The following is a 115,343-nucleotide window of genomic DNA, read 5'->3' on the forward strand; positions in this document are numbered from 1 at the left end:
ACGGCCATGTCCCTGAAGGCGATCGTCAACGGCACCGGGCGCGGCGTCATCGGCTGGATATCCGACCGCTACGGGCGCCGCAACACACTGATCATCGTGTGTGTCGTGCTCGGCACCGCGCAGTTCGGTGTGCTGTTCTCCGGACAGCTGGGCAGCATGCCGTTCTTCCTGTTCTGCTCGATGGTCTCCGGCTTCGGCGGTGGGGCGATCTTCCCGCTGTTCGCGGCCATGACGGCGGACTACTTCGGCGAGAACAACAACGCCACCAACTACGGAATGGTCTACAGCTCGAAGCTGATCTCCGGGCTGGTCGGCTCGGGTCTGGGCGCGGTCGTGGTCGGCGCGTGGGACTACGACGGCGCGTTCGTCCTGGCCGGCTCCATCGGCCTGGCCTCGGCGGTACTGGCGCTCTTCCTGAAGGCACCGGGCACGCCAGACGCCCGGCGCATCGTCCCCAACCCACAGCCTCTCGGCGAGGAGATGGCGTGACATGACGGCAGATCCGACAGCCACCGGTTCACCGGCCGCATCCGGCGCGGCGCACCGCCCGTTCCGCGAAGTGACCGACGCGCACGGCCGGGTGTACCGCGTCGGTGAGACGGACCGGGACATCCTCGGCCACTCGCGCAAGCTCATGGTGTATCTGCCGTGGATCGCCATGATGGCCATCAGTGTCTTCGAGTACGCGTACGGATCGGCGGAGGACACCCTGTCCCACGCCCACGGCTGGACGCAGTCCAACACCTTCTGGATCCTCAGTGTCTGGGTGTTCTTCCAGGCCGGGGTCGCCTTCCCGGCGGGCTGGCTGCGGGAGAAGGGCATCCTGACGGCGCGGGCCGCGATGTACGCGGGTTCCGTGATGTGTGTCGTGGGGTTCCTCGCCCTGTCACACCTGGGCAATGTGTGGCTGGCCGTCCTGGGCTTCGGTGTCGTCGGCGGAATCGGGGCCGGGCTGGTCTACGCGACCTGCATCAACATGGTCGGCAAGTGGTTCCCCGAGCGGCGGGGCGCGCGCACCGGCTTCGTCAACGGGGGCTTCGCGTACGGCTCGCTGCCGTTCATCTTCATCTTCAACTACGCCTTCGACACCGCGAACTACCACCGGGTGCTGGACCTCATCGGCTGCTACATCCTGATCGTGGTCTTCGGGTGCGCGTTCTTCTTCAAGGACCCGCCCAAGAACTGGTGGCCCGCGGACATCGACCCGCTGGCGCACACGGGCGGCCGGAACACGGCGTCGAGTCTCGTGAAGAACCCGCCGGCGGTACGGCAGTTCTCTCCGAAGGAGGCCATCAGGACGGGCATGCTGCCGCTGATGTGGATCTCCGTGGTGATGACCGCGGGTGTCTCCGTCTTCGGCATCTCCTTCCAGGTGGACTTCGCCAAGGAGGTGGGCTTCGGCCCGCTGGTCGCGGCCTCGTCGATGGGTGTCATGGCCGTCATCAACGGCGTCGGCCGGGGCGTGGTGGGCTGGCTCTCCGACCGGTGGGGCCGCAAGCCGACCCTGGTGTTCGTGATCGTCGTGCTGGGGCTTGCCCAGTTCGGCGTGATCTGGGCCGGGGACCTCAAGAGCGAATGGCTGTTCCTGTTCTTCGCCTTCCTCTCCGGTTTCGGCGGCGGCGCGTTCTATCCGCTGTTCGCGGCGCTCACCCCGGACTACTTCGGTGAGAACTACAACGCCACCAACTACGGGCTGGTGTACAGCGGCAAGCTGATCAGCGGCCTGTTCGGCGGCGGCCTCGGTTCGCTGGTGGTCGGCGCCTGGGGCTACAACGGGGCGTACGCGCTGGCCGGCGGGGTGTCGATGCTCGCGGCCTGCATCGCGCTCCTGCTGCGGCAACCGGGCCACGGCACCCGCTCGACCCCCACACCACAACCAACCGGCTGAACCCCGAGGAGCCCCTCCCCCAGGCCGCGGGGAGGCCCTCATCGGGCCGTACAGCGCTGCTCCCCTCCACGCCCCGGCCACCGAAACACACGCCGGCCGGGCGGCTGAGCCACACGTCGGCCCACGGAGTGTCCGTGGTCGTGGGCTGTGGCGCGCTGCGGCAACCGAACACGACGAGGAGGGCCTCCCCCCGGCCGCGGGGAAGCCCTCCTCGGGCCCGCTGTGGCGGGTGGTGTGGTGAGGAGGCTCTTCCCCGGTCGGGGGAAGGGCCTCCTCGGGTCGTGCGGGGTGGTTACCTGCGGCGCAGGGCCGCGAGGTTCCGGTAGCCGGTGCGGGCGTAGGTCAGGGACTGGGCCGGGTCGGTGGAGCTGGGCGCGTTGTCCTGCTCGACCATCGGGTTGTGGTAGTTCCGCTGGCCGACGCGGGAGAAGAACGTCGTGTAGTCGATGACACCCGTGCCGAACGGGACCATGTCATAGCCCTGTCCGTTGGTGGTGTTGACGACGCCGTCCTTCGCGTGGAACAGCGGGTAGCGCTTGTTGTGGCAGGCGACCAGGCCCGCCGGGTCGAAGATCTGCTCCCGGGTGGAGCCGTCGGGAGCGGTGTAGCTGCGGAACTTGTACTGGGCCACGTGCGCCCAGAAGATGTCCATCTCCAGCCAGACCAGCTTGGGGTCGGTGACGGACAGGAAGTACTCCAGCTTGCGGATGCCGGAGCTGCGGGTCGGACGGCCCTGGGCGTCGAGCGGGCCGCTGTCGAGCAGGAAGCCGTAGGCGGAGTCGTGGTTGTGCGTGTACAGCTTGATCCCGGCGCGGCGGGCGATCTCGCCGAGGGCGTTCCACTTGTCGGCGGCCACGTCCCAGTCGGCCTTGTAGGAGCTGCCGGTGGGGTCGCCGCCGGTGCCCATGTGGTCCATGCCGAGGATGTTCGCGATCTCCAGGTGCTTCTTGAAGGTGTCCAGGTCGGCGGTGGTCAGCGGCCACGAGCCGGGGATGAAGCCGTGGTTGCCCTGGGCCCGCAGCCCGAACTCGTTCAGCCAGCGGCGCAGCAGCCGGGCGCCCTGGACGCTCTCCAGGCTCGCACCGCCGGGCGCGTTGGCGTGCTGGCCGTATCCGGCGAACTCGACCTGCCGGTAGCCGAACCGGGCGAGCTGCTCGAACACGGCACGGAACCCGGACGGCAGGCTGGTGGACAGCGGGTCGCGGCCGGTCGCGTCGCGGACCGTGTACAGGATGATGCCGCGCCTGTCGGCGGGAACGAGCAGCTGCCCTCTGCCGCCCTTCCCGGACGCGGGGGCGGCCGGCGCGGCCTGGACGGGGGCGGCGCCGAACACGGGCAGGGCGACCGCACCGGCCGCGACGGCGGTGCAGGTGCTCAGGAAGCCGCGCCGGCCGACGCCGAGGGCGCGGCGCAGGGGTTCGTCGGTGCCGGTGACGGTGGTGTCGATGTCGTTCACGGGTGCCTCTCTCTGGACTGGTGGTCCGATAGGCCCGCCAGGGCGAGCAGCAGGGACTTCACGTCGGTGGCCGCGATGCGGTCGCCGACGGCGCGGGGGGTGGAGCACAGAAGGAGCGGACCTTCGTCGTCGCTCGCGGGTAGGCGGCCGTGGCTGCCGCGGATGGGTGAGGCGTCGAGGGGCACGACCGCCATGCGGTAGCGCATGCCGAGCTTCTTGCGGGCGAGCGCGGTGGCGGCCTTGACCTTGACGTAGGGGTCGAGCGGGTCCATGAACAGCTCGACCGGGTCGTATCCGGGTTTGCGGTGGATCTCGACGAGCTGCGCGAAGTCGGGGGCGCGGTCGTCGTCGAGCCAGTAGTAGTACGTGAACCAGGCGTCCGGCTCCGCGACGGCGACCAGCTCACCGGCCCGCGGATGGTTCAGGTGGTGCGCCTTCTTGCCCTGGTCGTCGAGGAGTTGATCGATACCGGGGAGTCCGTCGAGCGCGGCCCGGGTGGCGTCGAGGTCCTCGGGGCGGCGCACATACACATGGGCGATCTGGTGGTCGGCGACCGCGAAGGCGCGGGAGGCCATCGGGTCGAGGTACTCCATCCCGTCCTGGGTGTGCACCTCCAGCAGACCGGCCCGGCGCAGCGCCCGGTTGATGTGGACGGGGCGGTCGGCGCGGGTGATGCCGTACTCGGAGAGGACCACGACGGTACGGCCCTCGGCGCGGGCGTCGTCCAGGAGCGGGGCGACGGCGGCGTCCAGGTCGGCGGCGGCCCGGTGGGAGCGCGGGTCGTCGGGGCCGTAGCGCTGCAGGTCGTAGTCGAGGTGCGGGAGGTAGCAGAGCGTCAGGTCGGGGTTGCGGGTGCGCAGGATGTGCCGGGTCGCGTCGATGATCCACTGGCTGGAGACCAGGTCGGCGCCCGGGCCCCAGAAGTGGAAGAGGGGGAACGAGCCGAATTTCTCGGTGAGTTCGTCGTGCAGCGCCGCGGGCCGGGTGTAGCAGTCGGGTTCCTTGCGTCCGTCGGCGTAGTAGACGGGCCGTGGGGTGACGGTGATGTCGGTGTCCGCGCCCATGGCGTACCACCAGCAGATGTTGGCGACCGTGTAGCCGGGGTGGGCGCGGCGCGCGGCATCCCACAGTTTCTCGCCGGCGACCAGGCCGTTGTGCTGGCGCCACAGCAGGACGTCGCCGAGTTCGCGGAAGTACCAGCCGTTGCCGACGATGCCGTGTTCGGACGGCATGGTGCCGGTCAGGAACGTCGACTGGGCGGCGCAGGTCACGGCGGGCAGGACGGTGCCGAGCGTGGCCCGGGAGCCGGACCGGCCGAGCCGCTTGAGGTGCGGCATGTGGTCGAGCAGCCGGGGGGTGAGGCCGACGACGTCGAGGACGAGCAGCGGGGTGGGTCCCGCGGTGGCGGGCGCGGCGCTCATGGCAGCTCCTTCAGGCCGAGGTCCGTCAGCAGGTCGCGGGCCAGGGTGAGTTCGGCGGCGATGCCGTCCGCGAGCCGGCCCCGGTCGCGGGGCCGTAGGTCCGGCGGGAGGGCCTGCCAGGTGTAGGTCTCGACCTCCAGGTGGTGGGTGAGCGGGTGCGGGCCGCCGACGAGCCGGGTCAGGGCGGTGCGCAGCACGGGGAGCGTGGCGGTCAGGGGTGCGGCGGGTGCCGCGTGCAGCGGGACGTGGAAGTGCGAGCGCCAGGGCGCGGTGTCGGGCAGCGCGTCGCCGTGGACCGCCTCGGCGAGGTCGTCGGTGCCGCGCAGCCCGGTGTCGGTGAGGGTGCGGGTCTGGTGCAGGAAGCGGGGTTCGGCGAAGGCGGCGAGGGCCGCACGGACCTCGGGGTGCCGCGGGTCCGCGGCGTGCAGGGCGGCGGACAGCTGGGACTTGACGATGCGGACGCCGGCCCCCGTGAGCGCGTCCAGCGCGGTGTCCGGGTCCTCGAAGGAGGTGGCGAGGTGGCAGGTGTCGACGCAGATGCCGATGCGGTCGTGGGCGAGCGCGGTGAGCGGGCCGATGGCGTCGGCGGTGGTCTCGACGACGCAGCCGGGCTCCGGCTCCAGGCCGACGCGGACCGAGCGGCCGGTCAACTCCTGGAGGGCGTCGAGGCGTTCGGCAAGGGTGCGCAGGGCGGTGCGGGCCGTCTCGGCGCGCTCGCCGTCCCAGCGGGTGCGCCAGGCCAGCGGCAGCGTGGAGACGCTGCCTTCGGTGACGTCGTCGGGCAGCAGCCCGGCGAGCACCCGGGCCAGGGACGTGGTGTGCTCCAGGCGTTCGGCGTCGGCCCAGTCCGGTGTGTAGACGCGGTACTTGACCTCCTCGGCGCCGAAGCCCTGGTACGGGAAGCCGTTGAGGGTGACGACCTCCAGGCCGCGCCGGTCCAGTTCGGAGCGCAGGGTGCGCAGCGCGGACGGGTCGGTGACGAGGGCGTGGGCCGCGTCCTTGGCGAGCCACAGGCCGATGCCGAGCCGGTCCCGGCCCAGCCTGCGGCGTACGGGTTCGCAGTGGTCGCGGAGTTGGGCGAGGACGCCGTCCAGGGTCTCCGCGGGATGCACATTGGTGCAGTAGGCGAGGTGGACGGTGGTGCCGTCGGGGTGCCGGAAGCGCATCGGTCACTCCCCGCCGCGCAGGATGCTGCTGCCCTCGTGGGTGGCGCCGGTGTCCGGGACGTCCAGGACCAGCCGGCCGCTGAGCCCGTAGAAGGCGACCGGGTTGCGCCACAGGACCCGGTCGACGTCGTCCTCGGTGAAGCCCTCGGCGAGCATCAGGTCGCCCACCTTGCGGGTCTTGAGCGGGTCGCTCCTGCCCCAGTCGGCGGCGGAGTTCACCAGCACCCGGTCGGGTCCGTACGCGCGCAGGATCGCGACCATCCGCTCCTCGTCCATCTTGGTGTCCGGGTAGACCGAGAAGCCGAGCCAGCAGCCACTGTCCTTGGCCTCCTTGACGGTGGTCTCGTTGAGGTGGTCGACCAGGACGCGGTCCGGGGGCAGTGCGGACTCCCGGACCGCGTCGAGGGTGCGGCGCAGCCCGGCCAGCTTGTCGCGGTGCGGGGTGTGCACGAGCGCGGGCAGCCCGTGGTCGGCGGCGAGCTGCAGCTGCCGGGCGAGCGCGGTGTCCTCGGCCGGGGTCATCGAGTCGTAGCCGATCTCGCCGACGGCCACGACCCGGTCCTTGACGAGGTAGCGGGGCAGTTCGTCCAGGACGGGCGCGCACCGCGGGTCGTTCGCCTCCTTGGGGTTGAGGGCGAGCGTGCAGTGGTGGGCGATGCCGTACTGGGCGGCGCGGAAGGGTTCCCAGCCGAGGAGCGAGTCGAAGTAGTCGAGGAAGGAGGCGGGCGCGGTGCGGGGCTGGCCGAGCCAGAAGGACGGCTCGACGACGGCGCGGACGCCCGCGGCGTGCATGGCCTCGTAGTCGTCGGTCGTCCGTGACGTCATGTGGATGTGGGGGTCGAAGATGCGCATCAGGACTCCTTGCCGTGGGGGTCGTCCGTGGTGTGCGGTGGTGTCGCGGCCCCGGTCAGGGTCAGCACCCGGTACAGGTCGTCGGGCACCGGCCGGCCGGCTGCGGTGCGCTCGGCGGCGTAGTCACCGAGCATGCGGGCGAGTTCGGCATCGCCGCGGGCACGCCGGGGCAGGTCGGCCGCCTCGGCCACGGGCACACCGGTGAACAGGCACTTGAGGACGGCGTGCCGCCAGGCGTGGGTGTCCAGGTGGCGGGCGGCGTAGGGGCCGACGGCGGCGGCCAGGAGCCGGGTGTCGTTGGTGCGCAGCGCGTCCTCGACGAGCGGGAGCGCGCCGGCGTCCGCCACGAGGTGGGGCAGGGCGTGCAGGACCGCGCGGCGTTCGTCGGCGGTGCCCTGCCGGTAGACACGGGTGAGGGCGGCGGTGTCGGCGCGGGCCGCGTGCAGGACGAGGACGCGGGCGGCGTCGGCGTGGGCGGGGCCGCAGCGCCGGCCGGCCTCCGCGAGGCGCAGCTCCCACGCGGAGATGGGGCCGTGGGTGCCGGGGTGGGCGGCCGCCTCGGTGAGGGCGCGGTCCAGCCAGCTGCGGGCGGCCTCGTCGAGCCGGGCGTGCAGCCTCGTGCGCAGTTCGTCGGGCGGGGTGTGGGCGGGACGGGCCACCGGGGTGTCCGGTGCGGGGTGCCGGTGGGTCATGCGGTGCTCCCTTCGGGGGTGGCGGGGGGCTCGCCGAGGGGCCGGGCGGTGTGCGGTGTGCCCGGTGACACGGAGGCGGCGGTGGCCGCGGCGCGCAGGAACGGCAGGGAGCGGGCGGCCTGCTGGGGTCCGGCGTGCGAGTGGCGGGGCAGTTCGACGACGGTCAGGCCGCGGTAGCCGGTGGCGGCGAGGGCCGCGAGGACGGGTGGGAAGTCGATCTCGCCGTCCCCGAAGGGCAGGTGTTCGTGGACGCCGCGCCGCATGTCCTCGATCTGGACGTGCCGCAGCCAGGGGGCGGCGGCGCGTACGCAGTCGGCGGGCGGGAGGGGTTCGAGGCACTGGCAGTGGCCGATGTCGAGGGTGAGGCCGAGGGGCTCGGGGTCGCCGAGTGTGCGGCGCAGCCGGTGGAAGTCGGCGAGGGTGGCGAGCAGTTGGCCGGGTTCGGGTTCGACGGCGAGCGGGACGCCCGCGCCGGCGGCGGCGTCCAGGACCGGTGCGAGGCTGTCGGCGAGCCGCTGCCAGGCGGTGTCCTCGTCGGTGCCGGCCGGGGTGATCCCGCTGAAGCAGTGCACGGCGTGCGCCCCGAGGTCGGCGGCGACCCGCACGGCCCGGATCAGCAGGTCCACGCGGCGGGCGCGGGCCTCGGGGTCGGGGTCGAGCAGGGTGGGGCCGTGTTTGTGCCGGGGGTCGAGGACGTAGCGCGCGCCGGTCTCCACGGTGACGTCCAGGCCGAGCCGGGCCAGCCGGTGGGCGACCCGGCGGGTGCGGGCGCCGAGGTCCGGGGCGAGCGGGTCGAGGTGCATATGGTCGAGGGTCAGTCCGAGGCCGTCGTAGCCGAGGTCGGCGAGCAGTTCGAGGGCGTCGTCGAGCCGCAGGTCGGTGAGGCCGTTGGTGCCGTAGCCGAAGCGGAGCGGCGGGCCGCCGGGGCCCGGTGCGGGTGCCGCGGTGCGGGGGGCGGCGGGAAGGTGCCGGGCGGCGGGGGGCTGCGGGCTCATGTGACGCTCACCTTCTTCGCGAACCGGCGGGCGAGCGGGGCCAGGGCCGCGGTCAGCAGCGCGCTTCCCGGCGCCCCGGCGCGGGCGCAGAGCGCGGCCTGGAGGGGGACGGTGGCGCGGATCCCGCCGCCGACGGCCCGCTGGGTGAGCTGCGCGGACGGATGGAGCACGGCGTGCCAGTAGGGGCGTCCGGCCGTGGCCGCGTAGCCGATCCCCAGGGCGGTGCGCAGCAGGTCCTGCGGATCGCCGGGTGTCCGGCCGGGCGGTGGGGCCGAGGTCCCCGGCGGGCCGGGGGTGGCGGCCTCACCCCGGCCCGCCGGGTGGCGGCGGGAGCCGTGTCCCGGGTCGCCGCGGCGGGCGGCGGCGGGGACCGGCGGGGAAGCGGATGCGGTCGGCGCGGGCCGTGGCCGGGTCAGCGACAGCGTGAGCACGCCGGTCGTGGCGAGCGCGGCCAGGGGGGCCAGGGTCGAGCCGCCGGTCGTCTCGCGCCGGGACACCGCCGTGACCGCGAGGGTGTGGGAGCCGAGCAGCGCGGCGGCGGGCAGCGCACCGCGGACGGCGTCCGGGGTGCCCCGGGTGGCCGCCGCGCCGAGCAGCAGGTCGAGGCCGCGGGCCGCGGCCATCGCCGCGGGGCCCGCCGGGGTGTGCTTGAGGACCAGGTCGTACGCCCACACGGTGGCCGCGAGCGGGGCGGCGACGGCGAGCGCGGGCCGGCCGGCGCGGGCGGCCAGCGCGAGGCCCGCCGCGGTGCAGGCACCGGCCGCGGCGAGGGCCGCGGCCGGACTGATCCGGCCGGACGGCAGCGGCCGGTGCGGGCGTTCGACGGCGTCCTCGTCGCGGTCGGCCCAGTCGTTGAGGGCCATGCCCGCCTCGTACAGGCACAGCGAGGAGCCGATGGCGAGCAGGGTGCGGGGGCCGGGGCGGGCCGCGACCGCGGCGGCACCGGCCAGTGCGTCACCGGGGACGGTGAACAGGGCGGGCAGCCGCAGCAGTTCGGCCCAGGCGCGGGCCCGCGCGCCGCGCGGAACCCGGGGGCGTATCGGGTCCGGCCGGGCGCCGGTGACCGGTGCGGTCCGGTCCGCCGCGCCGACGGCGGGCGTCAGCCCTGGCCGACGGGCCGCCGCCGCGCTCCTCAGCATCCGGGCACCTCCGTGGGCCCGCCGGCCGGGCCCGGCTCCCGCAGCCGCTCCGCGAACCGGGTCAGTGCCGTGTACTGGTCGCCAAGGGACGACGGGGCGTCGCCCAGTGGGTCCTTGAAGTAGAAGGCGAGGTCGGTCAGCGGGCCGGTGTGGCCGGCCTCGTGGGCGCGCAGGGTCAGCCGGGCCAGGTCGAGGACGAGCGGCGCGGCCAGCGCGGAGTCGCAGCCCTGCCAGATGGTCTGCAGGACCATGCGGGTGCCGAGGAAGCCGTCGAAGGCGACGTGGTCCCAGGCGGTCTTCCAGTCGCCGAGGGCGGGCACGTCGTCGATGTGCACCTCGCCCTGCGGTGTGCCGCCCAGGGTGTCGGCGAGGACCCGTTCCTTGCCGGCGTTCTTGGCGGCGGCCGCCGCCGGGTCGGCGAGGGCGGCGCCGTCGCCGCCGCCCAGCAGGTTCGTGCCCGACCAGGCGCGGACCGCCAGTGCCCGCTGCGCGAACATCGGGCCGAGGACCGAACGGAGCAGGGTCTGCCCGGTCTTGCCGTCCCGGCCCGCGTACGGCAGGCCGCTGCTCGCCGCCGTCCCGGCCAGCGCGGGGTGGTGCAGGCCGGTCGACGGGGTGAAGTTCACGTAGGGGCAGCCGGCCCGCAGGGCCGCGGCGGCGTACAGCGAGCTGGGCGGCAGGGCGTCACCGGTGGCGGTGGGTTCGGTGGACGACACGTTCACGACGACGGCACGGGCGAGCCCGTTCCGCCGTACGAAGCCCATGATGTCCGCGGCGAAGTCGGCGATCACCTCGTCGGGGTCCCGGGGGTCCGCCGGGGCCGGCCCGCCGGGCCTGATCTCGGCGTCGGCCGCGACGAGTTCGCCCGCGACCGCGGCGGGCAGGCCGTGCGGCAGGACGCCGCCCGCCGCCAGTTGCTCGGCCCGCTTGGGCAGTTGGCAGTCGACCACGTCGTGCCCGCCGAACACGAGCGAGCCCAGCGGCGGCAGACCGCAGTCGGCGAACTGGGGTGTCTCGGTGACCATTCCGGTGGGCGGGTGCAGGCCGGCCGCCACGGCGGCACAGCCCGCGACCACGGTGGTGGCGACGGAACCCCGGGCGCCGATCAGCCACACTCCCACGCGGTTTCGGGAAAGGGACGCGGACATGGGCAGCCTCCTTGTCGTGCGCGAACCCCGGCAGAGACGGGACGAAGACGGCGGGCGGGGGTCCGGCGTCCCCCGCCCGCCGCCGCTCTACCTGCCCTTGACGGGCAGTTCCTTGATCCGGATGTCGCGGAAGGACACCTGGTCGTCGGCACCGTGGTTCTGGATGCCGACATGTCCGTCGCGCAGGCTCCGGGCCGGATCGGTGTTGGTGAAATCGTTGATCTTCACGCCGTTGAGCCAGATGCGGAGGCGCTCGCCCTCCACCCGGATCTCGTACGTGTTCCACTCCCCCGGCGGGTTCAGCGCGCGGTCGCGCTTCTTCAGGTCGGCGGAGCGGAAGCCGTAGACGGACCCCGTGGTCTTCTCGGGCACGTCCGTGGCGTCGATCTGGATCTCGTAACCGTTGTTCACGGCCGACCACGGGTCGTCCGAGGGCGGGAAGCCCACGAACACACCCGAGTTGTCGTCGCCGGCCATCTTCCAGTCGAGCTTCAGGGAGTACGCCCCGAAGCTCTGGTCGGCGTACCAGAGCATCCCCATGCCGCCCGTCGAGGTCAGCGTGCCGTCCTCGGACAGGGTGAAGGAGCCCGGGCCCGCCTGGCGCCAGCCGTCCAGGGACGTGCCGTCGAACAGCGGCCGGTAGCCGTTCTCCGGGCGGCAGTCGGCCTGGGCGTCGCCGATGACCCAGCGGATTCCGCCCAGCAGGTGCTGCCGGAAGGCGGGTTCGGCATAGGACTCCTTGGTGTGGCCGGCGCCGGTGTAGAAGGCGCGGCCGCCCTGGTAGTCCTGGCACCAGGCGATCGGATGGTCGCCGTTCATGGTGCCGCCGGTGTACGACGACTCGTCGAGCGAGGCGAGGACATGGGCCCGTTCGCGCGGGTTGGAGCGGTAGTTGTACCACTCGTCCGTACGGTCCCAGGTCTGCGCCAGGTCCGAGGTCGCCGGGTGGCCGCGGTCCTCCACGTCCACCGTGGCCGGCTGGATCGCCGGGTGCGACTGGAAGTAGGCGCCGGCGAGGCCGCCGTAGAACGCCCAGTCGTACTCGGTGTCGGCGGCGGCGTGGACGCCCACATAGCCGCCGCCCTGCCGGATGTAGCCCTCGAAGGCCCGCTGCTGGGCGGCGTCGAGGACGTCTCCCGTCGTGGACAGGAACACGACCGCGTCGTAGCGCCGCAGGTTCTTCGCGGTGAAGGCGCCGGCGTCCTCCGTGGCGTCGACGGCGAATCCGCCGTCCGTGCCGAGTTCCCTGACCGCCGTGATCCCTTCGGGGATCGAGTCGTGCCGGAATCCGGCGGTCTTGGAGAAGACCAGTACCCGCTTGCCCTCCGCCGGGTGCGAGGAGGCGGGTCCCGCCACGCAGCCGAGGAGCAGGGCCGCCCCGACGACGGCGGTCGTCAGTCTGCCGGTCGAGCGCATCGCGGCCTCCCCTCAGCCCGTGGTGAAGATGAAGTCGTCGACGTCGAACAGGGCGCCGTTGCCGGTGCTCCCCTTGAAGACCAGGTAGAGCTTGGTGGTGCCCTTCGGCGCGTTCGACACGTTGGCGCTGACGTCCTGGAAGGTGTCCCAGCCGCCGGTCACCGGCACGGTCGCCCTGCCGAGCAGCTTGCCCGTCTTGGAGCCCGCGCGGACCTCGAGGGTGCCGCCCGCGCCGCCGGAGGACACGCGTGCCGTGATCTGCTTGGCGTCGGCCAGCACGTACGGCGTGAAGGAGATCCAGTCGCCGTTGTCGATGTCACCGACCGTCTTGCCGCCGTGGGCGCTGGTCTTGCTGATCACCGAGACGCCGGAGGAGTCGTCGAAGTGCTCGGCCTGGCGGTGCCGGGGCTGGAGGACGTTGCGGTCGTGCGAGGTGAGCGCGGCCTGGCCGCCGCCTCCGTTGTCGGTGTACTGGGCGTCGAACACACCGAAGATGTTGGCGTTCTCGTCGTGGCCGCCGTCCGCGCTGGTCTGGATGGTGCCGGAGCAGCCGTTCGCGGAGGTCAGCGGGTGGCCGTGGGTGTCATGGCCGAGGATGAAGTTGACCGTGACCTTGGAGCAGTCGATGTTCCTGCCGTCCTCGGGGTCGGTCACCTTCACCTTGAAGGGTACGGCGTCACCGAAGCTGAACAGCTGGCCGTCCTTGGGGAGTTGGAGCGTGACGGTGGGCGCGGTGTTGCCGACGACGACCTGGACGCTCGCGCTGCCGGTGCGCCCGCCCGGGTCCTTGGCGGTCACCGTGGCCGTGTAGGTGCCGTTCCTCTTGTAGGAGTGGCTCGGGCTCGCCCCGGTCGCGGTGGCGCCGTCGCCGAAGTCCCAGCTGTAGGTGAGCGCGTCGCCGTCCTGGTCGGTGCTGCCGGCCGAGGAGAACGTCACCCGCAGCGGCGCCTGGCCCGAGGTGCGGTTCGCCGCCGCCTGGGCCACCGGCGAGTGGCCGTCGGTCGCGTTCTCGATGCGGAAGAGGCCGGAGTTGTCGTCCCCGCCGAACCAGGAGGTGCCGTAGTCGAGGACGTACAGCGCCCCGTCGGGCCCGAAGGCCATGTCCATCACCTGGGTGCCGGTCCAGGGCACGGGGTTGATGGACTGCACGGTGCCGTCCGCGTCGCTGACGATGCGCTTGATCCAGCGGCGGCCGAACTCACCGGCGAAGAAGTTGCCGTCGTAGGCCTCAGGGAACTTCACGGGCGAGTCGAGCGCGGGGTCGTAGTGGTAGACCGGTCCGCCCATGGGGGACTCGGAGCCGTCGCCGAACTCGGGCACGGACGGGCCGTCGTACGGGATCCAGGCGGGCTGGGCCGGCGGCAGGTCGGTCAGGCCGGTGTTGTGCGGCGAGGTGTTCTTCGGTGCGGCGCAGTCGAAGGCGGCGCCGGACGTCTTGGTGGCGAAGTCGTACTCCTTGTACGCCTCGTTGTCGCCGATGCACAGCGGCCAGCCGTAGTTGCCGGGGCCGGTGATCCGGTCGAACTCGACCTGTCCTGAGGGGCCGCGGTCGGGGTTGGCGGAGCCGGCGTCGGGGCCGTAGTCACCGACGTAGAGGATGCCGGTTTCCTTGTCGACGCTGAAGCGGAACGGGTTGCGGAAGCCCATCGCGTAGATCTCGGGCCGCGTCTTGGCGGTGCCGGGCGCGAACAGGTTGCCGTCGGGTATGGAGTACGAGCCGTCGGCGTTCACCTTGATGCGCAGGATCTTGCCGCGCAGGTCGTTGGTGTTGCCGGCGGAGCGGCGGGCGTCGAAGGCGGGGTTGCGGTCCGGCCGCTCGTCGAGGGGCGAGTAGCCGTCCGACTGGAAGGGGTTGGTGTCGTCGCCGGTCGACAGGTAGAGGTTGCCCTCCTTGTCGAAGTCGATGTCACCGCCGACGTGGCAGCACAGGCCGCGGGAGGCCTGGACGTCGAGGATCTGCTTCTCGCTGGCCTTGTCGAGCGTGCCGTCCGTGTTCAGGACGAACCGGGAGAGCCGGTTGACGCCGTCGAACGGGGCGAAGTCGGCGGCGGTGCCGGTCTCCGGTGCGTCGCCCGCGGGGGTGTTCAGCGGGGGCGCGTAGTAGAGGTAGATGAACCGGTTGTCGTTGAAGCCGGGGTCGACGCCGACGCCCTGGAGGCCTTCCTCGTCGTGCGAGTAGACATCCAGCTTGCCGGCGACCTTGGTGTTGCCGGCGGCGTCGGTGACCCGGAGTGTGCCGTCGCGCGAGGTGTGCAGCACGGAGCGGTCCGGGAGGACGGCGAGCGACATGGGCTCGCCGACCTCCGCCGCCCCCTTGGCGAGGGTGACCTGCTGGAAGTCCTCGGCCGCCGCGGTTTGGGGGTCGGCGACGGCTGCACCGGCCTGGGGGGCGGTGAGACTCAGGGTGGCGCCGGCGAGCAGCGCCCCGCTGAACAGGGCCACCCCCTTGCGGAATCGGCGTCGTCTCTGGGTCTCGCTTCTGCGGGTGCTGGTGGTGCGGTCGTTCCCGTGCACGAATGCCTCCAGAAAGGGGCTGGTTGTACGGGCGGGTGCGGTACGCCGGGATGCGCCGTCATCCCGGAGAGCGGAAAAGCGGTAAATGGTGGACCGGTGCCCGCGCCCCCGCAAGGGGCGCGAGGAACTGCGCGACCAGCCACAACGGCGCCGCGGACGCCCCACGACACAGCGCGGCACGTCCAGCGGAGCGTCAGTTACCGAAGGCCGCGTCGAAGGAGGCCGTCGGCGGCTCGAAGTCGAACGCCTTGAGCCGGGTCAGCGCTTCCGGGGCGCCCTGGAGCCGGTCCATGCCGGCGTCCTCCCATTCCACGGAGACGGGCCCCTGGTAGTCGATGGACCGCAGCATCCGGAAGACGTCCTCCCAGGGGACGTCGCCGTGCCCGGCGGACACGAAGTCCCAGCCGCGGCGCGGGTCGCCCCAGGGCAGATGGGAGCCGAGGCGGCCGTTGCGGCCGTCGAGGCGCTTGCGGGCCTCCTTGCAGTCGACGTGGTAGATCCGGTCCCGGAAGTCCCACAGGAAGCCGACCGGGTCGAGGTCCTGCCAGACGAAGTGGGAGGGGTCGAAGTTGAGGCCGAAGGCGGGCCGGTGGTCGACGGCGGCCAGGGCGCGCTGGGTGGTCCAGTAGTCGTAGGCGATCTCGCTCGGGTGGACCTCGTGCGCGAAGCGGACCCCCTCCGCGTCGAAGACGTCCAGGATGGGGTTCCAGCGGTCGGCGAAGTCCTGGTAGCCGCGGTCGATCATCGATTCGGGCGCGGGCGGGAACATGGCGACCAGGTGCCAGATGGCGGAGCCGGTGAAGCCGATGACGGTGTCGACGCCGAAGGCCGCCGCGGCGCGCGCGGTGTCGGCGATCTCGGCGGCGGCCCGCCGGCGTACGCCCTCCGCCTCGCCGTCGCCCCAGATCCGGGCGGGCAGGATCGCCTCGTGCCGCTCGTCGATGATGGCGTCGCAGACGGCCTGTCCGACCAGGTGGTTGGAGATGGCCCAGCACTTGAGGCCGTACTTGTCGAGGAGCTGGTGGCGGGACGTCACATAGGACGGGTCGGCGAGGGCCTTGTCGACCTCGAAGTGGTCGCCCCAGCAGGCGAGTTCGAGGCCGTCGTAGCCGAAGTCGCGGGCGAGGCGGCAGACCTCCTCCAGGGGAAGGTCGGCCCACTGACCGGTGAAGAGCGTGAATCTGCGCGGCATTGGCGAGTCCTCCTCAGCCCGCGATGGGGGTGTAGACGGAGTTCTTCTCGGCGCTCTCCTCCACCGCGGCGAGCACCCGCTGGACCTGCAGCCCGTCGGCGAAGGAGGGTTCGGGGGCGCGGCCCTCGGCGATGCCGTGCACCAGGTCGCGGGCCTGGTGGACGAAGGTGTGCTCGTAGCCGAGGCCGTGGCCCGGGGGCCACCAGGCCTCCAGGTAGGGGTGGTCGGGTTCGGTGACGAGGATGCGGCGGAAGCCGGCGTGCGTCCCGGGTTCGGTGCCGTCGTGGTACGCCAGCTCGTTGAGCCGCTCCAGGTCGAAGGCGAGCGAGCCGCGTTCGCCGTTGAGTTCGATGCGCAGGGAGTTCTTGCGTCCGGTCGCGTAGCGGGTGGCCTCGAAGGAGGCCAGGGCGCCGCCGGCGAAGCGGCCGGTGAACAGGGCGGCGTCGTCGACGGTGACCTCTCCGGTGCCGGCGGCCGGCTCCCCGGCGAGGCCGCTGCCGGGGCCGCCGGACAGCGGCCGCTGCCGCACGAAGGTCTCGGTGAGCGCGGAGACCCCGGCCAGTCGTTCGCCCGCCAGGTACTGGGCGAGGTCGACGATGTGCGCGCCGAGGTCACCGAGCGAACCGGATCCCGCCTGTTCCTTGCGCAGCCGCCAGGTGAGCGGGGACTGCGGGTCGACCAGCCAGTCCTGGAGGTAGCTGACCCGGACGTGCCGCAGGGTGCCGATCCTGCCCTCGGCGACCATCCGCCGGGCAAGCGCCGTGGCGGGCAGCCGCCGGTAGTTGAAGCCGACCATCGCCACCTGGCCGCGGGTCTCGGCCTCTTCGGCCGCGCGGGTCATCGCGGTGGCCTCCGCCACGGTGTTGGCGAGGGGCTTCTCGCACAGCACATGCTTGCCGGCGGCCAGGGCGGCGAGGGCGATCTCGGCGTGGCTGTCCCCGGGGGTGCAGATGTCGACGAGGTCGACGTCGTCCCGGGCGATCAGCGCACGCCAGTCGGTCTCGGCCGCTGCCCAGCCGTACCGGTCCGCCGCCGCACGGACCGCGGCGCCGTCCCGGCCGCAGATCGCGGCCAGGACCGGCCGTCGGGGCAGGTCGAAGACCCGGCCCACGGTGCGCCAGCCCTGAGAGTGGGCGGCGCCCATGAAGGCGTATCCGACCATGCCGACGCGGATCGGTGGCTTTTCTGCCTCCGGCCCGTCCGTCTGCTGCGGCTGTCCCATACGGAAGTCCTCCTCGTCCTCATCGTGTCAGCGCCACGGCGGCGCCGTGGGGGGTGCGGGGCGGATCCGGTCAGCGGAAGCCCGTGGACATGTACTGGTCGATGTTGTCCTTGTCGACGACGGCCGAGTACAGCGTGATCGACGTCGGGATCTCGTACTCGGCGAGACCGCCGACGCCCTTGCTCTGTCCGAGGGCGCGCGCCAGGTCGATCGCCGAGGCGGCCATGGTCGGCGGGTAGAGCACGGTCGCCTTCAGTACGCCGTTGTCCTGCTTGATCGCCTGGAAGGCGGAGAGCGCCCCGGCCCCGCCGACCATCAGGAACTCGTCGCGTCCGGCCTGCTCGATGGCGCGCAGCGCGCCCACGCCCTGGTCGTCGTCGTGGTTCCAGACGGCGTCGATCTTCGACTGGGCCTGCAGCAGCTGGGACATCTTGGCCTGTCCCGACTCGACGGTGAAGTCGGCTGCCTGGCGGGCGACCTTCTTGATGTTCGGGTAGTTCTTGAGCGCGTCGTCGAAGCCCTGGGTGCGCTGCTTGGTCAGCTCCAGGTTGTCGATGCCGGCCAGTTCGACGACGCGGGCGTCCGCCGTGTCCTTGAGCTTCTCGCCGATGTAGTGGCCGGCGTTGAAGCCCATGCCGTAGTTGTCGCCGCCGATCCAGCAGCGGTAGGCCTGCGGGGTGTTGAAGATCCGGTCCAGGTTGATCACCGGGATGCCGGCGCGCATCGCCTTCAGTCCGACCTGGGTGAGGGCCTTGCCGTCGGCGGGCAGGATCACCAGTACGTCGACCTTCTTGTTGATCAGGGTCTCGATCTGGCCGATCTGCGCGGCGGTGTCGTTGGAGCCCTCGGTGATCTCCAGGGTGACGTCCGAGTACTTCTTGGCGCGGCTCTTGGCGTTCTCGTTGATCGCGTTGAGCCAGCCGTGGTCGGCCTGGGGGCCGGCGAACCCGACGGTGACCTGCTTGCCGGGCTTGTCGTCGGCGGCCGGCTGGTCGTTCGCCGCGGGCTTCTCGTCCTTGCTCTCATTGCTCGTGCAAGCGGTGAGCAGGGCGCCGGCGGAGACCGCGGCGGTACCGAAGAGCAGTCCTCTGCGGCTGGTGAGCTGTGACATGTCGGTGAACCCTTTCCTCAGGTCGTGCTCGCGGTACGGCGCTGGACCAGCACGGCGGCGACGATGATCGCACCCTTGGCGATCTGCTGGACGTCGCTCTGCAGGTTGTTCAGGGCGAAGATGTTGGTGATCGTGGTGAAGATCAGGACACCGAGCACGGAGCCGGTGATGGTGCCGCGACCCCCGCTGAGCAGGGTTCCGCCGATGATCGCGGCCGCGATGGCGTCGAGTTCGTAGAGATTGCCGTTGGTGTTCTGGCCCGAGCCGGACAGGATGATCAGCAGGAAGGCGGCGATGCCGCAGCACAGTCCGGACAGCAGGTAGAGATAGAGCCGCTGGCGGCGTACGTCGATGCCGGCGAGCCGGGCGGCCTCCGCGTTGCCGCCGACGGCGACCGTGCGGCGGCCGAAGGTGGTCCGGTTGAGCACGAGCCAGCCGATGATCGTCACGACCGCGAACACCAGGACGAGCGGCGGGATGCCGAGCACATAGGAGTCGCGCTCGCCGAGCTTGAGGATGCCGTCGATGTTCACGATCTGCGTCTTGCCGTCGGTGATCTGCAGGGCGAGGCCGCGCGCCGAGGCCAGCATCGCGAGGGTGGCGATGAACGGGACCATGCCGCCGTAGGCGATGAGCACGCCGTTGACGAGTCCGCAGCCCACGCCGACGAGCACCGCGGTGAACAGGACGCCGGCGAAGCCGAAGTCCTGGGTGGCCACCGTGGTCGCCCAGACCGAGGAGAGGGCGACGATCGCGCCGACCGACAGGTCGATGCCGCCGGAGGTGATGACGAAGGTCATGCCGACCGTGACGACACCGATCACCGATGCCTGGGTGAGCACCAGTTGCAGATTGCGGGTGTCGAGGAACTCGTCCGGTTTGGTGATGCCGCCGACCACGACGAGTGCGAGCAGCACGCCGAGCAGCGAGAGGGTACGGACGTCGGCGCGGGCCACGAGGGAGCGCCAGACGGGGAGGGGGCCGACCGGCTGCACCTTGTCGGTGCTGCCCCGCGGCGGGGAGGCGTGCTGCGTCATGACGCCGGGCTTCCTTCCATGACGAGATCGAGAACGCGGTGTTCGTCCAGTTCGCGGGCGGGTGCCTCGTGTACGACGTGGCCCTCGCGCAGCACCAGCACGCGGTCGGCGAGACCCAGTACTTCGGGGACCTCGCTGGACACGAGCAGCACCGCGAGCCCTTCGTCGGCCAGTCGGCGCACGACCGCGTACAACTCGGCGCGGGCGCCGACGTCGACACCGCGGGTCGGCTCGTCGAGCAGCAGCACGCGGCAGCCGCGCAGCAGCCAGCGGGCCAGGACGGCCTTCTGCTGGTTCCCGCCGGAGAGGGTGCGGACGGGTACGGAGGGGTTGTCGGGGCGCAGCGACAGTTCGCGGGTCGCCGCGCGGGCCGCGCCCAGTTCGGCGCGCTGGTCGAGCCAGCCGCCGCGTGAGAAGCGGGAGAGGGTGGAGACGGACACGTTCCGGGTGACCGACTCCAGCATGAGCAGGGCCTGCGCCTTGCGTTCCTCCGGGGCGAGGCCGAGTCCGGCGCGGACCGCGGCACGTACGCTGCCGGGCCGCAACGGGCTGCCGTCCACGAGGACTTGGCCGGTACTGGGCTTGCGGGCGCCGTAGATGGTCTCCAGCACCTCGGAGCGGCCCGAGCCGACGAGTCCGGCGAGGCCGACGATCTCGCCGGCCCGGACGGTGAGGTCGAGCGGTGCGAACTCGCCCGCCCGGGACAGCCCACGGGCCTCCAGGACCGGGGCGCCGGCGGGCGCAGCAGTCGGCCGCTGCGGGAAGACGTACTCGACGTTGCGCCCGGTCATCAGCGCCACGACGTCGCGGGTCGGCGTCGTCTTCGCGGGCAGTCCGCCCGCGACCGCGCGCCCGTCCTTGAGCACCGTCACCCGGTCGCCGATGCGCCGGATCTCCTCCAGGCGGTGCGAGATGTAGACGACCGCCACGCCATCGGCGGTCAGGGAGGCGACGATGCGGAACAGGTTGTCGACCTCGTCCGGGTCGAGGGCGGCGGACGGCTCGTCCATGACGATGAGCCGTACGTCGTGGGAGAGCGCGCGGGCCATGGAGACGATCTGCTGCTGGGCCGCGGACAGTTCCCCGACGAGCCGGGCCGGGTCGACCTCCGGATGGCCCAGTCGCTCGAGGAGCCGGGCGGTCGAGGCGCGTGCGGTCCGCTGGCGTACGACGAACCCGGCGGCCGTGGGTTCATGGCCGAGGTGGACGTTCTCGGCCACCGACAGGTGCTCCACCAGGTCGAGTTCCTGGTAGATGGTGGCGATGCCGAGGCGCATGGCGGCGATGGGCGAGCGGAGCGTGACCGCCTCGCCGCGCCAGTTGATGGTGCCGCTGTCCGGCTGGTGGGCGCCCGCGAGCACCTTGATCAGGGTGGATTTGCCGGCCCCGTTCTGGCCGAGCAGGCAGTGCACTTCGCCGGCCTGGACGGCGAGGTCGACGCCGTCGAGGGCCCGGACGCCGGGGAACGACTTGGTGATGCCGGACATGCTGAGCAGCGGTGGTTCTGGTGCCATGTGGGTTCCCCTCGGCGGGCGTGCGGGCCGGAGTCAGGGCGATGTCACCTGCGTGCGCAGGCGCGTTGGAGCAGGGCAGGGCAGGGCGGAGCAGGGCAGGGCGCCGTGCTGGGTGGTGCGGGAAAAGGTGGAGCGAGAGTCGGCTACGCGGGTGAGAACAGGTGGTCGCTGATCAGGCGGGCCGCGCCGATGACTCCGGCGTTCTGGCCCAACTCCCCCAGGACGATGGGCAGATTGCCGGTGGCCAGCGGCAGTGACTGGCGGTAGACCTGGGTGCGGATCGCGGCGAGCAGGGTGTGGCCGAGACCGGTCACCCCACCGCCGATCACCACCAGGCCGGGGTTGAAGAAGGAGACGAGTCCGGCGATGACCTGACCGACGTGGTTGCCGCCCTCGCGGATCAGGCCCAGCGCGATGGCGTCGCCCGCGGCGGCAGCGGCGGCGACGTCGACACCCGTCAGGGTGCCGTTCGCCGTGAGCCGCGCCGCGAGTTCCGCCGACAGGCCCTGCTGGGCCGCTTCCAGTGCGTCGCGGGCGAGTGCAGCCCCGCTGAAGTGGGCCTCCAGGCAGCCCCGGTTGCCGCAGGCGCACGGCCGGCCGTCGGGCACCGCCTGGATGTGCCCGATGTCGCCTGCGCTGCCCGTCACCCCGCGGTGGACCTCACCGCCGGCGACGATGCCGCAGCCGATGCCGGTACCGATCTTGACGCAGAGGAAGTCGCCCACGGAACGCGCGACGCCCGCGTGCCGCTCCCCCATCGCCATCAGGTTCACATCGTTGTCGACCATGACCGGGCAGCCGAGTTCCTGGCTGAGCGCCTCCCGTACGGGGAAGCCGTCCCAGCCGGGCATGATCGGCGGCGCGACCGGGACGCCCTCGGGGAAACGGACGGGTCCGGGGACGCCGATGCCGGCGCCGTCGAAGCCCTCCGCGAGGCCCGAGGCCCGCAACTTCGCTGCCATGGCGAGCACTTGCTCGAAGACCACGACGGGTCCCTCGCGTACGTCCATGGGCTGGTTGAGGTGTCCCAGCACCTCCAGTTCGGCGTTGGTGACGGCGACGTCGACCGAGGTCGCGCCGATGTCGACGCCGAGGAACCGGAGGTTCGGGGCGAGCCGGATGTTGTGGGACCGGCGTCCGCCGCGGGAGGCGGCGAGTCCGTCGGCGACCGCGAGTCCGGTCTCCAGCAGCCGGTCCACCTCCACGGCCAGCTTGGACCGTGAGAGGTCGATCTGGTCACCCAGCTGCGCACGGGAGTTGGGGCCTCCGTCGCGCAAAAGCCTGAGCAGCCTGGCCTGATGGGCGTTCGCGGGTCGTGCTGTCATGCGTCTCACGTGCCCCTCCCCGCCTCAATTCGGCCATCCGGGTGTGTCTTTCGAGGGGAACGTAGCAGTCACCGCCGAAGCTGGGAAGAAGTTGTGCACGGATTCCTGGGAACTTTCTCCTCTCGCAGGACAAAGATGCGTCGCGTCGCCCACTGGAAACCGCCCCCGACCACTCAAACCCCCACATAACGCATCGGCCCCCTGCGCGCGGAGCAGGGGGCCGACGGGCGGGGCAGGCCCCGGGGACGGCGGGGTCAGGACGTCGCGCGGTCGTGGTAGGAGCGGCGGGTGTGTTCCGTGTGTTCGCGCATCAGCTGCGTCGCGAGCTGTTCGTCGCGGTCGGCCACCGCCGCGATGAGGGCACGGTGCTCCACCCAGGACTGCCGGCCGCGCTCGCGGGCCACCGGTGTGTAGTACCAGCGCACCCGGCGGTCGACCTGCCCGGCCAGCTCCGCGAGGACCGCGTTGCCCGCCAACTCCATGATCTTGGCGTGGAAGGCCGCGTTCAGCGCCACGGCACCGTCCACGTCGTCCGCGGCCACCGCCTTCTCCCCCTGCGCGCACAGCTCGTTCAGCGCCGTGATCCCCGCGCTGCCCGCGTTCGCCGCGGCGAGCCTCGCCGCCTCGGCCTCCAGCAGCGTCCGCACGGTGAGCAGTTGATCGGCCTCGTCCTCCGTCGGCTCGTGCACGAACGCCCCCTGGGCCGGCCGCAGATCCACCCAGCCCTCGGTGTTGAGCCGCTGCAACGCCTCCCGCACCGGCTGCCGGGAGACCCCCAGGTGCCCGGCGAGTTCGCTCTCCACGAGGTGCTGACCCGGCTGCAGCGCGCGGGTCGTGATGAGTTCGAGCAGCGCCTCGTAGACACGGTCGCGCAGCGGGCCGGGCCGTTCGAGCTTCGGCACGGCACCCTGCGGCAGTCCGGTCGACAACATCGCGGTCCCCCTCCCGGGCAGGGCCGTGCACGGCGGACGATGACTCCTGCGCACTCCAGGCCCAGTATCGATTGTCTTTCGTCTACAGTCTACGGCGCACCGACGCCAGGGGCAGCGGCGGTCGACCACGTCACATCCCCCGCGCCAACCGCCCCCCACCGCCCCGCGGCACAACTCAGGGACACCGCACCACCTGCCCGGCATACGACAGATTGCCGCCGAAGCCGAACAGCAGGACCAGGTCGCCGGCGGCGATCTCGCCGCGTTCGACGAACTCGGGCCTGGCACAGCACGATCACCGCGAGCTCCTCGGGGGCCACCCCGGCCACCTCACAGGCGCCACGCGCCAACGGCAGGGGCCGCCGGGCGCGTCACCTCGACCCGACGCAACCACCCCCACCAACCCGCGGCACGACTCAGGGACACCGCACCACCTGCCCGGCATACGACAGATTGCCGCCGAAGCCGAACAGCAGGACCGGGTCGCCCGTGGTGATCTCGCCGCGTTCGACGAGCTTGGACAGGGCCAGCGGGATGCTGGCGGCGGAGGTGTTGCCGGACTCGACGACGTCCCGGGCGATCACGGCACGCGGCGCGCCGAGCTTCTCCGCGAGGGGCTCGATGATGCGCAGATTGGCCTGGTGCAGCACGACCGCGGCGAGTTCCTCGGGGGCCACCCCGGCCTTCTCACAGGCGCGGCGGGCCAGCGGCGGCAGCTGGGTGGTGGCCCAGCGGTAGACGCTCTGCCCCTCCTGGGCGAACCGCGGCGGCGTGCCCTCGATCCGCACGGCATGCCCCATCTCCGGCACCGAGCCCCACAGCACCGGACCGATCCCGGGCTCCTCTCCCGGCGCGCAGGCCTCGACGACCGCGGCCCCCGCCCCGTCGCCGACGAGGACGCAGGTGGTGCGGTCGGTCCAGTCGGTCACCTCGGACATCTTGTCGGCGCCGATGACCAGCGCCCGACTCGCGGCGCCCGCGCGGAGCGTGTGGTCGGCGGTGGCGAGCGCGTGGGTGAACCCGGCGCACACGACGTTGATGTCGAGGGCGGCGGGCCGCGGGATGCCGAGCCGGGCGGCGACCCGGGCGGCGGTGTTCGGGGAGCGGTCGACGGCGGTGGAGGTGGCGACCACGACCAGATCGACGGCGTCGGCGGCGAGGCCCGCCGCGGCGAGCGCCTTGGCGGCGGCCTGCGCGGCCAGTTCGTCCACCGGCTCGTCGGGCCCGGCGATGTGCCGTGTGCGGATGCCCACCCGGGACCGGATCCACTCGTCACTGGTGTCGACCAGATCCGCCAGGTCCTCGTTGGTGAGTACCTTGGCGGGCTGGTAGTGGCCGACTGCGGCGATGCGCGAGCCGTTCATCTGGAGTCCCCCCTTGTGGGCACGGGTAGCGGGATTCACCAGTGTGTTCAGTGACTCGCGGGTACGTCGGCAGGTAAGGCCACAGGATTCGGGCGCCCGCGTTGTCGGCTTCCGTCAGAGCCCCGGACGCCCGAACGATCATCCCGTGAACAACTGCGTCGCCTTCCGGACCAGCTCGTACAGCCCGTAGCCGAGGGGCGCCCCCACCCAGACCCAGGCGAAGGCGATCAAGCCGTTGCGGGTCCCCCTAGGCGGACTGCTGTCGCTGGACATCGGCGGCCTCCTTCGGTGGCGCGGGCAGATGGTGGCGGGGGTGCACGGGGCGGACGAACTCGTTGGCGACGAAGCCGACGACGAGCAGCCCGATCATGATGGCGAAGGACAGACCGTACAGGGACGAGCCGTGCCTGCCCGCCTCCTCCTGCCGGTCGGCGATCCAGTTGACGATGAGCGGACCGAGCACCCCCGCCGTGGACCAGGCGGTGAGCAGCCGGCCGTGGATGGCGCCCACCTGGTAGGTGCCGAACAGGTCCTTCAGATAGGCGGGAATGGTCGCGAACCCGCCACCGTAGAAGGAGAGGATCACCAGCGCGCACACCACGAACAGCGGCTTCGCGGAGTCCCCGAACAGGGCGATCGTCAGGTACATCAGCGCGCCGACGCCCAGATAGACACGGTAGATGTTCTTGCGTCCGATGAGGTCGGAGGTGGAGGACCAGCCGATGCGGCCCGCCATGTTGGCGGCGGACAGCAGCGCGACGAACCCGGCCGCCGCGGACGCCGATACGGGCCCGCTGGAGTCCGCGAAGAAGTCCGTGATCATCGGCGCGGCCTTCTCCAGGATGCCGATGCCGGCGGTCACGTTGGTGCAGAGCACGATCCACAGACACCAGAACTGCGGGGTGCGCACCGCGCTGCGGGCCGACACCCGCACGCCCTCGGCCGCGCTCGGCCCGCCGGCCGCCGCGGCGCGGTCCGCGGGGCGCGGCACGCGGACGAGGAACACGCCGAGCGCCATGAACACCGCGTAGGACAGCCCGTGCACGAGGAAGGCGAGCGCGATCCCCGTGGGGTCGGCGCCGAAGGACTCCAGCATCTGCGCCGACCAGGGCGAGGCGATCAGCGCGCCGCCGCCGAAGCCCATGATGGCGATGCCGGTGGCCATGCCGGGCCGGTCCGGGAACCACTTGATCAGGGTGGAGACGGGCGAGATGTAGCCGATGCCCAGGCCGATGCCGCCGACGAAGCCGTAGCCGAGGACGATCAGCCAGTACTGCTCGGTCCACGCGCCCAGGGCGGAGATCAGGAAGCCGGAGGAGAAGCAGACGAGGGCCACGGTCATCGCCCAGCGCGGTCCCTTGCGTTCGACGAGCGTGCCGCCGAACGCGGCCGACAGGCCGAGCATCACGATCGCCAGCTGGAACGGGAGCGCGCTCTGGGTGCCGTCGAGGTGGAGCGCGGCCTCGAGAGGTGGCTTGAACACGCTCCAGGCGTAGGCCTGGCCGATGGCGAGGTGGACGGAGAGCGCGGCGGGCGGGACGAGCCAGCGGCTCCATCCCGGCGGTGCGAGTGGGGGACTCATGATCGCGCACAATAAAGAGGCGCCCGGCGGTTTGAGAAGTCGTCGGGTCGACCGTATGCGATGAACGGTATCCGGCATGCGATGAACGGTCGTCGGGCCTCTTGTCGACCCTCCACCCATACTGTAGACAATATTTCGTCGACAAGATTCACCCCCCCCACCTCCGCGGTATCCCTCACACCGAACGGAGTGTTCCCGTGAAAGTCGCAGTCCTCGGCGCCGGTGCGATCGGCGCCTATGTCGGTGCCGCGCTCCACCGCGCCGGCGCCGATGTGCATCTCATCGCCCGTGGACCGCATCTGGCGGCCATGAGGCAGTACGGAGTACGGGTGCTGAGCCCGCGCGGCGACTTCACCGCGCACGCCCACGCCACCGACGACCCGGTCGAGGTCGGCCCGGTCGACTATGTCTTCCTGGGTCTGAAGGCCAACTCGTACGCGGCGTGCGGGCCGCTGATCGGACCGCTGTTGCATGAGCGGACGGCCGTGGTCGCGGCCCAGAACGGCATCCCCTGGTGGTACTTCCACCGTCACGGCGGCCCCTACGACGGCCACCGCGTGGAGAGCGTGGATCCCGGCGGCGCGGTCAGTGCGGTGCTCGCGCCCGAACGGGCCGTCGGCTGTGTCGTCTACGCCGCCACCGAGCTCGAAGGACCGGGCGTGGTACGGCACTTGGAGGGCACCCGGTTCTCGATCGGCGAGCCCGACCGCAGCGTCTCGGCGCGCTGTACGGACCTCGGCGAGGCCATGCGGGCCGGCGGTCTGAAGTGCCCGGTCGAGCCGGAACTGCGCAACGATATCTGGCTCAAGCTGCTCGGCAACATCTCGTTCAACCCGATCAGCGCCCTGGCCCGGGCCACGATGCGGCAGATGTGCCGGCACGGCGGCACCCGCCGGGTCATCGAGATCATGATGCGCGAGACCCTCTCGGTCGCCGAGGCCCTCGGCTGCGAGGTCGGGGTCTCCATCGAACGGCGGCTCGCGGGCGCGGAGCGCGTCGGCGACCACCGCACCTCCACGCTCCAGGACCTGGAGCGCGGCAAGCCGCTGGAACTCGACGTGCTGCTCGCGGCCGTCGTCGAACTGGCGGAGATCACCGGCGTGGAGGTGCCCACCCTGCGCACCGTGCACGCCATCTCGGACCTGCTCGCGCTGAGGAGCGCCGCATGAGGAAACGGCAACCGAAGACCTACACCCGGCTCACCCACCCGCTCGTCCGCGACCGGCGCGACGAGCCCTTCCGGCAGGCGAGCTGGGAGGAGGCGCTGGAGCGCACCGCCCGGGGGCTGCGGCGCAACCGCGGCGCCTTCGGCATGTTCTCCTGCGCCCGGGCGACCAACGAGATGAACTACGTGGCGCAGAAGTTCGCCCGTGTGGTGATGGGCACCAACAACGTCGACTCGTGCAACCGCACCTGTCACGCCCCGAGCGTGGCCGGTCTGTCGGCCGCGTTCGGCTCCGGTGGCGGGACGTCCTCCTACGCGGAGATCGAGCACACCGATGTCATCGTGATGTGGGGCTCCAACGCCCGCTTCGCGCACCCGATCTTCTTCCAGCACGTACTGAAGGGGATCAGGAACGGCGCCCGGATGTACGCGGTCGACCCGCGCCGCACCTCCACCGCCGAGTGGGCGGAGAGCTGGCTCGGCCTCAACGTCGGCACGGACATCCCGATGGCGCACGCGATCGGCCGCGAGATCATCCGCGCGGGGCTGGCCAACGAGGCGTTCATCGAGCGGGCGACCTCCGGCTTCGACGAGTACCAGGCCCTCGTCGAGCCCTGGACGCTGTCCCTCGCCGAGCAGGTGACCGGTGTACCGGCCGGCGCGATACGGGAGTTGGCGCATGCCTACGCCCGCGCCGAGCGCGCCCAGCTGTGCTGGACACTCGGCATCACCGAGCACCACAACGGCACCGACAACGTCCGCGCGCTGATCAACCTCTCCCTGCTCACCGGCCACGTCGGCCGCTACGGCTCGGGGCTGCAGCCGCTGCGCGGCCAGAACAACGTGCAGGGCGGCGGCGACATGGGGGCCATCCCCAACCGGCTGCCCGGCTTCCAGGACATCCTCGACCCGGACGTCCGGCTGAAGTTCGAGTCGGCCTGGGACACCGTCATCCAGCCGCACTACGGGCTCAATCTGACGGAGATGTTCGAGGCGATGGAGGAGGGCACGCTGCGGGCCGTCTACTGCATCGGCGAGAACCCGGCCCAGTCGGAGGCCGACAACGAGCAGGCCGTGCGGCGGATGACGGAGCTGGACTTCCTGGTCGTACAGGACATCTTCCTGACGAGGACGGCCGAACTGGCGGACGTGGTCCTGCCCGCGACCGCCGGCTGGGCGGAGACCGACGGCACGACCACCAACAGCGAGCGGCGGGTGCAGCGGGTACGCCGGGCCGTCACCCCGCCCGGCGAGGCGCGCGAGGACATCGACATCATCTGCGAACTGGCCGGGCGGCTCGGCCACGACTGGAAGTACGCCGACGCCGAGGCCGTGTGGAACGAGCTGCGGTCGGTCTCCCCGGACCACTACGGGATGACGTACCGGCGGCTGACCGAGCACCAGGGCATCCAGTGGCCGTGCCCGAGCACCGACCGGCTCGAACCGGCCTATCTGCACGGCCGGTTGTGGGAGCCGGATCCGGCGCGGCGGGGCCGGCTCGCGCCGTTCGGGATCGTGCGGCACGACCCGCCGGTCGACCTGACCGACGAGGAGTACCCGATCCGGCTCACCACCGGACGACGGCTCGACTCGTACAACACGGGTGTGCAGAGCGGTGGTTTCGCCTCGCCGCTGCGCCGTGGCGAGTACATCGAGCTGTGCCCGGAGGACGCCGAGCGGCACGGGGTCGTCGTCGGCGAGCGGGTCCGGGTGAGCTCGCGGCGCGGCGCGGTCGTGGCACCAGTGTGGATCGACACCGCCCTGCGCCCCGGGCTCGCCTTCATGACCATGCACTTCCCCGACGAGGTGGACACCAACCAGCTGACGATCGAGGCCAACTGCCCCATCGCGGGGACGGCGGAGTTCAAGGCGTCGGCGATCCGGATCGAGAAGCTGCCGATCACCACGACCGTCGGCTGACCGAACCGCTCACCCCCGCAACCTGTCCAAGTGAGGTGACCTGGTGGATCTGCACTTCGGCGACAGCAAGCCGACGGACGAGGAACGGGCGGCCGTCGACGCCCTGCTCGGCCCCCCGGAGTCCTCCTGGGAGGGCGCCGCCCGGGACGAGATGAGGACCGAGGATCTGAGGTGGGCACGCGGCGGCCGGAGGGCCCGCGAACGCCGCGACCTGCTGTTGCCGGGGCTGCACGCGATCAACGACCGGATCGGCTGGATCAGCGACGGCGCCCTCGGCTACCTGTGCCGGCGGCTGACGGTGCCACCGGCCGAGGCGTACGGCGTCGCCACCTTCTACGCCCTGTTCTCCGTCCGGCCACGCCCGGCGACCGTGCTCCACGTCTGCACCGACCTGGCCTGCGCCGCCGCCGGGGCGCAGGAGCTGGGTGCCGGGATCGAGTCGCGGCTCGGGCCGGGCAGCGGGGTGAGCGTCGCGCGCTCCCCCTGCCTCGGCCTGTGCGAACGGGCACCGGCCGCCCTCGCGATCCGGGCCGGTGACCCGGTGCGTACGGCGGTGTCGGCGCCGGCGACGGTGGCAGCGGCCGTCCTCGCCGCGACCGCCCCCGACTCGGCGCCCGAGGAGCCGCCCGCCGCCCTCGCGGTCCCGCAGGCCGGCGACCCGTCACTGCTGCTGCTGCGCCGCGTCGGCGTGGTCGACCCGGCGTCGCTGGACGACTACCGCGCCCACGACGGCTACGCCGCCCTGCGCCGGGCCTTCGCGCTCGGGCCCGCCGGGGTGATCCGCGAGGTCACCGACTCCGGGCTGGTCGGGCGCGGCGGCGCCGCCTTCCCCACCGGCCGCAAGTGGCAGGCCACGGCGTCCCAGCCCGACCGGCCGCACTACCTGGTGTGCAACGCGGACGAGTCCGAGCCCGGCACCTTCAAGGACCGGGTGATCATGGAGGGCGATCCGTACGCGCTGATCGAGGCGATGACGATCGCCGCGTACGCGATCGGCGCGCACCGTGGCTTCCTCTATCTGCGCGGCGAGTACCCGCGCGCGCTGCGCCGCCTGGAGCACGCCGTCGCCCAGGCCCGTGCGCGCGGCTTTCTCGGCGACGACATCCTCGGCCAGGGTTTCGCCTTCGACATCGAGATCCGGCGGGGCGCGGGCGCGTACATCTGCGGCGAGGAGACGGCCCTGTTCAACTCGGTCGAGGGCTACCGCGGCGAGCCGCGCGCCAAGCCGCCGTTCCCGGTGGAGAAGGGCCTGTTCGGCAAGCCGACCGTCGAGAACAACGTGGAGACCCTGGTCAACGTGGTACCGATCCTGACCATGGGCGCCCCGGCGTACGCGGCGCTCGGCACGGGGACGTCCACCGGGCCGAAGCTGTTCTGCGTGTCGGGAAGCGTGGCCAGGCCCGGCGTCTACGAGCTGCCGTTCGGGGCGACGCTCGGCGAGCTGCTCACGCTGGCCGGGGTGCGGGACGGGCTGCGCGCGGTGCTGCTCGGCGGGGCGGCGGGCGGCTTCGTACGGCCCGACGAACTCGGCATCCCGCTCACCTTCGAGGGCACCCGGGAGGCGGGCACGACCCTCGGCTCCGGTGTCGTGCTGGCCTTCGACGACACGGTGCCGCTGCCCCGGCTGCTGCTGCGCATCGCCGAGTTCTTCCGCGACGAGTCCTGCGGGCAGTGCGTGCCGTGCCGGGTCGGCACCGTACGGCAGGAGGAGGCGCTGCACCGGATCGTGGCGCGCACGGGCGCCGACGCCGCCGGTGACATCGCCCTGCTGCGCGAGGTCGGCCGCGCGATGCGGGACGCCTCGATCTGCGGTCTCGGACAGACCGCGTGGAACGCCGTGGAATCCGCCATCGACCGTCTGGGGGCGTACGAATGACCGTCACACCGCTGGGGATCCCCCGCCGGCTGCTGGAGTTCACCGTCGACGGCGCGCCGGTGCGGGTGCCGGAGGGCTCGACCGTCCTGGACGCCTGCCGGGCCGCCGGGAAGGACGTCCCGACCCTCTGCCAGGGCGACACGCTGCGGCCCAAGAACGCCTGCCGGGTGTGCGTGGTCGAGGTCGAGGGCGCACGCACCCTGGTGCCCGCCTGCTCGCGCCGGGCCGAGCCGGGCATGGTGGTGCACACGGACACCGAGCGGGCCCGGCACAGCCGCAGGATCGTCCTGGAGCTGCTCGCGTCCTCGGTCGACCTGTCCACCACCCCGAGGGCCGCGGAGTGGATCGAGGAGTACGGGGCGGAGCCGGACCGCTTCGGCCCGGACGCGGCCCGCCTGGACGAGGAACCGAGGATCGACAACGATCTGTACGTGCGCGACTACGACAAGTGCATCCTGTGCTACAAGTGCGTCGACGCGTGCGGTGACCAGTGGCAGAACACCTTCGCGATCTCGGTCGCCGGGCGCGGCTTCGACGCCCGGATCGCGGTCGAGCACGACGCCCCGCTCACCGACTCGGCCTGCGTGTACTGCGGAAACTGCATCGAGGTGTGCCCGACGGGAGCACTGTCGTTCAAGTCGGAGTTCGACATGCGCGCGGCGGGTATCTGGAACGAGTCGGCGCAGACCGAGACGACCACGGTGTGCGCCTACTGCGGAGTAGGCTGCAACCTCACTCTGCACGTACAGGACAATGAGATCGTGAAGGTCACCTCACCGCACGACAATCCGGTGACCCACGGCAATCTCTGCATCAAGGGCCGATTCGGCTACCAGCACGTACAGAACCGGGGCTGAGGACGACATGGGACGAGTCACGGAACGACGCAAGGTGATCCGGATCCGCGACGGGGCGGTCAGCGCCCGGCCGGACACGCTCGTCGCCGAGGAGCCGCTGGAGATCAGGCTCAACGGCAGATCCCTCGCGATCACCATGCGCACCCCCGGCGACGACTTCGCGCTGGCCGCCGGGTTCCTGGTCAGCGAGGGCGTCCTGGCCACCGCCGCCGATCTGCAGAACATCGTGTACTGCGCGGGCGCGACGGATGGGGGCACCTCCCTGTCCGAGCGCAGTCGAGGACTTGGGGGAGGCTCGAACACGTACAACGTGGTGGACGTGCGGACGGCGCCGGGCGTCGTGCTGCCCGACATCACGCTGGAGCGGAACGTGTACACGACCTCGTCCTGCGGGCTGTGCGGCAAGGCGAGCCTGGACGCGGTGCGCACGACGGCCCGCTGGCCGATAGCCGACACTCCCCCGGTCCGGGTGGACCCCGAGCTGCTCGCGAGCCTCCCCGACCGGCTGCGTGCCGCCCAGCGGGTGTTCGACCGGACCGGGGGGCTGCACGCGGCGGCCCTGTTCACCGAGGACGGGGAGCTGCTGGACGTACGGGAGGACGTGGGCCGGCACAACGCGGTCGACAAGCTGGTCGGCCGCGCCCTGCAGAGCGGGGCCCTGCCGCTGTCCCGGTCGATCCTGCTGGTGTCCGGCCGGGCCTCCTTCGAGCTGGCGCAGAAGGCCGTGATGGCGGGCATCCCGGTGCTGGCCGCGGTCTCGGCGCCGTCGTCGCTGGCGGTGGACCTGGCCGCCGAGACGGGACTGACCCTGGTGGGTTTCCTGCGGGGCAGCTCCATGAACGTGTACGCGGGGGAGGACCGCGTCGCTCTGCGGACCGCGGCCGCCCAGGGCTGACACCGGCTCACCGCGACACGGTGGCGGGGCCCCGACCGGCGGGGAGCGCCCCCTGCGCCGCAGGGGCCCCGCCGTGCCCCGCCGCCGTGCGCCTCAGGCGCGCTCCCGTGCCGTGCGGGCGAACTCGGTGATCAGGGGTGAGCGGTGGCTCGCCGCCCAGGCGAGGAACACCTGGTCCGGCTCGGCGTCGCGTACGGGCACACAGGTGATGTCGGGCCGGGAGTACTGCTCGGCGACCGAGGCCGGCACGAGGGTGATGCCGGTGCCCGCCGCCACGCACTCGGACTTCTCCTCCTCCTCGACGGTGCGGATCGGCACGTCGTCGGGGAGCGGGTCGGCGTGGCGCAGCCACCGCTCCCCCGCCAGGTCGGCGAGGGCGAGGTCCCGCCTGCCGGCCAGCCGGTGCCGCGCGGGCAGCATCGCCACCCGGTCCTCCGTGAACAGCGGCAGCAGGGTGAGCCCCCGCTCGTGGACCGGGCGGCGCACATAGGCCAGGTCGACCGTGCCGTCCAGGATCAGCCGCTCCTGGTCGTACCGCTCGACGCGGCGGGCGTGCACCGCCACGTCGGGGTGGGCGGCGCCGAAGGCCCGCAGCACGGGGGTGACGGCCACGCCAGCCCGGAAGCCGACGACCAGCCGCCGCGGTCCGCGTGCGGCCCTGCGCACCCGGCGCCGGGTGGCGTCCGCGGCGGCCAGCAACTGCCGTGCGTCGTCGAGGAGTTGACGGCCCGCCGGGGTGAGGGTCACGCCGTGGCTGTCCCGTTCGAAGAGGGGGGCGTCCAGGTCCTTCTCCAGGGCCCGGATCTGGCGGCTCAGCACGGGCTGGGTGATGTGCAGGCGCTCGGCCGCCCGCCCGAAGTGCAGTTGTTCGGCGACCGCCGTGAAGTAGCGGACCTTCCGCAGGTCGAGGTCCATGGCCGTCCTTCCGCCGTCGCGGTGACGATGCCCTCAGAGTATCGCCGCGCCCGGAAGAGGTTTTGGACGGCGAGGTCCTGTCGTCACATTCCCGTCGTCCGCCCGGAGGGCGGGCCCTGCGGCGTCGTGGGGGGTCCCCCCCTGGTCGAGCGGAGCCGAGAGCTTGGGGGAGCGTGCTCTCGGTGTGCCGGGCGCGGGCCCTCGTACTGGACGTACTCGGGCCTGTGTCCGGTGCGGCGAGTCGGGGTGCCCCCTGCTCCACCAGTGTCGCCGCGAGCCTGTGCGGCGCGATGGAGTCGCTCACCCGGGCGCCGGCCCTGGAGTTGGCCCCGCTCCGGGTGGATGTGGTCTGCCCCGGCCTGGTGCGCACCGACCTGTGGCGGGAGATGCCCCAGGATGACCGGGCCGGACTGTTCGAGTCGAGCGCCGCCGCGCTGCCCGTCGGCCGGGCGGGCACCCCGGAGGACGTCGCCGAGGCGTATCTGTATCTCCTCCGCCGTGATCCTGACCGGCTCAGACCAGCAGCCCGCCGCCGTCCACGACCACCACCGAACCGGTGCTGTACCCGCCGCGCATCAACCGCACGCCGACAGGCCCGCGCACGGGGCGCGTTCGGCGGCCGACAGCGAGTGAGGGGCGCACGCCCCTGCGCCCGGCGCCCCCCGAACGGACCACAGTTCTTGTGAGCCGCCGCGGACCCCAACTAACGTCTGAAGCATGCACGTTGGACGTCGGATGTCCGAATGTCCCGAGGCCCGTACGTCTCGACACATGAAGGGCAGGCCGCACATGCCGCCGAGAACCGACGCACTCCCCCGCTGCCCCCGGCCCCGCAGGAGCCGGGGGCAGCGCATGAGATCCGCCCCGGCCGCCGTACTCACGGCGGCCATGCTGCTCGTGCTGCCGCACCCCGCGCACGCCCAGCCGGCACACCCCCGGGCGCCGCACACCCAGGCGGACGCCGAAACCCCCGGCTTCGCCCAGCAGGTCCTCTTCAAGTCCGCCCAGGACCCGGGCTACGCCTGCTTCCGCATCCCGGCGATCGTGCGGACGACCGCCGGCACGCTCCTCGCGTTCGCCGAGGGCCGGGTCCTCAACTGCGGTGACGCCACGGACATCGACATCGTGCTGAAGCGTTCCACCGACGGCGGCCGCACCTGGGGTCCGCTCCAGGTGGTCAACGAGGGCGCGGGAGACACCCATGGCAACCCGGCGCCCGTCGTGGACCGCGAGTCGGGGCGCGTCCTGCTGGCGCAGACGTACAACACCGGCCGCACGGACTCCGCGAACTGCGCCATCCCGTGCGACCGCACCCCGCATCTGCAGTACAGCGACGACGACGGCCTGACCTGGTCGGCACCGCGCGATCTGAGCCCCGAGATCCTGCCGCCCGACTGGAACTCCTGGTACGCCACCGGCCCCGTGCACGGCCTCCAGCTCGACCGCGGCCGGTACGCGGGACGGCTCGTCCTCGGCGTCAACACCGAGACCTGGAACGGCAGCCGGGTCGCCGCCAACCACGCGGCGCTCATCGTCAGCGACGACGGCGGCGACCACTGGCGGATCGGCGCCACGGACAGCTGGCCGATCGCCCCCGACGGCACCTTCCGGCAGAAGCCGTCCGAGCTGACGCTCGCCACGCGCGCCGACGGCTCCCTCCTGGTCAGCGGCCGGGAACAGGACGGCACCGACCTCGGCCACCGCACCCAGGCGATCAGCCGCGACGGCGGCGGCAGCTTCACCGCGCCCTTCCGCGACCTCCCGGACCTGTACGCGCCCCAGGTGCAGTGCTCGACGCTGCGGCTCGACGGCCGGCTGCTGCTGGCCTGCCCCGGCGACCCCGACCGGCGCCGCACCATGATGATCCGCTCGTCCTACGACGGCGGCCGCACCTGGGACAGCGTGGACCGGGGCACGGTCGTCACCACGGACTGGTCCGGCTACTCCGACATGGTGCGCGTCGCCGGTGCCACGGTGGGCCTGCTGTACGAGGGCGGGGCGGTCGACGCCCGCGACGAGATCCGGTTCGCCCGCTTCACCGAGGACCGGCTGCGCCCGCGCCGCGGCCCCGACCCCACCACCCGCGACCTGGCCCCGCGCGCCCCGCGCGCGGCGGTGCTGGGAGGCGCCGGGGAGACGGCGGGCGTGTCGGGCGGTGCTCTGCGGTTCGACGGCGCCGACGACGCCGTACGGCTGCCCTACGACGACCGGCTGCCGCTCGGCACCCGGGACTTCACCGTGTCGCTGTGGTTCCGCACCACGGCGGCCTCCGGGGAGCAGCCGCTGCTGTGGATGGGCGGCATCGGTTCCAGGCAGCCGCAGGTGTGGCTGCGCGGCGAGCCCGACAGCGACCGGGTGCGCGGGCTGATCACGGTGCGGGAGGGCGCGACGGCGGTCAGGACGGCGGCGGTCGCCGCGTCCGGCGCCCACAACGACGGCCGCTGGCACCATCTGGTGCTGCGCCGCGGCGGCGGGCGGCTGACGCTCCTCCTCGACGGCACGGCGTCGTCCGTGGCCGACGTGCCGGGCTCGGTGAGCCGGAATGCGCCGTTCGGCGTGCACATCGGCCAGCGCATGGACAGCCGGGCGTTCTTCACCGGCGCGATCGACGACGTGCACGTCTGGGACCGGGCGCTGACCGACGCGGAGCTGTCCGACCCGCGGGCGCTGCGCTCCCTGCGGGACACCGTGCTGTGGCTGCCCCTGGACCGGGTGTCCGGCCCTCCCGGGCGGCCCTGAACCGGGCGGCGGGCGTCAGCGCGTACGGGCGGCGGGCCTCAGCGCGGCTGCGTACCGGTGCCGGCCGCGGCGGATGCCGCCACGGCCGGCCCCGCCGGGGCCGTGGTCCCCGCCTCGGGGTCGCGCGCCCGGCGCTTGGCGATGACCGCGCAGACCATCAGCTGCATCTGGTGGAAGAGCATCAGGGGCAGCACGGCCAGGGAGGCGTGCGCGCCGAACAGGACGCTCGCCATGGGCAGCCCGGAGGCGAGGGACTTCTTCGAGCCGGCGAACTGGATGGCGATCCGGTCCGCGCGTCCGAACCGCAGTGCCTTGGCGCCGTACCAGGTCAGGGCGAGCATCGCGGCGAGCAGGGCGGCCTCCACGACGAGCAGGCCGGCCAGCCGGGCGGGGCTGACCTGGTGCCAGATCCCCTGGACCATGCCCTCGCTGAACGCGGCGTAGACCACCAGCAGGATCGAGCCGCGGTCGACGAGGCCGAGCACCTTCTTGTGCCGGGCGATGAAGCCCCCGACCCAGCGGCGCAGCAGCTGTCCGGCGAGGAACGGCACCAGCAGCTGGAGCACGATCTTGATCAGTGAGTCGGCGGAGAACCCGCCGCCGCTGTTGCCGAGCAGCGCCGCCGCCAGCAGCGGGGTGAGCACGATGCCGATCAGCGAGGAGAAGGAGCCCGCGCAGATCGCGGCGGGCACGTTGCCGCGGGCGATCGAGGTGAACGCGATGGACGACTGGATCGTCGACGGCACCAGGGTGAGGAACAGCAGGCCCTGGTGGAGGGGGTGGGTCAGCAGCACCGGCACCAGGCCGCGCGCGGCCAGGCCGAGCACCGGGAAGAGCACGAAGGTGCTGGCCAGAACGGTGATGTGGAGCCGCCAGTGGCGCAGCCCGTCGAGCGCCTCACGAGTGGACAGCCGGGCGCCGTAGAGGAAGAAGAGGAAGGCGATCGCGGCCGTCGCGGCGCCGGACGCCACGTGGGCGGCCCCACCCCGGGCGGGCAGCAGCGCGGCGAGGCCCACCGTCCCGAGCAGGAGCAGGATGTACGGGTCGATCGGCATCCGACTCGGCCGGTGCAGGCGTTTCACGGTGCTCCACTTGCTGTGCGTCAGGGCTCGTCTTGCCGGGTGTCCGGGTGGTGCTGGGGCCCGCGCGGGACCCCTCCCCATCGTCCTCCTCCGGCCCGTGATCGGGAATCCGGCATACCGCACTCACTGTCATCATGTTCCGCGATGGCTCCGCGGTAGCCTGGAACCGTGTACGAGCCCTCCCAACTGCGGACGTTCCTCGCCGTGGCCCAGACGCTCAGCTTCACGCAGGCCGCCAGGCGGCTGGGGCTGCGCCAGTCCACCGTCAGCCAGCATGTGCGGCGGCTGGAGGACGCCACGGGGCGCCAGCTGTTCACCCGCGACACCCACTCCGTCGAGCTGACCGAGGACGGCGAGGCCATGCTGGGGTTCGCGCGCCGGATCCTGGCGGTGCACGAGCAGGCGTCGGCGTTCTTCACCGGCACGCGGGTGCGCGGCCGGCTGCGCTTCGGCGCGTCGGAGGACTTCGTGCTGACCCGGCTGCCGGAGATCCTGGAGGGCTTCCGGTACGACTATCCCGAGGTCGATCTGGAGCTGACGGTCGAGCTGTCCGGCACGCTGCACGAGCAGCTGGCCGCGGGGAAGCTGGACCTGGTCCTGGCCAAGCGGCGGCCCGAGGACCGGCGCGGCGAACTGGTCTGGCACGACGACCTGGTGTGGATCGGCGCGGAGCGGCTCCGTCTGGACCCGGACCGCCCGGTGCCGCTCATCGTGTTCCCGCCGCCGGGCATCACCCGCGCGCTGGCCCTGGAGGCACTGGAGCGGCAGGGCCGCCCGTGGCGCATCGTATGCACCAGCGGCAGCCTCAACGGCCTCATCGCGGCGGCCCGGGCCGGGCTCGGCGTGATGGCGCACTCACGGGGCCTGGTGCCGCCCGGACTGTTCCGGGTCCCGGACCGGGCGGGACTGCCGGAGCTCGGCCAGGTCGACTTCGTCCTGATACACGGCCGCCACCCGACCCCGGCCCGGAACGCGGCCCGCGCCCTGGCGGCGGCGATCCTCACCGGCGCGGAACGCCTCCACCGCCGCGTGAGCGCTCCGCGCGGAAGGCCGTGACGCGCGCCGTCACCGATCCCCGGATGCGTCCTCGGTCGGCTGCGGCGCCGTCGTGGCCGGTCGCGCCGTTCCCCGCGGCCCTTCGGGCGCGGGTAATCGGGTCGTACAGATTCGGTGGAGATGGGGCGCCGAAACCTACTGAACCGTAAGTAATTCTGTCCGACCGTTCCCCATGTGAGCGTATTCTCCGGTCACCGGACGGGCCTTACGCGGCGATTGGCCGGTTTCGCACCCCCTCCCGCCCTGTCGATGGGTGGGGTAGCTTTCACGGCGCTGTGCGGAGCGCCACCGAGGAGCGGGAGCGGGGTTTGCGCGAGTTCACCAACCCTCCGATGGCGTCGGCGCCACCGGTGGGGGGTCTGGCCGACGTCGTCTTCGAGCATGCCGTCCGGGACCCGCTCCATATCGCCCTCGGCCGCAAGGACGAGCAGGGCCGGTGGCGGGACGTGACCTCCGCCGAGTTCCGTGACGAGGTCCTCGCCCTCGCCAAGGGCCTGCTCGCACGCGGCGTCCGCTTCGGCGACCGGGTGGCCATCATGTCCCGTACCCGCTACGAGTGGACGCTCTTCGACTACGCGCTGTGGACCATCGGCGCCCAGGTGGTGCCGGTCTACCCCACCTCCTCGGCCGAGCAGTGCTTCTGGATGCTGTACGACGCCGAGGTGTCCGCGGCGGTCGTCGAGCACGAGGACCACGCGATGACCATCGCCACCGTCATCGACCGGCTGCCGCAACTGCGTCAGCTGTGGCAGCTGGACTCGGGCGCCGTGCACGAGCTGTACGACGCCGGGGCGCACCTCGACGACGAGATGGTGCACCGGCACCGCCGTGCGGTCACCCCGGACTCGACCGCCACGATCATCTACACCTCGGGGACGACCGGCCGGCCCAAGGGCTGTGTCATCACGCACGGCAACTTCATGTTCGAGGCGGACACGGTCATCGAGCGCTGGGAGCCGGTGTTCCACTCCAGGAAGGGCGACGAGGCGGCGACCCTGCTGTTCCTGCCCCTCGCGCATGTCTTCGGACGGATGGTGGAGATCGCCGCGATCCGCGGCGGGGTGCGCTTCGGGCACCAGCCGCAGCTCAACGCCGCCGCCCTGCTGCCCGATCTGCAGGCCTTCCGGCCGACGTTCATCCTCGCGGTGCCCTACATCTTCGAGAAGGTGTTCAACTCGGCCCGGCGCAAGGCCGAGAAGGAGGGCAAGGCCGGGCCGTTCGAGAAGGCCGTCGACGTCGCGGTGCGGTACGCGGACGCGATGGAGGCGAAGGCCTGGGGCACCGGGCCCGGCCCCTCGGCCGGTCTGCGCATGCAGCACCAGTTCTTCGACAAGGTCGTCTACGCCAAGGTCCGCGCGGCCATGGGCGGCCGGATCCGCAACGCGATGTCCGGCGGCTCGGCCATGGACCGCAGGCTGGGGCTGTTCTTCGCGGGCGCGGGCGTGCAGATCTACGAGGGCTACGGCCTCACGGAGTCGACGGCCGCCGCCACCGCCAACCCGCCCGAACGCACCCGCTACGGCACCGTCGGCCAGGCCATCCCGGGCATGACCGTGCATATCGCGGACGACGGGGAGATCTGGCTGCACGGCGCCAACGTCTTCCAGGGCTACCTCAACAACCAGAAGGCCACCGACGAGACGCTGCACGACGGCTGGCTGGCCACCGGCGACCTGGGCGCCCTGGACGAGGACGGCTATCTGACCATCACCGGCCGCAAGAAGGAGATCCTGGTGACCTCCGGCGGCAAGAGCGTGTCCCCCGGGGTGCTGGAGGAGCGGGTCCGTGACCATCCGCTGGTCAGCCAGTGCATCGTCGTCGGCAACGACCGCCCGTACATCGCCGCCCTGGTCACCCTGGACCACGAGGCGATCGAGCACTGGCTGGCGATGCGCGGCAAGCCGCGGATGACCCCGGCCCAGCTGGTCCACGACCCCGACCTGGAGACCGAGGTGCGGCGCGCGGTGGTGGCCGCCAACACCCTGGTCTCGCAGGCGGAGTCGATCCGTACGTTTCGCATCCTGGCCCAGCCGTTCACCGAGGAACACGGCCTGCTGACACCGTCGTTGAAGCTGAAGCGCAAGGCGATCGAGAACGCGTACGCGAACGAGGTGGACGCCCTGTACCGCGCGTGACATGACGCCGGTCGCCGCACAGCCGCTCGTTCACAAGCTGCGTTTCCGGCCATTCTGCGCCACCGGGGCGGATCCTCCGGCCAGTTCCGGCGCATTTCCCGGTCAGGAATGCGCGGCGGGCCGTGATCGTTGACGATGGGGATACGACCTGTCGACAACCGAAGGATCAAGAGCTCGTGAGCAGCAAGGTCCCCCCGATCATCCTCAACAACGGCGTCGAGATGCCCCAGCTGGGCTTCGGCGTGTGGCAGGTGCCGGACGACGAGGCCGAGCGGGCCGTCGCCACCGCGCTGGAGGCCGGGTACCGCAGCATCGACACAGCGGCGTTCTACGGCAACGAAGCGGGCACCGGCAGGGCCGTCGCGGCCTCCGGCCTGCCCCGCGAGGACATCTTCGTCACGACCAAGCTCGACAACGGCGACCAGGGGTACGACGCGACGCTGCGCGCTTTCGACGCCTCGCTGGCGAAGCTGGGTCTGGACTACGTCGACCTGTACCTGATCCACTGGCCGCTGCCGGCCCGCGGCACGTACATCGACTCCTACAAGGCGTTCGAGAAGCTGTACGGCGACGGCCGCGTCCGGGCCATCGGCGTCTCCAACTTCCTGCCCGAGCACCTGGAGCGGCTGATCGCCGAGACATCGGTCATCCCCGCGGTCAACCAGATCGAACTCCACCCGCATCTGCAGCAGCACGCGGCCCGCGAGTACCACGCCGAGCAGGGCATCGCCACCGAGGCCTGGTCGCCGCTCGGCCAGGGCAAGGGCCTGCTGGAGGTGCCGGCGATCGTCGCCATCGCGCAGAAGCACAACCGCACTCCGGCCCAGGTGGTGCTGCGCTGGCACGTCCAGCTGGGCACCGTCGTGATCCCCAAGTCCGTGACGCCGTCCCGGATCAGGGAGAACATCGAGGTCTTCGACTTCAGCCTGGACACCGAGGACCTCGCGGCGATCAGCGCGCTCAACGAGGACCGCCGACTGGGCCCGGACCCGGCGACGCACGACCCCCGCTGACCGCTCCGCGGCACGGCAGCACGTACACCCACCCCGCGCCGGGCCGCACGGCGGGACGTGGGCGACACCGCGCGCCGGTCAGTCGGGGTGCACGTCCGCGTGTACGACCTCGAACTCCTCCAACACGGTCACGGTCGCATGCGCCTTCGCCACACCCTCGTGCCGGGCGAGCGCGTGGTCCGCCCGGGACGCGGCCAGCGAGTCGCGGTCGACGAAGAGCATGCCGACCATGCCGCGTCCGCGCTCCCGGTCCACGAACAGGGACGCCCCGGCGACGCCGCGAGCCGCTTCGAGCCGCGGCAGCACCGCCGCCCGGAAGACGTCGGCGAGCAGTTCCGTGTCCGCGGGGTCGAACTCCAGCCTGGTGACGCGCAGTCCCCCGCCCACCCGCGGATGCTGGAGCACATGGAGGGCCGCCACCTCGTAGTTGTCGACCGTCACCGTGCCCGCGAACGGCTCCAGGAGCGCGGCCCGCTTCACCCGCATCACCTCGTCGCTGTTGTGCCGGTCGGCCGCGGAGGCCCACCAGCTCGCGGAGAGCAGTTTGCCGAGTTCCCGGTCCACGAAGACGCCCGCACCACGGTAGCCGGGACGGTCCGCGAGCAGCTCCCGCCCCGCCGTGTTGAGCGCGCGGACGGCCGCGTCGATCTTCGTGGGGTCTCCGGTCGCGTACACCGTGCGGACGAACATGACGCCTCACCTCCCCGGAAGCCGGGTAATGGCACGGGAATGCGCAACCCAAGAATCCGGAAATGTTCGCTAGCCCCAGTGTTGTCCGCGCGGCCAACCCCCGCAAACGGCGCGGGCGACACACGGTGGCGCCGCTGGGCTTGACGAGGCCATGCAAAGAGGGTCACCTTGGAAGCCACCCGGTAAGGAAACTTTCCTAATAGAAGGGTCCCCCACAGTGCGTATGCGACCACTGACCCTCGCCGCGGCCTCCGGGGCCGCACTGCTCGCGACCGGCGTGCTCCCCGCGAGCGCGACGGGCGCCCCCACCACCCCGGCCTCGGCCCAGGAGGGCACGGTCAGCGCGGCCGACCTGCTCGCCAAGGTGACGTCCTGTCAGCAGATCTCTAACGGCACGTACCGCACCGACGCAGAGACCCCGGCCACGATCCCCGTGTGCGGCAAGAACGGCGCGGTGTTCTGGAAGGCCGACATGGACATCGACTGCGACGGCCGGCGCACCGCGAACTGCAACGAGGACACCGACCCCTGGTACCAGGACGACACGGCCTTCCACCAGTCCGACGGCAGGCCGTTGGCGGCGGACGAGCTGCCCTACGTCGTGGTGCCCAGCTCCAGCGGCATCTGGGACTACGCGAGTGCCGGCATCAGGGGCGGCGGCGTGGTCGCCGTCGTCCACGCCGACCAGGTCGAGTACGCGGTCGTCGGCGACACCGGCCCCACGGAGATCATCGGCGAGGCGTCGTACGCCACCGCCCGGGCACTGGGCATCGACCCCGATCCGGCGACCGGCGGCACCGACTCCGGGGTGACCTACATCCTGTTCACGAACTCCCAGGTCTCCCCCATCGAGAACCACGCCGCCGCGATCACCCTCGGCGACCGACTGGCCCAACAGTTCCTGCGGAGCAACTGAGGCCGACGCGGGGGCACGTCTCCCGGAGCGGCCGACCCGCGGTGTGGGGTCGCCACCGCAGGACCTCATCGTCCGGGAAGCGGATGATTATCTCTGCGCATCCCCGGGCTCGTCGACGGCCGGCGCCGCTGTCAGGCGGAACGCGTGGCCGTGTGGACCGTATGGGCGGAGAGCACGAACACGTCCGGGCGGTGGTGGACGCTCGCGGGGTCGGCCGGGTCGAGGAGGCGGTCGAGGGTGGCACGGTCGTTGGCGTCGAGGCCGTCGGCGACGACGTCGCGCATCCGGCCGAGGGACGCGGCGGCGTGGGCGCGGGCCTGGTCGGACGCCGGTGCGGGCAGATCGAGCAGGAAGCTGCGGGTGCGGGTGTGCCGCAGGCCGACGGACGTCAGCAGGGCCGGCCAGTCCTCGGTCTCGGCGACGCTGCCCGGCAGTTCGGCCCGCATCCGGGTGAACCACTCCTCCCGCACGGCATCGAGCCTGGCCTCAAGTCCGGGCCGTCCGATGCCGATGTCCCTGGGCAGGAACCGGCTGGGCAGGCCGCCCTCCAGCAGGGCCAGCGTGCCGCCCGGTGCCAGCCGGTCGGCGAAGGCGGCGAGCGCGGCGCGCTGGTCGGCGAGGTGGTGCAGGCTGTGGCTCGCCCACAGCAGATCGGCCGGGTAGGGCAACTCGTCGAGCACGCCGGGCAGTTCACCGGAGAGGGTGTCGAAACGGTCGGCGACGCCCTGCCGGACGGCCCGGGCGCGGGCCCGTTCCAGGAGCGGCTCGGCTCCGTCCACCGCCAGCACCCGGGCGCAGGGGAACGCCTCGGCGAACCGGCACGACACCACACCGGGCCCGCTGCCGACGTCGACGATCAGGCCGGGCTCGGGCGCCTGCTGGGCGAGCCAGGCCATGGTCTCCTCGTACACGGGCGCGGACAGCTCCGCCTGTGTCTCCAGCGTCGAGGCCATCTCGGACCAGTCGATGTCGGTCCCCCGCTGCCCGTGGCCCCGCCGGTGCGAGTGGTCGTGGTGGTCGTGGTGTCGGTGCGCCATGCTGGTCAACCTCTCGTCCGGATGCCGACCAGCCTGCGTCGGCGCACCGCGCGGGGGCCAGTCCTCTTGCCGGTGCGGCAAAACCGGTACGGCGCCGTGCGGGCAGGCGCGTGTGCCGCCGGGCCGGCCCCCGGAGGGAACCGGCCCGGCGGGCCGTCATCGCGTCACGACAGCGGCGGGTAGGCGTTCTGCATCAGCTGCTGGAACTGGGCGGAGAACCAGTGCCCGGACAGCGGCGCGTTCGGCAGGGCGCCCGACATGCTGTTGCCGTTGCGGGCGTTGCCCGTGTACGTCGGGTCGCACATGCGGTCAAAGCCCTTGCCCTCGTCGTTCGGGATGGCACTGCTGGAGCCGTCGGACTCCCCCGGGGGCTTCATCCACACATAGGCGTCGATCCCGCTCGCCGGGCCGGCCTGCGGCCGCTCGCCGAGGCCGGCTCCGGACTGGTTGCACCAGTTGCCGACGTGGATGCGGCGGTCGTAGCGGCCGCCGTCGATGTACGTGTCGACGCTGGTCTGCGCGCCGGGTCCGGTCGGGCGGGCGGTGCCGCCCCAGCCGTTGCGGGAGGTGTCGATGAGCATGCCGATGTTCGCGTTGAAGCCGGCCGAGACCAGTTGGCTGCGGAAGGCCTGCGCGAAGGACTGCTCGTCGACGTAGCGGTTCCAGTCGACCCACTTCGACTGGCGCACGGAGGTGCCGTTCACCGAGTCGTTGATGGTGAAGTTGTTCTCCTTCAGGGCGCTGTAGTTCGCCGTGTTGGTGATGAACCCGGCGACATCGTCCACCGTCGCGCCCTCGCTCGTCGCCGCCTGCTTGAACAGGGTGGCGGACGGGGCGAAGTTGTCGTCCCAGCCGATCCAGCCGTGGTGGCCGGCGTCGAGGTAGTTGTAGACGTTCGGGATCGCGCCGAGCTCGGCGAGGGCGTAGCCGACGCCCTTCACATAGTTGCCGTTGGCGAGCATCGTGTCGCACTGCGGGGTCGCGGTGGCGCGGCTGCCGGTGTTGGTGACGAGGTTGGGCAGCGAGTCGATCTCGATGGTGGTGACGATCCGCAGCGCGGCGTACTTCGGGTCGGCGAGGATCGCCGCGATCGGGTCGATGAACTCGGTCTTGTACCTGCCGATCTCGGTCGGGCCGAGTTCGCCGTTGGACGCCAGGGCGGCACAGTCCCGCCCGGGCAGGTCGTAGACGACGAGCTGGACGACCTCTTCGCCGCTGCCCTTCTGGGCGAGGGCCGCGTCCAGGTGGTCGCGCAGGCCCATGCCGCCGCCCACGCCCTCGATGGCGGCGATCCGGTCGAGCCAGACGCCGGTGGGCTGGTCGGAGACGCGGCTGCCGCCCGGCTCGGCGGCGGCCTTCGCGGACCACTCGGGGTTCACGTACACTTTGGCGCCGGCGTACGGGTTGTCGACACGGGAGCCGGTGCCGCCACCGCCCCCGCCGCCACCGCCGCCGCCGTCATCGACGTTGCAGGTGACGCCGTCCAGAGTGAAGGCGGTCGGGAGCGCGTTGGTGCCGCTGTAGGAGGCGTTGAAGCCGAAGCTGACCGAACCGCCGGTGCCGAGCGTGCCGTTGTAGCTCTCGTTGGCCACGGTGACGGCCGTGCCGCTCTGGCTGAACTTCGCGTTCCAGCCGCTGGTGACGGTCTGGTTGCCGGCGTACGCCCACTTCACCGACCAACTGGACTTGGCGGCACCGTTGTTGGTGACGGTGACGGCCGTGGTGAAGCCGGTGTCCCACTGGTTCTGCACCTTGTAGTCGACGGTGCAGGGTACGGCGGAGAGGCCGGCTTCCGCGGCCGGCACGGACGCGAACGCCGTCCCGGAGGCGCCGGCGACCAGCGCCAGGGCGGCGAGCATCGCTGTTCTGGTACGACTCATGAGTGCGGGTTCCTTCTTCTCTCGGTGTGTTCCTCGGTGTCTTCCGCGGTGTGTTCCTCGGGGGTCACGGGTTGAGGGCGCGCAGGTGGTCGCGCAGCCCGATGCCGTACGCCGTGGGCGTACCGTCGAAGGAGGAGATCAGCGACGGGCCGGCGGAGCAGTCCCAGGTGTTCCAGGTCCAGCCCAGGTAGGACAGGTTCCGGTCGTCGAACCACCGCATGACCTGGTCGACGAACCCGTGCGCACAGGTGTTCTCGCCGATCTCCCCGGCCACCAGCGGCACCTGCTCCGCCACCGGGGCCAGCGTGGAGTTCCAGCAGCTCTCGCTCGCGCAGGTGTTGAAGTTGTACACGTGGTACGCGGCGACGAGATTGCCGGTCGGGTCGGTGGGCCGGTAGGTCAGCCACTGGCCGAGGTCGTTGGAGTACGCGAGTCCGCCCGCCATGATGACGTTCTGCGCACCCGTGCCGCGCACGGCGTCGACCAGGTCCTGCATACCGGCCACCTCGTAGCCGATGCCGGGACAGCTGCCGCCGTCCCGCCAGCACTCCCAGGCCTGGGTGAGGGTGGGGGTGGCGCGGTCCGGGTAGGGCTCGTTGAAGAGGTCGAACACGGTCGCCGGATCGCTCTTGAAGGTGCCGGCCACCGAGGCCCAGAAGGACGGGGTGTACTGCCGGCCGGGCATCGGCTTCTGGCAGGTGGCGTGCACGTCGGAGCAGCCGGCCGAGTTGCCGGTGTACTGGCCGTGGCTCCAGTGCAGTTCGAGGATCGGTGTCATGCCGTGCGCCTCGACGCGGGCCACCAGTTCCTTGACCGCGTCGATGTAGTTGTCGCCCGCGTACTCGGGCTTGACGTTGGAAAGGCCCAGCCAGCACTCCTCGTTGAGCGGGATACGGACCGCGTTGGCCTGCCAGTCGGCGATCGCCTTGATCGCCGCGTCGTCCACGGGTCCGTCCCAGATGCCGTAGCCCTGCACGCACATGAACTCGCCGCCGGAGCGGTTCACGCCGAGCATGCGGTGCGCGCTGCCGTCGGCGTCGACCAGCTTGTTCCCGGACACCCGCAGTGCGGGTGCCGTGCCGTTCCCGGGCGGATCGGTCGGCGGGTCGGTCGGTGGGTCGGTCGGCCCGGAGTCGACGTTGCAGGTGGTCCCGTTGAGCTTGAACGTCGTCGGTACGGCGTTGCTCCCCGACCAGGAGGCGAGGAAGCCGGCGCCGACGCTCGCGCCGGTGGGCAGCGAGCCGTTCCAGCTCTCGTTGGCGGCGGTCACGGTGGTGCCGGACTGGGACCACTCGGCGTTCCAGCCCTGGGTGATCTGCTGACCGCCCGCGAAGTCGAAGCTCAGGCTCCAACTGCCCAGCGCGGCCATGTTGTTGGTGATGGTCACGGCGCCCTGGAAGCCGCTGTCCCACTGGCTGGTGACGGAGTACTCCACCGTGCACGCGGGTGTGGCTCCGGACGCCGAGACCGCCGGCACCAGTGCGGTCCCGAGCAGGGCGACCGCACCGGTGATGGCTAAAAGTACTGAACGCGGGGGGTGTCGCATGAGCGACTCCTTGCAGCTCGGGCGCGTCGTGACGGACGCGTCGACTGAATGGAATCGCTCCCACTGGTGCGAAGGAAGGTAGCGCCAAGCGACGGCAAAGAACAGAGGAATCGCTTGACTTTTCCGCAACCGCGTTCATCGAATCTTTTCGACTCTTCAAGCACCTTGACCGCCCTCGGCCCCTTCCCCACTATGGGAGCGCTCCCACTGGTTCAAGCCTTGACTTCTCCGAGCCGCACAAGGAGGAACCAGCACGATGCATCCCGGACGCAGACGAAGAGCCGCACGGCGGTTATGGACCGCCGTGGTGGCGGCGCTCGCCCTGCCCCTGTCGATGCTCGCCACCGGTACGGCCCCCGCGCACGCGGCGGCGCTCCGGTGCAGCGTCGACTACAGGACGAACGACTGGGGCTCCGGCTTCACCGCCGACCTGACCCTGACCAACCGCGGCACGGACGCCGTCGACGGCTGGACGCTGACGTACACCTACCCGGGCAACCAGCAGCTCACGAACGGCTGGAACGGCACCTGGACCCAGTCCGGCCCGTCGGTCACCGTGCAGAACGCCTCGTACAACGGGACGATCGCCGCCGGGGCCGCGGTGACCACGGGCGCGCAGTTCACCTACAGCGGCGCCAACGCGGCCCCGGCCTCCTTCGCCATCAACGGCACGACCTGCGCCGGCGCCCATCAGCCGCCGGTCACCGTGCTGACCAGTCCGAGCGCGGGCGCGGTCTACTCCCAGGGCGACGCGGTGCCGCTCGCGGCGACCGCGGCGGCGGCCGACGGGGCGACGATCAGCAAGGTCGAGTTCTACGACGACACCACGCTGCTGGGCACCGACACCAGCGCGCCGTACTCGCTCTCCGCCGCTGGTTTGACCGTGAGCAGTCATTCTTTGCTGGCGAAGGCGTACGACAGCCTGGGCGCCGCCGCCGAGTCCGCGCCGGTCGGCATCACCGTCGCCTCGGGACCTGCGGTGGTCGCCTCCCCGACCCAACTCGGCATCCAGCAGGGGAAGTCGGGCACGTTCGACGTCAGGCTGTCCACCCGGCCGAGCGCCGAGGTGACGGTGAGCGTGGCCCGCACGGAGGGCAACACGGGCCTCAGCGTCACCGGCGGATCCTCGCTGACCTTCACCCCGGCCGACTGGAACACCGCGCGGCCGGTGACGATCACGGCCGACTCCTCGGGCACCGGCACCGCGACGTTCACCGCCTCGGCGACCGGCCACACCGGGGCGACGGTCACCGTGACGGAGCTGGCCGCCGCGAAGACGTACGACGCCCGCTTCCTGGACCTCTACGGGAAGATCACCAACCCGGCGAACGGCTACTTCTCCCCCGAGGGCATCCCCTACCACTCGGTCGAGACGCTGATCGTCGAGGCACCCGACCAGGGCCATGAGACCACCTCCGAGGCCTACAGCTACCTCCTGTGGCTGCAGGCCATGTACGGCAAGGTCACCGGTGACTGGTCCAGGTTCAACGGCGCCTGGGGTCTGATGGAGACATACATGATCCCGACCCACGCCGACCAGCCGACCAACTCCTTCTACAACGCGTCGAAACCGGCGACCTACGCGCCCGAGCTGGACACCCCGAACGAGTACCCGGCCCGGCTGGACACCTCGATCCCGGTGGGTTCCGACCCGATCGCGGGCGAGCTGAAGAGCGCGTACGGCACCGACGACATCTACGGCATGCACTGGATCCAGGACGTCGACAACGTCTACGGGTACGGCAACGAGCCCGGCAGCTGCGAGGCCGGCCCCACGGCCACCGGACCGTCGTACCTCAACACCTTCCAGCGCGGGCCGCAGGAGTCGGTCTGGGAGACCGTGCCGCAGCCGACCTGCGACGCCTTCAAGTACGGCGGCACGAACGGGTATCTGGACCTGTTCACCGGCGACTCGTCCTACGCCAGGCAGTGGAAGTACACCAACGCCCCGGACGCCGACGCGCGCGCGGTGCAGGCCGCCTACTGGGCGGACGTGTGGGCGAAGGAGCAGGGCAAGGGCGCCGAGGTGTCGGCCACCGTCGGCAAGGCCGCGAAGATGGGCGACTATCTGCGCTACGCGATGTACGACAAGTACTTCAAGAAGATCGGCAACTGCGTCGGTCCGGCCGGCTGCCCGGCGGGCACCGGCAAGGACGCCTCGGACTACCTGCTGTCCTGGTACTACGCCTGGGGCGGCGCGAGCGACCCCGGCGCGGGCTGGGCCTGGCGCATCGGATCCAGCCATGTCCACGGCGGCTACCAGAACCCGCTCGCCGCCTACGCGCTCAGCTCGTACGCCGATCTGAGGCCCAAGTCGGCGACGGGCGCGGCGGACTGGGCGAAGTCGCTCGACCGGCAGCTGGAGTTCTACCGCTGGCTGCAGTCGTCCGAGGGGGCCATCGCGGGCGGCGCCACCAACAGCTGGCAGGGCCGCTACGCCACCCCGCCGGCCGGTACCCCGACCTTCTACGGCATGTACTACGACTGGCAGCCCGTCTACCACGACCCGCCGTCCAACCAGTGGTTCGGCTTCCAGGCCTGGTCGATGGAACGGGTCGCCGAGTACTACCAGCAGACCGGGAGCGCCGCGGCGAAGACGGTCCTCGACAAGTGGGTCGCCTGGGCGCTGTCCCGGACCACGATCAACCCCGACGGCAGCTACCGGATCCCGTCCACCCTCCAGTGGTCGGGTCAGCCCGACACCTGGAACCCGTCCGCGCCGGGAGCCAACAACTCCCTGCACGTCACCGTCGCCGACTACACCGACGACGTCGGCGTGGCCGCCGCGTACGCCAAGACCCTGACGTACTACGCCGCCAGGTCCGGTGACCCGACGGCGAGGACGACGGCGAAGGCGCTCCTCGACGGCATGTGGACGCACCACCAGGACAGCCTGGGCATCGCCGTCCCGGAGACCCGCGCCGACTACAGCCGCTTCGACGACGGCGTGTACGTCCCGAGCGGCTGGAGCGGGACGATGCCCAACGGCGACGCGATCGACTCGTCCTCGACGTTCATGTCGCTGCGGTCCTTCTACCAGGACGACCCGGCCTGGTCGAAGATCGAGAGCTATCTCGCGGGCGGCGCCGCGCCCGTCTTCACGTACCACCGCTTCTGGGCCCAGGCGGACATCGCCCTGGCCATGGGCTCGTACGCGGAGCTCCTCGAATAGTCCCCGCCAGGCGCTCCGCGGGACGGCCGGGGCTCCACCGTGCCTCCCGCGAGTGCTCGGAGCCCCGCGTACGCGACCCCGTCATCGGGCGACGGGGTCACCGGGCCGGGCGGTCCGCACCCGCACCGAGGGCCGCCCGGCCGTCACGCCGTGCCATCCCGTCCCGGAGCGGACGGTCCCGGTGAGGACCGTCCCGGAGAGGACCCCCACCGTGCGCAGAACCCGCATCCTGACGGCCGTGCTGGCGCTCGCCGCCGGCCTGCTCGCGGGCACCGAGCCCGCCCTGGCCGCGCCCGCCCCACGGGCGGCGCCCGCGGCCGACACCTACACCTGGCACAACGCCCGCATCGACGGGGGCGGCTTCGTCCCCGGCATCGTCTTCAACCGCTCGGAGCAGAACCTGGTCTACGCCCGCACCGACATCGGCGGTGCCTACCGCTGGCAGCAGTCGACGCGGACCTGGACGCCGCTGCTGGACTCGGTCGGCTGGGCCGACTGGGGGCACACCGGCGTGGTCAGCCTGGCCTCCGACGCCGTGGACCCGGACAAGGTGTACGCGGCCGTGGGCACGTACACCAACAGCTGGGACCCGGGCAACGGGGCCGTGCTCCGCTCCGCCGACCGGGGCGCCACCTGGCACAAGACCGGCCTGCCCTTCAAGCTGGGCGGCAACATGCCCGGCCGGGGCATGGGCGAGCGGCTCGCGGTCGACCCGAACAGGAACAGCGTCCTGTACCTGGGCGCGCCCAGCGGCAAGGGCCTGTGGCGGTCGACGGACTCCGGGGTGACCTGGTCGCAGGTGACGAACTTCCCCAACCCCGGCACCTATCGGCAGGACCCGAACGACACCACCGGCTACGCGAGCGACAACCAGGGCATCGTCTGGGTCACCTTCGACGAGTCGACCGGCGGCTCCGGCACCGCGACGAGGACGATCTACGTCGGGGTCGCGGACCAGGACAACGCGGTGTACCGGTCGACGGACGCGGGCGCGACCTGGTCGCGGCTGCCGGGGCAGCCGACCGGGCACCTCGCCCACAAGGGCGTCCTCGACGCGCAGAACGGCTGTCTGTACCTCGCCTACAGCGACAAGGGCGGCCCGTACGACGGCGGCAAGGGCCGGCTGTGGCGGTACGCGACCGCGACCGGCACCTGGACGGACATCAGCCCGGTCGCCGAGGCCGACACCTACTACGGGTTCAGCGGGCTGACCATCGACCGGCAGCACCCGGGCACCGTCATGGCCACCGCGTACAGCTCCTGGTGGCCGGACACCCAGATCTTCCGCTCCACGGACAGCGGCGGCAGCTGGACCAGCGCCTGGGACTACACGTCGTACCCGAACCGCTCGAACCGCTACACGATGGATGTGTCGTCGTCCCCGTGGCTGACCTTCGGCGCAAACCCGGCCCCGCCCGAACAGACCCCGAAACTGGGCTGGATGACGGAGTCGCTGGAGATCGACCCGTTCGACTCGGCCCGGATGCTGTACGGCACGGGCGCCACGATCTACGGCACCGAGAACCTGACGGCCTGGGACAGCGGCGGCCGGTTCACGGTGAAGCCGATGGTGCAGGGCCTGGAGGAGACGGCGGTCAACGACCTGGCCGCTCCACCCTCCGGCGGGGCACAGCTGTTCAGCGCCCTCGGGGACATCGGCGGCTTCCGGCACACGGACCTGACGAAGGTCCCGTCGATGATGTACACCTCGCCCACCTTCACCACGACCACCGGCCTGGACTTCGCCGAGAGCAACCCGAACACGGTGGTGCGCGTCGGCAATCTGGACTCGGGCCCGCACGTCGCGTTCTCCACCGACAACGGCGCCAACTGGTTCGCGGGCAGCGATCCTTCGGGCGTCAGCGGCGGCGGCACCGTCGCTGCGGCGGCCGACGGCAGCCGGTTCGTGTGGAGCCCGGAGGGCACGGGAGTGCACTACGCGACCGGGTTCGGCGCGTCCTGGTCGGCGTCGAGCGGCATCCCGGCCGGTGCGATCGTCGCGGCGGACCGGGTCGACGCGAAGACCTTCTACGGCTTCAAGTCCGGCACGTTCTACGTCAGTTCGGACGGCGGAGCGAGCTTCACCGCGTCCGCCGCGAGCGGGCTGCCGAGCGGCGACAGCGTGCGTTTCAAGGCGCTGCCGGGCACCAGGGGCGAGGTGTGGCTGGCGGGCGGGGCGAGCGACGGCGCGTACGGGCTGTGGCACTCGACGGACGCGGGCGCGAGCTTCACCGAACTGGCGGGCGTCGAGCAGGCCGACACCATCGGCTTCGGCAAGGCGGCCACGGGCGCCTCGTACCGGACGCTGTACACCAGCGCGAAGATCGGCGGGGTGCGCGGCATCTTCCGGTCGACGGACAAGGGCGCGAGCTGGACCCGGATCAACGACGACGCCCACCAGTGGGGCTGGACCGGCGCGGCGATCACCGGCGACCCGCGGGTGTACGGGCGGGTGTACGTGGCGACGAACGGCCGGGGTGTGATCTACGGCGACACCTCGGACCCGAGCGGCGGAGGCGGGGCACCGGCACCTGGTCGGGCTGGTCGCTGAACTGGTCGTCGGCACCGGGCTCCTCGATGGACCTCGGCTTGCGCGGTCGGCTGACCGACGAGGGCGCGTGCCGAGACGACACGCGCCCTCTCGTTCGCGGCTACGGTGTGTACACCGCCGGCCGCGGGGCCGTGGGCATGCCGTCACCGATGAAGAAGCTCGGGTGCGGCGGCTGATTGTAGGCCGTGTTCTGCCAAGACAGCGCGGTGCGGTACTGGGTGTCGTGCAGCAGCGTGGTGATCCTGGTGCCCGTCTCGTACGGCGTCGAGTAGATCCGCAGCGCCGTGTTGTCGCCGGTCGGCCAGATGACCTCCGGCGCCGGTCAGCAGACGGGTGTCGGCCGTGGTGCTGGACGGCTTGCGGCTCGCCACCACGTTCCCCTGGGGGCTGCGGATGCCGCTCACCGCCGACGACCAGGCCTCGGCGCCCGCGCTGCCCGCCCAGATGTCCCCGGCGACGCCCCGGCCGTTGTCCCCATCGGCCGGGGTGGACCAGATGATCTGGCCGGTCCGCGCGTCGGCCAGGTACGCGGACGAACGGATTCCCCCCTCAGTCGCCGCCACCCGCGGGGCGGTTGCCGCATCTCCCGGCCGCCACCGCTGCCCGGGACCAGGGAACGCGACCTGCCCGGCAGGCCGCAGGCCGGGCCCGTGCCTCAGTGGGCCCCGTGGCCCGCGGCGAGTTTCTCCACCCGGTGGGCGAGTTCGAAGTCCCTCGCGGTGACGGCGCCGCCGGCGCAGTGTGTGTGCACGCTCAGCGACACCGAGTGGTAACCGAGGGTGAGGTCGGAGTGATGGTCCAGCTCCTCCTGGACCTGGGCGATGTGCACGACCATCGCGGCGCCGGCGAAATGCGAGCCGAGCCGGTAGGAACGGGTGATCCGGTCCCCGTCCAGCGACCAGCCCGGCAGCTCGGCCAGCCGGTCCTCGATCTCCTGCTGCGACAGCGGTTCGACGGCCATGGCCGGCTCCCTTCGTGACGGTCCCGTTCGCCCCGTGGCGGTCCCTCACGTTCAGCCTGCCACGCCCCGCGCCGAACGCGCGCCGCCCCCGGTCCGGCCTCCTCGACTACGGTCGTCCTCATGGTCAGCACTCCCTCCGGCTCCGCAGCGTCCGCCGCCCCCGCCCACCGGGGAGGCATCGGTCCCCTGCTGCGCGCCTGGCGGGAGCGGCGGCGGCTCAGCCAGCTGGAGCTGGCCCTGCGCGCCGGCTCCTCCGCCCGGCATCTCAGTTTCATCGAGACGGGCCGGTCCCGGCCGAGCGAGGAGATGGTGCTGCGGCTGGCCGAACACCTGGACGTACCGGTGCGGGAGCGCAACGCACTGCTGCTGGCGGCCGGTTACGCGCCACGTTATCCGGAGACCCCGCTGGACGATCCCGCGCTCGACGCGCTGCGCGACGGCATGGAGCGGCTGATCGGCGGCTACGAGCCGTATCCCGCGCTGGTCGTCGACGCCGGCTACACCGTGGTCGCCGCCAACCGGGGCGTCGCGCTGCTGCTGGAGGGCGTACCCGAAGCCCTGCTGGCGCCCGCGCCGAACGCGATGCGGCTGACCCTGCACCCGCAGGGCCTGGCGCCCCGGATCCGCAATCTGCGCGAGTGGCGGGGGCATCTGCTCGCGCAGATGGAGCGGCAGATCGCCCTGCACCGCTCGGACGCGCTGCGCGAGCTGTACGAGGAGGTCGCGGCCTATCCGGTCCCGGCGCGCGCCGAGGAGGAGGAACCGGCCGGGCCCGTCGCCCACTTCGCGCTGCCGATGCGGATCGAGCACGAGGGCCGGGTGCTGTCCTTCGTGTCGTCGATCGCCACGTTCAACACACCGATGGACGTGACCGTCGCCGAGCTGGCCGTGGAGACGTTCCTGCCCGCCGATCCGGCGACCGCCAAGTACCTGCGCTCCCAGGTGGGTTGACCGGAGTGTGACGCTTTCGTCACGGCGGACCCGTGTGCGGGGCGGCAGCGCGTGACACACTGCTCGCAGACAGCGGCGGGCAGGGGAGGACGTGGCGTGAGCGAGCGGCGGCCCGCGCCCACCGTGGGCCAGGTGGTGCTCGGCAAGCGGCTCCAGGAACTGCGGGAGGCGGCCGGACTGGGGCGGGAGCAGGCCGCCCGGGTGCTGCGGGTGGCGCCGGCGACCGTACGGCGGATGGAGACGGCCGAGGTCGCCCTGAAGATCCCCTATGTGCAGGTGCTCCTCACCACGTACGGCGTGCCCGAGCAGGAGGCCACCGCGTTCGTCCGGCTCGCCGAGGAGGCCAACCGGCCGGGCTGGTGGCAGCGGTTCCACGACGTGCTGCCCGACTGGTTCAGCATGTACGTCTCGCTGGAGGGCGCCGCCCGGCTCATCCGCACCTACGAACCGCACTTCGTGCCCGGTCTGTTGCAGACCGAGGGGTACGCGCGCGCCGTGATGGAGGCCGGGACGGTCGGCAGGACCGGGCCGGACACCATCGATCGCCATGTCTCCCTGCGCATGGCCCGGCAGCGGCTGCTGGACCGGGACGACCCGCCCCATCTGTGGGTGATCATGGACGAGACGGTGCTGCTGCGGCCGGTGGGGCGCCCCGAGGTGATGCGCGAACAGCTGGACAAGCTGCTGGAGTACTCCGCCCGGGACCGGGTCACGCTCCAGCTCGCCGAGTTCACGGACGGTCCGCACCCGGGGACGTACGCACCCTTCACCCTGTTCCGGTTCGCCGAGCCCGAGCTGCCCGACATGGTGTTCACCGAGTATCTGACCGGAGCCCTCTATCTGGACTCCCGCAAGGAGGTCTCCCTGCACCTGGAGGTCCTCGACCACATGACGGCGCACGCCTCGTCCGCCCAGCGCACCGAGAAGGTCCTGCGGGAGTACCGCGAGACCTTCTGAGCCGGTCCCGGCGACCGCTGCCGGAGGCCGGTACACAATGCCGCGATGTGTCGGCGGTCGTCCGCGGCACCGTCGTGGCTGGTCGCGCAGTTCCCCGCGCCCCTTCAGGGGCGCGGTCGAACCGCAGCGGACTTCACCGGTCCGGCTCAGGCCGCGCCGCCCCTGGCGTCGCGTTCGTCGTCGACGATCTCCGCGTCGACCACGTCCTCCTCGTCCGCCGGGGCGGTGTGCCCCGCGCTCTCCGTCCGGGTCTGCTGTCCGGCCTGCGTGTACATCGCCTGGCCCATCCGCTGGCTGACCGAGGCCAGTTTCTCCACTCCGGCGCGCAGGGCTGCGGTGTCGGCGTCCTGTTCCAGCAGGGTCTTCAGCTCCGCCGTCACCGTCTCGACGTCGGCCCTGGTGTCGGCGGGCACCCGGTCCTCGTTGTCCCGGACGAACTTCTCGGTCTGGTAGACGAGTTGTTCGGCCTGGTTGCGGGTCTCGGCGGCCTCGCGGCGCCTGCGGTCCTCCTCCGCGTACTGCTCGGCCTCCCGCATCATGCGGTCGATGTCGTCCTTGGGGAGGGCGGAGCCGCCGGTCACGGTCATCTTCTGCTCGCGCCCGGTGGCCAGGTCCTTCGCCGACACATGCATGATGCCGTTGGCGTCGATGTCGAAGGCCACCTCGATCTGCGGCACTCCGCGCGGGGCGGGCGGCAGTCCGGTCAGGTCGAAGACGCCCAGCTTCTTGTTGTAGGCGGCGATCTCCCGCTCGCCCTGGTAGACCTGGATGCCCACCGAGGGCTGGTTGTCGGCGGCCGTGGTGAAGATCTCCGAACGGCGCGTCGGAATGGTCGTGTTGCGTTCGATGAGCTTCGTCATGATGCCGCCCTTGGTCTCGATGCCGAGGGACAGCGGGGTCACGTCGAGGAGCAGCACGTCCTTGACGTCGCCGCGGATCACCCCGGCCTGCAGGGCGGCGCCGACCGCCACCACCTCGTCGGGGTTGACGCCCTTGTGCGGGTCCTTGCCGGTGAGTTCCTTGACCAGGTCGGTGACGGCGGGCATCCGGGTGGAGCCGCCGACCAGGATGACGTGGTCGATGGCGGAGAGCTTCACCCCGGCGTCCTTGACCGCCTGGTGGAACGGGGTCTTGCAGCGGTCGAGCAGATCGGCGGTGAGTTCCTGGAACTGGGCGCGGGTCAGCTTCTCCTCCAGATGCAGCGGGCCCGCGGCGGACGCCGTGATGTAGGGCAGGTTGATGCTGGTCTCGGAGGAGGACGACAGCTCGATCTTGGCCTTCTCGGCGCCCTCACGGAGCCGTTGCAGCGCCATCTTGTCGACCGCGAGGTCGATGCCGTTCTGCCCCTTGAACCTCTTGACCAGGTACTCGACGATCCGCTGGTCCCAGTCGTCACCGCCGAGGTGGGTGTCCCCGTTGGTGGCCTTCACCTCGATGACGCCGTCGCCGATCTCCAGGAGGGAGACGTCGAAGGTGCCGCCGCCGAGGTCGAAGACGAGGACGGTCTGCTCCTCGCCGCGGTCGAGCCCGTAGGCGAGGGCGGCGGCCGTCGGCTCGTTGATGATCCGCAGCACCTTCAGGCCGGCGATCTCCCCGGCCTCCTTGGTCGCCTGCCGCTGTGCGTCGTCGAAGTACGCCGGCACGGTGATCACCGCGTCCGTGACGTCCTCGCCGAGATAGGACTCGGCGTCCCGCTTCAGCTTCTGCAGCACCCGCGCCGACAGTTCCTGGGCCCGGTAGCGGGTGCCGTCGACGGAGCCGCTGTCCGGGAAGCGCCAGGCCCCGTCGCCCATGTGCCGCTTCACGGAGCGCGCGGTGCGCTCCACGTTCGTCACGGCCTGCCGTTTGGCGACCTCCCCGACCAGCACCTCGCCGTTCTTGGCGAAGGCCACGACCGACGGTGTGGTCCGCGCCCCCTCGGCGTTGGCCACGACGGTGGGCTCACCGCCTTCCAGGACGGCCACCACCGAGTTCGTCGTGCCGAGATCGATTCCGACCGCGCGTGCCATCTCCGTCCCCTTCCACCCGGGCGTGCCCCGAATCCAGCACAAAACTTGAGTGCGCTGTTGTCAATGCCGGGTACCCCGGAAACGGGCGATGCCGCGCCCCCGAGGGGGACGCGGCACCGTGCAGCGCGGCGGGGTCAGGCGAGCTTCGCCGACAGCGTGATGGTCGTGCCGGTCAGCGCCTGGCTGACGGGGCAGTTCTTCTTGGCGTCCTCGGCGGCGGCGACGAAGGCGTCGTTGTCGAGACCGGGGACCGTGCCCTCGACGGTCAGGTGGATCCCGGTGATGCCCTCACCCGGCTGGAAGGTCACGTCGGCCGAGGTGACGAGCTTGGTGGGCGGGGTGCCGGCGCCGGCCAGGCCGTGCGACAGCGCCATCGAGAAGCAGCTGGAGTGGGCGGCGGCGATCAGCTCCTCCGGGCTGGTCCTGCCGTTCGCCTGCTCGGCGCGCGACGGCCACGACACCGGCTGCTCGCCGATGCCGGAGGAGTCGAAGGTGACGACGCCGTTGCCCTCAAGCAGGTTGCCTTCCCAGACGGTGTGTGCGGTGCGCGTGGTAGCCACGTTTGTTCCTTTCGCGTGTGGTCCTGGTGAGGGGCGCCCCCTTCCCGGCGCGGGCCGGGGGAGAGTTCCGGACCCCATCCGATCACATTCGGGCCCGGCGCACCTTGAGGACCGGGCCACGCAGGGTGAACGGCGGGCGACGACGCGGGCGAACGGCCCGGCACACCACCGGTGTTCAGGCCACCCGCCGGTCGGACTCCGCCGCGGGGGACTCCGCCGCGGGGAGCGGGACCTGGGGGCCGCCGGACTCGTGCAGCCAGCCGCGCAGCACCCGGTGGAGGTGTTCGGCGCCGGCCAGGGGGCGGCCGTCGTCGGCCGGCGCGGACAGCACGAGGGGCGACAGCAGGAACGGCCGGGCCTGGGCGCCGCCGAGCCCGCCGTGCGAGCCGATCTGCTCCTCGAAGGCGAGGACTTCGCCGTCGGCCGGATCGTACGCGGAGTTGACCATGATGTCGGCGGTGTGCGGAAAGGAGTGGGTGCGGCGCACGGCGTCGGCGGCGCCGGGCCCGAACCGGGCGAGCGGGCCGGGCTCGTCGTCGAGCCGGTCGAGCGGGATCTCCGCGCCGTACGCGCCGAGCACCACCCCGCCGTGCTCCGCGCTGCGCACCAGCAGGAAGCCGATGCCCGGGTGGTTGGCGAGCGTGCCGAGCAGGGCGGGATGGCGGGCGTCGATCTCCTCCTTGGTCATGCGGTGCGGCACGTCGGGGAAGGAGACCAGGCCGAGGTTGCCGGAGGCGAGCACGATCGGCTCGGAGCGGCGGCGCGCGGGCAGGTGCCGCTCGCCGCCCTCCTCGACCGGCCGGCGCAGGGCCGCGCGCACGGCCGCCCGCGCCTCCGCGCCGCTGTGGGTGCGTTCCGCACGGCGCGGTACGTGCAGCCCGGACCCGGCCCTGACCAGATCGCCGAGGGTGAGGCCGTAGCGGGCGCGGAAGGTCTCGCCGGGGCTCTGGCCGTGGTCGGACAGGACGACGATCCGGTAGGGGCGCGGGGCGTGCTCGGCGACCTTCTCGATCAGCGCGAGCGAGCGGTCCAGGCGGTGCAGCACCTTCGCGGCGTCCTGGCTGTGCGGCCCGGAGTGGTGGGCCACCTCGTCGTAGGCGACCAGGTCGGCGTAGACGGCGGCGCGGCCGACGAGCATGTCGCCCACCACAGCGGCGACCACGACGTCCCGCTCGACCACGGTGGCGAAGGCGCGCACGAACGGGTAGAGGCCGCCGCGCCCCACGCGGGGCCGCTGCTTGCGGATCCTGGCCCGGGTGGACTGGCCGATCTCACGTCCGACCTCGGCGCAGAAGGACAGGGCGGTGCGCACGGCGTTGGCCGGGTCGGAGAAGTAGGCGAAGTAGCCGGCCCGGGAGCGGTTCTCCCGGCCGCGGCGGCGGGCCGCGATGGACAGCACCAGGGCCTGTTCGTCGGCGCCGCCGCTGAACAGGTTGCCGCGGCTCGCGCCGTCCGCGCCGAGCAGTCCGCGGTCGCCGGTGCGCACGACGGCGCGGCGCTGGAGCTCGGCGGCGCTGGTCGGCCGGTTGCAGACCATCACCTCGCGGGTGTCCTTCTCGTACCAGCGGAAGGCGGGCACGTCGTAGGTGCTGCCGTGCAGGATGCCCAGCTGGCTGGCGCCGGTCTGGCTGGACCAGTCGGTGTGCCAGGAGGTGAGCCGGTGGGTGGGGGCCCGCCCGTCGCCCGCGCCAAGCCAGCGGCCCACGGTCGGCAGCAGAGCGTTGCCCACGGCCTCGGTCAGCACGTCGTGGCCGACGCCGTCCAACTGGATGAAGACGGTGCCGGGAGTGGCCGGGCACGGCGGCCGGGAGCGGCGGCGGCGGTCGGCGAGCCGGTAGAGGCGGCGGCGGTAGGCGTCGTCGTCCCGGACGGCCAGCGCGGCTCCGGTGGCGGAGGCGACGGCGGACATCACGGCGGCCACGATGACGGCGGTCTCGGGGGCCACCGCGCCCCGGCCGGTGGGGTTGAGGCGCAGCGCGACCAGCAGGAGCGAGCCGTTGAGGAAGAAGACCAGCAGCCCGAGCACGAGCGCGGGCACGAGGAGCAGCAGCCGGACGAGGACGGGCCAGACGACCGCCGACAGCACGCCGAAGGCGCCCGCGCCGAGCGCGGCGGTGACGGCGATGCGGGTGGCGCTGTCACCGTCGGCCGACTGGAGCTGGAAATCGGGCAGGATCCCGGCGAGCACCAGCATGGTGAGCGTGGAGACCGCCCACACCGTGACGCTCCGCCCGACCTGACTGGCTATTCGCCGCCACTGCCCGCCACGCACTCCCCGCCCACCTCACGTCCGGGCCCGCCGCCGGCGCGGGCCTGTCCGCCCCACCTTGTCACACGGCCCGGCCGGGCGCCGTGGAGCCGGATCCGGCGCGGCGGCTACCGTCCGTCGTACCCGGCGGTGGGCATGGACAGCCGGCGGTGCACCTGGGCCTTCATCTGGGCGTCGTACCGCGGCTCGGCCCGGCCCACGGTCTCGACGCGCACCCCGCGCCGCGCGCACTCCGCGGTGAACTGCTCGACCGAGGACAGCGCGCTCTCCAGCACCCGGCGGCTCGGCGCCACGAACAGGTCCACGCCGGGCCGCACCCCGTCCCACAGCACGTCGTGGTCGGGCCTGAGCCCGCGCACCAGCAGTTCCCGTGCGACGACGTACCCGTGCTCGGCGGCCCAGCACGCGCACATCGCGTGCTGACTGCGGGAATCCACGAGGAAGGGATCCTCCTCCAGCTCCTCCAGCGGCGTCAGACTCGCGATCGCCGTGACCCGAACAGGTCCCATGGAACCCCCTCACCTCCGGGTTTCCCCGCCGACCCTACTCCTGCCCGTAGGCTTCGGGGAGTCGCACGAAGGAGGCGAAGAGGGTGCCGGTGGAGGTCACCTGGTGGGGTCACGCCACCTGCACGATCGAGGATTCGAACACGCGTGTGCTCACCGATCCCCTGTTCGCCCGGCGGCTCGCGCACCTGCGGCGGCGCCGGGGCGCACTGCCGTCGCCGGACGCCCACCGCGCGGACGTAGTGCTCGTCTCGCATCTGCACGCCGACCATCTGCACCTCGCCTCGCTGGCCCGGCTCGCCCCCGGCACCCGCCTGCTCGTGCCCCGGGGCGCGCCGCGCGCGGTTCCCGGACTGCGCCGGCTCGGCGGACTGCGGGTCACCGAGGTGGTCCCCGGTGACAAGATCGCGGTCGGCGGCCTCGTCGTGCGCGCGGTGCCCGCGCGGCACGACGGCCGCCGGCTGCCGGTCGGCCCGCACCGCTCCCCCGCGCTCGGGTACGTCGTCGAGGGCGAGGCCCGCACCTACTTCGCCGGGGACACCGGACTGTTCGACTCGATGGCCGCGGAGGTCGGGCCGGTGGACCTGGCCCTGCTGCCGGTGGGCGGCTGGGGGCCGCACCTCGGCGAGGAGCATCTGGACGCCGGCCGGGCGGCACGGGCGCTGGCCGGTCTCGCCCCGCGCAGCGCGGTGCCGGTGCACTACGGGACGTACTGGCCGATCGGCATGGACGCCGTGCGCCCCCATGAGTTCCATGCGCCGGGCGACGAGTTCGTGCGCCTCGCGGCCGAGGCCGCGCCCGGGGTGGCGGTGCACAAGCTGGGGCACGGCGAAGGCGTACGGCTGGAGGTCGCGAGGTGAACTGGCTTGCCGCCGCGACGACGAACGCGCCGCCGGAGTCCACCCAGCAGGCGATCGGCTATCCGACGCTGTTCCTGCTGGTGCTGATCGGCGCGCTGGTGCCGGTGGTGCCGACCGGGGCGCTGGTGAGTTCGGCGGCTGTGGTGGCCTTCCACCAGACGGCGCCGTTCTCGTTGGCGCTGGTGTTCGCGACGGCGTCGACGGCCGCGTTCCTGGGGGACGTGGCGCTGTACTGGCTGGGGCGGCGCGGGATGGGTTCGAAGAACGGCTCGCGCTGGCTGGAGGCGATCCGGGCGCGGGCGCCCGCCGACCGGCTGGCCCGGGCGCAGGAGAAGCTGGCCGACCACGGGGTGACGGTGCTCGTGCTGTCCCGGTTGGTCCCGGCGGGCCGCATACCCGTGATGCTGGCCTGTCTGATGGCCCAGTGGCCGCTGCGCCGCTTCGCCCGCGGCAATGCGCCGGCCTGTCTGGCCTGGGCGGTGACGTACCAGCTGATCGGCATCCTGGGCGGCTCGCTGTTCAGCGAGCCCTGGGAGGGTGTGGTCGCGGCGGTCGCGCTGACCGTGGCGATCAGCGCGGCGCCGGGCGTGTGGCGCCGGGTCCGCGGGACGGCCAGGCCCCAGGCCGACACCCGCGGCCCCGTGTGAGCCGGCGGGGCGGAACGGGGGCCGCGGTGGTTCGGCCGCGGACCGTCAGGGGCGGCCCGTGTCAACGGACGGCTCCGCCGCGGTAGGTCCCCCGGTTCGAACGCGGCCGCAAGCTGGGGGGAGCGACGGGTCACGACGCTGCCGCGGACGATGACGGCGCGGCACTCCCGTCCGGCGGAGCGCTCAGACCAGCACCCGGGAGCCGCCCACCGGCAGATCCCACAGGTCCTCGCGGTCCAGGCCCGCTCGCTGCCACTCCGCGCGGACCCGGGTGAGCGGTTCGAGGACGGGCTCGGCGGAGAGCACGAACGTGCCCCAGTGCATGGGGGCCATCCGGCGGGCGCCCAGGTCCTGGGCGGCGCGCACCGCCTCCTCCGGATCGCAGTGCACATCGCTGAGCCACCAGCGCGGGTCGTAGGCGCCGATGGGGAGCAGGGCGAGGTCGATGCCCGGGTAGCGGCGGCCGATCCGGGAGAACCAGTGGCCGTAGCCGGTGTCGCCCGCGAAGTAGACCCGCTGCCCGTCCGGGTCGGTGAGCACCCAACCGCCCCACAGGGTGCGGCAGGTGTCGGTGAGGCTGCGCTTGGACCAGTGGTGGGCGGGCACGAAGTCGAAGCGGACTCCGGACAGTTCGGCCGCCTCCCACCAGTCCAGCTCGGTCACGGTGGTGAACCGGCGGCGCCGGAACCAGCGGCCGAGCCCCGCCGGCACGAACACCGGGGTGTCCCGCGGGAGTCGGCGCAGCGTCGCGGCGTCCAGGTGGTCGTAGTGGTTGTGACTGATCACCACGGCGTCGACCCGCGGCAGCGCGTGCCAGGCGACGCCCACCGGGGTGATGCGGACCGGGGTGCCGAGGATGCGGCGGGACCACACGGGGTCGGTGAGGACGGTCAGGCCGCCGATCCGGACCACCCAACTGGCGTGCCCGGCCCAGCTGACGGCGACCGTGCGAGGGTCGACGCGGGGCAGCGGAGCCGGTGCGTAGGGCAGCCGCGGGATGTCCGCCAGGCCGTCGGGCGCGGGCCGTACGGAGCCCTCGCGGGCGAAGCGGGCGAGGGCTCTGAGGCCGGGCAGGGGGGCGGTGAGCCGGTCGTGGAAGGCGCGTGGCCAGAACCGGCGTTCGCCCAGTGGGCGGGGTTCGGCGAGCGGCGGGAACGGGGGTGCGAAGGCGGCCCGGGCGGGGACGCCGGCTTTCCTGGTCGTGGTGGTCGTGGCGGCTGACCCGGACTCCGGCGTCTGCTGCGTCATCGAGGAGGCTCCCATCGCTGAGCGTCGTCGCGGAGATCGTCGAAGGCCGATCTCAAGGAGGTCAACGCGCGTTGCACGTGTGGCAGTTCCCACGGCGCGGGTGACGTGAGGCATTCCGTCCGTTGCTCGTCCGTGCCGTCCAGCAGCGGTCCGGTGGACAGCCGTACCCGCAGCGCCCCGAGGTCGTCGCCGAACCGGTGGCCGCCGGGCGCGGGCATGCCGAGCCGGGCGGTGAGGAAGTCCTCCAGCTCCTGTGCGTCGCCGACGCCGTGCGCGCCCAGCGCGGAGCGCAGCGGGCCGAGGTCGACGTACAGGTGGCGGCCGGCCTGCGGCGGGCGGGCCACGGCGCCCGCCGCGACCACGGCGGCGTGCGCGGCCGCGGCCACCCGCGCGTGCAGGCGCACGGTGGTGGCACGGCGTACGGCGACCGGCTCCGGCTCGTCGAGCGCGTACGCGGCGGCGGCCGCGACCGGCCCGGCGACGGTGGCGCCCAGCGCGGTGAGCACGTCGAGCACGCGCGCGTGCAGCCCCCGCCCCGCCGGGCCCTCAGGGAAGCGGGCGACGGCGGCGGGCCAGCCCGGCGGCAGCAGGGCGCCCGCCAGGTCGGTGACGACGGTGACCCGGTCCTGCAGCATCTCGGCCGGGCTGAGCAGCACGGTGTCGCGCGGGGCGTGCAGCGTGTCCCGCCAGGTCTCGTCGCTGATCAGGTGCAGCCCCTCGCCCGCCGCAGCCTCGACCGCTTCGTGCACCAGTTCGGGCGGGGCCACGGTGGCGGTCGGGTCGTCGGCGACGGAGAGCACGAGCAGCCGCGGGTCCCCGCCCTCGGCGCGGACCCGGCGGACCGTCTCCAGCAGGGCGGCCGAGTCCGGGACGCCGCCGCACTCGGCCGGCGTCGCCACATGGAACGCGGGCCGGCCCAGCAGACGCGCGTACGGCGCCCACCAGGCGGCGCAGGGCCGCGGCACCAGCACGTCGCCGCCGAGCGCGGCGGTCAGCGCGAGCAGCAGGGCCGGCGCCCCGGGCGCGGCGGCGACGCGGTCACGGCCGGCCGGCAGGCCGCGCCGCGCCCAGTAGCCGCCGGCCGCGTCGAGGAGCCCGGGGGCGCCGCCGACCGGCTCTCCCCCGGCGTGTCCGGCATGGGCGGCGAGCACGTCGGCGAGCGCGGGCAGGACGGGCAGCCCGTCGTCGGGCAGGGCCGGCCCGTACCGGACGGGGCCGTGGCCCTCGGGGTCCGTCCGCCGCATCTCCGCCTCCCCGCAGTCCGTGGTGCCGTGCCGTGTCCGCATCCGGTCCGGTCCGCGCTCCTCGCCCACGTGCCCCCTCGTCCGTCCGTCCCGTCGTCCCCGTCACCGAGTCCGCGTACGGCGTCAGCCCTCCGGGTCAGCCCTGCGGCACCACAGCCGGTGCACGGCGGCGCCGCACGCGGCCGCGATCAGCGCTCCGCCGGCGGCCAGGGCCGGAACGGAGTCGTTGAAGGCGCCCCCTGCCCCCGCGTTCACGCCGTAGTGGGTGTCGGCCGGTTCGCAGACGGAGCCTCCCCCCGGTTCGGTGCAGGTACGCCCGCCGCCATCGCCGCCCTGTGTGTCCGTGCCGTCACCGTCCGCGTCGGGAGAGTCGGATGTGTCAGATGTGTCGGATGTGTCGGAGTACGGCGTGTCCGAGTAGGGCGTGTCGGTGCCCGGCGGGTCCGTGTCCGGCGTGTCCGTGCCGGGCACGTCCGTGCCGGGCACGTCGGGCCGGTCCGTGCCGGGGATCCCGGCGTCGGGGACGCCTGCCTCGTCCCTGCCGGTGACGCCCCCGGTGGTCCCGTCCGTACCGGTTCCGTCCGTACCGGTCCCGTCCCTGCCGGTGGCCGCGCCGGTCTCGTCCGGGCGGACCTCGCCCTCGCGGGGCGCGCCGGACTCCGTGTCCGGCGCCTGTTCCCGGGTGCCGGTTCCGTCCGGACAGTCCGCGCCGGGCACCCCCGGGGTGGCCGGCCCGGGGGTGCCGGGACCGGTCTCGGCGCGCGGGCCGGTCGTGACGGGCGCGCTGACGCGGGTGCCGGGGGTACCGGCGGGGTCCGGGGCGGTCCCGCCGGTGGGGACCGGGCACGGCACCGACGCGGTGACCGTGCCGCCGGTCCGTACGGGCCCGGTGGTGGCCTCGGCGGAGGGAGCCGCGGACACGGCCGAGGCGGTGCCCGCCGCGAAGCCGGTCAGGGCGGCCACGGCGAAGGCACGGGCGGTGCGGCGCATGGGCGGGCTCCTTGTGGGGGCGACGGCTGTGGGAGCACGGTGGTCGTGCCCCCACAGCCATCACAGCCCGCCGGGCCGCGCCCCGCGCGCGGCCGGACCCCATTAGCGGGAAGCGGACGTCCGGGCGGGTGACGCGGCCACTGGTGTGCCGTCGTACGTCCGCGACGCCGTCGTGGCCGAACGCACCGTCCCCCGCGCCCCTGACGGGGCACCGCCCAGCCCACGACAACAACGACCACCCGAAAAGCCACGGTCTGCCGTCGTACGCCTGCGGCACCGTCGTAGCCGGGCGCGCAGTTCCCCGCGCCCCTGGCGGGGCACCGCCCAGCTGGCGTCGGTTCGGCGGGGAAACCGTGTGTCGGCCGCCCGTCACCGGGTACGCGGTGCGCACCCTTGAAAGATCTGGAGGGAGACATGCAGCGAGGCAGTGACCGGCTCAGCGTCCACCGGGACGACGAGATGAAGCACGAGCTGAAGGACCTGCTCAGGTCCGGGCACCCCACCCGCACCGAGGAGTGGTACGACCCGGAGCCCGCCGCCGACGACGACCCGGAGATCTGGCGCGGCCGGGTGGCGCCGGGAAGCGGCGGCGGGACGTCGCTGGAAGCGGTACGGCTGGAGCTGGCCCGGCTCCTGGGGCGCGGCCTGTTCCCGGCCGGCCCGGGCGAGCTGTCGAACGCCCTGCGCCACGGGCGCGCGTCCGACGCCCTGATCGAGGCGGTACGGAGGCTGCCCCGGTCGGCGCGTTACGCCAACGTCCAGGAGCTGGCCGAGGCGATGACCGTCGGACAGCGCTGACGCGTCGTCACCGGCCGCGAGGTCTCCGCGCCGGGTTCGGCGCGCCGCTCAGGTGGCGGGGGTAGCCGTGCCCCCGCAGCCCCGCTCGCGCGCGCCCTCGCGGGTGCGGCCCGAGGCGATCAGCCGGCGCGGGTTGCGGCGCAGATACTCGCCCTCCAGCTGCGCCATCCGCTCGTTGTGGGCGCGCAGCGCGTCGTTCGATCCGTACAGCAGCGTGTCGTGGCGCGTGCGGTGGATCGTCTCCAGCTCCTTCATGAGCTGCTGGTCGTCCAGCCGGTCCGGGTCGACTCCGGTCATGGTGGGCCCCGCTCGTCGGTGTCTCACGTTCCTGAATCCACTGTACGAACATCCGGCGGGACCGCTCGGCGCTCCGCTGGAACCACCGCGATGTGCCGTCGGCCGCCCGCGCGGCGGAGCCGCATATCGATACAGCCCCGCGCCCCTTCAGGGCGCTGTCGAACCGCAGCGGATCTCACCGGACCTGCTCAGCGCGCCCGCTCCACCCGCCGCTCGTCCCAGACCGGCTCCGGGGTCTCGCGCACCCGGCCGTCGGTGCCGAAGACCAGATAACGGTCGAAGGAGCGCGCGAACCAGCGGTCGTGGGTGACCGCCAGGACGGTGCCCTCGAAGGCCTCCAGGCCCTCCTGGAGCGCCTCGGCGGACTCCAGGTCGAGGTTGTCGGTGGGCTCGTCGAGCAGCAGCGCGGTGGCGCCTGCCAGCTCCAGCAGCAGGATCTGGAACCGGGCCTGCTGGCCGCCGGAGAGCCGGTCGAAGGACTGCTCGGCCTGGTTCGTCAGCTCGTAGCGGCGCAGCCGGGACATGGCGGCGCCCCGGTCCTGGGCGTGTTCCTTCCACAGGATGTCCAGCAGGGTGCGGCCGGTCAGCTCCGGGTGTGCGTGGGTCTGCGCGAAGTGGCCGGGCACGACCCGCGCGCCCAGCTTCCACTGCCCGGTGTGCGCCACCTCGTCGCCGGCGAGCAGGCGCAGGAAGTGCGACTTGCCGGATCCGTTGGAGCCGAGGACGGCGACCCGTTCGCCGTAGAAGACCTCCAGGTCGAAGGGTTTCATCAGGCCGGTCAGCTCAAGTCCCGCGCAGGTCACGGCCCGTACGCCGGTGCGGCCGCCCTTCAGCCGCATCCGGATGTCCTGCTCGCGCGGCGGCTCGGGCGGCGGTCCGGCCTCCTCGAACTTGCGCAGCCGGGTCTGGGCCGCCTGGTAGCGGGAGGACAACTCGTGGCTGATGCTGGCCGCCTGACGGAGGTTCAGCACCAGTTTCTTCAGCTGTGCATGCTTCTCGTCCCAGCGCCTGCGCAACTCCTCGAAGCGGGCGAAGCGTTCGCGCCGGGCCTCGTGGTAGGTGGCGAAGCCGCCGCCGTGCACCCAGGCGTCGGCGCCCGCGGGACCGGGTTCGACGGAGACGATCTTCTCGGCGGCGCGGGCGAGGAGTTCGCGGTCGTGGGAGACGAACAGGACCGTCTTGCGGGTCTCCCGCAGCCGTTCCTCCAGCCAGCGCTTGCCGGGCACGTCGAGGTAGTTGTCGGGCTCGTCGAGCAGCAGTACCTCGTCGGTGCCGCGCAGCAGCGCCTCCAGCACGAGCCGCTTCTGCTCGCCGCCGGAGAGGGTGCCCACCTGCCGCCACTGGGCGCGTTCGTAGGGCATGCCGAGGGCGGCCGTGGTGCACATGTCCCACAGCGTCTCGGCCTCGTAGCCGCGCGCCTCGGCCCAGTCGGCGAGTGCCTGCGCGTACCGGAGCTGGGCGGCCTCGTCTTCGACGGTCATGAGGGCGTGCTCGGCCTCGTCGACGGCCCGCGCCGCCTCGCGGATGCGCGGCGGGGCGACGGACACCAGCAGGTCGCGCACGGTCGTCTCGTCCCGTACGGACCCCACGAACTGGCGCATCACGCCGAGGCCGCCGGTCACCGTGACGGTGCCCGCGTGCGGTTTCAGCTCGCCGGAGATCAGCCGGAGCAGGGTGGTCTTGCCCGCGCCGTTGGGGCCGACCAGGGCGACGGCGGCGCCCTCGCCGACCCGGAAGGACACATCGCCGAGCAGGGTCCTCCCGTCGGGGAGGTGGTATTCGAGGTGCGCGGCTTCCAGGTGTCCCATGGGGAGGAATTCTGCGGGGCGCCCCCGACCTGCGGCAAACCGTTATCGGGCGGAGTGCCCGTCGGCCGGGTCGGCGGCCCGGGGGCGCACCGGCCGCGGCTCGCCGGTGGGGCCGCTCGCCCCGGCGGGCAGCACCAGCGCGCCCTCCCAGGACAGCGCCTTCCAGCCGTCGGCCGGGGAGCCCTCCAGGACCACCACGCCGGTGTTCTCCAGCGGGCGGGCGGCGACGAAGGGCACATCGACGTTGTGCGCGCGGGCCGCGGTCCACATGCGGATCGCGGCGCCGTGGCTGACCATGGCGATCGTTCCGGCGCCGTCGGCCGTGGCCTCCGCGACCACCGCGTCGAACCGGGCCAGCGCCTCGGCGCCGGTCTCCGCGCCGGGCATGCGCAGCCCGGTGTCACCGCCGGCCCAGGCGAACACCGTGGTCATGTACGCGAGACCGCGTTCGCTGTCGCCGGGGAGCATCTCCAGGTCACCGGCGGACAGCTCGCGGATGCCGTCCCGGACCAGGACGTCGAGGCCGCGGGCGGCGGCCAGCGGGGCGGCCGTCAGCTGGGTGCGGACCAGGGTGGAGGCGTAGACGGCCTCGATGTCCTCGTCGGCGAGCGCCCCGGGCAGGGCGGCGGCCTGCCGCTGCCCGAGGGGGGTGAGCCCCGGTCCCGGCACGGCGGTGTCGAGCAGTCCCCCGACGTTGGAGGGGGTCTGGCCGTGACGGACCAGGAGCAGACGCATGCGGGGTTCCTCTCGCTCGATCACCCCACCGACGGGCAGGAGACGACCGCTTCAGATTACCCGCCCCCGCAGGAGGCCCCGATGCCGACCGCGGCTCCCGTCGATCACCAGGTGTGTCCGCATTTTGAAACGCGGGTCTCATCATGCGGTTGGCGGGCGTACGGTGATGCGTACCGCAGACCGGTGCCGCGGGCCCCGGTGTGCCGGTACGGAGCGATGACGCGAAGGGGTAGAGCCATGCCGAAACCGGGAGAGACCGCCGTCTACACCCACGGGCACCACGAGTCGGTGCTGCGTTCGCACACCTGGCGGACCGCGGCCAACTCCGCGGCCTATCTGCTCGGTTCGATCAAGCCCCATATGAAGATCCTGGACATCGGCTGCGGCCCGGGGACGATCACCGCCGATCTGGCGGCCCTGGTCCCCGACGGGCAGGTCACCGGTGTCGACCGCACGCCCGACGTGCTGGACCTGGCCCGGGCCACGGCCGCCGAACGGGGCCTGGCCAACGTCGACTTCGCGGTGGCCGACGTGCACGCGCTGGACTACCCGGACGACGCGTTCTGCGTGGTCCACGCCCACCAGGTGCTGCAGCACGTCGGCGACCCGGTGCGGGCGCTGCGCGAGATGCACCGGGTCACCGCGCCCGGCGGGTTCGTCGCCGTCCGCGACTCGGACTACGCGGCGATGACCTGGTACCCCGTACTGCCGGGCCTGGACGACTGGCTGGACCTGTACCGCCGGGTGGCCCGCGGCAACGGCGGCGAGCCGGACGCCGGGCGGCGGTTGAAGTCCTGGGCGCTGGCCGCGGGGCTGCGGGACATCACGGCCACGTCCGCCACCTGGACGTTCTCCACGCCGCAGGAGCGTGCCTGGTGGAGCGGGCTGTGGGCGGAGCGGACCGTCGCCTCGTCGTACGCCGGGCTGGCCGTCCAGGGCGGTCACGCGACGGACGGGGAGCTGCGCGCCGTGGCCGACGCCTGGCGGGACTGGGGACAGCGCGAGGACGGCTGGTTCGCGGTGCTGCACGGCGAGATCCTGTGCCGCAAGGAGCCCCGCCCCGCCTGACCCGGGGACAACGAGCACACAACACACCCCAGACCCAAGACACAGACACCCGAGCCGACACGGGACCGGGTCCGCTGAGCGGCCCGTTCGCTTCGCTCACCCGGCCACCGTCTCCCCCACCAGCAGCCGGCCCGCCGCCGCGATCGCCTGGGCGTCGATGCCGGCGGCGTGCAGTTGTTCGTCGGGCGCGGCCGACCCCGGCATCGTCCGCACCGCCAGCCGGACAAGGCGGGGCACCGGCCTGCCGTCGACGAACGCGTCGAGCACGGCGTCCCCGATGCCGCCCTCCTCGTGGTGGTCCTCCACGGTGAGCAGACAGCCGGTCTCCTCGGCGGCCCGGCGCAGGGTGTGCCGGTCGACGGGCTTGACCGAGTACAGGTCGATCACCCGGACCGCGACGTCCTCGCCCGCCAGCAGCTCCGCGGCGGTCAGGGCCTCGGGCACGGTGACCCCGGCGGCCACCACGGTCAGCCGGTCCTCGTCGGAGGAGCGCAGCACCTTGCTGCCGCCGACCGGGAACTCCTCGTCCGGGCCGTAGAGGACCGGGCCGCCGCCGCGCGAGGTGCGCAGATAGCGGACGCCGTGCAGCCCGGCCATGGTGGCGACGAGCTTCGCGGTCTGGTTGGCGTCGCACGGGTACAGCACGGTCGAGCCGTACACGCTCCGGAACATCGCCAGGTCCTCCAGGCCCATCTGGGAGGGCCCGTCCTGGCCGATCGCGACGCCCGCGTGCGAGCCGACCAGGTTGATGCCGGCGCCGCTGATCGACGCCATGCGCACGAAGTCGAACGCACGGGTGAAGAAGGCCGCGAACGTCGCCGCGTACGGCACCCAGCCGCGCGCCGCCATGCCCACCGCGGCGGCGATCAGCTGCTGTTCGGCGATGTAGCACTCGAAGAACCGGTCGGGGTGCGCCTTGGCGAAGAACTCGGTACGGGTGGAGTCGCCGACCTCCCCGTCGAGCGCGACGACGTCCCCGCGGGCGGTGCCGAGCGCGGCGAGCGCCCTGCCGAACGCGTCCCGGGTGGCCACCTTGTCCCCCCGTTCGTAGCGGGGCAGTTCCAGCGTCTCGGTCGGTACGGAGCGCAGGGTCCGGGCGGCACGCGGCTCCCGCACCCGTACCCGCAGGTCGCGCGGGCCGCCCAGCTCGGCGATGGCCTCCTCCGGGTCGGGCAGCGGCTTGCCGTGCAGGCCCTCCCGGTCCTGCACGGAGGCGACCCCCTTGCCCTTGAGGGTGCGGGCGAGGATCACGGTGGGCTGTCCGCTGGTGGACTCGGCCTCGGTATAGGCGCGGTCGACGGCCTCGACGTCATGGCCGTCGACCTCCACCGTGTGCCAGCCGAAGGCGTGGAACCGGCGGGCGTAAGCGTCGAGGTCGTGGCCGTGCCGGGTCGGGCCGCGCTGGCCGAGCCGGTTGACGTCCACGATCGCCGTGAGGTTGTCCAGGTGCTCGTACGCCGCGTGCTCGGCGGCCTCCCAGATGGAGCCCTCGGCCAGTTCGCTGTCCCCGCACAGCACCCAGACCCGGTAGCCGGTGCGGTCCAGCCGCTTGCCGGCCAGCGCGATGCCGACACCGACCGGCAGCCCCTGGCCGAGCGAGCCGGTGGCCGTCTCCACCCAGGGCAGCCGCCGCGGCGTCGGGTGGCCCTCCAGCCGGCTGCCGAGCGAGCGGAAGGTCAGCAGTTCGGCGTCGTCGACGGCGCCGGCCGCCTTGTAGGCGGCGTACAGCAGGGGCGAGGCGTGTCCCTTGGAAAGGACGAAGCGGTCGTTGGCCGGGTGGGCGGGGCGCTCGAAGTCGTAGTGCAGATGGCGGTCGAGCAGCACCGCCATCAGCTCCGCGGCGGACATCGAGGAGGTGGGGTGCCCGGACTCGGCCGCGGCGGAGGCGCGCACGCTGTCCACCCGCAACTGCTGGGCGAGGTCGTTGAGTTCAGCGGTCTTCATGAGTCTCCTTCCGCGGGTCCTTCGGTGCGCCGGACGGGGCCGGGGGCGGGGTGGCCCGCGGTGTGCGTGCCGGGTCCGCCCGGCACGCGGGCCAGTTCGGGGGAGGCGGTGTCCAGCGGCACCGACCAGGAGCGCACCAGCCCCAACTGGACGGCCTGGGGCGGCAGTACGGTGTCCAGCAGCCAGTCGGCGGCGACCCGGACCCGGTTGCCGGGCATCGCCGCCAGGTGGTAGCCGCGGGTGACCGCCCCGGCCAGGAGGCCGGACAGGGGTATGCCGAGCGGGTCGGCGGCGGCCCGGGTGCCGCCGAGGTCGACGACGAAGCCCAGGTCGCGATGGCGGTAGGCGCGGCGCTCCCCGGCGCCGAGCGAGGCGGCCACGTTGTCCGCCGCGACCGCGCCCTGCCGCCAGGCGTGCTGGGCCGTCATCGGCGTGAGGCTGCCGGGGTGCTCCAGGTCCGGCACCGCCGCCGCGTCGCCGCACGCGAAGACCTCGGGCTGCCCGGGCACCTGCAGAAAGGGGTCGACAATCAGCCTGCCGCGCTCCAGCGGGCGGCCGACGTCCGCGACGAGCGGATCGGGCCGGACGCCGACGCACCACACCAGCGTGCGGGTCTCGACGAACTCGCCGTCGGTGAGCCGTACCCCGTCGTGGGTGGCCTCCTGCACCGAGGTGCCCATGCGGACCTCGACGCCCCGCTGCCGCAGCACCCGGTCGGCCGTGCGCGAGAGGTGTTCGTCCAGCTCGGGCAGGACGCGCGGGGCGATGTCCAGCAGCAGCCAGCGGGGCCGCACCCCGTCCGGCAGCGCCCGCCCGCGCGCCAGGTCGGCGGTGGACCGCTGCATGTGCGCGGCCACTTCGGTGCCGGTGTAGCCGGCACCGGCCACGACGAAGGTGCAGCGCGCGGCGGCGGCGCGCGGATCGTCCTCGGCGGCGGCCAGTTCCAGCTGCCGGGTCACGTGATCGCGCAGGTAGAGCGCCTCGGGCAGACCGCGGAAGCCGTGCGCGTACTCGGCCGCGCCGGGCACCGGCAGCAGTTTGTTGACGCTGCCGACGGCGAGCACGAGCCGGTCGTAGCCGAGGCTGCCCGTCCGGCCCTCGGGATCGGTGTAGTGCACGGCCCGCCCGTCGAGGTCGACGCCGTCCGCGACGCCGAGCACCAGGCGCACGTCGCGCAGGGTGCCGGCCAGCGAGACGGTGACGCGGCGCGGCTCCAGGATGCCCGCGGAGACCTGGGGCAGCAGGGGCAGGTACAGGAAGTAGTCGGTCGCGTTCAGCAGGGTGACCTCGGCCCGCTGCCGGGCGTGCCGGGACAGGGCACGGGCCGCACGGTACCCGGCGAAGCCGGCTCCGACGATCAGAATGCGGGGTCGCCTCACGATGGGCCTCCGACGGTTCGACTGCTCCGAGCCCTCCGCGTCCCCCTGCGCGCCGCGCTCAAACCCGCGGCGAGGGCGCGACCGGCACACCGGAGCGCCCCGAAGGGGCGCGGGGAACTGCGCGACCAGCCACGATGGTGCCGCAGACGACCGACGGCACCTCGCGGCATTTCCAGCGGAGCGCTTAGGCTCCTCGGCATGGAGATTCTGGGCGCCTCACTGCGCATCTGCGTCGACGACCTCGACACCGCGGTCCCCTTCTACGAACGGCTGACGGGCGGCACGGCGGTGCGGTCCGAACGCGGTGGTGTACGGGTCGCCGCGGTCGGCTCCTTTCTGCTGATGAGCGGCCCCGAGGCCGAACTGGAGCTGCTGCGCAAGGTGGCCGCCACCATCGCGGTCAAGGATGTGGACGAGACCCACCGGCTGCTCACGGACCTCGGCGCGCAGGTCCTGGCGGGCCCGGTGGCCACACCGGCGGGCCGCAATCTCCTCGCGCTGCACCCGGACGGATCCCTGTTCGAGTACGTGGACCACCGGGGCTGACCCGAGTCCCTCCCGGGCAGCGCGCCGCGGCTCAGGGCGTGGCCGGCCGCATACGGAAGTCGTAGCGGGCGGGCAGCGGCTCGTCGGTGAGGCGGGACCACAGCCGGCCGATCGTCTCCGCGCCCTCCCGCAGGTCGGCCACCTCGAATCCCTCGTCGAAGACGGCGCGGGCCTGCGCGGGCCGCCCCTCGGCGAGCAGCAACTCGGCCTCCAGGAGCCGGAACCGGCCGCGCCGCCGGGTCTCCGGACGCAGCCGCTCCCACACCGCTCGGGCCTCGGCGGCCCGCCGCGCCGCCAGCAGTGCCGCCAGGGCCTCGCGGCCGAGCGCGGCGGTGGCGGCCGTCCACGCCGGGCCGTCGTCGCGCCGCTCGTGACACAGATCCTCGAAGGCGGCGGCGTACCGGTCCGCGGCCCGCTCGTGGTGGCCGGACTCCTGGTCGGCGACGGCGAGACAGCGCAGCAGCGGCCACCGGGAGGGGGCCGACGGCAGCGCCCGCTCCCAGCTGCGTACCGCCTGCGCCCGGTCGCCTGCGTGCCACTGGGCGACGCCGAGGTGGTACTCGGTGTGCGGGGCGGCGGGGGCGCTCTCCAGCATGTCCCGCCAGTGCGCGGCGACCAGGGTCTCGTGCGGCGGCCGTACGTGGCGCGGCTCGGGCAGGGAGCCGGTGCGCAGCAGATCGCGCCACGGCGCCTGGGCCTCGCCGAGGGTGGACTCGGCGAAGGGTGTGCCGGGCAACTGCCATTCGCCGCGCAGCACTTCGAGCGCGCCCCAGCCGGAGCCGGTGGCCAGGATCTCGCCGGGTTCGGTGTCGGCGTACGGCTTCCAGGCGGCGTGGGCGGCCGCGACGTCCGCCCGTGGCAGCACCGCCTCCAGGCGGTGCGCCGCGCTGCCCGTCACGGCGGCCCACTCCCCTTCCGGCGGCCCGTCGAACGGCCCGTAGGCCTCCAGCCAGGACACCTCGCCCGCCGCCTCCAGCCGGACGTGCTCCAACTGGGTGCGGGCGAGCCCGGCCTGGATCTCGCAGTAGCCGCCGGTGCCGGGCTCGGTCAGCCACTCCTGCCAGCGGCGGCCACCGGGCTGGGTGCCCCACACGAACAGTTTGCGTCCGCGCAGCACGTCGGTCGACGTCTGCACCAGCCCGTGCCCGTCGGCGTCGAGCGCGGCGATCCAGCGGCGGTGGCCGTCCGGGATCTCGTAGAAGTAGTCGGCGGCGTGCGGGCTGCCCAGCGGGTACGTCCGGTCGGTCCCCGCGTACGACGGGACGGGCACCCGGCGCAGTCGGCGTTCGTAGCCGAAGTGCCAGGCCTCCTCGGCGGGGGCGAGGACCCGGCACTCCTCGGGCACGGCGATGTTGGACCACCAGTAGACGGGCGCGGGCCGCTCGTGCGGATTGCGGACGCGCACGCCGACGTACAGGAAGTCGGAGCCGTCCGGCAGCCACAGGTCGACCTGGAAGGGCAGGTCGCGCAGCCGCTCCCACTCCCACAGCCGCAGCATCTCGCCGCCGTCGGGGGCGGCGACCCGGGCGGCGTGCAGGGGCGCGCAGGACAGCGCCGTATGGCCGGTGGCGCCGATGTTCCACTCGATGCCGCCGGAGTACCAGGCGTCGTTGAGGGCGAAGTTGGCGGGCTGGAACACCGGGTTGCGGTAGAGGAGTTCGCGGCCGGTCGGCAGGTGGACCAGGGAGGCGACACGGCCGCCGAGGCCGGGCAGGACGGTGGCGCGCAGCCGGTCGTTCTCGATCACGAGCGCGTCGACCGCGCGCGGTGCGCGCGCCCGGTCGTAGCCGTCCCGCACACGGACCGGCAGCAGGCTGCGCAGCGGCGCGTAGCCGATCTGCCGGGCCATGTCGCGGGGCATCTCGTCGCGGTCCCGGTCCTCGACGCGGTGCGTCTCGTCGAGGGGGCGCAGCGGGGGCAGCGGGTTGTCCCGGCCCAGTTCCGCGGCGGGCAGCGTCAGTACCTCACGTCGGATCGTCGTCACGATCACCATGGAACCCGGCGGCGGGCGAGCCGACCAGGGGCACTGCCGGTCAGGATTGCGCAAAGGCGGCGACCACGGCGTCGGCGAGCAGGGCGCCGGCCGTCCCCTCGGGGTCCAGATCGGGGTCGTAGATGGTGACGTTGAAGCCGACGCACCGCGGGGAGGCGAGCAACGGGCGGAGCAGCGTGACGAGTTCGTCGGGCAGCAGCCCGTCGGGGTCGGGACTGTCGACGGCGGGCATCACGGAGGGGTCGAGGACGTCGGCGTCCAAATGCACCCAGAACCCGTCGAGTTGCGGTGTCTCGAAGCTCTCTGCGGTGGTCCGGGCGACGGTGTCGGCGCCCCGCTCGCGCAGCTCGCCGACGGTGGTCACGGGGATCTTCAGGGCGGCCAGTTCGGCGCGGTCCTCCTCGAAGACGTCGCGGATGCCGACGAACCGTACGTCCTCGTCGCGCAGGTAGGGCCGCAGGCCCTCCAGGTCGGTGAGGTCCCGCTGGCCGCGTCCGGTGCCCAGGGCGACCTCCTCGCCGCCGGCCGCGCCGATCCGGTCGGAGTTGCCCGGGTGCCGGAAGTCCGGGGAGGCTCCCCCACTGCCTGAAGGGCGTGGGTGGTACCCCCAACCGCGACGAGTCCGTACCGGCCGCGGCGGCGCAGCGCGAGGGAGGCGCCGAGCTGGATGGAACAGTCGCCGCCGAGTACGACGGGGAAGTCACCGGCGCGGACGTGCCCTTCGATGCGGTCGGCGAGCTTGACGGTGTACCCGGCGAGCGCCGCCGCGTTGAAGACACCGTCGCCCTCCTGCCAGTCCCCGCGGTCGTAGCGCGGCGGGACCACGACCCCGCCCTCGATGGCGCCCAGCCGTGGCACGATCCGCTGATCGCGCAGGGCGCCGGCGAGCTTGTAGCAGCCGGGCACGGTTCCGCGGGCGGGTGGGCGCAGGCCCAGGTTGGAGGGGGCGTCGAGGACCACGAAATTCCGCATGCGGCCGATCCTCGCCGACGTAGAGTCGGTCGTCCATCGGATTGAGTGAGGGACGGAACGGCACATGAGCGAGCGGCACACCTATCGGGTCATCGTCCGGGGCACCTGGGCGGGGCTGACCGAGGAGGACCGGGACCGGCTGCTCGCCGAGGCCGCCGAGCACGGGATGACGAGCATGCGGTTCACCGAGGAGGGCTCGCTGTCGTACGAGGCGCGGCCGCTGAAGCACTTCTCGATGCGGTACGTGGTGGTGTCGGACGCGGCCGACGGGGAGGAGATGGCGGCGGCGCTCGCGGAGGAGCGGGCGGAGGCCCGTCTCTCCGGTCTCGGCTACGGGTTCACGGGGCTGAAGTCGACCGTGACGGACCTGGACACCATGAAGATCAACCGGAAGCCCGCAGCTCGGCGGTGATCGCCCAGCGCTCGTGGTCCCGCCAGGCCCCGTCGATGAAGATCATGTTCGGCGAGAAGCCCTCCAGGCGGAACCCGGCGCCACGGGCCAGGGCGATGGAGGCGGCGTTGCCCGGCTGGACGTTGATCTCCAGCCGGTGCAGCCGCAGCGGCCCGAACGCGTACCCGATCACGAGGTCGAGCCCCTCGCGCATCAGCCCGCGCCGGGCCGCGTGCGCGAAGGCGCCGTAGCCGAGGACACCGCACTGGAAGCCGCCCTCGACGATGTTGTTGATGTTGATGAACCCGGCGACGGCCCCGTCGTCCTTCGCGCAGACCAGGAACCCGGCCTTCGTCGGGTCCTCGATCAGCCGGCCCGCGTACGCGGCGTAGGCGGCGTCGGTGAGCGGCGGGAACAGCCACGGATGGTGCAGGTCCTTGCTCTCCCGGGCGCGGGCGGTGAACTCCGCGGCGTCCCCGTAGGTGAAGTGACGTATGCCCACCCGGGGCCCCTCGGCGAGATAACGAGACTGGCTGTGCGGCACCCCGCCACCTTACGCCGGTCCGGCCGCGCCGCCCGGGCGGTCAGCGCAGGGCCGGTTCGTCGAGGGTCAGGGTGCCTGCGGTCGCGTCCAGCTCGGCGGTCACGCCGAACGGGACCGTCAGCGCCTCGTCGCAGTGGCCGAACCCGATCTCTTCGAGGACGGGTACGCCGAGGCCGCCGAGGCGGTCGGCGAAGACCGCGCGCAGTTCCTCGTACGGACCGCAGCCGGCCCAGGACCCGAGCCCGATCCCCGCCACACCCGCCAGCCGTCCCGAGCGCAGGAGCTGGGTCAGCAGCCGGTCGACACGGTAGGGCGGTTCGCCCACGTCCTCCAGGAGCAGCAGCCCGCCCCGGGCGACCGGCGGGGACAACGGCGTGCCCAGGTCGGCGGCGAGCAGGCTCAGGCATCCGCCGAGGGTGACCCCGCGGGCCCGGCCCGGCACCAGCGCGGTGCGGCCGCGGGCGAGCGTGCGGACCGTCTCCGGGGCGAACAGGGTCGCCCGCAGATGCTCCTGTGTCCGCGCGTTCTTGACGAAGTCGACGCCCGCCGCCGCGGGCCCGTGCAGCGTGACCAGGCCGAGCCGGGCGGCGAACGCCTGGTGCAGCGCGGTGACGTCGCTGAAGCCGACGAGCACCTTGGGACCGGCCGCCCGCAGCGCCGCCCAGTCGAGGAGGTCGACCATGCGCTGTGCGCCGTAGCCGCCGCGGGCGCACAGCACCGCGGCCACGTCCGGATCGCACCAGGCCCGCTGGAGGTCGGCGGCCCGGTCGGCGTCGGTGCCCGCCAGATAGCCCAGCTCGCCGTGCCGGTCGAGCACATGGGGCTGCACGACCGGGTCGAGATCCCAGCCGCGCAGGATGTCGAGGCCCGCCGCCAGCCGGTCCTCGGCCACCGGCCCGCTCGGCGCGACCACCGCGACCCGCGCCCCGGGAGCGAGCCGCGGCGGCCGCAGAAGTTCTCTCACGTCATCAGCTCCAGCTGCTGGATCCCGGCCACGTCCAGCCCGAACACCTGGGCGTACAGGGAGAGTTCGGCCTCCAGGGCGCGTACCAGGGTCTCGGCCTTGCGGAAGCCGTGCCCCTCCCCCGCGAAGGTGAGGTAGGCGTGCGGCACCCCGCGCCCGGCGATCCGGGCGAGGAAGCGTTCGCACTGCACGGGCGGGCAGATCACGTCGTCCAGGCCCTGCAGCAGCAGGAACGGCGCGGAGATCCGGTCGGCGTGCTCGGCCGGCGACCGCGCCGCGTACCGCTCGGGGACCTCGGCGAGCGGCCCGACCAGGCCCTCCAGGTAGCGCGACTCGAAGTCGTGGGTCTCGCCCGTGCCCCAGCCGGTGAGGTCGAGGATCGGATAGCGGACGGTGCCGCAGGCGTAGACGTCGGTGCGCGTCAGGGAGGCGGCGCTGGTCCAGCCGCCCGCGCTGCCGCCGCTGATCGCGAGCCGGCCGCGGTCGGCGGTGCCCTCCTCGGCGAGGGCGAGCGCGACGGCGGCGCAGTCCTCGACGTCGACGACGCCCCACTGCTCGCGCAGCCGGTCCCGGTACTCGCGGCCGTACCCGGTCGAGCCGCCGTAGTTGACCTCGGCGACCCCGATGCCCCGGGAGGTGAAGTAGGCGATCTCCAGGTCCAGTACCAGCGGGGCGCGGCCGGTGGGGCCGCCGTGCGCCCGGACGACGTAGGGCGCGGCCGCACCGTCCGGTGCCGTGACGCCGGGGTGGTGGGGCGGGTACACATGGGCGTGCACCTCGCGTCCGCCGGGACCGGTGAAGGTGCGCACCTGCGGCTCGGGGTACAGGGCCGGGTCGACGGGGTCGGTGTGCCGAGCGCCGATCACCCGGGTCCGGCCGGTCCCGGTGTCCAGTTCGACGACCTCGTACCCGGAGCGCGGGCCTGCGCCGACGGCGACGACCCGGTCGCCGTGCGCCGCGAGCGTCGGCTCGAACTCGGACCAGGGCCCGGCCGTGTCGGTGATCTCGCCGGTCTCCGGGTCGAGGGTGCCGAGGGCCTTCGCGCCGCGGCCGTGCACGACCGCGATCAGCCCGCTGTCCAGCGGGGCGAACCAGCGGTGCCCGAGCTTCCAGAGCGGCCCGCCGAACTCCTCCTCGCGCGGGCACAGCGGAGTGCCGTCGCGGTACAGGTTCCACCAGCCGCTGCGGTCGCTCGCGTACAGCAGGCTCCCGTCGGCCGCCCAGTCGGCCTGGGCGACGGACTCCGCCGGTCCCCCGGCGACCGTCCGTGCCCCGCGCAGGGTGCCGTCGGCCGTGACATCGGCGACGATCAGCTCCGTCCCGTCCCAGGGCATGCGCGGATGGTCCCAGGCCAGCCAGGCGGCGCGCCGGCCGTCCGGCGAGAGCCGCGGCCCGGTGACGAACCGGTGCCGTTCGGCGGTGAGTTCGCGCACGGCGCCGCGGTCCTCGGCGGCCGAGCCGTCCAGCGGCACGGCCGCCGCGACGCGCCGCAGGTCGCCGGGGCCCGCGCCGGTGAACTCCTCCAGCACGCACCACACTTCGCCGCGTTCCAGGTCGAGCCGCGGCTCGGCCCAGCGCAGCCCGCCGCCGACCGGCGAGACGGGCGTGAGCGGACGCGGCTCGCCGCCCGGCTCGTAGCGGTACAGCCGCTGGTCGGCGAAGTGCACGAACACGACGAGCGGCCGGCCCGCGCGCACCGCACCGGCCCAGGGGTGACCGCCGTACTCGATGACGCGGCTGCGCACGTTCCACGGCGCGGGCAGCAGCGATTCCTCACCGCTGTCCGCGCGGCGCCGGACGAGGGTCCGGCGGCCGCCCTCCTGCGGCCGCGGCTCGGTCCACCAGGTCTCGTCGCCGACGAGGCCCAGCCACTCCGGGTGGCCGTCGTGCGCGGCGGCCAGGGCCGCGTCGATGGGCGAGGGCCAGGAGCCGTACGCCATGGTCCGCATGTGATCCCCCTTCGTCTAGGCCGTCCGCAGGAAGCGGTCGAGGACGCGTACGCCGAAGTGCAGCGCCTCGGCCGGTACCCGCTCGTCGACCCCGTGGAACATGGCCTGGTAGTCGTAGCCCTCGGGGAGTTCGAGCGGGGTGAAGCCGTAACCGGTGATGCCGAGCCGGGAGAACTGCTTGGCGTCCGTGCCGCCCGGCATGCAGAACGGCACCACGTGCCCCTCGGGGGCGAACTCCTCGACGGCGGCCCGCATCCCGGCGAACGTCGGCGAGTCCACCGGCGCCTGGAGGGCGACCTCCCGGTGGTGGAACTCCCAGTCCACGTCCGGCCCGGTCAGCCGGTCGAGGGTGGCGCGGAACTCGTCCTCGCCGCCCGGCAGATACCGCCCGTCGACGAACGCGACGGCCTGCCCCGGAATCACGTTGACCTTGTAACCCGCCTCCAGCACGGTCGGGTTGGCGCTGTTGCGGACGGTCGGCTCCACCAGCGCGGCGGCCGGGCCGAGGTTCCGCAGCAGCCCGTCCACGTCGTCCAGGTCCGCCTCGATGCCGTACAGAGCGGCGAGTTCGGTCAGGGCGGCGCGCACGGTCGGGGTGAGCCGCAGCGGCCACTCGTGCGCGCCGATCCTGGTGACGGCGGCGGCCAGCCGGGTCACCGCGTTCTCCCGGTTCACCCTGGAGCCGTGCCCCGCCCGGCCGCGCGCGGTGAGCTTGAGCCAGGCCGTGCCGCGTTCACCGGCGGCGATCGGGTAGATCCGGCGTCCGGCACCGTCGTGGAAGGTGTACGCGCCCGCCTCGCTGACGCCCTCCGTGCACCCCTCGAAGAGGTGGGCGTGCCGGTCGGCGAGGAACCCTGAGCCGTCCTCGGCGCTGGCCTCCTCGTCGGCGGTGAAGGCGACGACGACATCGCGCCGCGGGCGCACCCCCTCGCGCGCCCAGGCCCGCACCACGGCGAGGATCATCGCGTCCATGTTCTTCATGTCGACGGCGCCCCGGCCCCACACGACCCCGTCGCGGATCTCGCCGGAGAAGGGGTGCACGCTCCACTCGTCGGCCTGCGCCGGGACGACGTCCAGATGACCGTGGACGAGCAGGCCCGGCGCCGACGGGTCGGTGCCCTCGATGCGGGCGACCACGTTCGTCCGGCCCGGGGTGCGTTCGAGCAGCGTGGGTTCGAGGCCCGCGCCCGCCAGCCGCTCGGCCGCGTACTCGGCGGCGGGCCGCTCCCGGCAGTCGCCCCCGCCGCGGTTGGTGGTGTCGATCCGGATCAGCTCGGAGGTGAACCGGACGACCTCGTCCAGCGCGCGCTCGTCAGCCATACTGCTCCTCCACCGCGGCCGAGGCGATGGTGGTGACCGCCTTGAAGCTGCGGATCCCCTCGTACATGGTGTCGCTGGTGTACGCCACCTTGCGCTCCCCGGTCCGCTCGACGCCCGGCACGACGGTGACGGCCTGCGCCAGATGCTCGGCGTCGAACTCCAGGGCGATGGTGAACGGGCCGCCGTGGACCGGCTCGTGGCGCACCGCCAGCGCGGCGGCCTCCTCGGCCGCGGCGTGGATGTCGGCGGCGGTCCTGGCCGGTGTGCGGCACACGGCCGCGTACCGCGACACATGGTCCTTCACCGCGACCTTGAGCGCCTGCGGCGCGTACCCGAGCGCGTCCTCGCAGGCCACGTCGTCCCCGGTGACGAGGACGACGGGCACTCCGTACTCGGCGCCGACATGGGCGTTGAGAAGTCCCTCGCTGGCCCGTACGCCGTTCAGCCACACCCCGGTGATGGAGTTGGCGAGATAGGTGTGCGCGAGGACGCCCTCCATGCCGGCGCCCGCGTGGTAGCCGACGAACGCGATGCCGTCGACGTCCCCGTGCTGCACGCCCTCCACCATGGACAGGGACTTGTGCCGCCCGGTGAGCAGCTGCGCCCGCTCGTCGAGCCGTTCCAGGAGCAGGTTGCGCATGGTCCAGTGAGCCTCGTTGACGAGGACCTCGTCGGCGCCGCCGGCCAGGAAGCCGCGCACCGCGGCGTCCACGTCGGAGGTGAACATCGACCGGCACCGCTCCCACTGCGGCGTCCCCGGCAGTACGTCGGCCGGCCAGGTGACGCCGGTCGCGCCCTCCATGTCCGCACTGATGAGGATCTTCATGCCGCGCCACGTTACGCGGTGCGGAGCCGGCCGGCCACGATCGAGCGGCGGAGAGCTCGGCGCGTGCGGGAACATTCCAGGCCCGGCCGGCGCTCTGCTGTGTACCCCGTCGGGTACCAGGCGGTGACCCCGGGGAACGGTGACGGGCCAGGAAGGGCGTGGGAGTGATGACAGGTCAGGAGCGGCCAGGCACGGCCGAGGGCGCGTCCTTCGTGACGTCCTGCGGCCGGCGGATCGCGGTGAAGTGCCTGCGGCTTGCCTCACCGGAGAAGCCGATCAGCCGGGTCACGCTGGACGTGGGGCAGGACCGGGGCGGCGAGCCGGGCACCTGGGCGGCGCTGACCGCGGACGAGGCCCGTGACCTGGCCCGCCTCCTGCTCGCCCAGGCGTCCCGCGCGGAGCGCCCCGGCCGGTGAGGCGCCCCGACGGCCCTGCGGCCCGCCGCCGTCCGCCCGGCCGGGCCCGCCGGCCCCGGAGTCAGCGGGCGCGCAGCGCGGCACGTGCCGCGTCGAGGTCGGCCGCGCGGGGCCGGTTGTGCGGCAGCCGGCCGAGCACGACCGCCATGCCGCAGGTGTCGGTGAGGGCGGAGAACACCAGGCCGCCCGCGATGCCCGCGGACAGGATCAGGAACGCCGGGTGCACGAGCAGACCGAGGGCCAGGCCGAGCAGCACGAGCGTGCCCGCGGTGAGCCGGACCTGCCGTTCCATGCTCCAGGTGGCCCGGGTCGCGCAGGCCGCGGGCCGGTCCACGGCATGGCCCGCGGCGGTCCAGCCGCCGGTGCCGCCCGCCAGGGTGGCGGCCGGCACGCCGTGTTCCGCGAGCAGCCGGCAGGCCTGGGCCGAGCGGTTCCCGGACGCGCACACCATCAGGACGGCGCCGCGCCCGGCGGCGTGCTGTATCTCGGGCAGGGCACGCTTCACCTGGTCCAGGGGGATGTTGAGGGCGCCGGGCAGATGACCGGAGGCGTACTCGCCGGCGGTGCGGACATCGATGACGGTCAGTTCGGACAGCCGGGCGCGGGCCTGCTCGACGTCGAGCGTGACGATCGCGGGGGATGCGGGGGATGCGGGGGAACCCGTCATGGCAGGGTGATCCTTTGCTGGTCGCGAAACGGGATATACAATACCCCTAGGGGTATCATTGGAGGTCTGATCGTGGAACTGGAACTCGCGGCCACGGACCTGAAGGCCGTGCTGAACCGACTGCGCCGGGCGCAGGGCCAGATCGCGGGTGTGATCCGGATGATCGAGGAGGGCCGCGACTGCGAGGACGTCGTCACCCAGCTGGCCGCCGCCTCCCGCGCCCTGGACCGCGCGGGCTTCGCCATCATCGCCACGGGTCTCCAACAGTGCGTGACCGCCCCGGAGTCCGGCCGAAGCAACGGCGAGCCCCCCGAACAACTACGCGCCCGCCTGGAAAAACTGTTCCTGTCACTGGCGTAGGCACGCCCTGAAGGGGCGCGGGGAACTGCGCGACCAGCCACAACGCACCCGCGGACAACCGACAACCGGACACACCACGGCGCTCCCCCACGGCACCCCCGGGAACCGGCACCGCATCAGATACCCACGTCGATCAGCATCAACGCGGCCACCACCAACAGCACCAGGGCGAAGCCCCGCTGAAGCATGCCCCCCGGCACCCTCGCAGCCACCCGCCGACCATCCCACGCACCGAGCACCGCGGCCCCGGCGAACGGCCCGATCACCGTCCAGTCCAGCCCCTCACCGGTGCCCGCGCGCAGCGCGAGCGCGGCCACCGAGTTGACGGTGATGACCAGCAGGCTGGTGCCGACCGCGGCGCGCATCCGCAGGCCGAGCACGCCCACCAGCGCCGGTACGGCGAGAAAGCCGCCGCCCACCCCGAGGACGCCGGTGACCGCGCCGAGCCCGGCGCCCGCCGCGACGGCGCGGCCCGGCCGGACCGGACGCGCGGTGTCCGCGACGGCGGGACGGGGGCGCAGCATGCGGGCCGCGGCCACCGCGGCGACCAGGGCGAACGCCACGGTGAGCACGGCGGCCGGCAGCCGGGCCGCCAGCAGCCCGCCGAGCATCGCGGGACCGATGCCCGCCGCCGCGAACAGCAGCCCGGTACGCCAGCGGACGTGACCGTCCCGGGCGTGCGCGGGCACCGCGGTGGCGGTGGTGATGGCCACGATGACGAGGCTCGCGGTGGTGGCCGCGACCGGGGTGAAGCCGAGCAGGTAGATCAGCGCGGGCACGGCGAGCACACTGCCGCCGCCCCCGAGCGAGCCGAGCGCCAGCCCGATGGCACCACCGGCCACCACGGCGAGTACGAGGTCGCTCACCCGGCCCTACCGCCCTCACCGACGCACCCGGCCGCCGCGCCTGCCCGCATCAGGCGGTCCGGACGGGCAGGCCCGCCGGGCCGGCCTCGGCGAAGGCGTCGTCGACCGCCACCACGTCCCGGCCCGCCGCGTCCAGCAGGGAGGCGGCGATGGCGGCCCGCATCCCGCCGGCGCAGTGCACCCACACCTGTCCGTCCGGCACCTCGTCGAGCCGCCGGTGCAGAGTGTGGACGGGGATGTGCACCGAGCCCTCGACGAAGCCGCCCGCGCGCTCGGCGGCCCGCCGCACATCGAGGACCACGACGTCCCCGTCCGCCCGGCGTCCGGCCAGGTCCGCGAAGCGGGCCCGCGGGAAGGAGGCCGGGGCCTCCCCCGCCCGCAGCCAGGCCGACGGGTCGCCGGTGGCCGCGGCGGCCGGGCGGTCGATGCCCACCCGGACCAGTTCGCGCTGGGCGGCGGCGAGTTGCTCCGGGGACTCGGCGAGCAGCGTCACCGGTTTGCCCCACGGGATCAGCCAGGCCAGATACGTGGCGAGCTGCCCCTCGGCCTCGAAGTTGAACGAGCCGGCGACATGCCCGGCCGCGAACGCGATCCGGTTGCGCAGGTCCACGACCCACTCCCCGGCCGCCAGCCGGGCGGCGATCTCGTCGGCGTCGGCCGGGGCGGGCGGGGTGAGGTCGACGGGCGCGGGTCCGGCCGTGTTGGCCGGACCCATGTGCGCGTAGTAGGCGGGGATGTCGTCCAGACCGGCCAGCAGATCGGCGACGAACGCGTCGACGTCCCGGGTGAGCGCCGCGTTGCCGGCCTTCTCCTTGCCGATGGTCGTGGCGGCGCCCGAGGCCGCGGACGAGGCGCAGAAGCTGCCGAAGCCGTGCGTGGGCAGTACGGCCGTGTCGTCGGGCAGTTCGGCCGCGAGCCGGTGGGCGGAGGCGTGCTGGGCGCGGGCCAGCCGCTCGGTCAGCCGCGGCTCGACCAGGTCGGGCCGGCCGACCGTGCCGACGAGCAGCGAGCCGCCCGTGAACACCACGACGGCGGCCCCGGCCTCCTCCAGGACGTAGGCGGTGTGGTGCGGGGTGTGGCCGGGGGTGGCGAGCGCCCGCAGGGTCAGGCCGGCGTCGGCGTCGACCACGGTGCGGTCCCCGTCGTGCACGGGTATGTGGCGGACGGCGACGCGGGCCTCGGCCGGGACCAGATAGGCGGCCCCGGTGACGCGGGCCAGGTCCGGTCCGCCGGTGACGTAGTCGTTGTGCACATGTGTCTCGACCACATGTGAGATCCGCACACCGCGCCGGTCCGCCGCCGCGATCACCCGGTCGATGTCCCGGGGCGGGTCGACGGCCACCGCCGTCCGCCCGCCGCCCGCCAGATAGCCGCGGTTGCCGAGTCCCGTCAGCTCGATGGTGTCCACGAAGTACATGCCGTCCGCTCCCGCTCTCGTCGATTTACCCCCGGGGGTATATTTCCGAGGCTAGCACAGGTACCCCCGGGGGTATTTTCGGCGGAGTGGGGATCCCGGCGGTCGGCCGACGGACGTCAGCCGGCCACGACGGTGAAGCCGGCCGACCGGAGACACCCGGGCACCGCGGCGTCGGCCATGTCCACGCCCAGGGCCCGCGGGAAGCGACCGGCGAGGAACCGTCGGGCGGTCAGCACCGCCCTGGCGTCAGTTCGAACCAGACCGTCTTCCCGGCGGTCGTACGGCTCGTGCCCCATTCCCGGGCCAGCGTGCTCACCACGCGCAGCCCGCGCCCCGACTCGTCGCCGGGTCCGGCGCTCAGCAGGGTGGGCAGGGTGTGATCGTCGTCGTCCACCGCGCACAGCAGCGTGTCGCCGCGCACCAGCCGCAGCCGGATCGGGCGGCTGCGCGCGTGCCGTACGGCGTTGGTGACCAGCTCGCCGACCATCAGCTCCGCGCTGTCGGTGAGCCGGGCGAGGTCCCAGTCGTGCAGTTGCTCACGGACCGCGGCGCGGGCCCTGCCGACCTCGGCCGGGTCAAACCCGAGCCGCCACTCGGCGACGTCCTTCGGTGCGATGCCGTTGAGCCGTGCCATCAGCAGGGCCACATCGTCCTTGCGTCCACCGCGGGCGCCGAGGGCGCGGACGATCGTGTCGCAGGCGTCGTCCATGGACGCCGCCGGATGGGCCGCGGACTCGCAGAGCTTCGCGAGGCCCACGCCGAGGTCCGCGCCGCGCACCTCCACGAGAGCGTCGGTGCACATCACCAGCCGGTCCCCGGGCGCCACCCGCACCCGCACCTCCTCGAAGGGCACACCGCCGACGCCGATGGGCGCGCCGGTCGGCAGGTCGAGCAGGTCGCTGCGGCCGTCCGCCCGCACCAGGACGGGCGGGACGTGGCCCGCATCGGCGATCCGCAGCTCGCTCTCGATCGGGTCGTAGACGGCGTACACACAGGTCGCGAGGTAGTTGTCGCCGAGCCGCTGGGCGAGGCTGTCGAGGTTGCGCAGCAGTTGGGCCGGCGGCAGGTCGAGGGCGGCCATGGTCTGCACGGCGGTGCGCAACTGGACCGCCATCGCCACCGAGTCGAGGCCGTGGCCCATGACGTCGCCGACGACGAGCGCGGTGCGGGCGCCGGGCAGTTTGACGGAGTCGAACCAGTCACCGCCGGCCCGGGTGCCGGACAGACGGCGGGTGGCGAGGTCACAGCCCGCCCTGCGCGGCGGGATGTGCGGCAGCACGTTGTCCCGGAGGGGCTCGGCGACGCTCTTCTCCGGTACCGGCAGCCCCTGCGCCGCAGCCCGGGCCGCCCGCTCGTGGCGCGCCGGCCGTTCGGTGCGCCGGGCCACACTCCAGTCGGGGGTCACCGGCACCCGGGTGCTCCGGCTGAACTCCAGGACGGGATAGCCGAGTTCGAGGACCTGCGCGACGATGCGGACGCTCTCCGCGACGCTCATGCCGGGCAGGATCCCAGGCAGCCGGCGGGCCAGTTCGTCGGCGCCGGGGAAGTCGGTGTGCAGGGCGAAGCCGGGGGCGATCCGCTCGAACGCCGCCGCCCCGCTCCCGCCGTCCGGCCCGCCCGAGCACAGCAGCTCCGCGTCGGCGGCCAGGACCAACAGCCGCTCGTCGCCCTGCCCGACCAGCGGGTACGCCCACCACAGGACGTCGGCACGGCCGCGCTCCGGCACACTGAGGCGCGCGCGGCCCGCGGCGGGGTAGTTCAGTCGCCCGTCGAGCGAGGACTCCAGGTCGGGGCCGAGCTGGTCGTCGGCCGCGTACGCCCCGTCCAGGGTGAACGCGTCGTCTGGGAGCGCTCCCGAGACGGGCAGCAGATCGAGCACGAAGCGGCCGACGGCCTCCTCCTCGGTGGCGCCGAACAGCCGCCGCGCGCCGGTGCTCCAGTGGGACACGAGGCCGTTCCGGTCGGCGACGACCACGGCCAGCGGGATCCGGCCCGTCGCGCCGTCACCGGCCACGGGGCCGGGCGGCGCGTCCCCCTCGGTGCCACAGTCCATGGCCCAGCCCCCCTGTCCCCACGGCTCCGCAAAGATCTGTGCCCCCGGCGCCAACGGTACGGCTCGGGCCGGTCGCGATGGGTACCAACGCCGGAATTGGCGTTACTTGATCGCTCCGGTGTCCGGGGCCGCACCCCCGGGGGCGCACAAGCGGGTTCGCGGCCCCGGGCGCCGGGTCAGTCCTCGTGGCCGAGCTGGAGGTCGCGCTCGGTGCGTCCGCCGCCCGCGACCTGGAGGACGGTGGCCACCGGGGGGTAGCCGGCCGCGATGACGGTGTACTCGCCGGAGGAGAGATCGACGAACCGGAACGTTCCGTCGGGGCCTGTGGTGAGCGTGTCCACGACGTTGCCGGCCGCGTCGAGGAGGGTCACGCGCGCGTCCTCGACGGGCCGTCCGCCGCCGGCCCGCACGGTGCCGCGCAGGACGGCGCCGCCGGCCAGCTCGACGTCCTGCCGGGTCTCCCGGGCCGCCTGCACGCTGACCGGGAGCGCGGCGGGCCGGAAGGCGGGTGCGCTGGCGGCGAGGGTGTACTCGCCGGCGACGAGTTCGGTGATGACGTAGCCGCCCTCGCGCCCGCTGCGGGTGGTGGCGACGACCTCGCCGTGCGCGTTGGTGAGCGTGACGGTGGCGTCCCGTACCGGGGCGCCGTCCGCGGTGAGGACGGAACCGGCCAGCCGGCCCGCGCCGCCGAGGACGACGTCCAGTTCGACCGGCCGCTCGCCGACGGTCACCGAGACGGCCTGCGGCTGGTGGCCGCCCGCGGCGGCGATCAGGACGTACGCCCCGGAGCCCGGTGTGGACAGCGCGTACCGCCCGTCGTTGCCGCTCGCGCCCCGGCCGATCTGCTGCCCGGCCACATCGATGAGGGTGAGGGCCGCGCGGGGCACCACGGTGCCGTCGGGGTGCTGCACCGTGCCGCAGACGGGGATCCCCGCGGCGTGGGACGAACGGGCCTGCGGGATGGAGGAGTGCACCTGCGCGGTCTCCTGGTCGGTGGCGGGGGCGTTGTGGGACACCAGAGGTTTCTCCTTGAGGAAGAAGGCGATGATCAGCCCGAGCACGAGCACCGGGACTAGGTAGAGGAAGATCCGGGGCATCGCGTCGGCGTAGGCGCTGATGTAGGCGTCGCGCAGCGCCGGGGGCAGGGCGTGGACCGCCTGCGGGGTGATCGACTCGGCGTCCGGCAGCGGGGCGCCGGCCTGCGCGGGCAGGCGTTCGCTCAGGGCGTCGGTGAGCCGGCCGGCGAAGAGGGTGCCGAAGATGGCGGCGCCGACGCTGCCGCCGATCTGCCGGAAGTAGTTGTTGGCGCTGGTCGCGGTGCCGAGGTCGGCGGGGCGCACGGAGTTCTGCACGGCCAGGATGAGGACGGGCATCACCAAGCCGATGCCGGCGCCGAGGACGGCCATCCAGATGCTGTAGTGCAGCCGGGGCGTGTCGATCTCCAGCCGGGACAGCAGCCACATCCCGGCCACCGAGAGGGCGCCGCCCAGGACGGGGTAGATCCGGTAGCGGCCGGTGTGGCTGATGAGTTGTCCGGAGACGATCGAGGCGACGACGATGCCGCCCATCATGGGCAGCATCAGCAGGCCCGACTCGGTGGCCGTGGCCCCGTCGACCATCTGGAGGAAGGTCGGCAGATAACTGGCGGCGCCGAACAGGGCGATGCCCACGACGAGGCCGACAAGGCCGGTGACGTTGAACACCGAGTCCCGGAACAGCCGCAGCGGGATGAGGGGTTCGGCGGCGTAGTGCTCGGCGACCAGGAACAGGACGGTGGCCGCCACCGCGCCCGCGCCGAGGCCGAGGATCTGGCGCGAGCCCCAGTCGTACTCGGTACCGCCCCAACTGGTCAGCAGCACCAGGCAGGTGGAGGCGGCGGCGAGCAGCAGCGCGCCGAGCACGTCGAGCCGGGCGCGCACGCGCTGCTTGGGGAGTTTGAGCACGACGCTGATGACGGCCAGGGTGATCAGGCCGAAGGGCACGTTGAAGTAGAAGCACCAGCGCCACGAGAGGTGGTCGGTGAAGTAGCCGCCGAGCAGCGGCCCGGCGACGGAGGCGAGGCCGAAGGCGGCGCCGATCAGGCCCATGAACCGGCCGCGCTCCCGGGGCGGCACGATGTCCGCGATGATCGCCTGCACGCCGATCATCAGCCCGCCCGCGCCGACGCCCTGGACGGCCCGGAAGGCGATCAGCTGGTCCATGCTCTGCGCCCGTCCGGCCAGCGCGGAGCCGATGACGAAGACGAGGATCGCGAACTGGAAGACGGCCTTGCGGCCGAAGAGGTCGCCGAGCTTGCCGTAGATCGGCAGTCCCACGGTGGCCGTGAGCAGATACGCGGTGATCGCCCAGGACATCTTGTCCAGGCCGTGCAGCTCACCGACGATCTTGGGCAGCGCGGTGGCGACGATCATCTGCTCGAGGGCGGCGAGGAGCAGGGCGAGCATCAGCCCGATGAAGACCAGCCGGACCCCGCGCCGGCTCAGTTCGGGGGCGGGGGCGGGCGGCGGCAGCGGCACCTTCAACGGTGCCACGACCGGCTCGTGCTCCACCAGAGTCGTCCCGCCCACGTATCGCTCCCTCGTCGCGCTGCCACACAATTCCCGCGTAAGGCGACAACTGCGAGCAAGCGCGACGAGTTACGGATTCATGCCGGGCGCCCCGGAGATCCACTCGAACCGGTGAGGGGCCAACACCCCTTCGTCACCGGCCTCTTGGGCTACTTCTCGACTTCGGCGGCGAACTTGGCGAGCAGTGCGTCGTAGATCCGGCCGAGCCCCTTGGGCGCGAAGGTCCTCTCGAAGAAGCCGCCGATGCCGCCGGCCCCGGTCCAGGTGCTGGTGACGACGACGCGGGAGGCGCCCTCGCCGGCCGGGGTGACCCGCCAGACGGTGACCATGGAGGAGTTGCGGTCCTTCTCGACCAGTTCGCCGTCGGTGGGCTCGGTGACCTCCAGGAGGCAGTCCCGGACGCGCTTGCTGGTGGCCTGGAGCCTCCAGTGGACGAGGGTGCCCTCGCCGTCACCGCCCTCGCGCACCTCGTACTCGCTGAACTGTTCGGGCAGCACCTTCGCGCGCGTGCCGCGGTAGTCGGCGAGGGCGTCGAACACCTTCTCCGCGTCCGCCGCGACGACCCGCTCCGTAGTGGCCTCGACCTGCGCCATTGGCTTCCTCCAGGACCTGAGTTCTCGGGGTTGGGGCAAGCCAACCACCCCGCTCCCCGGCCGCCAAATCGGGGGGCCTGGGAGCGATCGGAAACGGCCCTTGCACGATCATGCGAACGCATGTTCTATTCTATGGGCAACGCTACCGAGGAGGCCAGATGCGCTGGGAGAACCTCACAGTGGAGCCGGCACAGCCGGCGCACGGCCGGGCCGACGCGGCCCTGTTCGGCGCGGACGCGGTGACCACCCGCACCTTCGACACACCCGAGTTCCGCGGGATCACGTTCCACGAGATCCGGGCCCGCTCGATCATCAACCGGGTGCCGGGCGCCTCGCGCATGCCCTTCGAGTGGACCGTCAATCCCTACCGCGGCTGCACCCACGCCTGTGTGTACTTCACTGCATGACCCTATTGAGCCCGGGAGGACCGATGCTCAGCACTCCGAAAGCGGACAAGGCCTGGAAAGGCATGACGAGGTCATTCCCGACCCCGGAGGCGCCAGGCCAGTATGCCGCCCCAGGCAAGGCGGAGAGGACGGCTTACGCCGTGCTGCTGCATGAACCGGCTGCGCGCCCAGGCGGCGCCGACGCGAGTCAGTGGCTACTGCTGCGCGACCGCACAGCGAAGCGCCTGTAACCGACACACCAGCAGCAGCAACACTTCAGGGATGCTTCTCGGAAGTTCAGCCTGAGCTGCTCTTCTGACGGAGAATCAATCGGGTAGGAGGGCCGGGTCGCCCGGCCCTCCTACCCGATTGATACGTCAGCGTCTCGTCATGGGCATCCCCGGGTCCCGGGGGTGTCGCCGAGGAGACCCTTGCTGCCACTGGCCGGACGCGACAACGACGTTGATCGCCCAAGCCCCCCAGCAAGACACCGAAGAGACCCGTCAATGCACCAGCCGGGACACGCATCGGCTTCCACCAAGACCCTTGACGGCCACACACGAGTACGCCCAGTGCCCGACGCGGAACAGCGGCACGGGAGCTGTCAGCCGGTTCACCACCACTACCTCGATCACGCGGCGGGTGGGCGGTTCGCACGACAACGGTGCCGACGTTCTCGGGCGTCTCCCGGACGGGCGGACCATGGTCATCCAATGCGAACGGTACGCAACGAGCAGCACCATCGCGAGTCGGGAGTTGCGCGATCTGCTGAGCGCCAAGGTGCACTTCCGGGGAGAAGTGGCCGTGTTCGTGACGACCACGCGCTTCAGTCGTCCCTCGGAGAAGTTCGCGGTGGAGCACGAAATCCTCGCCGTACACCGGGATCACCTCGGACTGTGGAACAACGGTGCTTCCCTCTTGTCGCTGAGCGGCGTGAACGGCCATGGCCAGGGAGATTCCCGTCACCGGGCACACTGGAAGCAGGCGTACGGCAAGTAACCGACAGTGCAGAGTCTCCAACAGCCCGGGTATCAGTTGCCGTTGACGTCGCACGGCCTCCAAGCCAGGTAGCGCACGGTCGTACCTCCCTGCTCGTCGCCGTCCAGAAGGGATCGCTCCCGCTGATGGCAGCGCTCGGACTTCAAAAGGATCGAGGCATTCACTAGAGGGGCTTGCACACCTCATCGCCTTTGGTCAGGGCATCGAGCACAGGTGTCTGGTTGCCCTCGGTGGTTTGCTCGGGAATCTGAACCACCGCTGACTGCGGCCGAGAGGTCCCGAAGAATGCCTCGAAGACGAGGTCGAACTCGCAGATGGTCGATTCCTTGAACACCGGTAGCCCACGGATAGCATCGGCCGTGGTGTAGTGCTCACAGAACATGCGGGCCCGGTCGTTCTTGTTGTTCGACTCATTGGGCTGAAGCTCCGGGTAGTAGGCCTCGATCGACCCCCGCTCCCAGATGTAGATGTCTTCGCGGCGAAGCATGCTCAGCAGCTCCAGCTTCATTTTCTCCAGCTCCGAGTTCTCCGCTTCTTCGAGAATCCGCCGAGCGGCGCCGGAGGCGGAGCGGGCGAAGAAGGCCTTCACCGCTGCGTCCAACTCCTCGAACGCGCACAGTCCTTCCGCATGCTCCGCGCTCTTGAGCTGTGCATGCTCCCACAGGGCACGTGCACTACCACTCTTGCTCAAGCTCTTGAGGGTGCCGGTGGACACCTTGGCATCCTCGTCTTCTACGAGTTCGTTGACCTTCGAGACGACCTTGTCGCGCAGTTGCCGACAGTCGGCGCTCGCGCCGAGTTTGTCGAACCCGTCGAGTACGGCGTCCAGGTCCGCGACGACCGCGACTCTCATCTCGAAGCGCTTGAAGAAGCGGCGGTATCGCTCGATGCTTCCTTTGCCTTCGACCTTGGCGATCGCCGTCCCCTGCTTGTCGAAGTCCCACTGCGGGCTGAGGGTGCGCGCGATGTGAGGGATGAGGGTGCGGTCGCTCGGTCCTTCCACGAGAAGCACCGAGGTGGCGAAGAACGCCGCCTCGTTGTTCTCATGCGTGATGATCTCGAACTGATCCCGGGCGTCCATGTCGGACAGGTCGATCACGCAGGTCCGGCTGGCCGGTGGATCCAAAGTGTGGTCCTTGACCACCTTCACGAAGGTGCCGGTCGCTCCAGGCGCACAAAAGGCCGACGAGTGTGTGCTGACCAGCACATCGTTGTAGTCGGAGAAGACGGTCAGGGCCTCGAAGAGCTTGCGTTGCGCCTGTGGGTGCAAGAACACCTCAGGCTCCTCGAACAGCAACAGGCAGGGCTGTTGAGTACTGTCCGGCCGAGTCGGCTTCGCGGTCTTCAGATCCACGTAGGCTCGCAGGAGAGCGAAAGCCACGGAGCGGCGCAGGCCGTCGCCTTTGGTCTTGAACGGGCCACTGATGCCGTCGTTAACAGCGATATGCGCTTCTTCGAGCAGGCTGCGGAGTCGCGGTGGAGGAATCTCCAGGCGAACGCTCGCCCGGGGGAAGGACTCCTGAAGGTTGCGCTGGATCAGCGACTCGATCTCGCGCACTTCCCGGAGCCGGCCGTCCGACTCGCTTCCGTCCTCTTTGGCCACAACGTTCAGCTGGCTTCGAAGCTTGTCGAATGATGCTTCGAGCTCGGGCAGTTGGTGTTCGATGTCCTCGAACAGGATGGAGAGCAGGCGTCCGAACGTCGCTGTCGAGCTTGTCTTGAGGTCGTCGTTGAGTTCCTTGACGGCCGGAATGTAGATCGGCTCAGGCAGCAGGGGGGCCACCGACTTGTCCAAGCCGGTCATCAGCGGGTCGTCGCCGGTGGTGTACTCATGGGGTTCAAGAGCCGCGACGCAGTCGGCCCATTCTCGCTTCACCGCGGTGCGGTTGATCTTGCCCGACAGCCTGGCGAAGATCTCCGGATAGGTGTGCTGGACGTTCGCCTCAAGCTCCTCGGTCGAGATCTTGGGCCTGAGAACCCCATCCAGGGCTGTCTTCCTGAAGCGCTGGTCGCTCGGCACCTTCCGAACCACCCACATCTCGCCCTTGCCGGCCCCCTTGTACGTGCGTGCCAGGGTCAGAGTTCCGTCCGCAACCGCAGGTTCGATGCGTGAACGGTGGTTCTCCTCCAGGCGCTGCAGATCTGTCGCGCCGATGCCTGCAAAGGTGAGCTGGATACGGATGGGACGCGCCGGGTTCAGGAAGTCGGTGGCGATCGCGGCGCCCGAGCGGAGGAACATGTTCAGTGCCTGGAACACGGACGACTTCCCCGCGTTGTTCTCACCGATGAGGCAGCCGAATCGGGAGAACGACATGTCCACGTGGTCCAGTCCACGGAAGTTGTCGATCCTGATGTGTTCGAGGCGCATGGTACTCCAGGGGATGCTCAGGCCGAGCGAACATCTTAGAGGGCCATGTGACTTCACCTCCCCGGCTGACCAACACTGAGGGCGTCATCAGCATCACGCCAAGGCCAAGATTTCGGGTCGCGTGGCCGACAACGCCGCTCCACTTGAGCGCCGTTGGTGCACGACGGAACCCCACGAGCGGAGCGGCCACTCTCGTGACGTACGGGCACGGATGGTCGTTGGCCACAACTACGGCCTCGTCCATGAGAATCACCCGAAAGAGTGACCGTGGATCCGCCTCATTCCGAGATGATCAAAAAGCCTTGTCTTCATGCTTCCTGAAGGATGCGTGGACGCTCTCGATCAGAGCGGGGGCAGGCACCGGATTTCACGCAGCGGGAAGGGAACATCGGGAGCTTGATGCTTCGGGGCGCCCAGCGTGTGGAACCCAGGGCATCGACCCGTTCGACCATGCCGAGTTCGGACACGAAACGGGCTAGGTCGTCCACCGACTCCAGGACGTCGGGCCAGCCAGGTACCAGGATGTACCGGATACACATCGGGACACCAACGCGAAGAAGACCAGGCCGAACGAGGGACCGGGGGCAACTTCCACGACCTGCTCAAGGCCACTGCGCTCACACTGTCGGCGCCCCTGCATCTGATGCGCAAGGAGACCTGGACCGGGATCCCCAGCAGGACCAACAAGCAGACGCTCCGCCCTCTGCAATGCGAGCAAGCCGGACGTCAACCACTGAGTACCGCTCGCCGAGGCCTATGACTCGGGCGCCTCGGCCTGGACCCCGAAGGAGCGCGGGGACTCCGACAACGACCTCGGTGACGCCCGCGGCCTGGTCGCGGGCGCGGACCACGGAACTACGGCCCCCCGGCAGGGTGTTGCATGGCGTACCACTTGCGCGGGCTGCTCCGCCCGCGGGGTCAGCCCATCCCCTGAAGCGGCTCGATCCGTACCGATCGCGGATCGAACGGCGCCCTGCCCGCACAGCCGGGCAGGAGCGTTACCGTGGCCAGCGTTACGACGACCGCGCGCTGCCGGTCCAGCGTCAGCTCCTTCCAGGCCTTGGTGGGCTCTTCGGCGGTCACGATGTCCACCAGGATGCGCGTCCGCTGCGGGTGCGCCATCTGCGCCTCGATGTCTGCCAGCCGGGCCTTGATCCTGCGGGTAGCGGCCTTGAATTCGGCGGCGTCCGCATCGTCGTCATCCGCGAACTCGTCGGTCAGGGAGCTGATGCGGGACCGCAAGGCAGCGGTCTTCGCCCGCAGCTCCTCCGTCCTCGGCGCGGTCTCGTCGGCGAGGAGATCGACGGCGTCGGGGCGCGACAGGCGCCGGATCACGTACTCCTCGACGGTGAGGTCGATCGGTTCCGTACCGCGTGCCAGGTGCTTCGTCGTCCGGCACCGGTACAGCGGCGTCGTGAGCCCCCTCGTGCCTTTCGGGCCGCCCCGCGACCCGGACGTCACGGTCGTCCCGTCGTTGCAGACACCGCACCGGGCGATCCCCGACAGCAGCCACCGCCGGGCCGGTCCCGGGCTTGTCGCCCGGCTCTCGTCCTCAAGGACGTGCTTCGCCTCCCGCCATGTGGCCTCGTCCACGATGACCGGCCACTTACCCGGGTACAGCTCACCGCGGTACTGACGCAGCCCTGCGTAGCGCTCGTTCAGGAGTACGCCGCGGATGGCGTTGTGTGACCAGGGTCTGCCGTTGCGGTTGAGGATGCCCCGCTCGTTGAGGTCGGCGGCCATGCCGGAGAAGGTCGCTCCAGCGAGCAGCGCGTGAAAGCAGTCCTTGACCTCGGCGGCCTCGTCTTCGACGAGCTCCGCGCCGTCTGCGGTGTAACCGAAGCAGCGCGGCCCGGTCGGCGGCAGGCCGCGCTCGACGCGCTGGCGCATCTCCCGCTGCTCCCGCTCCGACATCTGCTCGACCTCGAACGTGTCGACCTCGCCGAGGAGGCCGGCGAGGAGGCGGCCAGCGGCCGTCGTAAGGTCCAGCTCGGGGCCCTTGACGCACAGCACGGACACCTCGTGCTTGCGGAGAATCTCGATTCCCTCGGCCCGTTCGCGCCGGTTCCGCCAGAGCCGGCCGAGCATTTACGAGTTGGTGCGTGATAGCGGGTGAGCCGTATTTGGCCTGATGTGGCCTGTTTTCAGGCGGTGACGGTGCGGTCGGAGACGAGGCCGGCGATGGCGCGGTAGGTGTCGGGCAGGCGGTCGCGTCGGTGGGTCCAGCGCGTCAGTTGCTTCCAGCGTTTGTGGTCGGCGAGGGCGTGCTCGACCGTGATCCGGTCGGAGGAGTGCCCGTGGCGGTCGCGTTCCCACTGCTGGACTCTGCCGGGCAGTGCTCCCGGACGCGGTTTTCTCGGCGGTGTGATCGCTTGCCCGCGGTGGTCGCGGCTCAGGCCGAGGTAGCCGTCGTCCAGGAGGACCTCGACGTCGGGGAAGTGCTGGAAGCAGACAGCGATGCCCCCGTTGCGGGCGGCCGTGGCATCGTGCATACGACCGGGCCGCAGGGCATCGGTCCATAACGTACGGCCCCGCCAGTCAGCAATGACGGTGGCCTTCATGGTGTTCTGCTTCTTCTTGCCGGAAACGAATGCGCGCCGGCCGCCGCGGCCGGCCGGTGGTCGGCGGACCTGGATCTCGGTGGCATCCAGCCGCAGCTCGATGTTCTCGGCCTGGGCGTGGGCGAACACGTCCGCCAGTGTCCGAAGGCGCAGGCCGGGGCGGTCGGGGACCGCGCACCCCCGCTCGGCCGGGAGCGTACGTATCTCTGTGATCGCACGGGTGATGGTGGAGCGGTCGACGCCGAGCAGCAGCCCCAGTACCGAGTGCGGCAGGTCGTGCCGCAGATGGATCAGCGTGGCCACCAGCCGGTCGACGAAGACCAACTGGTGGCGGGCGCCGGCTCCCGCGGCCCGCTTCCTGGCTCCACCTCGCGCAGCATGGCGACGACCCTCGACCCCGGCCTGCCACGGCACCGCCAACTCCTCGACCAGGCACGCGAGATGACGCCGAGAGATCCCCGTGAACAGCCGATGCGCCAGCACCGCCCGATTGACCATGATCGCCACAGACGGATCATGCCACCGGCCAGGCACGACACCTCACCCGCTATCACGCACCAACTCGTAAAACGGTAATCGAGCCGATGGCCCCAGGCAGATGTCGGCTGGGGCCATCCTCGAGAGGCTGCGGCGTTGTGCGTCAGCTCTGGAGCCAGATCTGCGCCGCCTGGATGGCAAGACGGGCCAAGGTGTCCGCGAGTCCTGTGGCGGCGCCCGCCAAGACCGCCGCCAGTAGATCGTGTCGGGTGCCCTTTTCGGCGCGGGAGGACTTGGAGCAGGACTTCTGTGTGTTCGTCATGGGCCACAGATTGCGGTTCTGTCCGGCTCAAGTCAGCTGCCGGTGCCACGTCATGCGGTGAAACTGCAGGCAGGAACGCTAGGTTGGGAAAATCCGGAGCGGACCAGCACCGGAGGAAACCGGAGGTAGGACGGTGCCGGAGCACGGACAACCGGCGAAGGCCCAGCAGCAGTTCGCTCAGCGTCTGCAAGAACTGATCTCTGCTTCCGGATTGTCCAGAGCCGAGTTCGGACGCCAGGCAGCCGGCGTCGAACGGCGTATGGCCCACGCGCCGAAGCGGCCGCCGAGCTTCTCGGCGCAGCGGATCAGTGACTGGTTGTCGGGGAAGAACGTTCCCAGTGAGCGGGCTGTGGCCGCGATGGTGCTGACTGTCAGGCATGCTCGCAGGCGGGAGGGCCGTTCAGAGGCCACGGTGCGGCCTGGGCTGTTGTCCTCGGACCGATGGGCGGAGTGGCGGCGGCAGGCGCGGAACGCGAGTACCGCGGCGGCCGGTGGCAGTGTCGGCACGACGCAGCGGTCGAGGGTTGTCGGCGTGTCAGCCGGTGACAGTGGTGGCGGCTCGCCGTCCTCCGGGGGATCGGGATCACCGCGCACGGTGTGTCCGCCCGCCATGGCTCCTGTTCTTCCGGATCGGTTTGTCCCACGTCCCCATGAGTCGGAGCAGTTGCTGGAGGCGCTTCGGCGGGGCAAGGGCGCGGTCGTGCTGCATGGACCAGGTGGTTTCGGCAAGACGACGCTGGCGAGTTGGGCATGTGCCGTATCGGGAATCCGGGAGTCGTTCCCGGACGGGGTGCTGTGGGCGGAGGTCGAGCGGGAACCGGGGGCCGACCGTGTGGCCCGCTGCCTGTCCGATATGGCAGCTCTGCTCAGCGGTTGGCCGTTTCCTGGTCCGTATGCGGATGTGCCTGCTGCTGCGCAGGCCCTGCGGTCGGTGCTGACAGGACGGCGGGTGCTGCTGGTCGTCGACAACGTCTGGAGTGCGGTTGATCTGCGCCCCTTCGAAGGGCTGGGAGATGGGGTGCAGCTATTGGTCACCACGCGCCGCACAGGTCTGCTCGAGGGTGTCAGCATCCACGTCGGCGACATGTCCGTGGCGCAGGCCATCGCGGTCCTGGGCGTGGAGGGCACTGCCGACAGCGTGTCGCTGCGGCCGCTGCTGGACCGCGTGGGGTGTTGGCCGCTGGCCCTGGCAATGATCTCCGGTGTGTTGCGGAGTCTGGTGCAGCAGCATGGCATGGACGTACGTGAGGCCGTGCGCGCGCTTGCGCACGAGCTCAAGGAGTACGGCATCCTGACGCTGGATGATCTGTCCGACGCGGATGTGGTCACCGGTATCGCGCGCACCCTTGAGTTGAGTCTGGCGGATCTTGTCGCGATGGGGGGCCAGGACTGCGAAGAGCGGTTCGTTTCCCTGGCAGCCTTCCCTGCTGGGGAGACGATTCCTTTTCGGCTGCTGCACCGGCTGTGGGACGTCAGTGACCTGCGTGCCCGCGCGGAGGGCGACCGCTTCGCCAGCCGGTCGCTGTGCACGGTGGTCGGCGGTGAGGGCCTGCGTTTGCATGACATCACCCGGCAGGCCGTGCGCATTCTGAAATGCGATCAGGTACCCGAGTTCAGCCGTCAACTCCTCGGCACGATGCGGCCCTCACAGGGATGGCACCGACTTCCTCGCGCCGACATGCCGCTCACCGACAGCCTGGCCTTCCATCTGCTGCAGGCAGGGATGGTGCAGGAACTGGGCAACACCCTGCGCGATGTCCGGTTCCTCGCTCAGCGGCTTGCCCTGTCGGGCCCGACTGCCCTGTACGCCGACCTGGTCCGTTACACCGCTGCGGTCCCCGGGGACACCGCGGCCGGCGCTCTGGCCGACCTGGTGCGCAGGGAGGCTCCCGTATTCACGGGCCCGCTCTCGGCCCACGACCTTGCCCTCACCCTGGAGAACCGCTGTCTGGGAGTGCATCCGCTGGCGCAGTGGCTGAGCCACACCGGCCAGGCTCGCGAAGGCGGCGGTCTCCGGTCTGTTCACCCACCGGTAGACCGAGACCATCCGGCACTCGAACGTTCCGTGGCTGCCGCGGAACTTGGCGAATTCCGTGATGCCGACTGGCACCCGAACGGCCGGTTCCTCGCCATCGCAGGCCGCGTCCCCCCTCTGGAAATCATCGACGCCGGGGATACGGGGGCACGAGAGTGGGCGATGGAAGGTGATGTGATCTTCAGCCGCGTGCGGTGGAGTCCGGACGGTACCCGACTGGCACTCGTCGGTGTCAGTGACCGCTTCGCCGAGCCGCACGACAGTGAGGGGAGGCCTCGCAATGCCCCCCGTGTCCACCGTAACGACGTGATCGTCTATGACCTTCGCGCCGGCAGGGAGATCTTGGCCGTGCCCGTGCCGGCCTCCCTCGCGCTCTTTCGGCAGCTGCCGCCGGCCCTGTGCTGGTCGCCCGATTCCCGCAGGGTGGCCGTCGCAAGTGACACGGACGTGAGACTGTACGACCTCGCCTGCGACAGCGAACCGATTTCCCTGGCGGGCAGCGAGGACGCCTGCGCGGAAGGCGAGGTGTCCCTCACCTGGCATCCCGTGCACGGCCTCATCGCGCACTCCTCACGGCGCACCGCCGCTGGACAGGACGTCGGGGTGCTGCGCAGGTGGGCCGATCCGGCCCTCGCCCACCAGGAGCCGCAACAGTGGCAGTCCCCGCTGTTGTGGGGCCGGGGCAGGTCTCTCATGTGGCGTCCCCACGGCCGTACCCTGGTCGTGGATCTGGAAGAACGCGCCGTGGCCGTCGTGGATCCGTTCACCCGGCGTATGCTCTGGCGCATGGAGCACGCCCGTGAAGCGACCGTGTACTGGTCGCCTGACGGGAGGCAGCTCGCCGTGCGCGAAGCTCCTGTGTGGCCACGCCTGGGCGGAGCACAGATCACCTTCTGGAGCGTCCCGCCCGACCACCTCTTGTCGCCGGACAACCCTCCCGTGCTCACTTCTTCCCTTCCGCTGGGGTCCTACCACCACGATCAGGACTGTGTGTCATGGCAGCCCGACACCACCCGCCTTGTCACCACCAGCGACCGGCGCCTGCTGCAGTTCTGGAACACCGAACGCCCCTTCCCCACCAGGGCGGCAGCCCCCGTTGCGACCGCGTTCCTGCATGTGCGCTGGAGCCCCGATGCTCGAAGTGTGGCCGTCGCAGGAGAAAATGGGCGCTGGATCAGTGTGCAGCTGCGGGAGACCTGCGTAACCCCCCACGACGGTTATCCCTTCCCCGGACGTGATCCCGCGGCCCGGCATCGCTGGCCAGCGGAAGTCGGTGTACCGGCTCAACGGCGCCCCCGCGGCGGTCCCCCAGTCGTCGTGCACTTCGCACCGGATGAACTGCACCATCTGATCGGGCTGCCGTCCGAGCCGTTGCGAGTCTTCACAGCCGCAGGGCAGCTCGTGACGGAGCTCGGCTCCCCCGCAGATGCGCAACGCTGGGCAGATGCCTGCTTCACAACCCGCGGCGACCGCATCGTCGCAGTCGCCGGCACCGATGACGGGGACCGTGTGTTCAGCGTCTGGAACCTGACCGAAGCCGTGCAGCGGCAGGAAGCCGCTGCACGCTCGACCTATCGGACAGCCCGCCCGGCAGCGCACCATCCCAGCATCTGGCGGATCACCGCCAGCGACACGCACGCCGTCATGCTCGCCCACCCCAACTACATCGGTCTGTTCCGGCTGAGCGACATGCATACGGTTTGCTGGATCAAGACCAACTCTCATGTCTACGACGCCGCCTTCGACTCCAGCGGCCACCGCCTGGCGGTGGTCGGCGACGCGGCTCTCCACCTGTTTGAAGTCCACACGCCGGCCGATACCGCAGCTGACGAGGGCGACAGCGACGAGACGGATGAACTCTTGATCCACGAGTTTCCGGAGGAAGAGCGCGGGTTGCGCTGACCGCGACGATCACCCGCAGCGTGGGCGGGTATGCGGCCGGCGTGGAGGAGAGGGCAAAAGCCACCCGTGCAGAACTGCGGCGGGTACCGGTTCCACATCACCGAAGTTCTGCTTGTACACGCTTCCGGCCCTCTCGGCGGTATGCGTCGAGAGGGCCGGAACTCGTAGCGGCGGCCGGATTTGAACCAGCGCCTCGCTGCCGATGCCCGCTGCCGGCCCCAGACGTTCGTCCTCACCGCCGTGAAGGCCTGCGACGCACCCGCCTTCACGGACGTCATGACCCGCCTGCGCGGTCCCCGACGGCGTGGCCGTCGCGCACCAGGCCGGACGTGGTCCTGGCGGACAAGTCCTACTCGCCCCGCGCGATCCGCGACCACCTGCGCAGACGCAAAATCCGGGCGGTCATCCTGGTGCCCGCCGATCAGCGGAGCCACCGGCTGTGACGCGGCAGCCGGGGCGGTCGGCCACCGGCCTTCGACCGCGAGGCCTACAAGCAGCGCAACACCGTCGAACGGTGCATGTGCGGCACGAGGCGCCTTGTTGTATCCCCGGCACAGCCGGGAGGAATTGGAGGGATATTCCTGGGCCTGATGGCTCACCTGGATCCGAAAGGTGAAGGGGACCAGAGCATGCCAGAGAATCAGTGACCGGGCTCAGTTGCCAGGGACGGTGCGCTGAGGGGCCCGCGTGATAAGGCGAAAGCTGGATTGCCTGAACCCCAATCTCCAGTCGATGAAAGTTCGCATCCATCGGAAAGGCTACTGAAACCGATGCCATGTCCTGTGGCGGCTTTGATGCATGGCCGACATACCTTCCGCGACATGGGGCGATGCCCAGTGAGGGCATTGAAGGAGATGAGTGGGGCGCCTACGTCACGCTATGACGTACAACAAGGACGAACGTGGGATCGCCTACGGGGTGCGAACCCTAGGGCGACGGAGTGCCCGTAGTAGTCGCAGGAGTAACGACCTGCTGAGGAGAGCGGGAAAGCCGCTCGCAGGGCGAAGGGGCACAGGTGACTGGATGCGAATGAGACCGGGAGGTATGCGAAATGCAGAGTGCCGACACGGTGTTAGGCATCCTTCGTGAGCGCGGCAGACGTGGTCTGTCATGTAGTGAGCTGTATCGGCAAATGTTCAACCCGCAGTTGTACCTGGCGGCTTACGGCCGCATCTACTCCAATAAAGGGGCGATGACGCCGGGAGTCTCGCAAGAAACCGTGGACGGCATGTCACTGGGCAAGGTAGGTCGCATCGTTGATGCGATGCGTCACGAGCGCTACCAGTTCAGCCCAGTAAAACGAGTCAACATTCCCAAGAAGAATGGGAAGACCCGGCCGCTTGGACTGCCGACCTGGTCGGACAAGCTCGTCGGCGAGGTGATGCGTCTCCTTCTGGAGGCATACTTCGAGCCGCAGTTCTCCGACCGGTCCCACGGGTTCCGGCCCAAACGGGGCTGTCACACCGCCTTGACGGAGGTGGGCAATACCTGGACGGGTACGACCTGGTTCATCGAAGGTGATATCTCTGACTGCTTCGGTTCGATCGACCTTCAAGTCGTTATCGAGACGCTGGCAGAACGGATTCACGATGGCCGGTTTCCTCGGCTCGTGCGCAACATGCTTGAGGCCGGTTACATGGAGGACTGGACCTGGGGAGCCACGCTCAGCGGGGCACCTCAAGGCGGAGTACTCTCTCAGCTGCTGTCCAATATCTACCTGCACCGACTGGACAGTTTTGTCGAGAAGGTTCTGATTCCGCACAACACCCGAGGGCGAACCAGGGCCCGCAACCCTGCCTACCTGGAGGTGGTCAACGCGATCGCGCGCGCTCGCAGGCGGGGAGATCGGGCCGAAGTCCGGTCACTTCGCAAGCAGCAGCGCAGTATCCCCAGCGTGGATCCGAACGATCCGGGCTTCCGGAGACTGCGCTATGTGCGATACGCCGATGACACCCTTCTTGGGTTCATCGGGCCGAGATCCGAGGCCGAGGAGATCAAACGGCAGCTCGCGGTATTCCTTCGTGAAGACGTCAAGTTGGAATTATCGCCAGAGAAGACACTGATCACCCATGCCCGTAAGGGGGGCACGGCATCGTTCCTCGGATACGAGATCACCGTGCAACACAACGACAGGCAGGCAACCCGAGGCCGCAGGACGGCTAACGGTTCGATTGCTCTACGTGTGCCAGCAAAGGTGATCCGGGACAAGGCATCCATATACCTCAGCCGCGGAAAACCCGCGCACCGGCCCCAACTCTTGAACGACGACGACTACACCATCGTCAACGTCTACGGGGCCGAATACCGGGGCATCGTCCAGTACTACCTCCTGGCCGGCAATGTATGCCGATTACATCGGCTGCGTTGGGCCATGGAAACCTCGTTGCTCAAGACACTGGCAGCGAAGTATCGCTCGACGGTGTCCAAGATGGCGGCCCGCTACAAGGCCAAGATCGAGACACCGAATGGGCCCCGCACATGCTTCGAAGCCAAGGTCTCCCGCAGTGCAGGCAGGAAGCCACTGGTCGCACGATTCGGCGGAATCTCACTGACGCGACAGAAGGCAGTGATCCTCACGGACCGTCAAGCGGCCAACCCCCACCCCAGAAAGGAGCTGATTACCCGGCTCTTGAAGGGGAAGTGCGAGCTATGCGGGACGTCGGAAGACGTGCGGGTGCACCACATCCGAAAACTCGCTGACCTCGACAGGGTAGAGCCGCCTACCGAATGGCATCAGGTCATGGTGAAGAAACGGCGCAAGACTCTGGTTGTCTGCATCGGCTGCCATGACACGATCCACTCAGGAAAGCCAACCGGTAGCGTCACGAAATAGGTCACTGGAGAGCCCGTTACGGGGAAACTCGTACGGCGGGTTCGGAGGGGGGCCGTGCGGAAAAGGGCCTGCACATGGCAGGCACCTCGTCGCGCGGCCTACCCAACCAACCGCCTGAAGCAGTGGCGAGGCATCGCCACCCGCTACGAGAAGACCGCCACCATCTACCTGGCCGGACTCCACATCGCCGGCATCTTCCTCTGGTCCGCCCGCTGCTCCAAACGAAAGTCCCTAAAAGAGTCGAGAGTCGATGATGGAGGTTTCGACGGCGCTGGCGATCTCGGTGGGTACGGGGACGCCGAGTTGGATGGCGGTGGGTGTGTAGAGGTCGGCGGTGACTTCGGGTGTGGTCAGTGACACGAGCAGGCCGTAGGTCATGGGGCGCCCGACTCGGTTGGCGCTGTTGTTGTACTTCCACCAGCCGCCGGCGGGATAGACGGCGAGTACACCGCAGTCGGCGAGTTCCTGGGCGGTTCCTCGCCAGATGTCTGCGTGCAGGCTGCCGCGTTCTCGGTTGGTCGGACCGACGAGCCAGTTGCGGTCGCTGTCGAAGGGCCGGATCGTGGTGCGAGCGTCGTCCTCGGCCTGGGCGGCTTGTGCAATGCGGCCTTCGAATTGCTGTGTGGTCTCGTAGGGGCCCTTGAGCGCGAAGCGGAGCCGGTGGGATGCGTAGGTGTGCTGTCCGAGCATGCCCTTGCGGCCTGGATTGGGCTCGATGAAGTAGGAGAGGGTCACCCGCAGCCGGACTTCGGCGGCGCCGAGGTCGAGGAGCTGTTCGCGGGGCCAGGGCAGTTCGTGGAGTTTGAGTTCGCCGAGGCGGATGTCGCGTCGTTCACGGACGAAGGGCACCAGGGAGCCTTGGATGATCATGGTGACCGCGCTTGCGGTGCTGGCCAGCACCCGCTCCTCGGTGGGGACGCCCCAGCCGTAGCGTCGCAGCACGGTGCGCGTGAACTGCCCTGCGGAGATCTTGCGGCGTCCGTTCCGGTTGAAGACGCCTTCGGTCATGGCATCCGTCCACTGGGCCTCATGAACAAGCAGGCCCCGGACCGTCTCCGCCCGCAGGTTCGGGTAGCGGGCATGTGCCAGGGCGGCCAGGCGGGCGGCTTGGGCGGTCGCCGCGCTCGTGGCGTCAATGGTGGTGAGGAGCTGGCCGAGGTGCGAGCGGGCCGTGGTGGTCAGCGAGCTCGCGTCGTGGCCGTCGACTCGGGTGACCTCCTGGTCGACGAGGAGGTTGCCTCCTTCCATCACGATGTCAGGTTTGCATGCTGCGGCTTCCTTGAACATCACGGAGGTGCGGCTGTGCGGTGACAGGGTTCCCGGGGCCGCAACGGCGCGGTAGCCGGCGTAGTCCTGGTGGGTGGGTACGTGGTCGATCTCGGTATGGGCGCCGACGGTCAGGGCGTTCCACGCCTGGGCGGGGTCTTCGATGCGGGAGGTGTCGCACAGGGCCAGGTGGGTGGAGCTCCCGTCGGCGGCGATAAGGTCGGTGGCCCGGTGGTCTCGGATGTTGCCGGCCGAGATGACCAGGAGTCGGGATTGGGTGGGCTCGGGAGGGCCCAGTAGATCGATGCGGTCGTCGGTGACGGTGATGTCGGTGCCGGCAGCGACAGCGTCCACCGATGCGGACCACAGGGTGGCTGTTCCGTCGGTGCCGTTGCTGTCCGGACCGGACTCGGCGGTCACCGCCATACCAAAGACCCGGGTACGCGGATTCTCCGGATCGGCTGTCTCCGCCGTGGCGACGGCCGTCGCGGTCACTTCACCGTGCGGACGGGGAATGTCGAGTTGCCTGCGTGGGAGGATTTTGACTGTCTCCACGTGGTGGTCGAGCTGGACCGGGGTGAGGGACGTGAGCGCGCTCTCCAGATCTCCGAACGCGGTAAGACCGGCCATCCTGGTGCCGTGCCCCTGGGGATGGTTGTCGTCCGGCCCCTCCTGGCCCATGACGCTGTGGGCGGCGATGAGCACAGGCCGCAGCAGCGGGTGCTCCTGATCCACGCCCGTATCGAGCAGAGTGACTACGGGTGCGCCGGTGGAGGCGGGCCTGATCCGGTTCACCAGGTCGGCGACGAAGTCGCGGTGCAGCTCTCGCAGTGCGCGGCTGTGGAGTTCCTCGGTGAAGGTAGGTTTGCGGATCTCGGACGGGCAGGCGTTGGTACGCAGGATCTGTGTGAGCCCGCGGATGCTGGTGTGGACCTGGGCGACCTTGAACTGCGCGATACCGATGGTCCGTTGTGCCACCTGCCATCCGTTGGCCTGTGCCAGCCGGCGCAGGGTCTCCACCGCGTCCGAGTCACTGAGCTTGGAGTCGATCCACAGCTCCCACCAGACGTCGGCGCCTTCGTCGGGCAGTGGCAGCTTCTCCTGCCACAGATTCTCGACCGTGGCTCGTTCGATCTGCTCGATATTGGCGACGAGTGCAGCGTTTCTGGGGCTGCCGGAGGGACTGTCCTCGGCGGCGAACTGGTCGATCTTCCTCAGCAGAGTGGGAACTGCACCGTCCGGGATCCAGACGACCGCTTCCTGAGGGTGCTGCTCATCCGCCTCACGGACGTTCATGAGCGTGAGGTCGGACTTGTCGAGGGAGTCCAGCTTCAGCTCGTGCTCGGGTGCAGCCTGAACGGTCACCGCGAAGCCAGCGGCCCGGTCGCGGTCATCGACGGTCTGACGGTGAAGGAGAGCCTCGCTCTGTACTTCTTCGACGTCGGTCTTCAGTCGGCTCGCGTGTCCGGCTCGGTCCGCGGACCTGTCCACCAGCTTCGAGGGCTGCACGGCAGGGGCGGGCGGCCGTGGGGTGAGGGTTCTCGGTGACCAGGGAACCAGGAGATGCGGGGCGCTCGGAGGGGAACCCTCAGGCATGACGCAGGAGGTGCCTTTCGTTGAGGGCGTCCCTCAGATGGTCGGCATCGATCGCGTCGCTCCCCCCGAGAATCGCCCGCTTGGCGGCCGCCTCAGCAGCCTTGACCAGCTCAGCGTGACTCAGCTGCTCTGTGAGAGCAGAGAGATCTGCCCACTTTACTTCTGATGTGTCCATTGCGGCGAGACGTCGTCGAAGAATTTCGATCGCCTGACTGGTCGACGGCTGGTCATAGACGATCGCCAGATCGAATCGGCGGAAGAGCGCCGTGTCCAGGAGGCGGCGGTGATTGGTCGCGGCCACCACCAGGCTCTCCGCGGGCGCCTGATCCAGGAAGAGAAGGAAGGAGTTGAGGATACGGCGCGCCTCTCCGACATCGTTGCTGCTGGCGCGGTCCGCTCCCAGCGCATCGAACTCGTCGAAGAGGTAGACGGCACGGGTCTGTGCAGCGGCGTCGAAGACGAGGCGGAGCTTTGCGGCGGTCTCCCCCATGAACCGGCTGATCAGCCCGTCCAGCCGGATGGTGAACAGCGGAAGACCGAGCTCACGGGCGAGCGCGGCCGCGGTCATGCTCTTGCCGGTTCCCGGAGGGCCGGACAGCAGCAGCCGATGCACAGGCACGAAGCCGAAGCGCTCCAGCCGGCCACGCTGGCGCTGTTCATGCAGCACTTTCTCCAGTGCCGTCTGGGTGCTCTCCGCAAGGGTCATATCAGTCAGCTGTGTGGCGGGGTAATCGGCGGTGAGCAAACTTGCCAGCTCACCGCGCGGCTGCACCACTGGAGTCGGCGTGGACTGGCGGCCGATCTTTTCCGCCCGCGAGGCCTCAATGACCTCCCGGAGCTCGCCAGCCAGGCGCGTGTGACCCTGGCGTGCAGACTTCGCCGCCACCTGCAGCGCAATGCTGTAGAACCGGTCGTCGTCGCCGGCAGCGTGTGCATTCAGCATCGCCTTGAGATGATCGGCGCTCGCCGTCACGGTCCACGCCTCCCTCGCTCCTAGGTCCAGATACCGTAACGCGGACCTCAGACAGTCAGCATGTCAGGCTCCGGCACCCGGACCACATCATGATTCTCGCCAACCGGCGCCTCGACAGGCCCTGCGCCTGCCAAGAAACTCATCCTTCCTGGTGGGGGCTGGTGTACGGGTGGTGTCGAGCCCGGGCGTTTGGGCGGGTGCTCTGGGTACCTGGTGAGTGCCCCGGCAGGATGATCTGTCGTACTGCTTCGGCTTGCCTGCCCGTATGTGGCGAACGTGTTCGCCCTGCTGCGGCTGCTGCCGGTGAGCAACCAGGACACGGACACGGAGATCCTCGCGCTGCGTCATCAGATCACCCGTGCTGGAACGCCGGCCCGGTCGGGACCGGGTGCGGTTCGCCCCGAGTGACCGGGTGTTCCTGGCCGCGCCACTGCACCGGCTCCCGCGCGGTGTGCTGCGCCGGGCACGGCTGCTGGTGCGCCCCGACACTGTGCTGCACTGGCACCGTGACCTGGTCTCGCACCGCAACACGGCCCATTCCCGGCCAGGGGCGTGCGGCTCGGCCGCGTACCGCATGCCCGATCCGCCTTCCCGTGCCGCGTCCGGCGCGGGAGAATCCGCCGGGGCTACCGGCGCCATCCAAGGCGAGCTGTTGGTCCTGTGTGTACTGCTTCGCCCGCAAGACGCACAGCTACCTGGACCTCGACACCGGGATCGGCTTCGACACCCAGATCGTGGTCAAGGTGAACGCGCCCGAGCTGCTGCGCCGCCAGCTCGGCTCCGCGCGCTGGCAGGGCGAGCACATCGCGATGGGCACGAACGTCGACTGCTACCAGCGCGCCGAGGGCCGCTACGGCCTGATGCCGGGCATCATCGCCGCGCTGCGCGACCGCGCGAACCCGTTCTCGATCCTGACCAAGGGCACGCTGATCCTGCGCGACCTGGACCTGCTCAAGCAGGCGTCGGAGGTGACGGACGTCGGCATCTCCGTCTCCGTCGGCTTCACCGACCCCGGCCTGTGGCGCACCGTGGAGCCGGGCACACCCGCGCCCGAACGCCGCCTCGACGTGGTGCGGACCCTCGGCGAGCACGGCATCGGCTGTGGCGTGCTGATGGCGCCGGTGGTCCCGTTCCTGAGCGACCACCCGGCCCAACTGCGGGCCACCGTACGGGCGATCGCGGCCGCCGGGGCGACCTCCGTCACCCCGCTGGTGCTGCATCTGCGGCCCGGGGCCCGCGAGTGGTTCATGGCCTGGCTCGGGCAGCACCACCCGCACCTGGTGCGCCGTTACGAGCGGCTGTACGCGGAGGGCTCCTATGCGCCGAAGTGGTACCAGCGCCGGATCACCCGTCAGGTGCACGAGCTGGCCCGGGAGTACGGCATCGGTCCCACGCGCGCGGGGATGCCGCGCCGCATCCGGCCGCCGGAGCCGGTGCTGCCGCCGGCCCAGGGAACGGAGACGGCCGAGCCGGTCCAACTCACGCTGATCTGAGAGCGTTCGAGCGCATCCAGCGGCCCAATTGGGTCAACTATCACCAGAACAGGTTCTTTCGGGCGTCCATTCCGGGACGATGCGGCGAGGACCGCGCCCCTCGCGGTCCGGATCCCTCCGTCCTGAGAGGACGCAATGAGAACACGCGCTGCCGTGCTGTGCGGTGCCGCCGTCGTCGTGGCCGGGTCGCTCACGGCCGTCCCCGCCGGCGCGAACCCGCGGCACGCCGCGACGGGCGCCCCGGCCGCCCCCGTCACCGCCACCGCCCCTTCCGGTCCTGCCGCTTCGGCCGCGAAGCTCACCTGGAAGGAGTGCGGCACCACCGATTATCCGGCGCTCCAGTGCGCGTCTCTCAAGGTGCCCCTCGACCACGCGCACCCGCAGGGAAGGCAGATCACGCTCGCGCTCTCCCGCGTCCCGCACACCGCCGCGACCTCCCAGGGCCCGCTGCTGGTCAACCCGGGCGGCCCCGGCGGCAGCGGTCTGTCGCTCGCCGGTTTCGTCGCGTCCGCGCTGCCCGAGGCGGTGGCGGCCCAGTACGACGTCATCGGCTTCGACCCGCGCGGCGTCGGCAGGAGCACGCCCGCCCTGGACTGCCGGCCCGGCCACTTCGACGCGGTGCGGCCCGACTCGGTGCCGGGCACGCCCGCGATCGAGCGGGCCAACCTCACCCGGGTGCGGGCGTTCGCCGCGGACTGCGGCAAGAAGTACGCGGACGTACTGCCGTACATCGACACCGTGAGCACCGCACGGGACCTGGACCTGATCCGGCGGGCCCTCGGCGCGCAGCGCATCAACTACCTCGGCTACTCGTACGGCACCTACCTGGGCGCGGTCTACGCGAAGCTGTATCCGGAGCGGGTGCGCCGCCTGGTGCTGGACTCGGTCGTCGACCCGACCGGCGTCTGGTACGAGGACAACCTCACCCAGGACCACGCCTTCGACGACCGCCACCGCGCCCTGATGGCCTGGATCGCCGAGCACGACTCCGTGTACCGGCTCGGCACCGACCCCGCGGCGGTCGAGGCCGAGTGGTACGCGATGCGGGCGGCGCTGGCCGCGAAGCCGGCGGGCGGCAAGGTCGGCGCCGCCGAGCTGGAGGACACCTTCATGCCGGGCGGCTACTACGACGGCTACTGGCCCCCGCTCGCCGAGGCGTTCGCGGCGTACGTGCACGACAAGAAGATCGGCCCGCTGGTGGCGGCGTACGAGGACTTCGGCGCCGTGGACGGGTCCGACGACAACGGCTTCAGCGTCTACTCGGCGGTGCAGTGCCGTGACGCCGCCTGGCCGCGCGACTGGAACCGGTGGCACCGGGACACCTGGGCGGTGTACCAGAAGGCACCGTTCATGGCCTGGAACAACACCTGGTACAACGCGTCGTGCGCCTTCTGGCCCACCGGCACCCTGCGACCGGTGAACATCGCCAACGGCAAGCTGCCGCCGGCGCTGCTGTTCCAGGCGACGGACGACGCGGCCACTCCGTACGAGGGCGGCGTGACGGTCCACCGCCTGCTCCGCGGTTCCAGCCTGGTGGTCGAGCAGGGCGGCGGGAACCATGGCGTCACCCTGAGCGGGAACGCCTGCCTCGACGAGCATCTGGCCCGCTATCTGACCGACGGCACGGTGCCACGAGGCGGCGGCGCGGCGGACGCGGTGTGCTCGCGGACACCCGGTCCCGAGCCGCTCGGCACCAAGGGGGCGTCCACCGCGGCCCGCGGCTCGGCCCTGCACGGCCTGCTCGGCTTCCGCGGCTGAGCACCGCACGATCCCGCGGCCCCGCGGGGGCGTTGTCGGACCCCTGGTCCACCATGGACGCATGAGTGAGCCGATCAGGATTCCCGCCCCCGACGGGGTCGCCCCCGCCGCGCAGTACGCCCATGTCGTGGCCGCCACCGGCCGCTTCGTCGCCGTCTCCGGCCAACTCGCCCTGGACGGGGACGGCGTGCTCGTCGGCGCGGGCGACCCGGCGGCCCAGGCCCGCCAGGTGTTCGAGAACCTGCGGCGCTGCCTGGCCGCCGCCGGCGCGGACTTCGCGGACGTCGTCAAACTCACCTACTTCGTCACGGACATGGCCCATATGCCCGCGATCCGCGCCGCCCGCGCTGCGCACATACCCGACGACCGGCTGCCGGCGGCGTCCGCCGTGCAGGTCGCCGCGCTGGTGCGCCCGGAGTTCCTGATGGAGATCGAGGCGTTCGCGGTGGTGGCCGAGTGACCGTGCCACTGGTGCGGCCCATGGCGCTCGCCGACTGCGACCGCGTCGCCGAGATCCGCGTCCACGGCTGGCAGCACGCCTACCGCAACCTCCTGCCCCAGCCCCGCCTCGACACGCTCAGCGTGTCGGCGGACGCCGAGCGGCGGCGCGCGCACTTCGGCGACGGGACGGGCCCGGTGCGGAACCTGGTGGCCGAACGGGACGGCGAGATCGTCGGCTGGGCGGCGCACGGGCCGTACCGGGACGGTGACGCGCGTACCGCCGACGCCGAGTTGTACGCGCTGTACGTCGACCCCGGGCGGCTGGGGAGCGGCATCGGGCGGGCGCTGCTGACGGAGTCGGTCCGGCAGCGCGCGGGCGCGGGCCATCCGCGGATGTTCCTGTGGGTGCTGAAGGGGAACGCGCGCGCCCGGCGCTTCTACGAGCGGGCCGGGTTCCGGCCGGACGGCGCCGAGGAGCCCTTCGACGTGGACGGCGTGCAGGTGCCCGAGGTGCGGTACGTGCGGACACTGGCCGCCTGACGGGGCGTCATCTTCGTGTGGGGAGCCGGGTCAGGGCGTGTGCCGCGGCCTCGGCGAGCGCCGGGTGGGCCAGGGCCTCGTTGAGGACGGTCCTGGCGCGGGGGTCGCCGAGCGTGCCGAGCCCCTCCACACAGGCGAGGGCCACTCGGCGGTAGGGGTCGTGCGGGCGCAGCCGCCGCTCCAGGGTGGTGATCAGCGCCGGCACGGACTCGGGGGCGCGCAGTTCCGCCAGCAGCCGGACCGGGTGCAGGGCGTAGGCGACGCGCAGTTCGTTGGTGGCGAGGGCGGCGGCGGCGCGGGCCGTGCG

The 115,343-nt window shown here is 71.8% G+C and carries 90 protein-coding genes and 8 pseudogenes (2 of these 98 cut by a window edge); 36 read left to right on the top strand and 62 right to left on the bottom strand.

Features of this window, described 5'->3' with window-relative positions:
* Positions 1-489: the final stretch of an OFA family MFS transporter gene (locus tag CTZ28_RS20115; protein ID WP_121891031.1), read on the top strand. 900 nt of this gene lie to the left of the window's left edge; the window shows 489 of its 1,389 coding nt (coding positions 901-1,389); its start codon lies off the left edge, out of view; the stop codon is at positions 487-489.
* Between the two features lies 1 nt (position 490).
* On the top strand, positions 491-1,888 hold the full coding sequence (locus CTZ28_RS20120) for an OFA family MFS transporter (protein WP_121891032.1): 1,398 nt from the start codon (positions 491-493) through the stop codon (positions 1,886-1,888).
* Positions 1,889-2,180: 292 nt separating this feature from the next.
* On the opposite strand, the gene CTZ28_RS20125 is transcribed toward CTZ28_RS20120, so the two are convergent.
* From CTZ28_RS20125 to CTZ28_RS20220, 21 genes and pseudogenes are all read right to left on the bottom strand, one after another.
* Positions 2,181-3,344, bottom strand: a complete 1,164-nt coding sequence (locus tag CTZ28_RS20125; RefSeq protein ID WP_259471706.1) for a sugar phosphate isomerase/epimerase family protein — start codon at positions 3,342-3,344, stop codon at positions 2,181-2,183.
* Entirely contained in the window at positions 3,341-4,765 is a 1,425-nt protein-coding gene (locus CTZ28_RS20130; protein WP_121891033.1) for an alkaline phosphatase family protein, read from the bottom strand. Before CTZ28_RS20130 ends, CTZ28_RS20125 begins: the two co-directional genes overlap by 4 nt.
* Positions 4,762-5,931 (bottom strand): metabolite traffic protein EboE, encoded by a 1,170-nt coding sequence (gene eboE, locus CTZ28_RS20135; RefSeq protein ID WP_121891034.1) that lies wholly within the window; start codon positions 5,929-5,931, stop codon positions 4,762-4,764. The genes CTZ28_RS20130 and eboE overlap by 4 nt, the downstream gene beginning before the upstream one ends.
* Before the next feature lie 3 nt (positions 5,932-5,934).
* Positions 5,935-6,783 carry a TatD family hydrolase gene (locus CTZ28_RS20140; RefSeq protein WP_121891035.1) on the bottom strand — a complete coding sequence of 283 codons (849 nt, stop codon included), beginning with the start codon at positions 6,781-6,783 and terminating at the stop codon, positions 5,935-5,937.
* On the bottom strand, positions 6,783-7,475 hold the full coding sequence (locus CTZ28_RS20145) for an EboA domain-containing protein (RefSeq protein ID WP_121891036.1): 693 nt from the start codon (positions 7,473-7,475) through the stop codon (positions 6,783-6,785). Before CTZ28_RS20145 ends, CTZ28_RS20140 begins: the two co-directional genes overlap by 1 nt.
* Positions 7,472-8,470 carry a sugar phosphate isomerase/epimerase family protein gene (locus tag CTZ28_RS20150; protein WP_121891037.1) on the bottom strand — a complete coding sequence of 333 codons (999 nt, stop codon included), beginning with the start codon at positions 8,468-8,470 and terminating at the stop codon, positions 7,472-7,474. Before CTZ28_RS20150 ends, CTZ28_RS20145 begins: the two co-directional genes overlap by 4 nt.
* Positions 8,467-9,609 (bottom strand): SCO3242 family prenyltransferase, encoded by a 1,143-nt coding sequence (locus CTZ28_RS20155; RefSeq protein WP_121891038.1) that lies wholly within the window; start codon positions 9,607-9,609, stop codon positions 8,467-8,469. The genes CTZ28_RS20150 and CTZ28_RS20155 overlap by 4 nt, the downstream gene beginning before the upstream one ends.
* The gene (locus CTZ28_RS20160; RefSeq protein ID WP_121891039.1) at positions 9,603-10,757 is read right to left on the bottom strand and encodes an inositol-3-phosphate synthase; all 1,155 of its coding nucleotides are present in this window, start codon (positions 10,755-10,757) and stop codon (positions 9,603-9,605) included. The genes CTZ28_RS20155 and CTZ28_RS20160 overlap by 7 nt, the downstream gene beginning before the upstream one ends.
* A gap of 87 nt (positions 10,758-10,844) precedes the next feature.
* Positions 10,845-12,173, bottom strand: a complete 1,329-nt coding sequence (locus CTZ28_RS20165; RefSeq protein WP_121891040.1) for a ThuA domain-containing protein — start codon at positions 12,171-12,173, stop codon at positions 10,845-10,847.
* 12 nt (positions 12,174-12,185) lie between these two features.
* Complete coding sequence (locus CTZ28_RS20170; RefSeq protein ID WP_121891041.1) at positions 12,186-14,687, bottom strand: PQQ-dependent sugar dehydrogenase; 2,502 nt, start codon at positions 14,685-14,687, stop codon at positions 12,186-12,188.
* Positions 14,688-14,880: 193 nt separating this feature from the next.
* Entirely contained in the window at positions 14,881-15,879 is a 999-nt protein-coding gene (locus tag CTZ28_RS20175) for a sugar phosphate isomerase/epimerase family protein (RefSeq protein ID WP_121891042.1), read from the bottom strand.
* A gap of 13 nt (positions 15,880-15,892) precedes the next feature.
* Positions 15,893-17,101, bottom strand: coding sequence for a Gfo/Idh/MocA family protein (locus tag CTZ28_RS20180; RefSeq protein WP_121891043.1), 1,209 nt, complete (start codon positions 17,099-17,101; stop codon positions 15,893-15,895).
* Between the two features lie 70 nt (positions 17,102-17,171).
* Positions 17,172-18,212: a substrate-binding domain-containing protein gene (locus CTZ28_RS20185; RefSeq protein WP_121891044.1), complete on the bottom strand. Its 1,041-nt coding sequence runs from the start codon at positions 18,210-18,212 to the stop codon at positions 17,172-17,174.
* Positions 18,213-18,229: 17 nt separating this feature from the next.
* Complete coding sequence (locus CTZ28_RS20190; RefSeq protein ID WP_121891045.1) at positions 18,230-19,249, bottom strand: ABC transporter permease; 1,020 nt, start codon at positions 19,247-19,249, stop codon at positions 18,230-18,232.
* Positions 19,246-20,763: a sugar ABC transporter ATP-binding protein gene (locus CTZ28_RS20195; RefSeq protein ID WP_121891046.1), complete on the bottom strand. Its 1,518-nt coding sequence runs from the start codon at positions 20,761-20,763 to the stop codon at positions 19,246-19,248. Before CTZ28_RS20195 ends, CTZ28_RS20190 begins: the two co-directional genes overlap by 4 nt.
* 143 nt (positions 20,764-20,906) lie before the next feature.
* Positions 20,907-22,088, bottom strand: coding sequence for an ROK family protein (locus CTZ28_RS20200; protein WP_121891047.1), 1,182 nt, complete (start codon positions 22,086-22,088; stop codon positions 20,907-20,909).
* A 254-nt stretch (positions 22,089-22,342) separates the two neighbouring features.
* A complete protein-coding gene (locus tag CTZ28_RS20205) occupies positions 22,343-23,020 on the bottom strand; it encodes a GntR family transcriptional regulator (RefSeq protein ID WP_121891048.1) in 678 nt (225 codons plus the stop codon).
* Positions 23,021-23,195: 175 nt separating this feature from the next.
* Positions 23,196-23,373 (bottom strand): annotated as a pseudogene (locus tag CTZ28_RS49965) (3-oxoacyl-[acyl-carrier-protein] synthase III C-terminal domain-containing protein); the annotation flags it as partial.
* Positions 23,374-23,436: 63 nt separating this feature from the next.
* Positions 23,437-24,384 (bottom strand): beta-ketoacyl-ACP synthase III, encoded by a 948-nt coding sequence (locus CTZ28_RS20215; protein ID WP_121891049.1) that lies wholly within the window; start codon positions 24,382-24,384, stop codon positions 23,437-23,439.
* Positions 24,385-24,522: 138 nt separating this feature from the next.
* A complete protein-coding gene (locus CTZ28_RS48385; protein ID WP_259471707.1) occupies positions 24,523-24,657 on the bottom strand; it encodes an MFS transporter small subunit in 135 nt (44 codons plus the stop codon).
* A complete protein-coding gene (locus tag CTZ28_RS20220) occupies positions 24,632-25,966 on the bottom strand; it encodes an OFA family MFS transporter (protein WP_121891050.1) in 1,335 nt (444 codons plus the stop codon). Before CTZ28_RS20220 ends, CTZ28_RS48385 begins: the two co-directional genes overlap by 26 nt.
* Before the next feature lie 197 nt (positions 25,967-26,163).
* Here CTZ28_RS20220 and CTZ28_RS20225 point away from each other — a divergent pair, with 197 nt between their 5' ends.
* Genes CTZ28_RS20225 through fdhD form a run of 5 tightly spaced genes read left to right on the top strand, consistent with a single transcriptional unit; the run spans position 26,164 to position 32,679 of the window.
* Positions 26,164-27,135: a 2-dehydropantoate 2-reductase gene (locus CTZ28_RS20225; protein ID WP_121891051.1), complete on the top strand. Its 972-nt coding sequence runs from the start codon at positions 26,164-26,166 to the stop codon at positions 27,133-27,135.
* Positions 27,132-29,051 carry a molybdopterin oxidoreductase family protein gene (locus CTZ28_RS20230; RefSeq protein ID WP_121891052.1) on the top strand — a complete coding sequence of 640 codons (1,920 nt, stop codon included), beginning with the start codon at positions 27,132-27,134 and terminating at the stop codon, positions 29,049-29,051. Before CTZ28_RS20225 ends, CTZ28_RS20230 begins: the two co-directional genes overlap by 4 nt.
* Positions 29,052-29,094: 43 nt before the next feature.
* Positions 29,095-30,927, top strand: a complete 1,833-nt coding sequence (locus tag CTZ28_RS20235; RefSeq protein WP_121891053.1) for an NADH-ubiquinone oxidoreductase-F iron-sulfur binding region domain-containing protein — start codon at positions 29,095-29,097, stop codon at positions 30,925-30,927.
* Complete coding sequence (locus tag CTZ28_RS20240) at positions 30,924-31,784, top strand: 2Fe-2S iron-sulfur cluster-binding protein (protein ID WP_121891054.1); 861 nt, start codon at positions 30,924-30,926, stop codon at positions 31,782-31,784. The genes CTZ28_RS20235 and CTZ28_RS20240 overlap by 4 nt, the downstream gene beginning before the upstream one ends.
* Positions 31,785-31,791: 7 nt before the next feature.
* Positions 31,792-32,679, top strand: a complete 888-nt coding sequence (gene fdhD / locus CTZ28_RS20245; RefSeq protein ID WP_121891055.1) for a formate dehydrogenase accessory sulfurtransferase FdhD — start codon at positions 31,792-31,794, stop codon at positions 32,677-32,679.
* A gap of 93 nt (positions 32,680-32,772) precedes the next feature.
* On the opposite strand, the gene CTZ28_RS20250 is transcribed toward fdhD, so the two are convergent.
* Complete coding sequence (locus tag CTZ28_RS20250) at positions 32,773-33,594, bottom strand: LysR family transcriptional regulator (protein ID WP_121891056.1); 822 nt, start codon at positions 33,592-33,594, stop codon at positions 32,773-32,775.
* A 290-nt stretch (positions 33,595-33,884) separates the two neighbouring features.
* Here CTZ28_RS20250 and CTZ28_RS48390 point away from each other — a divergent pair.
* Together CTZ28_RS48390 and CTZ28_RS20260 are read left to right on the top strand one after the other, a co-directional pair.
* Positions 33,885-34,031, top strand: a pseudogene (locus tag CTZ28_RS48390) (SDR family oxidoreductase); the annotation flags it as partial.
* A gap of 415 nt (positions 34,032-34,446) precedes the next feature.
* The gene (locus CTZ28_RS20260) at positions 34,447-36,333 is read left to right on the top strand and encodes an exo-alpha-sialidase (RefSeq protein WP_121891058.1); all 1,887 of its coding nucleotides are present in this window, start codon (positions 34,447-34,449) and stop codon (positions 36,331-36,333) included.
* A gap of 38 nt (positions 36,334-36,371) precedes the next feature.
* Here CTZ28_RS20260 and CTZ28_RS20265 read toward each other — a convergent pair whose 3' ends face one another.
* On the bottom strand, positions 36,372-37,388 hold the full coding sequence (locus tag CTZ28_RS20265; protein WP_183154487.1) for a bile acid:sodium symporter family protein: 1,017 nt from the start codon (positions 37,386-37,388) through the stop codon (positions 36,372-36,374).
* Positions 37,389-37,583: 195 nt separating this feature from the next.
* Here CTZ28_RS20265 and CTZ28_RS20270 point away from each other — a divergent pair, with 195 nt between their 5' ends.
* The 3 genes from CTZ28_RS20270 to CTZ28_RS20280 all read left to right on the top strand — a co-directional run bounded on the left by CTZ28_RS20270 (position 37,584) and on the right by CTZ28_RS20280 (position 41,619).
* On the top strand, positions 37,584-38,471 hold the full coding sequence (locus tag CTZ28_RS20270; RefSeq protein WP_121891060.1) for a LysR substrate-binding domain-containing protein: 888 nt from the start codon (positions 37,584-37,586) through the stop codon (positions 38,469-38,471).
* A gap of 308 nt (positions 38,472-38,779) precedes the next feature.
* Positions 38,780-40,606 (top strand): AMP-dependent synthetase/ligase, encoded by a 1,827-nt coding sequence (locus tag CTZ28_RS20275; protein ID WP_121891061.1) that lies wholly within the window; start codon positions 38,780-38,782, stop codon positions 40,604-40,606.
* Between the two features lie 176 nt (positions 40,607-40,782).
* Positions 40,783-41,619, top strand: a complete 837-nt coding sequence (locus CTZ28_RS20280; protein WP_121891062.1) for an aldo/keto reductase — start codon at positions 40,783-40,785, stop codon at positions 41,617-41,619.
* A 78-nt stretch (positions 41,620-41,697) separates the two neighbouring features.
* On the opposite strand, the gene CTZ28_RS20285 is transcribed toward CTZ28_RS20280, so the two are convergent.
* Positions 41,698-42,309, bottom strand: coding sequence for a hypothetical protein (locus CTZ28_RS20285; RefSeq protein ID WP_121891063.1), 612 nt, complete (start codon positions 42,307-42,309; stop codon positions 41,698-41,700).
* Between the two features lie 217 nt (positions 42,310-42,526).
* On the opposite strand from CTZ28_RS20285, the gene CTZ28_RS20290 reads away from it, so the two are divergent.
* Entirely contained in the window at positions 42,527-43,225 is a 699-nt protein-coding gene (locus CTZ28_RS20290; RefSeq protein WP_121891064.1) for a glycoside hydrolase family 75 protein, read from the top strand.
* A 131-nt stretch (positions 43,226-43,356) separates the two neighbouring features.
* Here CTZ28_RS20290 and CTZ28_RS20295 read toward each other — a convergent pair whose 3' ends face one another.
* From CTZ28_RS20295 to CTZ28_RS20305, 3 genes are all read right to left on the bottom strand, one after another.
* Complete coding sequence (locus tag CTZ28_RS20295; protein WP_121891065.1) at positions 43,357-44,262, bottom strand: class I SAM-dependent methyltransferase; 906 nt, start codon at positions 44,260-44,262, stop codon at positions 43,357-43,359.
* A gap of 164 nt (positions 44,263-44,426) precedes the next feature.
* Positions 44,427-46,142, bottom strand: coding sequence for a glycoside hydrolase family 6 protein (locus tag CTZ28_RS20300; RefSeq protein WP_121891066.1), 1,716 nt, complete (start codon positions 46,140-46,142; stop codon positions 44,427-44,429).
* Positions 46,143-46,206: 64 nt separating this feature from the next.
* Positions 46,207-47,688, bottom strand: coding sequence for a cellulose binding domain-containing protein (locus CTZ28_RS20305; protein ID WP_121891067.1), 1,482 nt, complete (start codon positions 47,686-47,688; stop codon positions 46,207-46,209).
* A 256-nt stretch (positions 47,689-47,944) separates the two neighbouring features.
* Here CTZ28_RS20305 and CTZ28_RS20310 point away from each other — a divergent pair, with 256 nt between their 5' ends.
* The gene (locus CTZ28_RS20310) at positions 47,945-50,860 is read left to right on the top strand and encodes a glycoside hydrolase family 48 protein (RefSeq protein WP_121891068.1); all 2,916 of its coding nucleotides are present in this window, start codon (positions 47,945-47,947) and stop codon (positions 50,858-50,860) included.
* A gap of 211 nt (positions 50,861-51,071) precedes the next feature.
* The gene (locus tag CTZ28_RS20315; RefSeq protein ID WP_310887616.1) at positions 51,072-53,411 is read left to right on the top strand and encodes a WD40/YVTN/BNR-like repeat-containing protein; all 2,340 of its coding nucleotides are present in this window, start codon (positions 51,072-51,074) and stop codon (positions 53,409-53,411) included.
* Between the two features lie 100 nt (positions 53,412-53,511).
* On the opposite strand, the pseudogene CTZ28_RS48395 reads toward CTZ28_RS20315, so the two are convergent.
* A pseudogene (locus CTZ28_RS48395) lies at positions 53,512-53,962 on the bottom strand (rhamnogalacturonan lyase family protein); the annotation flags it as partial.
* A 104-nt stretch (positions 53,963-54,066) separates the two neighbouring features.
* Positions 54,067-54,372: a 4a-hydroxytetrahydrobiopterin dehydratase gene (locus CTZ28_RS20325; protein ID WP_121891070.1), complete on the bottom strand. Its 306-nt coding sequence runs from the start codon at positions 54,370-54,372 to the stop codon at positions 54,067-54,069.
* A gap of 120 nt (positions 54,373-54,492) precedes the next feature.
* Between CTZ28_RS20325 and CTZ28_RS20330 the strand changes: the two genes are divergently transcribed.
* Together CTZ28_RS20330 and CTZ28_RS20335 are read left to right on the top strand one after the other, a co-directional pair.
* On the top strand, positions 54,493-55,323 hold the full coding sequence (locus CTZ28_RS20330; protein WP_121891071.1) for a helix-turn-helix domain-containing protein: 831 nt from the start codon (positions 54,493-54,495) through the stop codon (positions 55,321-55,323).
* A 96-nt stretch (positions 55,324-55,419) separates the two neighbouring features.
* Positions 55,420-56,280, top strand: a complete 861-nt coding sequence (locus tag CTZ28_RS20335) for a helix-turn-helix domain-containing protein (protein ID WP_121891072.1) — start codon at positions 55,420-55,422, stop codon at positions 56,278-56,280.
* Between the two features lie 146 nt (positions 56,281-56,426).
* Here CTZ28_RS20335 and dnaK read toward each other — a convergent pair whose 3' ends face one another.
* The 4 genes from dnaK to CTZ28_RS20355 all read right to left on the bottom strand — a co-directional run bounded on the left by dnaK (position 56,427) and on the right by CTZ28_RS20355 (position 61,627).
* A complete protein-coding gene (gene dnaK / locus CTZ28_RS20340) occupies positions 56,427-58,289 on the bottom strand; it encodes a molecular chaperone DnaK (protein ID WP_121891073.1) in 1,863 nt (620 codons plus the stop codon).
* Between the two features lie 134 nt (positions 58,290-58,423).
* On the bottom strand, positions 58,424-58,849 hold the full coding sequence (locus CTZ28_RS20345; protein ID WP_121891074.1) for an OsmC family protein: 426 nt from the start codon (positions 58,847-58,849) through the stop codon (positions 58,424-58,426).
* Between the two features lie 175 nt (positions 58,850-59,024).
* Positions 59,025-61,121 carry a phage holin family protein gene (locus CTZ28_RS20350; RefSeq protein WP_121891075.1) on the bottom strand — a complete coding sequence of 699 codons (2,097 nt, stop codon included), beginning with the start codon at positions 61,119-61,121 and terminating at the stop codon, positions 59,025-59,027.
* A gap of 104 nt (positions 61,122-61,225) precedes the next feature.
* Complete coding sequence (locus CTZ28_RS20355) at positions 61,226-61,627, bottom strand: hypothetical protein (RefSeq protein WP_121891076.1); 402 nt, start codon at positions 61,625-61,627, stop codon at positions 61,226-61,228.
* 83 nt (positions 61,628-61,710) lie between these two features.
* Between CTZ28_RS20355 and CTZ28_RS20360 the strand changes: the two genes are divergently transcribed.
* Entirely contained in the window at positions 61,711-62,484 is a 774-nt protein-coding gene (locus CTZ28_RS20360) for an MBL fold metallo-hydrolase (protein ID WP_121891077.1), read from the top strand.
* Entirely contained in the window at positions 62,481-63,131 is a 651-nt protein-coding gene (locus tag CTZ28_RS20365) for a DedA family protein (protein ID WP_121891078.1), read from the top strand. The genes CTZ28_RS20360 and CTZ28_RS20365 overlap by 4 nt, the downstream gene beginning before the upstream one ends.
* Positions 63,132-63,314: 183 nt before the next feature.
* Here the strand turns inward: CTZ28_RS20365 and CTZ28_RS20370 are convergent, their stop codons facing one another.
* The 3 genes from CTZ28_RS20370 to CTZ28_RS20380 all read right to left on the bottom strand — a co-directional run bounded on the left by CTZ28_RS20370 (position 63,315) and on the right by CTZ28_RS20380 (position 66,613).
* Positions 63,315-64,379 (bottom strand): MBL fold metallo-hydrolase, encoded by a 1,065-nt coding sequence (locus tag CTZ28_RS20370; RefSeq protein ID WP_121891079.1) that lies wholly within the window; start codon positions 64,377-64,379, stop codon positions 63,315-63,317.
* The gene (locus tag CTZ28_RS20375) at positions 64,376-65,623 is read right to left on the bottom strand and encodes an aminotransferase class I/II-fold pyridoxal phosphate-dependent enzyme (protein WP_121891122.1); all 1,248 of its coding nucleotides are present in this window, start codon (positions 65,621-65,623) and stop codon (positions 64,376-64,378) included. The genes CTZ28_RS20370 and CTZ28_RS20375 overlap by 4 nt, the downstream gene beginning before the upstream one ends.
* A 123-nt stretch (positions 65,624-65,746) precedes the next feature.
* The gene (locus CTZ28_RS20380) at positions 65,747-66,613 is read right to left on the bottom strand and encodes a hypothetical protein (protein WP_121891080.1); all 867 of its coding nucleotides are present in this window, start codon (positions 66,611-66,613) and stop codon (positions 65,747-65,749) included.
* 414 nt (positions 66,614-67,027) lie between these two features.
* Here CTZ28_RS20380 and CTZ28_RS20385 point away from each other — a divergent pair, with 414 nt between their 5' ends.
* Entirely contained in the window at positions 67,028-67,411 is a 384-nt protein-coding gene (locus CTZ28_RS20385) for a DUF2795 domain-containing protein (protein WP_121891081.1), read from the top strand.
* Positions 67,412-67,459: 48 nt separating this feature from the next.
* Here the strand turns inward: CTZ28_RS20385 and CTZ28_RS20390 are convergent, their stop codons facing one another.
* The 3 genes from CTZ28_RS20390 to CTZ28_RS20400 all read right to left on the bottom strand — a co-directional run bounded on the left by CTZ28_RS20390 (position 67,460) and on the right by CTZ28_RS20400 (position 70,251).
* Positions 67,460-67,708, bottom strand: a complete 249-nt coding sequence (locus tag CTZ28_RS20390) for a DUF6158 family protein (RefSeq protein ID WP_121891082.1) — start codon at positions 67,706-67,708, stop codon at positions 67,460-67,462.
* A gap of 188 nt (positions 67,709-67,896) precedes the next feature.
* Positions 67,897-69,516, bottom strand: a complete 1,620-nt coding sequence (locus CTZ28_RS20395; RefSeq protein WP_121891083.1) for an ABC-F family ATP-binding cassette domain-containing protein — start codon at positions 69,514-69,516, stop codon at positions 67,897-67,899.
* A 42-nt stretch (positions 69,517-69,558) separates the two neighbouring features.
* Positions 69,559-70,251 carry a histidine phosphatase family protein gene (locus CTZ28_RS20400; protein WP_121891084.1) on the bottom strand — a complete coding sequence of 231 codons (693 nt, stop codon included), beginning with the start codon at positions 70,249-70,251 and terminating at the stop codon, positions 69,559-69,561.
* A gap of 237 nt (positions 70,252-70,488) precedes the next feature.
* Between CTZ28_RS20400 and CTZ28_RS20405 the strand changes: the two genes are divergently transcribed.
* Positions 70,489-71,319, top strand: a complete 831-nt coding sequence (locus CTZ28_RS20405; protein ID WP_121891085.1) for a class I SAM-dependent methyltransferase — start codon at positions 70,489-70,491, stop codon at positions 71,317-71,319.
* A 96-nt stretch (positions 71,320-71,415) separates the two neighbouring features.
* On the opposite strand, the gene CTZ28_RS20410 is transcribed toward CTZ28_RS20405, so the two are convergent.
* Positions 71,416-73,263: a transketolase gene (locus CTZ28_RS20410; RefSeq protein ID WP_121891086.1), complete on the bottom strand. Its 1,848-nt coding sequence runs from the start codon at positions 73,261-73,263 to the stop codon at positions 71,416-71,418.
* A complete protein-coding gene (locus CTZ28_RS20415) occupies positions 73,260-74,642 on the bottom strand; it encodes an NAD(P)/FAD-dependent oxidoreductase (protein WP_183154478.1) in 1,383 nt (460 codons plus the stop codon). Before CTZ28_RS20415 ends, CTZ28_RS20410 begins: the two co-directional genes overlap by 4 nt.
* Positions 74,643-74,840: 198 nt before the next feature.
* Between CTZ28_RS20415 and CTZ28_RS20425 the strand changes: the two genes are divergently transcribed.
* Complete coding sequence (locus CTZ28_RS20425; protein ID WP_121891088.1) at positions 74,841-75,188, top strand: VOC family protein; 348 nt, start codon at positions 74,841-74,843, stop codon at positions 75,186-75,188.
* Positions 75,189-75,219: 31 nt separating this feature from the next.
* Here the strand turns inward: CTZ28_RS20425 and CTZ28_RS20430 are convergent, their stop codons facing one another.
* Positions 75,220-77,181 (bottom strand): DUF5107 domain-containing protein, encoded by a 1,962-nt coding sequence (locus CTZ28_RS20430; RefSeq protein WP_121891089.1) that lies wholly within the window; start codon positions 77,179-77,181, stop codon positions 75,220-75,222.
* A gap of 40 nt (positions 77,182-77,221) precedes the next feature.
* Positions 77,222-78,153, bottom strand: a pseudogene (locus CTZ28_RS20435) (arginase family protein).
* A gap of 64 nt (positions 78,154-78,217) precedes the next feature.
* On the opposite strand from CTZ28_RS20435, the gene CTZ28_RS20440 reads away from it, so the two are divergent.
* A complete protein-coding gene (locus tag CTZ28_RS20440) occupies positions 78,218-78,565 on the top strand; it encodes a DUF6204 family protein (RefSeq protein ID WP_121891090.1) in 348 nt (115 codons plus the stop codon).
* Here CTZ28_RS20440 and CTZ28_RS20445 read toward each other — a convergent pair.
* Genes CTZ28_RS20445 through CTZ28_RS20465 form a run of 5 tightly spaced genes read right to left on the bottom strand, consistent with a single transcriptional unit; the run spans position 78,537 to position 84,147 of the window.
* Complete coding sequence (locus CTZ28_RS20445) at positions 78,537-79,088, bottom strand: GNAT family N-acetyltransferase (protein ID WP_121891091.1); 552 nt, start codon at positions 79,086-79,088, stop codon at positions 78,537-78,539. The two genes, CTZ28_RS20440 and CTZ28_RS20445, sit on opposite strands and share 29 nt — an antisense overlap.
* A 40-nt stretch (positions 79,089-79,128) precedes the next feature.
* Positions 79,129-80,052: a S66 peptidase family protein gene (locus CTZ28_RS20450; RefSeq protein WP_121891092.1), complete on the bottom strand. Its 924-nt coding sequence runs from the start codon at positions 80,050-80,052 to the stop codon at positions 79,129-79,131.
* A complete protein-coding gene (locus CTZ28_RS20455) occupies positions 80,049-82,001 on the bottom strand; it encodes a prolyl oligopeptidase family serine peptidase (protein ID WP_121891093.1) in 1,953 nt (650 codons plus the stop codon). The genes CTZ28_RS20450 and CTZ28_RS20455 overlap by 4 nt, the downstream gene beginning before the upstream one ends.
* Before the next feature lie 15 nt (positions 82,002-82,016).
* The gene (locus CTZ28_RS20460) at positions 82,017-83,321 is read right to left on the bottom strand and encodes a M20/M25/M40 family metallo-hydrolase (protein ID WP_121891094.1); all 1,305 of its coding nucleotides are present in this window, start codon (positions 83,319-83,321) and stop codon (positions 82,017-82,019) included.
* Entirely contained in the window at positions 83,314-84,147 is an 834-nt protein-coding gene (locus tag CTZ28_RS20465) for a M55 family metallopeptidase (protein ID WP_121891095.1), read from the bottom strand. Before CTZ28_RS20465 ends, CTZ28_RS20460 begins: the two co-directional genes overlap by 8 nt.
* Positions 84,148-84,314: 167 nt before the next feature.
* Between CTZ28_RS20465 and CTZ28_RS20470 the strand changes: the two genes are divergently transcribed.
* Entirely contained in the window at positions 84,315-84,563 is a 249-nt protein-coding gene (locus CTZ28_RS20470) for a hypothetical protein (protein ID WP_259471710.1), read from the top strand.
* A 61-nt stretch (positions 84,564-84,624) separates the two neighbouring features.
* Here CTZ28_RS20470 and CTZ28_RS20475 read toward each other — a convergent pair whose 3' ends face one another.
* Positions 84,625-85,230, bottom strand: coding sequence for a rhodanese-like domain-containing protein (locus CTZ28_RS20475; RefSeq protein ID WP_121891096.1), 606 nt, complete (start codon positions 85,228-85,230; stop codon positions 84,625-84,627).
* A 72-nt stretch (positions 85,231-85,302) separates the two neighbouring features.
* Between CTZ28_RS20475 and CTZ28_RS20480 the strand changes: the two genes are divergently transcribed.
* The gene (locus CTZ28_RS20480; RefSeq protein WP_121891097.1) at positions 85,303-85,590 is read left to right on the top strand and encodes a metal-sensitive transcriptional regulator; all 288 of its coding nucleotides are present in this window, start codon (positions 85,303-85,305) and stop codon (positions 85,588-85,590) included.
* A gap of 116 nt (positions 85,591-85,706) precedes the next feature.
* On the opposite strand, the gene CTZ28_RS20485 is transcribed toward CTZ28_RS20480, so the two are convergent.
* From CTZ28_RS20485 to CTZ28_RS20505, 5 genes are all read right to left on the bottom strand, one after another.
* Complete coding sequence (locus tag CTZ28_RS20485) at positions 85,707-86,456, bottom strand: sulfite exporter TauE/SafE family protein (protein ID WP_121891098.1); 750 nt, start codon at positions 86,454-86,456, stop codon at positions 85,707-85,709.
* Between the two features lie 49 nt (positions 86,457-86,505).
* On the bottom strand, positions 86,506-87,873 hold the full coding sequence (locus tag CTZ28_RS20490) for an MBL fold metallo-hydrolase (protein WP_121891099.1): 1,368 nt from the start codon (positions 87,871-87,873) through the stop codon (positions 86,506-86,508).
* A 229-nt stretch (positions 87,874-88,102) separates the two neighbouring features.
* Positions 88,103-89,926 carry a SpoIIE family protein phosphatase gene (locus tag CTZ28_RS20495; RefSeq protein ID WP_121891100.1) on the bottom strand — a complete coding sequence of 608 codons (1,824 nt, stop codon included), beginning with the start codon at positions 89,924-89,926 and terminating at the stop codon, positions 88,103-88,105.
* Between the two features lie 176 nt (positions 89,927-90,102).
* Complete coding sequence (locus tag CTZ28_RS20500; protein WP_121891101.1) at positions 90,103-92,493, bottom strand: MFS transporter; 2,391 nt, start codon at positions 92,491-92,493, stop codon at positions 90,103-90,105.
* 149 nt (positions 92,494-92,642) lie between these two features.
* Positions 92,643-93,086 carry an SRPBCC family protein gene (locus tag CTZ28_RS20505; protein ID WP_121891102.1) on the bottom strand — a complete coding sequence of 148 codons (444 nt, stop codon included), beginning with the start codon at positions 93,084-93,086 and terminating at the stop codon, positions 92,643-92,645.
* Positions 93,087-93,244: 158 nt separating this feature from the next.
* Between CTZ28_RS20505 and CTZ28_RS20510 the strand changes: the two are divergent.
* Both CTZ28_RS20510 and CTZ28_RS20515 read left to right on the top strand, forming a co-directional pair.
* A pseudogene (locus CTZ28_RS20510) lies at positions 93,245-93,481 on the top strand (Rv2578c family radical SAM protein); the annotation flags it as partial.
* 633 nt (positions 93,482-94,114) lie between these two features.
* Entirely contained in the window at positions 94,115-94,471 is a 357-nt protein-coding gene (locus tag CTZ28_RS20515; protein ID WP_121891125.1) for a restriction endonuclease, read from the top strand.
* 163 nt (positions 94,472-94,634) lie between these two features.
* Here CTZ28_RS20515 and CTZ28_RS20520 read toward each other — a convergent pair whose 3' ends face one another.
* The 5 genes from CTZ28_RS20520 to CTZ28_RS47090 form a co-directional block, all read right to left on the bottom strand.
* Positions 94,635-96,839 (bottom strand): ATP-dependent nuclease, encoded by a 2,205-nt coding sequence (locus CTZ28_RS20520; RefSeq protein WP_121891103.1) that lies wholly within the window; start codon positions 96,837-96,839, stop codon positions 94,635-94,637.
* Between the two features lie 918 nt (positions 96,840-97,757).
* Complete coding sequence (locus tag CTZ28_RS20530; RefSeq protein ID WP_121891104.1) at positions 97,758-98,927, bottom strand: recombinase family protein; 1,170 nt, start codon at positions 98,925-98,927, stop codon at positions 97,758-97,760.
* A 56-nt stretch (positions 98,928-98,983) separates the two neighbouring features.
* Positions 98,984-99,898: a transposase family protein gene (locus CTZ28_RS20535; RefSeq protein WP_183154488.1), complete on the bottom strand. Its 915-nt coding sequence runs from the start codon at positions 99,896-99,898 to the stop codon at positions 98,984-98,986.
* 142 nt (positions 99,899-100,040) lie between these two features.
* Complete coding sequence (locus CTZ28_RS47085) at positions 100,041-100,199, bottom strand: hypothetical protein (protein ID WP_183154479.1); 159 nt, start codon at positions 100,197-100,199, stop codon at positions 100,041-100,043.
* Positions 100,200-100,376: 177 nt separating this feature from the next.
* Positions 100,377-100,811 (bottom strand): hypothetical protein, encoded by a 435-nt coding sequence (locus CTZ28_RS47090; RefSeq protein WP_183154480.1) that lies wholly within the window; start codon positions 100,809-100,811, stop codon positions 100,377-100,379.
* Positions 100,812-100,863: 52 nt separating this feature from the next.
* On the opposite strand from CTZ28_RS47090, the gene CTZ28_RS20540 reads away from it, so the two are divergent.
* From CTZ28_RS20540 to CTZ28_RS49575, 4 genes and pseudogenes are all read left to right on the top strand, one after another.
* Positions 100,864-104,136 carry an NB-ARC domain-containing protein gene (locus CTZ28_RS20540; protein ID WP_183154481.1) on the top strand — a complete coding sequence of 1,091 codons (3,273 nt, stop codon included), beginning with the start codon at positions 100,864-100,866 and terminating at the stop codon, positions 104,134-104,136.
* A gap of 192 nt (positions 104,137-104,328) precedes the next feature.
* Positions 104,329-104,657, top strand: a pseudogene (locus CTZ28_RS49570) (transposase); the annotation flags it as partial.
* Between the two features lie 530 nt (positions 104,658-105,187).
* Positions 105,188-106,969 carry a reverse transcriptase/maturase family protein gene (locus CTZ28_RS20550; protein ID WP_183154482.1) on the top strand — a complete coding sequence of 594 codons (1,782 nt, stop codon included), beginning with the start codon at positions 105,188-105,190 and terminating at the stop codon, positions 106,967-106,969.
* Positions 106,970-107,077: 108 nt separating this feature from the next.
* Positions 107,078-107,173: pseudogene (locus CTZ28_RS49575) on the top strand (IS5/IS1182 family transposase); the annotation flags it as partial.
* A 27-nt stretch (positions 107,174-107,200) separates the two neighbouring features.
* Here CTZ28_RS49575 and CTZ28_RS20555 read toward each other — a convergent pair.
* Positions 107,201-109,600 (bottom strand): S8 family peptidase, encoded by a 2,400-nt coding sequence (locus CTZ28_RS20555; RefSeq protein ID WP_183154483.1) that lies wholly within the window; start codon positions 109,598-109,600, stop codon positions 107,201-107,203.
* Between the two features lie 223 nt (positions 109,601-109,823).
* Positions 109,824-110,804 carry an AAA family ATPase gene (locus tag CTZ28_RS20560; RefSeq protein WP_121891107.1) on the bottom strand — a complete coding sequence of 327 codons (981 nt, stop codon included), beginning with the start codon at positions 110,802-110,804 and terminating at the stop codon, positions 109,824-109,826.
* A 267-nt stretch (positions 110,805-111,071) separates the two neighbouring features.
* Between CTZ28_RS20560 and CTZ28_RS47095 the strand changes: the two genes are divergently transcribed.
* The 5 genes and pseudogenes from CTZ28_RS47095 to CTZ28_RS20580 all read left to right on the top strand — a co-directional run bounded on the left by CTZ28_RS47095 (position 111,072) and on the right by CTZ28_RS20580 (position 115,036).
* On the top strand, positions 111,072-111,212 hold the full coding sequence (locus CTZ28_RS47095) for a hypothetical protein (RefSeq protein WP_183154484.1): 141 nt from the start codon (positions 111,072-111,074) through the stop codon (positions 111,210-111,212).
* A gap of 248 nt (positions 111,213-111,460) precedes the next feature.
* Positions 111,461-112,297 (top strand): annotated as a pseudogene (locus CTZ28_RS20565) (radical SAM protein); the annotation flags it as partial.
* A 135-nt stretch (positions 112,298-112,432) separates the two neighbouring features.
* Positions 112,433-114,055, top strand: a complete 1,623-nt coding sequence (locus tag CTZ28_RS20570) for an alpha/beta hydrolase (protein ID WP_121891108.1) — start codon at positions 112,433-112,435, stop codon at positions 114,053-114,055.
* Between the two features lie 61 nt (positions 114,056-114,116).
* Entirely contained in the window at positions 114,117-114,515 is a 399-nt protein-coding gene (locus tag CTZ28_RS20575) for a RidA family protein (RefSeq protein WP_121891109.1), read from the top strand.
* A gap of 20 nt (positions 114,516-114,535) precedes the next feature.
* Complete coding sequence (locus CTZ28_RS20580) at positions 114,536-115,036, top strand: GNAT family N-acetyltransferase (protein ID WP_121891128.1); 501 nt, start codon at positions 114,536-114,538, stop codon at positions 115,034-115,036.
* A 7-nt stretch (positions 115,037-115,043) separates the two neighbouring features.
* Here the strand turns inward: CTZ28_RS20580 and CTZ28_RS20585 are convergent, their stop codons facing one another.
* Positions 115,044-115,343 carry the 3' portion of an adenylosuccinate lyase gene (locus CTZ28_RS20585; protein WP_121891110.1) on the bottom strand. 276 nt of this gene lie beyond the right edge of the window, so 300 of the gene's 576 nt are visible here — the last part of the coding sequence; its start codon lies off the right edge, out of view — the gene reads right to left on this strand; its stop codon occupies positions 115,044-115,046.

The organism is Streptomyces shenzhenensis, assembly GCF_003688995.1.
Classification (GTDB): domain Bacteria; phylum Actinomycetota; class Actinomycetes; order Streptomycetales; family Streptomycetaceae; genus Streptomyces; species Streptomyces shenzhenensis_A.

Bases quoted from the DNA above. Each gene is read 5' to 3' on its own strand.
- CTZ28_RS20120 (WP_121891032.1), top strand. From the start codon at position 491: ATGACGGCAGATCCGACAGCCACCGGTTCACCGGCCGCATCCGGCGCG.
- CTZ28_RS20130 (WP_121891033.1), bottom strand. From the start codon at position 4,765: ATGAGCGCCGCGCCCGCCACCGCGGGACCCACCCCGCTGCTCGTCCTC.
- eboE (WP_121891034.1), bottom strand. From the start codon at position 5,931: ATGCGCTTCCGGCACCCCGACGGCACCACCGTCCACCTCGCCTACTGC.
- CTZ28_RS20140 (WP_121891035.1), bottom strand. From the start codon at position 6,783: ATGCGCATCTTCGACCCCCACATCCACATGACGTCACGGACGACCGAC.
- CTZ28_RS20145 (WP_121891036.1), bottom strand. From the start codon at position 7,475: ATGACCCACCGGCACCCCGCACCGGACACCCCGGTGGCCCGTCCCGCC.
- CTZ28_RS20150 (WP_121891037.1), bottom strand. From the start codon at position 8,470: ATGAGCCCGCAGCCCCCCGCCGCCCGGCACCTTCCCGCCGCCCCCCGC.
- CTZ28_RS20155 (WP_121891038.1), bottom strand. From the start codon at position 9,609: ATGCTGAGGAGCGCGGCGGCGGCCCGTCGGCCAGGGCTGACGCCCGCC.
- CTZ28_RS20160 (WP_121891039.1), bottom strand. From the start codon at position 10,757: ATGTCCGCGTCCCTTTCCCGAAACCGCGTGGGAGTGTGGCTGATCGGC.
- CTZ28_RS20165 (WP_121891040.1), bottom strand. From the start codon at position 12,173: ATGCGCTCGACCGGCAGACTGACGACCGCCGTCGTCGGGGCGGCCCTG.
- CTZ28_RS20175 (WP_121891042.1), bottom strand. From the start codon at position 15,879: ATGCCGCGCAGATTCACGCTCTTCACCGGTCAGTGGGCCGACCTTCCC.
- CTZ28_RS20180 (WP_121891043.1), bottom strand. From the start codon at position 17,101: ATGGGACAGCCGCAGCAGACGGACGGGCCGGAGGCAGAAAAGCCACCG.
- CTZ28_RS20185 (WP_121891044.1), bottom strand. From the start codon at position 18,212: ATGTCACAGCTCACCAGCCGCAGAGGACTGCTCTTCGGTACCGCCGCG.
- CTZ28_RS20190 (WP_121891045.1), bottom strand. From the start codon at position 19,249: ATGACGCAGCACGCCTCCCCGCCGCGGGGCAGCACCGACAAGGTGCAG.
- CTZ28_RS20195 (WP_121891046.1), bottom strand. From the start codon at position 20,763: ATGGCACCAGAACCACCGCTGCTCAGCATGTCCGGCATCACCAAGTCG.
- CTZ28_RS20200 (WP_121891047.1), bottom strand. From the start codon at position 22,088: ATGACAGCACGACCCGCGAACGCCCATCAGGCCAGGCTGCTCAGGCTT.
- CTZ28_RS20205 (WP_121891048.1), bottom strand. From the start codon at position 23,020: ATGTTGTCGACCGGACTGCCGCAGGGTGCCGTGCCGAAGCTCGAACGG.
- CTZ28_RS20215 (WP_121891049.1), bottom strand. From the start codon at position 24,384: ATGAACGGCTCGCGCATCGCCGCAGTCGGCCACTACCAGCCCGCCAAG.
- CTZ28_RS48385 (WP_259471707.1), bottom strand. From the start codon at position 24,657: ATGTCCAGCGACAGCAGTCCGCCTAGGGGGACCCGCAACGGCTTGATC.
- CTZ28_RS20220 (WP_121891050.1), bottom strand. From the start codon at position 25,966: ATGAGTCCCCCACTCGCACCGCCGGGATGGAGCCGCTGGCTCGTCCCG.
- CTZ28_RS20230 (WP_121891052.1), top strand. From the start codon at position 27,132: ATGAGGAAACGGCAACCGAAGACCTACACCCGGCTCACCCACCCGCTC.
- CTZ28_RS20240 (WP_121891054.1), top strand. From the start codon at position 30,924: ATGACCGTCACACCGCTGGGGATCCCCCGCCGGCTGCTGGAGTTCACC.
- fdhD (WP_121891055.1), top strand. From the start codon at position 31,792: ATGGGACGAGTCACGGAACGACGCAAGGTGATCCGGATCCGCGACGGG.
- CTZ28_RS20250 (WP_121891056.1), bottom strand. From the start codon at position 33,594: ATGGACCTCGACCTGCGGAAGGTCCGCTACTTCACGGCGGTCGCCGAA.
- CTZ28_RS20260 (WP_121891058.1), top strand. From the start codon at position 34,447: ATGAGATCCGCCCCGGCCGCCGTACTCACGGCGGCCATGCTGCTCGTG.
- CTZ28_RS20265 (WP_183154487.1), bottom strand. From the start codon at position 37,388: ATGCCGATCGACCCGTACATCCTGCTCCTGCTCGGGACGGTGGGCCTC.
- CTZ28_RS20285 (WP_121891063.1), bottom strand. From the start codon at position 42,309: ATGTTCGTCCGCACGGTGTACGCGACCGGAGACCCCACGAAGATCGAC.
- CTZ28_RS20295 (WP_121891065.1), bottom strand. From the start codon at position 44,262: ATGGCGCACCGACACCACGACCACCACGACCACTCGCACCGGCGGGGC.
- CTZ28_RS20300 (WP_121891066.1), bottom strand. From the start codon at position 46,142: ATGAGTCGTACCAGAACAGCGATGCTCGCCGCCCTGGCGCTGGTCGCC.
- CTZ28_RS20305 (WP_121891067.1), bottom strand. From the start codon at position 47,688: ATGCGACACCCCCCGCGTTCAGTACTTTTAGCCATCACCGGTGCGGTC.
- CTZ28_RS20310 (WP_121891068.1), top strand. From the start codon at position 47,945: ATGCATCCCGGACGCAGACGAAGAGCCGCACGGCGGTTATGGACCGCC.
- CTZ28_RS20325 (WP_121891070.1), bottom strand. From the start codon at position 54,372: ATGGCCGTCGAACCGCTGTCGCAGCAGGAGATCGAGGACCGGCTGGCC.
- CTZ28_RS20330 (WP_121891071.1), top strand. From the start codon at position 54,493: ATGGTCAGCACTCCCTCCGGCTCCGCAGCGTCCGCCGCCCCCGCCCAC.
- dnaK (WP_121891073.1), bottom strand. From the start codon at position 58,289: ATGGCACGCGCGGTCGGAATCGATCTCGGCACGACGAACTCGGTGGTG.
- CTZ28_RS20355 (WP_121891076.1), bottom strand. From the start codon at position 61,627: ATGGGACCTGTTCGGGTCACGGCGATCGCGAGTCTGACGCCGCTGGAG.
- CTZ28_RS20370 (WP_121891079.1), bottom strand. From the start codon at position 64,379: ATGACGCAGCAGACGCCGGAGTCCGGGTCAGCCGCCACGACCACCACG.
- CTZ28_RS20375 (WP_121891122.1), bottom strand. From the start codon at position 65,623: ATGCGGCGGACGGACCCCGAGGGCCACGGCCCCGTCCGGTACGGGCCG.
- CTZ28_RS20380 (WP_121891080.1), bottom strand. From the start codon at position 66,613: ATGCGCCGCACCGCCCGTGCCTTCGCCGTGGCCGCCCTGACCGGCTTC.
- CTZ28_RS20385 (WP_121891081.1), top strand. From the start codon at position 67,028: ATGCAGCGAGGCAGTGACCGGCTCAGCGTCCACCGGGACGACGAGATG.
- CTZ28_RS20390 (WP_121891082.1), bottom strand. From the start codon at position 67,708: ATGACCGGAGTCGACCCGGACCGGCTGGACGACCAGCAGCTCATGAAG.
- CTZ28_RS20395 (WP_121891083.1), bottom strand. From the start codon at position 69,516: ATGGGACACCTGGAAGCCGCGCACCTCGAATACCACCTCCCCGACGGG.
- CTZ28_RS20400 (WP_121891084.1), bottom strand. From the start codon at position 70,251: ATGCGTCTGCTCCTGGTCCGTCACGGCCAGACCCCCTCCAACGTCGGG.
- CTZ28_RS20405 (WP_121891085.1), top strand. From the start codon at position 70,489: ATGCCGAAACCGGGAGAGACCGCCGTCTACACCCACGGGCACCACGAG.
- CTZ28_RS20410 (WP_121891086.1), bottom strand. From the start codon at position 73,263: ATGAAGACCGCTGAACTCAACGACCTCGCCCAGCAGTTGCGGGTGGAC.
- CTZ28_RS20425 (WP_121891088.1), top strand. From the start codon at position 74,841: ATGGAGATTCTGGGCGCCTCACTGCGCATCTGCGTCGACGACCTCGAC.
- CTZ28_RS20430 (WP_121891089.1), bottom strand. From the start codon at position 77,181: ATGGTGATCGTGACGACGATCCGACGTGAGGTACTGACGCTGCCCGCC.
- CTZ28_RS20440 (WP_121891090.1), top strand. From the start codon at position 78,218: ATGAGCGAGCGGCACACCTATCGGGTCATCGTCCGGGGCACCTGGGCG.
- CTZ28_RS20455 (WP_121891093.1), bottom strand. From the start codon at position 82,001: ATGCGGACCATGGCGTACGGCTCCTGGCCCTCGCCCATCGACGCGGCC.
- CTZ28_RS20460 (WP_121891094.1), bottom strand. From the start codon at position 83,321: ATGGCTGACGAGCGCGCGCTGGACGAGGTCGTCCGGTTCACCTCCGAG.
- CTZ28_RS20465 (WP_121891095.1), bottom strand. From the start codon at position 84,147: ATGAAGATCCTCATCAGTGCGGACATGGAGGGCGCGACCGGCGTCACC.
- CTZ28_RS20470 (WP_259471710.1), top strand. From the start codon at position 84,315: ATGACAGGTCAGGAGCGGCCAGGCACGGCCGAGGGCGCGTCCTTCGTG.
- CTZ28_RS20475 (WP_121891096.1), bottom strand. From the start codon at position 85,230: ATGACGGGTTCCCCCGCATCCCCCGCATCCCCCGCGATCGTCACGCTC.
- CTZ28_RS20490 (WP_121891099.1), bottom strand. From the start codon at position 87,873: ATGTACTTCGTGGACACCATCGAGCTGACGGGACTCGGCAACCGCGGC.
- CTZ28_RS20495 (WP_121891100.1), bottom strand. From the start codon at position 89,926: ATGGACTGTGGCACCGAGGGGGACGCGCCGCCCGGCCCCGTGGCCGGT.
- CTZ28_RS20505 (WP_121891102.1), bottom strand. From the start codon at position 93,086: ATGGCGCAGGTCGAGGCCACTACGGAGCGGGTCGTCGCGGCGGACGCG.
- CTZ28_RS20520 (WP_121891103.1), bottom strand. From the start codon at position 96,839: ATGCGCCTCGAACACATCAGGATCGACAACTTCCGTGGACTGGACCAC.
- CTZ28_RS20530 (WP_121891104.1), bottom strand. From the start codon at position 98,927: ATGCTCGGCCGGCTCTGGCGGAACCGGCGCGAACGGGCCGAGGGAATC.
- CTZ28_RS20535 (WP_183154488.1), bottom strand. From the start codon at position 99,898: ATGGTCAATCGGGCGGTGCTGGCGCATCGGCTGTTCACGGGGATCTCT.
- CTZ28_RS47085 (WP_183154479.1), bottom strand. From the start codon at position 100,199: ATGACGAACACACAGAAGTCCTGCTCCAAGTCCTCCCGCGCCGAAAAG.
- CTZ28_RS47090 (WP_183154480.1), bottom strand. From the start codon at position 100,811: ATGGCGGGCGGACACACCGTGCGCGGTGATCCCGATCCCCCGGAGGAC.
- CTZ28_RS20550 (WP_183154482.1), top strand. From the start codon at position 105,188: ATGCAGAGTGCCGACACGGTGTTAGGCATCCTTCGTGAGCGCGGCAGA.
- CTZ28_RS20570 (WP_121891108.1), top strand. From the start codon at position 112,433: ATGAGAACACGCGCTGCCGTGCTGTGCGGTGCCGCCGTCGTCGTGGCC.
- CTZ28_RS20575 (WP_121891109.1), top strand. From the start codon at position 114,117: ATGAGTGAGCCGATCAGGATTCCCGCCCCCGACGGGGTCGCCCCCGCC.
- CTZ28_RS20580 (WP_121891128.1), top strand. From the start codon at position 114,536: ATGGCGCTCGCCGACTGCGACCGCGTCGCCGAGATCCGCGTCCACGGC.